The sequence below is a fragment of the Occultella gossypii genome, from assembly GCF_019947135.1.
GTDB lineage: Bacteria > Actinomycetota > Actinomycetes > Actinomycetales > Beutenbergiaceae > Occultella > Occultella gossypii.
Genome location: NZ_JAGSHT010000015.1, coordinates 57,672 through 167,742 on the forward strand (window position 1 = coordinate 57,672; position 110,071 = coordinate 167,742).

The 110,071-nt window shown below is 71.4% G+C and carries 98 protein-coding genes, 1 rRNA gene, 1 pseudogene and 2 riboswitches; of the genes and pseudogenes, 40 read left to right on the plus strand and 60 right to left on the minus strand.

The genetic code is table 11. The features are described from left to right. Positions 1-32: 32 nt before the first annotated feature. The 3 genes and pseudogenes from KCQ71_RS16080 to KCQ71_RS27685 all read left to right on the plus strand — a co-directional run bounded on the left by KCQ71_RS16080 (position 33) and on the right by KCQ71_RS27685 (position 2,088). Entirely contained in the window at positions 33-467 is a 435-nt protein-coding gene (locus tag KCQ71_RS16080) for a transferase (RefSeq protein WP_223407704.1), read from the plus strand. 24 nt (positions 468-491) lie between these two features. Beyond that, positions 492-1,127: pseudogene (locus KCQ71_RS27680) on the plus strand (Hsp70 family protein); the annotation flags it as partial. A gap of 70 nt (positions 1,128-1,197) precedes the next feature. Continuing rightward, complete coding sequence (locus tag KCQ71_RS27685) at positions 1,198-2,088, plus strand: Hsp70 family protein (protein WP_223407890.1); 891 nt, start codon at positions 1,198-1,200, stop codon at positions 2,086-2,088. Between the two features lie 6 nt (positions 2,089-2,094). Here KCQ71_RS27685 and KCQ71_RS16095 read toward each other — a convergent pair whose 3' ends face one another. Further along, complete coding sequence (locus KCQ71_RS16095; RefSeq protein ID WP_223407705.1) at positions 2,095-2,613, minus strand: ArsR/SmtB family transcription factor; 519 nt, start codon at positions 2,611-2,613, stop codon at positions 2,095-2,097. Positions 2,614-2,718: 105 nt separating this feature from the next. On the opposite strand from KCQ71_RS16095, the gene KCQ71_RS16100 reads away from it, so the two are divergent. The 4 genes from KCQ71_RS16100 (at position 2,719) to KCQ71_RS16115 (ending at position 7,392) form a co-directional block, all read left to right on the plus strand. After that, positions 2,719-4,077, plus strand: coding sequence for an MFS transporter (locus tag KCQ71_RS16100; protein WP_223407707.1), 1,359 nt, complete (start codon positions 2,719-2,721; stop codon positions 4,075-4,077). Between the two features lie 284 nt (positions 4,078-4,361). Then, the gene (locus tag KCQ71_RS16105; RefSeq protein WP_223407709.1) at positions 4,362-5,399 is read left to right on the plus strand and encodes an efflux RND transporter periplasmic adaptor subunit; all 1,038 of its coding nucleotides are present in this window, start codon (positions 4,362-4,364) and stop codon (positions 5,397-5,399) included. Beyond that, entirely contained in the window at positions 5,396-6,193 is a 798-nt protein-coding gene (locus KCQ71_RS16110; protein WP_223407711.1) for an ABC transporter ATP-binding protein, read from the plus strand. The genes KCQ71_RS16105 and KCQ71_RS16110 overlap by 4 nt, the downstream gene beginning before the upstream one ends. Then, complete coding sequence (locus KCQ71_RS16115) at positions 6,190-7,392, plus strand: ABC transporter permease (protein ID WP_223407713.1); 1,203 nt, start codon at positions 6,190-6,192, stop codon at positions 7,390-7,392. Before KCQ71_RS16110 ends, KCQ71_RS16115 begins: the two co-directional genes overlap by 4 nt. Here KCQ71_RS16115 and KCQ71_RS16120 read toward each other — a convergent pair. After that, positions 7,386-8,567, minus strand: a complete 1,182-nt coding sequence (locus tag KCQ71_RS16120; RefSeq protein ID WP_223407715.1) for a N(5)-(carboxyethyl)ornithine synthase — start codon at positions 8,565-8,567, stop codon at positions 7,386-7,388. The two genes, KCQ71_RS16115 and KCQ71_RS16120, sit on opposite strands and share 7 nt — an antisense overlap. Then, positions 8,564-8,698 carry a hypothetical protein gene (locus KCQ71_RS27365; protein WP_283248717.1) on the minus strand — a complete coding sequence of 45 codons (135 nt, stop codon included), beginning with the start codon at positions 8,696-8,698 and terminating at the stop codon, positions 8,564-8,566. The genes KCQ71_RS16120 and KCQ71_RS27365 overlap by 4 nt, the downstream gene beginning before the upstream one ends. A gap of 180 nt (positions 8,699-8,878) precedes the next feature. Here KCQ71_RS27365 and KCQ71_RS16125 point away from each other — a divergent pair, with 180 nt between their 5' ends. Together KCQ71_RS16125 and KCQ71_RS16130 are read left to right on the plus strand one after the other, a co-directional pair. Further along, the gene (locus KCQ71_RS16125; RefSeq protein WP_223407717.1) at positions 8,879-9,874 is read left to right on the plus strand and encodes a serine hydrolase domain-containing protein; all 996 of its coding nucleotides are present in this window, start codon (positions 8,879-8,881) and stop codon (positions 9,872-9,874) included. Between the two features lie 91 nt (positions 9,875-9,965). After that, on the plus strand, positions 9,966-10,190 hold the full coding sequence (locus KCQ71_RS16130; protein ID WP_223407719.1) for a hypothetical protein: 225 nt from the start codon (positions 9,966-9,968) through the stop codon (positions 10,188-10,190). A gap of 80 nt (positions 10,191-10,270) precedes the next feature. On the opposite strand, the gene KCQ71_RS16135 is transcribed toward KCQ71_RS16130, so the two are convergent. The 5 genes from KCQ71_RS16135 to KCQ71_RS16155 form a co-directional block, all read right to left on the minus strand. Further along, on the minus strand, positions 10,271-11,065 hold the full coding sequence (locus tag KCQ71_RS16135) for an exodeoxyribonuclease III (protein WP_223407721.1): 795 nt from the start codon (positions 11,063-11,065) through the stop codon (positions 10,271-10,273). Continuing rightward, positions 11,059-12,450, minus strand: coding sequence for a UTP--glucose-1-phosphate uridylyltransferase (locus KCQ71_RS16140; protein WP_223407723.1), 1,392 nt, complete (start codon positions 12,448-12,450; stop codon positions 11,059-11,061). The genes KCQ71_RS16135 and KCQ71_RS16140 overlap by 7 nt, the downstream gene beginning before the upstream one ends. A gap of 185 nt (positions 12,451-12,635) precedes the next feature. Further along, complete coding sequence (locus KCQ71_RS16145; RefSeq protein WP_223407725.1) at positions 12,636-13,493, minus strand: bifunctional 5,10-methylenetetrahydrofolate dehydrogenase/5,10-methenyltetrahydrofolate cyclohydrolase; 858 nt, start codon at positions 13,491-13,493, stop codon at positions 12,636-12,638. Next, positions 13,490-14,788, minus strand: a complete 1,299-nt coding sequence (gene glyA, locus KCQ71_RS16150; protein WP_223407727.1) for a serine hydroxymethyltransferase — start codon at positions 14,786-14,788, stop codon at positions 13,490-13,492. Before glyA ends, KCQ71_RS16145 begins: the two co-directional genes overlap by 4 nt. A 41-nt stretch (positions 14,789-14,829) precedes the next feature. Further along, a riboswitch (ZMP/ZTP riboswitch) is annotated at positions 14,830-14,917 on the minus strand. Positions 14,918-14,946: 29 nt separating this feature from the next. Next, entirely contained in the window at positions 14,947-15,474 is a 528-nt protein-coding gene (locus KCQ71_RS16155) for a GNAT family N-acetyltransferase (RefSeq protein ID WP_223407729.1), read from the minus strand. A gap of 68 nt (positions 15,475-15,542) precedes the next feature. Between KCQ71_RS16155 and purU the strand changes: the two genes are divergently transcribed. Beyond that, on the plus strand, positions 15,543-16,406 hold the full coding sequence (purU, locus tag KCQ71_RS16160; RefSeq protein WP_223407731.1) for a formyltetrahydrofolate deformylase: 864 nt from the start codon (positions 15,543-15,545) through the stop codon (positions 16,404-16,406). 131 nt (positions 16,407-16,537) lie between these two features. On the opposite strand, the gene KCQ71_RS16165 is transcribed toward purU, so the two are convergent. Both KCQ71_RS16165 and KCQ71_RS16170 read right to left on the minus strand, forming a co-directional pair. Further along, positions 16,538-17,167, minus strand: a complete 630-nt coding sequence (locus KCQ71_RS16165; protein WP_223407733.1) for a DUF3169 family protein — start codon at positions 17,165-17,167, stop codon at positions 16,538-16,540. 109 nt (positions 17,168-17,276) lie between these two features. After that, positions 17,277-20,333 (minus strand): alpha-mannosidase, encoded by a 3,057-nt coding sequence (locus KCQ71_RS16170; protein WP_223407735.1) that lies wholly within the window; start codon positions 20,331-20,333, stop codon positions 17,277-17,279. A 182-nt stretch (positions 20,334-20,515) separates the two neighbouring features. Between KCQ71_RS16170 and KCQ71_RS16175 the strand changes: the two genes are divergently transcribed. Continuing rightward, entirely contained in the window at positions 20,516-21,097 is a 582-nt protein-coding gene (locus KCQ71_RS16175; protein WP_223407737.1) for an HdeD family acid-resistance protein, read from the plus strand. Positions 21,098-21,205: 108 nt separating this feature from the next. Here the strand turns inward: KCQ71_RS16175 and KCQ71_RS16180 are convergent, their stop codons facing one another. Continuing rightward, a complete protein-coding gene (locus KCQ71_RS16180; protein WP_223407739.1) occupies positions 21,206-22,192 on the minus strand; it encodes a malate dehydrogenase in 987 nt (328 codons plus the stop codon). A 249-nt stretch (positions 22,193-22,441) separates the two neighbouring features. Between KCQ71_RS16180 and KCQ71_RS16185 the strand changes: the two genes are divergently transcribed. Continuing rightward, positions 22,442-23,545, plus strand: coding sequence for an MIP/aquaporin family protein (locus tag KCQ71_RS16185; RefSeq protein ID WP_223407741.1), 1,104 nt, complete (start codon positions 22,442-22,444; stop codon positions 23,543-23,545). A gap of 80 nt (positions 23,546-23,625) precedes the next feature. On the opposite strand, the gene KCQ71_RS16190 is transcribed toward KCQ71_RS16185, so the two are convergent. Together KCQ71_RS16190 and KCQ71_RS16195 are read right to left on the minus strand one after the other, a co-directional pair. Further along, positions 23,626-23,934, minus strand: a complete 309-nt coding sequence (locus KCQ71_RS16190; RefSeq protein WP_223407743.1) for a DUF3017 domain-containing protein — start codon at positions 23,932-23,934, stop codon at positions 23,626-23,628. 286 nt (positions 23,935-24,220) lie between these two features. Further along, on the minus strand, positions 24,221-24,793 hold the full coding sequence (locus KCQ71_RS16195) for a GNAT family N-acetyltransferase (protein WP_223407744.1): 573 nt from the start codon (positions 24,791-24,793) through the stop codon (positions 24,221-24,223). Positions 24,794-24,866: 73 nt separating this feature from the next. Between KCQ71_RS16195 and KCQ71_RS16200 the strand changes: the two genes are divergently transcribed. After that, positions 24,867-26,111, plus strand: a complete 1,245-nt coding sequence (locus KCQ71_RS16200; protein ID WP_223407746.1) for an NAD(P)/FAD-dependent oxidoreductase — start codon at positions 24,867-24,869, stop codon at positions 26,109-26,111. A gap of 41 nt (positions 26,112-26,152) precedes the next feature. On the opposite strand, the gene purH is transcribed toward KCQ71_RS16200, so the two are convergent. Beyond that, a complete protein-coding gene (gene purH, locus KCQ71_RS16205) occupies positions 26,153-27,739 on the minus strand; it encodes a bifunctional phosphoribosylaminoimidazolecarboxamide formyltransferase/IMP cyclohydrolase (protein WP_223407748.1) in 1,587 nt (528 codons plus the stop codon). A gap of 72 nt (positions 27,740-27,811) precedes the next feature. Further along, positions 27,812-27,904, minus strand: a riboswitch (ZMP/ZTP riboswitch). A 129-nt stretch (positions 27,905-28,033) separates the two neighbouring features. Here purH and KCQ71_RS16215 point away from each other — a divergent pair. Both KCQ71_RS16215 and KCQ71_RS16220 read left to right on the plus strand, forming a co-directional pair. Next, positions 28,034-28,207: a hypothetical protein gene (locus KCQ71_RS16215; protein ID WP_223407752.1), complete on the plus strand. Its 174-nt coding sequence runs from the start codon at positions 28,034-28,036 to the stop codon at positions 28,205-28,207. Between the two features lie 52 nt (positions 28,208-28,259). Then, a complete protein-coding gene (locus tag KCQ71_RS16220; RefSeq protein ID WP_223407754.1) occupies positions 28,260-28,805 on the plus strand; it encodes a GNAT family N-acetyltransferase in 546 nt (181 codons plus the stop codon). A gap of 46 nt (positions 28,806-28,851) precedes the next feature. On the opposite strand, the gene purN is transcribed toward KCQ71_RS16220, so the two are convergent. Next, on the minus strand, positions 28,852-29,511 hold the full coding sequence (gene purN / locus KCQ71_RS16225; protein WP_223407756.1) for a phosphoribosylglycinamide formyltransferase: 660 nt from the start codon (positions 29,509-29,511) through the stop codon (positions 28,852-28,854). 104 nt (positions 29,512-29,615) lie between these two features. Between purN and KCQ71_RS16230 the strand changes: the two genes are divergently transcribed. Then, positions 29,616-30,143, plus strand: coding sequence for a hypothetical protein (locus KCQ71_RS16230; protein ID WP_223407758.1), 528 nt, complete (start codon positions 29,616-29,618; stop codon positions 30,141-30,143). A 12-nt stretch (positions 30,144-30,155) separates the two neighbouring features. Here the strand turns inward: KCQ71_RS16230 and KCQ71_RS16235 are convergent, their stop codons facing one another. From KCQ71_RS16235 to KCQ71_RS16265, 7 genes are all read right to left on the minus strand, one after another. After that, positions 30,156-31,430 (minus strand): cell division protein PerM, encoded by a 1,275-nt coding sequence (locus KCQ71_RS16235; protein WP_223407760.1) that lies wholly within the window; start codon positions 31,428-31,430, stop codon positions 30,156-30,158. A 55-nt stretch (positions 31,431-31,485) separates the two neighbouring features. Continuing rightward, complete coding sequence (helR, locus tag KCQ71_RS16240; protein WP_223407762.1) at positions 31,486-33,666, minus strand: RNA polymerase recycling motor ATPase HelR; 2,181 nt, start codon at positions 33,664-33,666, stop codon at positions 31,486-31,488. Between the two features lie 151 nt (positions 33,667-33,817). Next, a complete protein-coding gene (gene sucD / locus KCQ71_RS16245; RefSeq protein ID WP_154793006.1) occupies positions 33,818-34,708 on the minus strand; it encodes a succinate--CoA ligase subunit alpha in 891 nt (296 codons plus the stop codon). A gap of 42 nt (positions 34,709-34,750) precedes the next feature. Next, a complete protein-coding gene (gene sucC / locus KCQ71_RS16250) occupies positions 34,751-35,926 on the minus strand; it encodes an ADP-forming succinate--CoA ligase subunit beta (protein WP_223407764.1) in 1,176 nt (391 codons plus the stop codon). Positions 35,927-36,039: 113 nt separating this feature from the next. Further along, entirely contained in the window at positions 36,040-38,031 is a 1,992-nt protein-coding gene (locus KCQ71_RS16255) for an acyltransferase family protein (RefSeq protein WP_223407766.1), read from the minus strand. A gap of 108 nt (positions 38,032-38,139) precedes the next feature. After that, on the minus strand, positions 38,140-38,523 hold the full coding sequence (locus KCQ71_RS16260; RefSeq protein WP_223407768.1) for a YciI family protein: 384 nt from the start codon (positions 38,521-38,523) through the stop codon (positions 38,140-38,142). A gap of 71 nt (positions 38,524-38,594) precedes the next feature. Next, on the minus strand, positions 38,595-40,109 hold the full coding sequence (locus tag KCQ71_RS16265) for a hypothetical protein (protein WP_223407770.1): 1,515 nt from the start codon (positions 40,107-40,109) through the stop codon (positions 38,595-38,597). Between the two features lie 213 nt (positions 40,110-40,322). Between KCQ71_RS16265 and KCQ71_RS16270 the strand changes: the two genes are divergently transcribed. Continuing rightward, entirely contained in the window at positions 40,323-42,014 is a 1,692-nt protein-coding gene (locus KCQ71_RS16270; protein ID WP_223407772.1) for an alpha/beta hydrolase, read from the plus strand. Positions 42,015-42,085: 71 nt separating this feature from the next. On the opposite strand, the gene KCQ71_RS16275 is transcribed toward KCQ71_RS16270, so the two are convergent. Further along, the gene (locus tag KCQ71_RS16275; RefSeq protein ID WP_223407774.1) at positions 42,086-43,528 is read right to left on the minus strand and encodes a PQQ-binding-like beta-propeller repeat protein; all 1,443 of its coding nucleotides are present in this window, start codon (positions 43,526-43,528) and stop codon (positions 42,086-42,088) included. A gap of 258 nt (positions 43,529-43,786) precedes the next feature. Here KCQ71_RS16275 and KCQ71_RS16280 point away from each other — a divergent pair, with 258 nt between their 5' ends. Further along, positions 43,787-44,674, plus strand: coding sequence for a GNAT family N-acetyltransferase (locus KCQ71_RS16280; protein WP_223407776.1), 888 nt, complete (start codon positions 43,787-43,789; stop codon positions 44,672-44,674). Positions 44,675-44,678: 4 nt separating this feature from the next. Here the strand turns inward: KCQ71_RS16280 and KCQ71_RS16285 are convergent, their stop codons facing one another. From KCQ71_RS16285 to KCQ71_RS16315, 7 genes are all read right to left on the minus strand, one after another. Next, the gene (locus tag KCQ71_RS16285) at positions 44,679-46,148 is read right to left on the minus strand and encodes a PQQ-binding-like beta-propeller repeat protein (RefSeq protein ID WP_223407778.1); all 1,470 of its coding nucleotides are present in this window, start codon (positions 46,146-46,148) and stop codon (positions 44,679-44,681) included. A 138-nt stretch (positions 46,149-46,286) separates the two neighbouring features. Beyond that, positions 46,287-48,773 (minus strand): DNA helicase PcrA, encoded by a 2,487-nt coding sequence (pcrA, locus tag KCQ71_RS16290; protein WP_223407780.1) that lies wholly within the window; start codon positions 48,771-48,773, stop codon positions 46,287-46,289. Between the two features lie 54 nt (positions 48,774-48,827). Further along, entirely contained in the window at positions 48,828-49,304 is a 477-nt protein-coding gene (locus KCQ71_RS16295; protein ID WP_223407782.1) for a DUF456 domain-containing protein, read from the minus strand. Positions 49,305-49,477: 173 nt separating this feature from the next. After that, positions 49,478-49,825, minus strand: a complete 348-nt coding sequence (locus KCQ71_RS16300) for a hypothetical protein (protein WP_223407783.1) — start codon at positions 49,823-49,825, stop codon at positions 49,478-49,480. A gap of 49 nt (positions 49,826-49,874) precedes the next feature. Beyond that, a complete protein-coding gene (locus KCQ71_RS16305; protein WP_223407785.1) occupies positions 49,875-50,522 on the minus strand; it encodes an SDR family oxidoreductase in 648 nt (215 codons plus the stop codon). A gap of 49 nt (positions 50,523-50,571) precedes the next feature. Next, complete coding sequence (locus tag KCQ71_RS16310) at positions 50,572-51,222, minus strand: LuxR C-terminal-related transcriptional regulator (RefSeq protein WP_223407787.1); 651 nt, start codon at positions 51,220-51,222, stop codon at positions 50,572-50,574. Beyond that, the gene (locus KCQ71_RS16315) at positions 51,219-52,502 is read right to left on the minus strand and encodes an ATP-binding protein (protein ID WP_223407789.1); all 1,284 of its coding nucleotides are present in this window, start codon (positions 52,500-52,502) and stop codon (positions 51,219-51,221) included. Before KCQ71_RS16315 ends, KCQ71_RS16310 begins: the two co-directional genes overlap by 4 nt. Before the next feature lie 193 nt (positions 52,503-52,695). Here KCQ71_RS16315 and KCQ71_RS16320 point away from each other — a divergent pair, with 193 nt between their 5' ends. Together KCQ71_RS16320 and KCQ71_RS16325 are read left to right on the plus strand one after the other, a co-directional pair. Next, positions 52,696-54,375, plus strand: a complete 1,680-nt coding sequence (locus KCQ71_RS16320) for a PspC domain-containing protein (RefSeq protein WP_223407791.1) — start codon at positions 52,696-52,698, stop codon at positions 54,373-54,375. Further along, the gene (locus tag KCQ71_RS16325; protein WP_223407793.1) at positions 54,372-54,854 is read left to right on the plus strand and encodes a hypothetical protein; all 483 of its coding nucleotides are present in this window, start codon (positions 54,372-54,374) and stop codon (positions 54,852-54,854) included. The genes KCQ71_RS16320 and KCQ71_RS16325 overlap by 4 nt, the downstream gene beginning before the upstream one ends. 84 nt (positions 54,855-54,938) lie before the next feature. Here KCQ71_RS16325 and KCQ71_RS27690 read toward each other — a convergent pair whose 3' ends face one another. Next, positions 54,939-56,105 carry a glycosyltransferase family 4 protein gene (locus KCQ71_RS27690; protein ID WP_223407795.1) on the minus strand — a complete coding sequence of 389 codons (1,167 nt, stop codon included), beginning with the start codon at positions 56,103-56,105 and terminating at the stop codon, positions 54,939-54,941. A 138-nt stretch (positions 56,106-56,243) separates the two neighbouring features. Between KCQ71_RS27690 and KCQ71_RS16335 the strand changes: the two genes are divergently transcribed. Continuing rightward, positions 56,244-57,011 (plus strand): methyltransferase domain-containing protein, encoded by a 768-nt coding sequence (locus KCQ71_RS16335; protein ID WP_223407796.1) that lies wholly within the window; start codon positions 56,244-56,246, stop codon positions 57,009-57,011. A 13-nt stretch (positions 57,012-57,024) separates the two neighbouring features. Here KCQ71_RS16335 and guaA read toward each other — a convergent pair whose 3' ends face one another. Together guaA and KCQ71_RS16345 are read right to left on the minus strand one after the other, a co-directional pair. Further along, positions 57,025-58,599, minus strand: a complete 1,575-nt coding sequence (guaA, locus tag KCQ71_RS16340) for a glutamine-hydrolyzing GMP synthase (protein WP_223407798.1) — start codon at positions 58,597-58,599, stop codon at positions 57,025-57,027. A 22-nt stretch (positions 58,600-58,621) separates the two neighbouring features. Next, a complete protein-coding gene (locus KCQ71_RS16345) occupies positions 58,622-59,014 on the minus strand; it encodes a DUF3817 domain-containing protein (protein WP_223407799.1) in 393 nt (130 codons plus the stop codon). A 108-nt stretch (positions 59,015-59,122) separates the two neighbouring features. On the opposite strand from KCQ71_RS16345, the gene KCQ71_RS16350 reads away from it, so the two are divergent. The 3 genes from KCQ71_RS16350 (at position 59,123) to KCQ71_RS16360 (ending at position 63,534) form a co-directional block, all read left to right on the plus strand. After that, positions 59,123-59,959, plus strand: coding sequence for a hypothetical protein (locus KCQ71_RS16350; RefSeq protein ID WP_223407800.1), 837 nt, complete (start codon positions 59,123-59,125; stop codon positions 59,957-59,959). Positions 59,960-60,040: 81 nt separating this feature from the next. Beyond that, the gene (locus KCQ71_RS16355; RefSeq protein ID WP_223407801.1) at positions 60,041-61,804 is read left to right on the plus strand and encodes an ABC transporter ATP-binding protein; all 1,764 of its coding nucleotides are present in this window, start codon (positions 60,041-60,043) and stop codon (positions 61,802-61,804) included. Beyond that, the gene (locus KCQ71_RS16360) at positions 61,801-63,534 is read left to right on the plus strand and encodes an ABC transporter ATP-binding protein (RefSeq protein ID WP_223407802.1); all 1,734 of its coding nucleotides are present in this window, start codon (positions 61,801-61,803) and stop codon (positions 63,532-63,534) included. The genes KCQ71_RS16355 and KCQ71_RS16360 overlap by 4 nt, the downstream gene beginning before the upstream one ends. 38 nt (positions 63,535-63,572) lie before the next feature. Here KCQ71_RS16360 and KCQ71_RS16365 read toward each other — a convergent pair whose 3' ends face one another. Further along, a complete protein-coding gene (locus tag KCQ71_RS16365) occupies positions 63,573-64,409 on the minus strand; it encodes an SURF1 family protein (RefSeq protein ID WP_223407803.1) in 837 nt (278 codons plus the stop codon). A gap of 145 nt (positions 64,410-64,554) precedes the next feature. Here KCQ71_RS16365 and KCQ71_RS16370 point away from each other — a divergent pair, with 145 nt between their 5' ends. The 4 genes from KCQ71_RS16370 (at position 64,555) to KCQ71_RS16385 (ending at position 71,352) form a co-directional block, all read left to right on the plus strand. Next, the gene (locus tag KCQ71_RS16370) at positions 64,555-67,077 is read left to right on the plus strand and encodes a phosphoketolase family protein (protein WP_223407805.1); all 2,523 of its coding nucleotides are present in this window, start codon (positions 64,555-64,557) and stop codon (positions 67,075-67,077) included. Further along, on the plus strand, positions 67,077-69,143 hold the full coding sequence (pta, locus tag KCQ71_RS16375; RefSeq protein WP_223407807.1) for a phosphate acetyltransferase: 2,067 nt from the start codon (positions 67,077-67,079) through the stop codon (positions 69,141-69,143). Before KCQ71_RS16370 ends, pta begins: the two co-directional genes overlap by 1 nt. Further along, positions 69,140-70,342 carry an acetate kinase gene (locus tag KCQ71_RS16380; protein ID WP_223407809.1) on the plus strand — a complete coding sequence of 401 codons (1,203 nt, stop codon included), beginning with the start codon at positions 69,140-69,142 and terminating at the stop codon, positions 70,340-70,342. Before pta ends, KCQ71_RS16380 begins: the two co-directional genes overlap by 4 nt. A gap of 149 nt (positions 70,343-70,491) precedes the next feature. Beyond that, positions 70,492-71,352 (plus strand): sugar phosphate isomerase/epimerase family protein, encoded by an 861-nt coding sequence (locus tag KCQ71_RS16385; RefSeq protein WP_223407811.1) that lies wholly within the window; start codon positions 70,492-70,494, stop codon positions 71,350-71,352. Between the two features lie 70 nt (positions 71,353-71,422). Here the strand turns inward: KCQ71_RS16385 and KCQ71_RS16390 are convergent, their stop codons facing one another. Further along, positions 71,423-72,817, minus strand: coding sequence for a class II fumarate hydratase (locus KCQ71_RS16390; RefSeq protein ID WP_223407813.1), 1,395 nt, complete (start codon positions 72,815-72,817; stop codon positions 71,423-71,425). 263 nt (positions 72,818-73,080) lie between these two features. On the opposite strand from KCQ71_RS16390, the gene KCQ71_RS16395 reads away from it, so the two are divergent. Next, positions 73,081-74,682, plus strand: coding sequence for a hypothetical protein (locus tag KCQ71_RS16395; protein WP_223407815.1), 1,602 nt, complete (start codon positions 73,081-73,083; stop codon positions 74,680-74,682). Positions 74,683-74,705: 23 nt separating this feature from the next. On the opposite strand, the gene KCQ71_RS16400 is transcribed toward KCQ71_RS16395, so the two are convergent. The 5 genes from KCQ71_RS16400 to KCQ71_RS16420 all read right to left on the minus strand — a co-directional run bounded on the left by KCQ71_RS16400 (position 74,706) and on the right by KCQ71_RS16420 (position 79,943). Beyond that, positions 74,706-75,335, minus strand: a complete 630-nt coding sequence (locus KCQ71_RS16400) for a hypothetical protein (protein WP_223407817.1) — start codon at positions 75,333-75,335, stop codon at positions 74,706-74,708. A 10-nt stretch (positions 75,336-75,345) separates the two neighbouring features. Further along, positions 75,346-76,323 carry a carbohydrate ABC transporter permease gene (locus tag KCQ71_RS16405; protein WP_223407819.1) on the minus strand — a complete coding sequence of 326 codons (978 nt, stop codon included), beginning with the start codon at positions 76,321-76,323 and terminating at the stop codon, positions 75,346-75,348. Next, positions 76,316-77,095, minus strand: coding sequence for a carbohydrate ABC transporter permease (locus KCQ71_RS16410; RefSeq protein ID WP_223407821.1), 780 nt, complete (start codon positions 77,093-77,095; stop codon positions 76,316-76,318). Before KCQ71_RS16410 ends, KCQ71_RS16405 begins: the two co-directional genes overlap by 8 nt. A gap of 179 nt (positions 77,096-77,274) precedes the next feature. Then, the gene (locus tag KCQ71_RS16415) at positions 77,275-78,552 is read right to left on the minus strand and encodes an extracellular solute-binding protein (protein WP_223407823.1); all 1,278 of its coding nucleotides are present in this window, start codon (positions 78,550-78,552) and stop codon (positions 77,275-77,277) included. A 287-nt stretch (positions 78,553-78,839) separates the two neighbouring features. After that, positions 78,840-79,943 (minus strand): substrate-binding domain-containing protein, encoded by a 1,104-nt coding sequence (locus tag KCQ71_RS16420; RefSeq protein WP_223407826.1) that lies wholly within the window; start codon positions 79,941-79,943, stop codon positions 78,840-78,842. Between the two features lie 183 nt (positions 79,944-80,126). Here KCQ71_RS16420 and KCQ71_RS16425 point away from each other — a divergent pair, with 183 nt between their 5' ends. The 3 genes from KCQ71_RS16425 to KCQ71_RS16435 all read left to right on the plus strand — a co-directional run bounded on the left by KCQ71_RS16425 (position 80,127) and on the right by KCQ71_RS16435 (position 82,493). After that, positions 80,127-81,149: a hydroxyacid dehydrogenase gene (locus tag KCQ71_RS16425; RefSeq protein WP_223407828.1), complete on the plus strand. Its 1,023-nt coding sequence runs from the start codon at positions 80,127-80,129 to the stop codon at positions 81,147-81,149. After that, a complete protein-coding gene (locus tag KCQ71_RS16430; protein ID WP_223407830.1) occupies positions 81,146-82,015 on the plus strand; it encodes a sugar phosphate isomerase/epimerase family protein in 870 nt (289 codons plus the stop codon). The genes KCQ71_RS16425 and KCQ71_RS16430 overlap by 4 nt, the downstream gene beginning before the upstream one ends. Before the next feature lie 91 nt (positions 82,016-82,106). Beyond that, a complete protein-coding gene (locus KCQ71_RS16435) occupies positions 82,107-82,493 on the plus strand; it encodes a DUF1304 domain-containing protein (protein WP_223407832.1) in 387 nt (128 codons plus the stop codon). 40 nt (positions 82,494-82,533) lie between these two features. Here the strand turns inward: KCQ71_RS16435 and KCQ71_RS16440 are convergent, their stop codons facing one another. Continuing rightward, the gene (locus KCQ71_RS16440; RefSeq protein ID WP_223407834.1) at positions 82,534-83,013 is read right to left on the minus strand and encodes a GNAT family acetyltransferase; all 480 of its coding nucleotides are present in this window, start codon (positions 83,011-83,013) and stop codon (positions 82,534-82,536) included. A 5-nt stretch (positions 83,014-83,018) separates the two neighbouring features. After that, a complete protein-coding gene (locus KCQ71_RS16445; RefSeq protein ID WP_223407836.1) occupies positions 83,019-84,143 on the minus strand; it encodes a GuaB3 family IMP dehydrogenase-related protein in 1,125 nt (374 codons plus the stop codon). 133 nt (positions 84,144-84,276) lie between these two features. Here KCQ71_RS16445 and KCQ71_RS16450 point away from each other — a divergent pair, with 133 nt between their 5' ends. Next, the gene (locus KCQ71_RS16450) at positions 84,277-85,038 is read left to right on the plus strand and encodes an exonuclease domain-containing protein (protein ID WP_223407838.1); all 762 of its coding nucleotides are present in this window, start codon (positions 84,277-84,279) and stop codon (positions 85,036-85,038) included. A gap of 40 nt (positions 85,039-85,078) precedes the next feature. Here the strand turns inward: KCQ71_RS16450 and guaB are convergent, their stop codons facing one another. Together guaB and KCQ71_RS16460 are read right to left on the minus strand one after the other, a co-directional pair. Further along, the gene (guaB, locus tag KCQ71_RS16455; RefSeq protein ID WP_223407840.1) at positions 85,079-86,605 is read right to left on the minus strand and encodes an IMP dehydrogenase; all 1,527 of its coding nucleotides are present in this window, start codon (positions 86,603-86,605) and stop codon (positions 85,079-85,081) included. Positions 86,606-86,614: 9 nt separating this feature from the next. Next, a complete protein-coding gene (locus KCQ71_RS16460) occupies positions 86,615-87,616 on the minus strand; it encodes a MerR family transcriptional regulator (RefSeq protein WP_223407842.1) in 1,002 nt (333 codons plus the stop codon). A gap of 191 nt (positions 87,617-87,807) precedes the next feature. On the opposite strand from KCQ71_RS16460, the gene KCQ71_RS16465 reads away from it, so the two are divergent. Continuing rightward, positions 87,808-88,101 (plus strand): WhiB family transcriptional regulator, encoded by a 294-nt coding sequence (locus KCQ71_RS16465; RefSeq protein WP_223407843.1) that lies wholly within the window; start codon positions 87,808-87,810, stop codon positions 88,099-88,101. A gap of 94 nt (positions 88,102-88,195) precedes the next feature. On the opposite strand, the gene groES is transcribed toward KCQ71_RS16465, so the two are convergent. Together groES and KCQ71_RS27000 are read right to left on the minus strand one after the other, a co-directional pair. Next, on the minus strand, positions 88,196-88,492 hold the full coding sequence (gene groES, locus KCQ71_RS16470; protein ID WP_154792965.1) for a co-chaperone GroES: 297 nt from the start codon (positions 88,490-88,492) through the stop codon (positions 88,196-88,198). A gap of 237 nt (positions 88,493-88,729) precedes the next feature. Then, the gene (locus tag KCQ71_RS27000) at positions 88,730-90,076 is read right to left on the minus strand and encodes a PrsW family intramembrane metalloprotease (RefSeq protein WP_223407845.1); all 1,347 of its coding nucleotides are present in this window, start codon (positions 90,074-90,076) and stop codon (positions 88,730-88,732) included. An 85-nt stretch (positions 90,077-90,161) separates the two neighbouring features. On the opposite strand from KCQ71_RS27000, the gene KCQ71_RS16480 reads away from it, so the two are divergent. Both KCQ71_RS16480 and KCQ71_RS16485 read left to right on the plus strand, forming a co-directional pair. Then, positions 90,162-91,358 (plus strand): class I SAM-dependent methyltransferase, encoded by a 1,197-nt coding sequence (locus KCQ71_RS16480; RefSeq protein ID WP_223407847.1) that lies wholly within the window; start codon positions 90,162-90,164, stop codon positions 91,356-91,358. A gap of 68 nt (positions 91,359-91,426) precedes the next feature. Continuing rightward, positions 91,427-92,575 carry a glutamate--cysteine ligase gene (locus tag KCQ71_RS16485; protein ID WP_223407849.1) on the plus strand — a complete coding sequence of 383 codons (1,149 nt, stop codon included), beginning with the start codon at positions 91,427-91,429 and terminating at the stop codon, positions 92,573-92,575. A gap of 25 nt (positions 92,576-92,600) precedes the next feature. On the opposite strand, the gene KCQ71_RS16490 is transcribed toward KCQ71_RS16485, so the two are convergent. Continuing rightward, complete coding sequence (locus KCQ71_RS16490) at positions 92,601-92,984, minus strand: hypothetical protein (RefSeq protein WP_223407851.1); 384 nt, start codon at positions 92,982-92,984, stop codon at positions 92,601-92,603. Between the two features lie 91 nt (positions 92,985-93,075). On the opposite strand from KCQ71_RS16490, the gene KCQ71_RS16495 reads away from it, so the two are divergent. Both KCQ71_RS16495 and KCQ71_RS16500 read left to right on the plus strand, forming a co-directional pair. Then, the gene (locus KCQ71_RS16495) at positions 93,076-93,429 is read left to right on the plus strand and encodes a PadR family transcriptional regulator (RefSeq protein WP_223407853.1); all 354 of its coding nucleotides are present in this window, start codon (positions 93,076-93,078) and stop codon (positions 93,427-93,429) included. Continuing rightward, entirely contained in the window at positions 93,426-93,941 is a 516-nt protein-coding gene (locus KCQ71_RS16500; RefSeq protein WP_223407855.1) for an HAAS signaling domain-containing protein, read from the plus strand. Before KCQ71_RS16495 ends, KCQ71_RS16500 begins: the two co-directional genes overlap by 4 nt. Before the next feature lie 28 nt (positions 93,942-93,969). Here KCQ71_RS16500 and KCQ71_RS16505 read toward each other — a convergent pair whose 3' ends face one another. The 10 genes from KCQ71_RS16505 to glmS form a co-directional block, all read right to left on the minus strand. Next, on the minus strand, positions 93,970-95,634 hold the full coding sequence (locus KCQ71_RS16505; RefSeq protein ID WP_223407857.1) for a glycoside hydrolase family 3 N-terminal domain-containing protein: 1,665 nt from the start codon (positions 95,632-95,634) through the stop codon (positions 93,970-93,972). Further along, complete coding sequence (gene tsaD, locus KCQ71_RS16510) at positions 95,631-96,680, minus strand: tRNA (adenosine(37)-N6)-threonylcarbamoyltransferase complex transferase subunit TsaD (RefSeq protein ID WP_223407859.1); 1,050 nt, start codon at positions 96,678-96,680, stop codon at positions 95,631-95,633. Before tsaD ends, KCQ71_RS16505 begins: the two co-directional genes overlap by 4 nt. A gap of 82 nt (positions 96,681-96,762) precedes the next feature. After that, positions 96,763-97,710, minus strand: coding sequence for a sulfurtransferase (locus KCQ71_RS16515; protein ID WP_372454051.1), 948 nt, complete (start codon positions 97,708-97,710; stop codon positions 96,763-96,765). Positions 97,711-97,714: 4 nt separating this feature from the next. Continuing rightward, positions 97,715-98,233, minus strand: coding sequence for a ribosomal protein S18-alanine N-acetyltransferase (gene rimI / locus KCQ71_RS16520; protein ID WP_223407861.1), 519 nt, complete (start codon positions 98,231-98,233; stop codon positions 97,715-97,717). Then, the gene (gene tsaB / locus KCQ71_RS16525) at positions 98,230-98,946 is read right to left on the minus strand and encodes a tRNA (adenosine(37)-N6)-threonylcarbamoyltransferase complex dimerization subunit type 1 TsaB (protein ID WP_223407863.1); all 717 of its coding nucleotides are present in this window, start codon (positions 98,944-98,946) and stop codon (positions 98,230-98,232) included. The genes rimI and tsaB overlap by 4 nt, the downstream gene beginning before the upstream one ends. Positions 98,947-98,986: 40 nt before the next feature. Next, positions 98,987-100,738 (minus strand): alanine racemase, encoded by a 1,752-nt coding sequence (gene alr, locus KCQ71_RS27695; RefSeq protein WP_223407865.1) that lies wholly within the window; start codon positions 100,736-100,738, stop codon positions 98,987-98,989. 4 nt (positions 100,739-100,742) lie between these two features. Further along, positions 100,743-102,359, minus strand: a complete 1,617-nt coding sequence (locus tag KCQ71_RS16535) for an NAD(P)H-hydrate dehydratase (protein ID WP_223407867.1) — start codon at positions 102,357-102,359, stop codon at positions 100,743-100,745. Positions 102,360-102,558: 199 nt separating this feature from the next. Further along, positions 102,559-103,125 carry a GNAT family N-acetyltransferase gene (locus KCQ71_RS16540; protein ID WP_223407869.1) on the minus strand — a complete coding sequence of 189 codons (567 nt, stop codon included), beginning with the start codon at positions 103,123-103,125 and terminating at the stop codon, positions 102,559-102,561. Then, positions 103,122-103,472, minus strand: coding sequence for a holo-ACP synthase (locus KCQ71_RS16545; RefSeq protein ID WP_223407871.1), 351 nt, complete (start codon positions 103,470-103,472; stop codon positions 103,122-103,124). The genes KCQ71_RS16540 and KCQ71_RS16545 overlap by 4 nt, the downstream gene beginning before the upstream one ends. A gap of 9 nt (positions 103,473-103,481) precedes the next feature. Continuing rightward, positions 103,482-105,341 (minus strand): glutamine--fructose-6-phosphate transaminase (isomerizing), encoded by a 1,860-nt coding sequence (gene glmS / locus KCQ71_RS16550; protein WP_223407873.1) that lies wholly within the window; start codon positions 105,339-105,341, stop codon positions 103,482-103,484. Positions 105,342-105,418: 77 nt separating this feature from the next. Between glmS and coaA the strand changes: the two genes are divergently transcribed. Both coaA and KCQ71_RS16560 read left to right on the plus strand, forming a co-directional pair. Further along, positions 105,419-106,402, plus strand: a complete 984-nt coding sequence (gene coaA, locus KCQ71_RS16555) for a type I pantothenate kinase (protein ID WP_223407888.1) — start codon at positions 105,419-105,421, stop codon at positions 106,400-106,402. A 2-nt stretch (positions 106,403-106,404) separates the two neighbouring features. Continuing rightward, a complete protein-coding gene (locus KCQ71_RS16560) occupies positions 106,405-107,937 on the plus strand; it encodes a carboxylesterase family protein (RefSeq protein WP_223407874.1) in 1,533 nt (510 codons plus the stop codon). A 13-nt stretch (positions 107,938-107,950) separates the two neighbouring features. On the opposite strand, the gene KCQ71_RS16565 is transcribed toward KCQ71_RS16560, so the two are convergent. The 3 genes from KCQ71_RS16565 to rrf all read right to left on the minus strand — a co-directional run bounded on the left by KCQ71_RS16565 (position 107,951) and on the right by rrf (position 109,893). Further along, entirely contained in the window at positions 107,951-108,634 is a 684-nt protein-coding gene (locus KCQ71_RS16565) for a DedA family protein (protein ID WP_223407876.1), read from the minus strand. A 338-nt stretch (positions 108,635-108,972) separates the two neighbouring features. Next, positions 108,973-109,446: a GNAT family N-acetyltransferase gene (locus KCQ71_RS16570; protein ID WP_223407878.1), complete on the minus strand. Its 474-nt coding sequence runs from the start codon at positions 109,444-109,446 to the stop codon at positions 108,973-108,975. Between the two features lie 330 nt (positions 109,447-109,776). Next, positions 109,777-109,893 (minus strand): 5S ribosomal RNA (gene rrf / locus KCQ71_RS16575). Positions 109,894-110,071: the final 178 nt, after the last annotated feature.

Consider the following 110,071-nt stretch of genomic DNA (forward strand, 5'->3'; position numbering starts at 1 on the left):
ATCTACCGGTCGTCGCGCGTTATGTCAGAACCATGCGAATCAAGAAGTATGAAGTCCTCGACCACGATGACGGCCGGTCCGTGCGCTATCGCCGTCACGAGAACGGTGGTGGCCTGGTTGCGACCGGCGCCACCGTGGATGAGCGTGCCTACCTCGCGCAGAGCGTGTGGGTGGACCCAGGTGCCGTGATCGGCGCTGGGGCACACATCAGCTCCGGCGGGTGGATCGAACCCGGAGCCCGGATCGACGCCGGGGCGCGGATCGCGTCCAACGTCCGGATCGGGCCGGGCGCCCACGTCGGCGCGCGTGCCCGGATCGGCAGCCGGAGCCGGATCGGCGCTCAGGCCAGGGTGGCGCCCGGCGCCACCCTGGAGCCCGACAGCGACCTCGCGGACGGGCAGGTCGCCGACGGCCGCAGCCGCTCGACGGCAGGTCCCGGATCTCCGCGATACGGCACGGCCGCCTGAGGGCTGCGTTGTTAGGCTGAGGCCATGCACCTGGGCGTCGATCTCGGCACCACCCGGACCATCGTCGCCGCCACCGACCGGGGCAATTACCCGGTGGTGAGTTTCCTCGACGGTGATGGCGACGCGCACGACCACTTCCCGTCCGTGGTGGCCGACGACGCCGGCGAACTCGTCTACGGCTTCGACGCGGTGGTGGCCGGCCACGCCGGTGCGGCGACGCTTCGCTCCTTCAAGCGGGCGCTCGCCGCACCCGATGTCACCGGGGCGACGCCGGTGGCCATCGGGACACGCACCGAGCCGATCCTGGACGTCCTGACCGGCTTCCTGACGGCGCTCCGGACCGCCCTGTACGAACGCTCCAACCTGCCCCGCGCGGCCCGCAACGCCCGGGCACGTGAGGCCGCCCGGACCGTGGTCGGGGTCCCGGCGCACGCCCACGGGGCGCAGCGTTATCTCACCCTGGAGGCCTTCCGGCGCGCCGGGTTCACGGTGACCGCAATGGTCAACGAGCCATCCGCCGCCGGCTTCGAGTACACCCACCGCCGCGGTACGACCGTGAGCTCCCGACGTACCCGCGTGGTCGTCTACGACCTCGGCGGCGGCACCTTCGACGCCTCGCTCGTGGACGTGCGGGACACCGACCACGACGTCCTCGCCACCGCCGGCCTCAACCGGCTCGGCGGCGACGACTTCGACGAGGCCCTGGTGCAGTGCGCGCTCGCCGCTGCCGGTGCCTCCGGCACGCGGTATCCCGAGCTCCTCGAGCCTGCGGGACCAGGCCCGCGAGGCCAAGGAACGACTCACCCCGCAGTCGCGGCGGATCGCCCTCGACGTGGGTGCCACCGAGGTCACCGTGGGGGTCGACGACTACTACGAGGCCGCGACGCCCCTCCTGCAGCAGACGATCGACGCGATGCGCCCGCTCCTCGCCGGGCTCCCCGCCGACGGCGAGCCCGACCCGGCCGAGACCGGCGGAGACTCGGCGGACCCCGAGTCCGCCGAGGATCTGACCGAGATCGCGGGCATCTACCTCGTCGGCGGCGGCAGCGGTCTGCCGCTGGTACCGCGCCTGCTCCGTGAGCAGTACGGCCGCCGCGTGCACCGGTCGCCGCTGCCGGCGGCCTCCACCGCGATCGGGCTGGCGATCGCCGCGGACCCGGACGCCGAGTTCACCCTCTCGGACCGCCTCTCCCGGGGCTTCGGGGTGTTCCGCGAGCGCGACGGCGGCGCCGGGCTGAGCTTCGACGCCCTCCTGCGCCCGGACGCACCGCTGCCGACCGATGCCGACGAGGACGCCGTCATCGTCCGCCGGTACCGCGCGGCCCACAACGTGGGACGGTTCCGGTTCGTGGAGTGCACGGCCATCGATGCCACCGGTGAACCGCGTGGCAACATCGTCCCGTTCGCCCAGGTGACCTTCCCGTTCGACCCCGCCCTCCAGGGCCCGGACCGGAGCGCGGCGGTCGCGGCCGCCGAGGTGCACCGCCGCGACGACGGGCCGCTCGTCGAGGAGCGGTACGTGATCGACCGGCACGGGATGATCGAGGTCCGGATCACCGATCTGGACTCCGGGTACAGCCAGACCCACGCCATCGGCTCCGCGGGAGGGTCACAGGGCTAGCGGCAGTCAGGTCTGGCGCCGACGGGCGACGTCCTCGTGCAATGCGAAGAACAGCGACAGCGGTTCACCGCCGAGGTCCGGCTCCCGGTCGGCATACTCACCGAACAGGTCCGAGATTCGGCGCAGGAACTCGTGGCGATCCTCCTCGTTGAGCCGCAGCCCGAGCCGCACCACCTCGGCCCGCGCAGGATCTGACAGCGCGAACTCGTCCAGGAACGCCTGGATCAGGATCTGGCCCGCGCCCGGTCCCATCGGCGTGCGCAGCGACTTGCGGGTCGCCAGATAGGGAACCTCCCGGGCACCCCGCTTGCCCTGCCGCTCCGGCTGGGCGGCGAGGAACCCCCGCTCGGCGAGCAGCCGCACATGGTGGTACGTGGTCGCCGGCGCCATCTTGAGGCGGCCCGCGATCTCCTTGTTCGTCAGCGCCTCGTCAAGGCACAACCGCAGGATCCGCATCCGCAGGGCCGAACTCAGGGCCCGGGCGTCTGCATCCGCGGCGGCACCGGGGATGGCCTCATCGGTCATGGCCCGATGGTACCGACGACCCATGCTGCAACCTCGCCAAAGTGATTGAGGCTTCCCGATCATTAGTGATTGACATTTCTCAATCACTTGCTCACACTGGTTCGCATGGCCGGAACCACCACCCCAGATCCACCCGCAGGGCCTGCCGTGGCTGGGCCGGCGGACCCGACGCCCAAGCCCCGGGCGCTGTGGCACCATCGGGACTTCCGCCACCTCTGGGCCGGTGATGCGCTCGGCCAGCTCGGCGCCCAGTTCACCGGCCTCGCCCTGCCGGTGCTCGCCGTCGGTGTCCTCCAGGCGACCGAGTGGCAGATGGGCGTGCTGTCCGCCGCGAACATGGCTGCCTTCCTGCTGATCGGCCTCCCGGCCGGGGCGTGGGTGGACCGGATGCGCAAGCGTTCGGTCCTCATCACGGCGGACCTGTTCCGCGCCGTCATCCTTGCCGGGGTGGTCGTCGCCGCCCTGACCGGCACCGCATCGATGCCTTTGCTCTATGTGGCCGGCCTGCTGCTCGGTAGCGCCACGGTCTTCTTCGACGTGGCGCACCAGTCCTACGTGCCCACCCTGGTCGGCATGGATCACGTGGTGGAGGGCAACGCCAAGCTGCAGGCGACGGCGTCGGTCGCCCAGGTCGCGGGGCCCGCGGCGGCCGGGGTGCTGCTGCGGTTCGTCAGCTCGGGTGCGCTGATCGGGTTCAACGCGCTCACCTACCTGTTCTCGGCGCTGTTCGTGTCCCGGATCGCGCACCGCGAGACGCTGCCGCCCCGGGAGGCGCGGCGGCCGCTCGTGGTGGAGATCCGGGAGGGCCTGTCCTTCGTACTGCGGGAGCCACTGCTGCGCCGGATGGTCGCCTGCACCGCGCTCGGCAACCTGGCCTGGGGCATCCTGTCCGCGCTGGAGGCCCTGTACATCCTGCGCGACCTGGACCTGGGCGAGGCGGCACTCGGCACCATCTTCTCCGCCGCGTCCGTGGGCGCGCTGGTCGGCGCGCTGCTCGGCCGCAAGGCCGCGGAGTGGATCGGCGAGGCCCGGCTGGTCCCGGTCAGCGCGGTCGCGATGGGGATCCCGATCGCGCTGGTCCCGCTCGCGTCGGTCCTGCCCATTCCGCCCATGGTGACCCTGATCGCAGGACTCGGGCTCAGCTACGCGATGATGGTGGTCTACAACATCGCCACGGTGAGTTTCCGCCAACGACTGTGCCCGCCCCCGTTGCTCGGCCGGATGAACGCGTCGGTGCGGTTCATCGTGTGGGGCACGATGCCGTTCGGCGGCCTGCTCGGCGGGTGGTTGGGCAGCTCCTTCGGCGTGGTCCCGGCCTTGTGGTTCGCCGTGATCGGCACGCTCCTCGCCGCGCTCCCCGTGGTGATCTCACCGCTGTGGACGATGACGACGCTGCCGACGGCTGCGGATGACGGTCGGGGCGCCGCCGCCGTCGCCCCGGAGGGAGCCGACCCGGCCGACTGACCTCTCGACCGTTCGTGCCCCACTCGATCACCTCAATGCTGCTCCAGGTGGGCCGGGCCGGTGACCCGGTTCGCGCGGCGGGGAAGGATCAGCGTCAGGTGGATCATCGCCAGAGCTGACCGCCGGGAGCTCGCCGGGCCGGCTCCCGCTGCCGGGACAGTGGCCGCACAAGCCCACACACAAGGCGCCCAGTTATGGCTAGGCTGACCCGAGCACAAGGGGGTACGGACCGGCGTGGGTACCGGCTTCGAGGTCATGCCGAACGACTGCAGGGGGCTGTTGCCATGGGTGTCACGCGCCGAATCGTCTTTCCCGCGCTGCGGATCGGAATCTGGGCGGTGATCGCCGTCGCGCTCCTGCAGCTCGCCTTCGGCGGCACCACGTCCACCGCGGATCCCGACGCCGGACCTGAGGAGCCTTCGGCGGTGTTCGAGGACCCACAGGTGGAGGTCACCACCGCCACGATCACGAATCAGGTGACCCTCGCAGCCACGATCGTCGCCGACGGCGCCGTGACCGCACGGGCGAACCTGGACGGCACGATCAACTACTTCGAGGCGGACGAGGGTGACCTGGTCACCGAGGGCGACCGCCTCCTCGTCATCCGGCAGGAGACCCCGCGCGACCCCGTCGAGCGCACCGACGACGAGGGCAACATCACCGTCACGCCGCGCAGCCCGGAGGTCACCACCACGGTGGTCCGCGCCCCGGCCTCGGGCGTGGTCCGGTTCTCGGTTCTCGAGGACCAGGCCGTCTCGATCGGCGACGCGGTCGCGACCGTCACACCCGGCACGTTCTCCGTGCTCGGCTCGCTGACCCCGGAACAGCAGTACCGCCTGATCTCGGCGCCGGCCGAGGGGCAGGTGGAGGTGCCCGGCGGGCCCGCCCCGTTCACCTGTACCGGCCTGACCACGGGCGTCGCCGCCGGCGCGGACGCCGGCGCCGCCGGCTCCGATCAGCAGCCCGACGGCGAAGCCCCGGGCGCCGGTGACGGCACCACGGTGCAGGCCCGCTGCGCCGTGCCCGCCGAGGTCACGGTGTTCCCCGGCCTGACCGCTTCGCTGGTGATCACGAGCGGCGAGGCAGTGGACGCGCTGGTCCTGCCGGTGACCGCGGTGCAGGGGTTGTTCGAGACCGGGGTGGTCTGGGTGGTCGGTCCGGACGACGAGCCCGAGGAGCGCCCCGTGACCCTGGGCCTCACGGACGGGGAGCTCGTCCAGATCGTCGACGGGGTGGCGGCCGGGGACCTGGTCCTCGAGTTCGTGCCGGGCGCCGAGATCGAGCCCATCGATCCCTACGCGATGGACCCGGGGGTCGGATGAGCCTCCTGGAGTTGCGCGGGATCACCCGAACCGTCCGGCTGCCCGACGACTCCCGGCTGGACATCCTGCGCGGGGTGGACCTGAGCGTCGGGGCAGGTGAGCACATCTCGATCGTGGGCAGGTCTGGCACCGGGAAGTCCACCCTGCTGAACATCCTCGGCCTGCTGGACGCCCCTACGGATGGCGAGTACCTGCTCGACGGAACCCCGATCGGCAGACTCGGCAACCGCCGTCGGGCTCGGCGCCGCGGCGACGACTTCGGCTTCGTCTTCCAGCAGTTCAACCTGCTGCCCGGGCGGACGGCCCTGGAGAACGTGATCGCGCCCCTGCTGTACGCACGCGGCCGCACGTTCTGGCGGCGACACTCGATCGCCGCCTCGATGCTGGAACGGATGGGCCTCGGCGACCGGTTGGAGTCCAAGCCCGAGCAACTCTCCGGCGGCGAGCAGCAACGGGTCGCGATCGCCCGCGCCCTGGTCCGTACCCCGCGGGTGATCCTCGCCGACGAGCCCACCGGCGCCCTGGACGTGGACACCGGCGCCGAGATCATGAGCATGCTGGACGAGATCGCCTCCGATACCGGCGCCGTGCTGATCGCGATCACCCACGACCTCGCCGTCGCCGCCCGGGCCACCCGCCACTTCCGGCTCGGCGAGGGAGTGCTCACCCCGATCACGATCGCGCCCCGCACATCGGGCACGCTCGCCGAGCTCGGCGATCCCCTGACCGCGACGGACGTCGTCGACCCGGAGGCCGTCCCGGCCCTCGCAGAGGTCGAGGCGGGACCGGCGTGACCGGGTTCGTCGGTGCCCTGGTCGAGGCGTGGGGAGAACTTCGGATCCACCGCCTGCGGGTGCTGCTCTCGCTCATCGGGGTGGCCGTGGCCGTCGCTGCGATGACCGGGGTGACGGCGCTCGGGGACATCACCCGGCAGGCGCAGGCCGAGCTCTCCGAGGCCCAGAGCGGGCGGCCGGCGACGTTCCGCGTGGACGCCTGGTCCGAGACTGCGACACTGGACGCGACGGCCACGACCGCGGCGTTCCGCGAGTTCGTGGACCGCTACCAGATCGAGCAGGCCTCCCTGGTCACGTACTCGACGATGCCGGTCCGGATGCCGATGGCCACCTGGGACGTCACGGTGCAGGCGGTCGACCCGCCGTACGGGACGATGCACCGGATCGCCCCGATCCACGGGTCCTGGTTCACCGAGGCCGACGCGGACCGGTTCTCCCCCGCCCTGGTCGTGAACGAGGCGTTCCTGCGCGAGCTCGGCGTCGCCGACCTGTCCGGGCACCCGACCGTGCTGATCGGAGCCGGCGAGCCGGTCCTGGCAACGGTCACCGGCGTGGTCGCCGACCTCTGGCCCGGTGCGTACCCGGAGGCCTACATCCTGAGCTCGGCGTACGAGCGCTGGATCCCGCCCAACCCCGAGTACTTCACCGTCCCGGCACTCGAGGTGTGGGTACCACCGGAGGACGCCGAGGTCGCGGAGGAGTATCTGAACCGGGATCTGACCGCCGCCCTTGGCGCCGGGGCACAGGTGCAGATCTACCGCCAGGACGCGTTCGGCATCGAGGAGTTCGACCGGGTCTTCCAACTCGTGGTCACGGGCATCGGCGTGCTTGTGCTGATGCTCGGCGCCCTGAGTCTCGTGAACATCTCGCTCGTCACGGTGCGCCAACGCATCCGGGAGATCGGCATCCGCCGTTCCTTCGGCGCGTCCTCGGGGCGGATCTTCTTCTCGATCATGATGGAGTCGCTGGTCGCGACGGTGCTCGCCGGCGTCGTCGGGGTCGGGATCGCCGTGGTCGCGGTCCGCAATGCCCCGATCGAGTCACTGATCGGCTGGGGCGCGATCCAGGACGTTCCACCGTTCCCGGTCTCCGCGGCGGTCACCGGACTGGTGGCCGCCACGGCGATCGGGGCGCTGGCCGGGCTGCTGCCGGCCCTCGTGGCGGTTCGGGTCAAGCCGATCGACGCGATCCGTTACTGAGCGGGCGCCCCGCGGCCCTGACCCTCGAGCACGGCGTGCGGGTAGGCGTCGGCGCGCCCTTGGAATCGAAGGACGTCCGGATTGCGGATGCGTCCGCCCTGGATCTCGATCGCCCGGTTGATCGTCTCGTCCCCCGACCATCCGGCCGGACCTGCCATGACCGTGCGCAGGAACGGCAGCAGTGCCTCGCTGTTCTCCCACGTCGAGGAGTCCCACAGGTACGAGGGGCTGTGGTCGACGGCGTAGTGGTAGACGTGGTCGCCCACCACGAAGATCGGGTCCGCGAAGCTCGTCGAACGGGCCCAGCTGAAGCCCATCCCGTCATCGCAGGAGACGTCGACGATGAGGCTGCCGGGCCGGAACAGCGCCAGGTCCTGCTCGTGCAGATAGGTCAGCGGCGCCAGCGGATCCTGCAGGGTGCAGTTCACGACGATGTCCGCGTCCGCGAGGAACGGCGCCAGTGGCACCCGGCCTGCCTCGCTGATCACGTGGCTCGGCCGGGACGGATCGTCATCGTGGTCCAGCCGCAGGATCCGAACGGACGGGATCGGGGAGCCGACGGCAGCCACCTCCCGGTTGGTGAGGACGTGTACGTCGTGCACCCCGTGGGCGTTCAGCGCAGTCACGGCGCCGCGGGCGGTGGCCCCGAAGCCGATCACGATGGCGCGCCGGCGCCGCCCGTAGTCGCCGGTGAATCCGCGCAGCTGCATGGCATGCAGTACGGAGCAGTAGCCTGCCAGCTCATTGTTCTTGTGGAACACGTGCAGGCCGAACCCGCCGTCCCTGGTCCAGTGGTTCATCGCCTCGAACGCGATCAGGGTGAGCCTGCGGTCGATGGCGAGCTGGGTGATCGCCCGGTCCTGCACGCAGTGCGGCCACCCCCAGAGGGTCTGCCCCTCGCGCATCTCCGCCAGGTCGCTGGGCTGCGGCTTGGGCAGGACCACCACGTCCACCTCGGCGAGCAGGTCGGTGCGTGAGCGCACGCCGGCGACCTGCTCCGCCAGGACGGCGTCGCTCACCCCGAACCGGTCCCCGTACCCGTGCTCCACGACGATCCGGGCGCGCAGGTCCGCATCGATACGCTCGACGTGGGCGGGGTGGATCGCGAGACGGCGTTCGTCCGCCTTGCGGGAGGTGCCGAGCAGGCCGACTCGCAATTGGTCGGTCACGCTCACCGCTTCTTCTTGCTGACCACGGCCTCCACCGCGCTTGCATGATCCGCGGCACGGGTCCGCTTGTCCGCCTTGTCGGCGCGTTTCTCCTTGAGGGACTTCCCAGCCTTCTTGGCGTTGGACTTGTCGTTCATGACGAACTCCCTCGTTCACAGGGCCGAAACCGGCCCGTACCCCGAGACTAAGCCACCTGGACCTGCCGAACCACCGGTCGGGTCGCCACCGAGCGCAGATGCGCGAGCCGCACGCCCCCGCTGCGACGCCGTCCGCGATGCCGGCGACTGTCCGCCGATCCGTCAACTATGGTTGCCAGCATGGACCCGCAGACCCCGAAGGCCCGATCGGGCGAGCAGCTCGCCGCAAGGGTCCACGCACTGCTCGGACCCAGGCATCCGGTGTTCGCCGTCGCGACGGTCATGCCCGATGCGGTGACCGTGGCCTCCCGCGGCGCCGATCTGCACGCCGACTACGAGATCGCGTCTGTCTCGAAAGGGATCACCGGACTGCTCTACGCGGACGGGATGGACCGTGGGGAGGTACGTCGCGACGCGACCCTCGGCTCGCTTCTCCCGCTGGGTGGTACGCCCGCCGCGGACGTGACGTTGGCGGCGGTCAGCACCCATCGCTCCGGGCTGCCCGGGCTGCCGCGGTCCGCGCATCCGTGGCGCCGCACGATCACCCTGTGGCGACATGGGACCAATCCCTACGGTGAGACCCTGGCGCAACTGCTCGACCAGGCTCGAGGGGTCCGGGTGGGCAGGCCACGGGTCCGCTACTCCAACTTCGGGTTCGAACTGCTGGGCCATGCCGTAGCCAACGCCGCCGGGATGACCTTCGCAGACCTCGTCCGCGAGCGCCTTGCCCGGCCCCTCGGGCTCGATCGCGTGTACGTCCCGGCGACCACCGGCCAGCTTCGGCCGGGCGCGCTCACCGGCGCCACCGTGCGGGGCCGGCCGCGCCAGCCCTGGACCGGGGAAGCGCTGGGACCGGCCGGTGGCATCCGCTCCTGCATCGGGGACCTGGCCAGGCTCGCGGTGGCACTGCTCGCCGGCTCGGCGCCCGGCATCGCCGCCCTCGACCCGGTCGCGCCGCTCGGCATGGGCGCCCGGATCGGCGCCGGCTGGGTCACCACGCCGGTTGACGGACGTCCCATCACCTGGCACAACGGGGGATCCGGTGGCTTCCGATCCTGGTTCGGGCTCGACCGCAGCGCGGGTACCGCCGCAGTCATCCTGACGGCCACCGCGGCCTCGGTCGACCGTCCCGGCTTCACGCTCCTCGCCGAGCAGAGTGGACCCGTGAGTGGCTGAGGCGGGCATCACGCCACGGCAGATCGGCGGTCGGGGGCGCAGTAGGCTCGGTCCACCATCACCCAGCGACATCCGAGCAGAGGACCCCCACGTGATCAGGAAGCCCCTGCTTGCCGTCGTCGGCATCATCGCCATCCTGATCGGAATCGTCTGGGCGGGCCAGGGCTCGGGCCTCCTGCCCGGCAGCGTCATGACCGGGGACCCGACGTGGCTCGTGATCGGCCTGATCTTCATCGTCGCCGGCGCGGTCCTGGGGTACCTCAGCACGCGCGGCCGGTCCTGGCGCAACCCGAACGGTCCGCCCGGACAGCACTGACAGCACCGACACGACTGACGACACTTCCAACACCGCCGACGACGCTCCGGCGGCACCGCTGGTCGGCACCACCCGCGGTGTCAGAGGTCGTAGAGCACCCGCACCGGCGCGTGGTCGGAGAACCGCGCCTCGTAGGTGGGCGCACGGTCGATCACCGCGTCTTTCGCGCGCTCGGCGAGGGCCGGCGTGGCGAACTGGTAGTCGATGCGCCACCCCGAGTCGTTCGTGTACGCCTGACCGCGCCAGGACCACCACGTGTACGGGCCGGGGCCGTCGCCGCCGAACCGGCGGCCCAGGTCCACCCAGTCCTGCTCGTCGATCCACCGGTCCAGGTAGGCACGCTCCTCGGGGAGGAACCCCGCCGACCGGCGGTTCGTCTTCCAGGCCTTCAGGTCGACCTCGCGGTGGGCGATGTTCAGGTCGCCGCCGACGACGACGCACCGGCCGGTGGCTGCCAGTTCGCCCATCCGCGCGGTGACGGCATCGAGGTGCGCGTACTTGAGGTCCATCGACGGTGTCCCGGCCGTCCCGGAGTGCAGGTAGGTGGAGACCACGGTGACCGGCTCGCCGCCGAGCTCGAGGTCCGCCTCCACCCACCGGCCGACGTCCGCCTCCGGTTCGTCGGCGGAGAGCCCGATCCGGACGGCGGTGAACGGCTCACGGGCGGCGACCGCGACCCCGGCCCGCCCCTTGGCCGCGCCCTCGGTGTGCACCACGTGCCAGTCCGGGCCGAGGTGCTCGGCGAGGATCTCGTCCGTGGCCCGGACCTCCTGGAGCAGCATCACGTCCGGGGCGTGCTCGGCGATCCACTCCCCCATGCCCCGGCGGAAGGCGGCCCGGATGCCGTTGACGTTGACGGAGCCGATGCTCAGCACGTGACCGATCCGGACAGTCGGGTGCCGTCGGCGATGGTCGTGGGCTGCTCGGCGCTCACTTGCACGTCGCCGACGCAGACGATGCCGGCGCCGAAGGTCACGTCCCCGGTCACGTCCAGGCCGGTGCACTCCCGCAGCGACGGTGGTCCGGCCGGGAACCGGGCCTCGAAGTCGGGAACGAGCTTGTAGTGACCGTCCAGGCGGATCGCCGGTTCGTCGTGCGTGATGACCGAGTTCACGACCGAGTCCGCATCGAGCTCGAACACGTCCGAGCGCAGCAGGAGCAGCTCGTTGGTGGTCTTGACGGGCCGGAACCGGCGCCGCGGCACCAGCAACGCCTGGGAGCCCTCGAAGGCCTCCACCGCCGTGCCCATCGCGGACTCGATCTGGATCACGGGCGTCGAGGAGGAGTCCGAGGGATCCACGGTCTTGCGGTTGACCACGATCGGCAGGCCGAGCACTCCGTCCCGCTCGTCGAGGAGCCGCTCGAGCACGTCCAGGTCCACCCACAGGTTGTTCGTGTGGAAGTACTGGTGGCGGTCGTTGTCCTGGAAGTGGTGGTCCTCACCGTCGGCGACCATAGCGCTGTCCCGCAGGATCATCCGGCCGTCGCTACGCCGGCGGGCCAGGTGCCCGCCCTTGCGGTCGTTCGCGGTGCGGGGGCAGACCTCGGCCGCATACGGCACGCTCTGCTCGAACATCCACGCGGCCACGTCCGGGTCGCAGGTGGCGCCGAGGTTGTCCGCGTTGGACAGGAACACATACCTGATCCCGTGCGCGCGCAGGGCGCCGAGCAGACCGCTGCCCTGGAGCGCGACGTAGATGTCCCCGTGTCCCGGCGGGCACCACTCGAGTTCCGGGTCGGCCGGCCAGTCGACGGGCGCGAGGGTGTCCGCCGCCAGCTTCGGCTCCGCGTTCTGCAGGAAGTCGAGCGGCAACCCGTCCACGGCGAGGTCCGGGTACTTCTCAAGGATCGCGAGGGACTCCGACCGGGTCCGGAACGAGTTCATCAGGATCAGCGGGAGCTGCACGTCGTGCTGGGCGCGCAGGGCGAGGACCTGCCGGGCGATGATGTCGAGGAACGTGAGCCCGTCCCGCACCTCGAGGGCGGACTTCGGCCCGGTCATCCCCATGGACGTGCCGAGCCCGCCGTTCAGCTTGATGACGGCGGTGCGAGCCAGGGCATCACGGCGCTGCTGCGGGGTGGCGGCGAAGTCGCCGAGCGCTGGGACCTCGCCGAGCGGCTCGATGGTCTCCTCAGGGATCAGGCCCTGCGCTCCGGCCGCGAGGTCGCGCCAGTAGTGGGCGAATACGTTGATCGCCCGTGGATCGATGCCCCGCGCCTGCATCTTCGTGATGGCTGCCTGCAGCCCGTCCTCAGTCATGGCACCAACCCTATGACGAGCCGACGACGGCGGGCGCCGGGCGTCCATATGGCGCCCGGCCTGTCGGTGGTGCCACCGGCCGGGCCGATCCCGTCGGACCGTCGAGGAAGCCGCCAAGGCGTCGAGTCAGCCGGGGCGAGCCGCCTGAATCGACCCCTTGGCGACTGACAGTCGCCGCCCGAGGCTCAGGCGACGCGGCGCTCCGCGGCCTCGACGGCGTTGCGGAACAGCAGCGCGATCGTGGTCGGGCCGACACCGCCCACACGCGGAGTGATCGCCCCGGCGACCTCCGCGCAGGACTCGTCCACGTCCGGCAGCAGGCGCTTGCCCTCGTACCGGACCCCGCCGCCGATCACGGTGACGCCCGGGGTGAGGTGTTCGGGTTGCAGGATGCCGGGCACGCCGGCGGCCGCGATGACCACCTCGGCGCGCCGGGTGTAGTCGGCCCAGTTCGGGACCCCGGTGTGCACCACGGTCACGGCCGCGTTCGCCGTCGGGCGCTTCTGGCTGAGCAGCAGCGCGAGCGGACGCCCGAGCGTGGTGCCGCGGCCCAGGATGCACACCTCGCGCCCGGAGATCGGGATCTCGTGGTGCGCGAGCAGCGCCTCGATCCCGGCCGGGGTGCATGGCACCGGTCCCGGCATGCCGAGGGCGAGGCGCCCCATGTTGACCGGGTGCAGCCCGTCCACGTCCTTGTCCGGGTCGAGCGCGAGCAGGGCGGCGTCGAAGTCGATCTGCGGCGGTGTGGGGTGCTGCACCAGGACGGCGTCGACGTCGGCCGCGTCGTTCATGTCGCCGATGGCGGCGAGCACGTCCGCCTGGGTCGCGTCGGCGCCGAGGTGGATGTGCGGGGAGGTGAAGCCGAGCGAGGCGGCCTTCTCCTGCTTCATCCGGATGTACCCGGCGCTGGCGGAGTCGTCCCCGACCAGGATCGTGCCGAGCCCCGGAGTGTGACCGGCAGCGATCAGCGCGTCGATCCGCGGGCCGAGCTCGGCGAACACCGCGTCGGCGACAGGCTTGCCCGGCAGCAGTCGCGCGCTCACTGCTGCAGGCCGGGGTAGAGCGGGAAGGCGTCGGTGAGGGCCTTGACCCGGGCGCGCGCGGCGTCCAGGTCGGCGCCGGAGCCGGCCGCGAGGACTCCGCCGATGATGTCGGCCACCTCGGTGAACTCGGTCTCCCCGAAGCCGCGGGAGGCCAGCGCCGGGGTGCCGATCCGCAGGCCGGAGGTGACCCGCGGGGGGCGGGGGTCGAACGGCACCGCGTTGCGGTTCACGGTGATCCCGGCCGCGTGCAGGAGGTCCTCGGCCTGCTGACCGTCGAGGTCCGAGTGCCGCAGGTCCACCAGGACCAGGTGCACGTCCGTGCCACCGGTGAGCACGGACACGCCGGCGGCGGTGACGTCGGAGGCGGTGAGCCGCTCGGCGAGGATCTGGGCGCCGGCGATGGTGCGGCGCTGCCGGTCGGCGAACTCCTCGCCGGCCGCCACCTTGAACGCGACGGCCTTGGCCGCGATGACGTGCATCAGCGGGCCGCCCTGCTGGCCGGGGAACACGGCCGAGTCGAGCTTCTTGCCGAACTGTTCGGAGTCGCGCGAGAAGATCACACCGGACCGCGGGCCGCCGAGGGTCTTGTGCACGGTGCTGGAGACCACGTCGGAGTGCGGAATCGGGTTCGGGTGCAGCCCCGCGGCAACGAGGCCTGCGAAGTGCGCCATGTCCGTCCACAGGTACGCGCCGACCTCGTCGGCGATCGACCGGAACGCCTCGAAGTCGAGCTGGCGGGGGTAGGCCGACCAGCCGGCGATGATCACCTGCGGCCGGGCCTCGAGCGCCTTCGCCCGCAACGCGTCGTAGTCGATCCGGTGGGTCTGCTCATCCACGCCGTAGGACGCGACGTTGTAGAGCTTGCCGGAGAAGTTGATCTTCATGCCGTGGGTGAGGTGACCACCGTGGGCCAGCTGCAGCCCGAGGATGGTGTCGCCCGGCTTGATCAGGGCGTGCAGCACGGCCGCGTTCGCCTGCGCGCCGGAGTGCGGCTGGACGTTCACGTACTCCGCGCCGAACAGGCTGGCGGCCCGCGCGATGGCGAGGTTCTCGGCGATGTCCACCTGCTCGCAGCCACCGTAGTAACGGCGACCGGGGTAGCCCTCGGCGTACTTGTTGGTGAGTACCGACCCCTGTGCCTGGAGCACGGCGCGCGGGACGAAGTTCTCGCTCGCGATCATCTCGAGCGTCTCACGCTGGCGGGTGAGTTCCCCCTCGAGCACGGCGGCGATCTCGGGATCGAGCTCCGCGAGCGTCTGCTCGTTGACGGGGATGGTGGACGTGGGCTGGTTCATGCTTCCTCCGCAGGCGATGCAGTGATGGGTCTCATCGGATCACTCCAGGCCCAGGCGGGCGACCTCGAGTCGAGTTACTGCATCGCTCCCCGGTGGTGATCCACCTCGGCGCCAGTCGCGATGGGTCCAGCCTAGCAAGGCCGAAGGCCCCGCCGGGGTCAGGCCTCCGCGGGCGACGAGGTGGCCTCGTCCGTCTCGGTCTCGCCGGTCTCCATCTCACCGAGGATCTTGCGCAGGTAGGCGTAGGTGAGGTCGCCGGCGTTCTGGTCGTACTGGTGCTCGAAGCCGTGCTTGGCGTAGAGGGAGAGGTTCTGCTTGGAGTCCTGCCCGGTGAACACCCACACCTCGTTGGTCTGCTCCGGCAGGTAGCCGAGGACCGACATGAGCAACTGGGTCCCCAGGCCCTGGCCCTGCAGGTCCGGCACCACCGCGAGGCGGCCGAGCAGGGCCCGGTCCTCCTCGAGGCCGACCCGCACCGAGCCGACCAGCCGAGGACCGATCCACGCGCCGAGCGTGACGACGTCCGCCCGCGCCAGGTCCTCACGCAACTCGTCGAACGTCTGCGTCAGGGCCGGGATGTGCGGGTCGTCATACAACTGCGCCTCGGTCACGAACGCGGCCCGACGCACGGTCAGCAGCTCGCCCGCGTCCTTGTCCTCGACGACGTCGATCCTCAGCTCGTCCATGCCCCCATCCTTCCACTCCGCCGCGCCCGCGCGAACCCGAACCGCCCGGGGACGGCTAACCTCGCGGTGTGACGAACGCAGCCACCTCCCCCGAGCACTGGGTCCTGACCCTCTCCTGCCCCGACCGACCTGGGATCGTGCACGCCGTCGCCGGCGTGCTCGCCGCCAACGGGGGCAACATCACCGAGTCCCAGCAGTTCGGCGACGCGGGCACGGGGCTGTTCTTCATGCGTGTGCAGGTGGAGTCCGCGACCGCGAAGGCGGATCTGGAGGCCGCGGTGACGGAGGTCGCCGAGCAGTTCTCGATGACGTGGACCCTGGACCGCGTCGGCCGCCCGCTGCGGACCGTGGTGATGGTCTCCACCGCGGCGCACTGCCTGAACGACCTGTTGTTCCGCGAGCGCGAGGGCCGGCTGCCCATCCACGTGGTGGCCGTGGTCTCCAACCACACCCAGTTGGCGCCGATGGCGCAGTTCTACGGGGTGCCGTTCCACCACATCCCGGTCACCTCCGGCACCAAGCCCGCTGCCGAGCGCGAACTGCTGGACCTGGTCGACGAACTCGACGTGGAGCTCGTCGTGATGGCCCGCTACATGCAGATCCTCTCCGACGACCTGTGCCACGCGCTCGAGGGCCGGATCATCAACATCCACCACTCGTTCCTGCCGAGCTTCAAGGGTGCGCGGCCGTACGCACAGGCGCACGACCGCGGCGTGAAGCTCATCGGTGCGACCGCCCACTACGCGACCGCGTCCCTGGACGAGGGACCGATCATCGAGCAGGACGTGGAGCGGGTCACCCACGCCGACGACGCCGCCGAACTGGTCGCGATCGGTCAGGACGTGGAGCGACGGGTACTCGCCCGCGCGGTGCGCTGGCACGCCGAGCACCGGGTGCTGGTGGACGGCCACCGCACGGTGATCTTCCGCTGATCGTCACCGCCCGCTGCACCGTGTCGGTCCGGTCGGGTACAGCACGAACGCCCCGCCGGTCCGGCGGGGCGTTCGTCTCTGAAGAGCCATGGTCGACGGCGGTCGTCGCCGTCCGTGCCGGTCGCGCCGCTTTACGGGCGGTACTCTCCCGGGCGCGGGCCGGAGTCGGAACCCGGCGCCGGGTAGCCGCCGGGCGGGGTGACGCCGGGCGGCGTGGCGCCGCCGGACGAGCCGGAGTACGCGGTCGGGTCGAAGTTGCCGCCCGCGGTGAACGACGCTGCCTTCTTGGCCTTGTTGTAGCCGATCAGCCCGCGGATGCCGACGATCAGGCCGGCCAACATGAAGTACCAGGGGAAGTAGTACCGACCCCCGGTTGAGCTGCTGGCCGCGATCCCGAAGCTGACGGCGAACACGAGCACCGCGGCGGCGAGGATGCCGAAGCCGATGAGGGCCGAGTTGCGGGCCTTCTTGATCTCCTCCTGCGCGAGTGCCGCGGATGCCGTCCCTGAAACCCCGCCGTACGGCGAGGCACCGGGTGCAGCCGAGTCCGGACCGTAGCTCGGGTTCTGCCCGGAGGACGCTCCGTATCCCGGGTTCTGCCCGACCATGGGCGCTGCCGAGCCTGCGGCGGCGGCATCGTCGACCCAGTAGTTCCAGCCGGCCGGCGCCGGCGGCCACGACGGGTCCGGCTGCCAGCCCTCGGGCGGGGTGAAGTTCGGCGGGACCTGCCACCCCGGCGGGGCGTTGAATCGTTGGCTCATGCGGAGCAGCCTAGGGCAACCGCAGGGCCACGCCGGTCAGCGTCCATGGGGACAGATGCCCATCTCGGTGCCCGCATCGCACCCATGACCACGCCCACCCGAGGGCCGCTCACCTGGCGAACCGGAGCGTGCAGATCTGGAACGGCCGCAACGCCACCGTGGCGCTCCCGCCGTCGGCCTGCGTGAGCGCGCCCGACCCGTCGTTGCGGGGGCGTTCGAGCAGGTCGGTCTCCGTGACCGATATCACCGGGAAGTCCGCGGTGACCGCTGCGCGGGCCCGCCCGCCGAGGGACTCGTACAGGCGCACGATGACGTCCCCGCTGCCGTCCTCCGCGAGCTTGACGGCCTCGATGACCACGGCGTCGTTGTCGGTGCGCACCAGGGGCGCGACGAGTGCGCCGGAGCCGGTGACGGTGCGCACGTGCAGGTTCATCCGGTACCCCTCCCGCACGGATTCGGCGATGCCCGCGCCGGGGCGGATGCTCGAGCGCAGCACGTGCTCGCCCTGGTCCGCGTCCGGGTCCGGGAACAGCGGGGCCCGCAGCAACGACTGCCGGACCACGGTGATCGGCCGGCCGGCCGGGTCGAGGTCGGCACGGATGTCGTGGCCGTAGGTCTGGTCGTTCGCGACCGCGACGCCGTAGCCGGCCTCGCCGACGTGCACCCAGCGGTGCGCGACGGTCTCGAACCGGGCCGCGTCCCAGGAGGTGTTCGTCGCGGTGGGCCGGTGGATGTGCCCGAACTGGATCTCGGAGGTGGCCCGCTCGGCCTGGACGTCGATCGGGAACGCGAGCTTGAGCAGCTTCTGGCGCTCGTGCCAGTCGACCTCCGTGGTGATCTCCAGGGAGCCATCGATCAGCTCGAGCCGCTGGGTGATGGTCGAGGAACCGAACCGACGGCGAACCACCAGTCGGGCGGTCGTCGCCCCATCTCCGGCGGGCTCGGCGACGATCTCCTCCGCGGTGTCGAGGTCGCGCACCACGTGGCGGTAGTGCGCGTCGATGTCCCAGGCGTCCCACTCGTTCGGGATGTCCCGGTGCACCTGGAGCAGGTTCGCGGCCATCCCGGCGGGCACCACCTCGCGGTCGGCGGTGAGGTCGCGCAGCGAGGTGACCAGGCCGCGCGGGTCAACGACCACCCGAAGGTGGGCGTTGCGCAGGACCCAGCCCTCGCCGTCGGGCTCGATGGTGGCGCCGCCGGGCTCCACCGAGCCACCTACCGCGGCCCCGCCGAGGGCCGGCACACCTGCCCGCGGGAACGGCCCGGCGTTCAGGGCGATCCGGTCGTCGCCGGAGCCGGCCAGGTGACCGAGGGCGGTGCCGATCAGGGCCTCGAGCTCGGCCTCGATGAGGGCGTAGTTGCGCTCCGCCTCGCGGTGCACCCAGGCGATCGACGAGCCGGGCAGGATGTCGTGGAACTGCTGCAGCAGGACCAGGCGCCAGATCCGCTGCAGCGCGTCGGCCGGATAGTCGGCCCCGGCGCGCACCGTGGCCGCCGTGGCCCACAGCTCCGCCTCCCGGAGCAGGTGCTCGCTGCGCCGGTTGCCGGCCTTCGTGCGGTGCTGGGAGGTGTAGGTGCCGCGGTGGTACTCGAGGTACATCTCGCCGGTCCAGGTGGGCGGGTCGGCGTACTCCGCGCGGGCCTGCGTGAAGAAGGCCTCCGGAGTGGACAGCGTCACCTTGGGCGAGCCCTCGAGGTCCGCGGTGCGCCGGGCCGCGGCGAGCATCTCCCGGGTGGGCCCGCCACCGCCATCGCCGTAGCCGTAGGGCAGCAGCGAGGAGTTCGCCCGGCCCTTCTCGGCGTACTGGCGTTCGGCCTTGGCCAGCTCCGCGCCGTTGATCATGGAGTTGTAGGTGTCCACGGGCGGGAAGTGGGTGAAGATCCGGGTGCCGTCGGTGCCGGCCCAGGCGAAGGTGTGGTGAGGGAAGGAGTTCGTGTCGTTCCAGGAGATCTTCTGGGTGAGCAGGAACTCCTTGCCGCTCGCGCGTGCGATCTGCGGCAGCGCCGCGGTGTAGCCGAAGGAGTCGGGCAGCCAGACCTCCTTGGGCTCCACGCCGAACTCGTCGATGAAGAACTGGGTGCCGGCCACGAACTGGCGGGCCAGCGCCTCACCGCCGGGCATGTTCGTGTCCGACTCGACCCACATCCCGCCGACCGGGATGAACCGCCCCTCGCGGACCCGCTGCGCGATGCGCGCGTACAGCTCGGGGTAGAACTCCTTCATCCACGCGTACTGCTGGGCCGAGGAGCAGGCGAACGTCACGTCCGGGTCGGCGTCCATCAGGTTCAGCACGTTGGAGAAGGTCCGGGCGCACTTGCGCACGGTCTCCCGGACCGGCCACAGCCAGGCCGAGTCGATGTGGGCGTGCCCGACGGCGTGCAGCCGGTGCGCGCTCGCGTGGGCCGGGGCGGCCAGCACGTCGGCCAGGCGCTCGCGGCCGACCGCGGCCGTGCCGGCCAGGTCGTCGGGGTCGACGGCGTCCAGCATGTCCTCCAGGGCGCGCAGGATCTGCGCACGCCTGGGTGAGGTGGCCGGCAGCTCGAGCATGAGGCCCTGCAGGGCGTCGACGTCCTGGTTGAGTTCCCAGACGTCGACGTCGAGCAGCGCCAGGTCCGCGGCCCGCAGCTCGTAGATCTCCTCGGTGCCGGCCGTGGCCTTGTCGCCCATGGGCGTGGGCTTGATCCACTGTCCGTTCGGCACGTCCGGGTTGGCGGCCGCCTCCACGTAAAGGTCCACCCACTCCCCGGGTGCCACGTCCAGCGGCAGGTAGTGGTTGCGGGGCTCGAGCCCCTTGAGGAGCACCCCGTCGGAGGACCAGATCGCGCCCTCGGTCTGGAAGCCGGGGCCGGCTCCGGAGAAGCCCAGGTCGACCAGCAGTTCCAGCCGGACGGCACCGGCGCCGTCGGCGGCGAGGTCCTGCGCCCACTCGGCGGGCACCTGCCCGCGCAGGTGGAACCAGACCGTGCTCCACGGCCGGCCCCACGGGCTACCGATCTCGAACGGGGTGTAGGTCTGGCTGAGCGCCTCGGCGAACGGCACCGGTTCGTCCGGGACCTCCCAGGCGGTGACGGTCAACGGGGTGCGGGAGCGGTAGCCGGCGGTCTCGAGGCGCTCGGCGACGAAGCGGCGAAGGCGGTGCTCGGTGCGGGCAGTGGTGTCATGCACGGCGGTTTGTGACTCCGATGTCGGTGGCGGGGACGTGGCCACGGACAACCGTAGTCCGATCCGGGCGATGCCCATACCTCCATACCGGCCCGTACCGCCGCGTGGCACGGACCGCCGGGCGGGCCCCGGTGGTATCAATGGCGTACGTCACCTTCCGCCAGGGGGAGAGAGCAGGAGCAACCGTGTCCGAGTCGCCAACCAATCTCGTCTCCAACCTCGCCAAGGGGGCCTGGTACTACCTGGCGTTGCGCGGGGCCATCGCGATCGTCTTCGGCATCCTGGCCCTGGTCTGGCCGGAGAAGGTCCTGACCGCGTTCGTCCTGCTGCTCGGCATCTTCTGGGCCGTCGACGGCGTCCTCGCGATCGTCCACGGCATCCGCACCCGGGGTACACCCGGAGCCGGCACCGAGATCTTCTTCGGGATCCTCGGCGCGGTCGCCGGCGTGTTCCTGATCGTGCAGCCGGACGTGGGAGCCACGATCCTGCTCATCGTCGCCGGTGTCTGGGCCATCCTCGGTGGTCTGCTGCTCATCGTCTCCGCGGTGCGTGGCCGTCGGAGCCTCGGTGCGGCGTGGACGCTCGGGCTCGCCCTCGGCGTGATCACCCTGGCGTTCGGCATCTTCCTGGTCGCGGCACCGGACGTCGCCGCCACCACCTTCGGGATCCTGCTCGGCATCTACGCCCTGCTGGCCGGGATCGTGCTGGTGCTGATCGGCCTGAGCGTGCGCGCCGTCGGCCGCGCGGTCGAGACGCCCGCTCAGTAACCAGCCGAACCCGTCCAGTAGGGGCGCCCGTCCTGCAGCAACGACGACGGCGCCCGTCCACACGCGAGGTGGACGGGCGCCGTCGGGCGTACGCGGGTCAGGCCCGACTCAGATCAGACCCAGACCCTTGACGGCGTCGCGCTCCTCGGTGAGCTCGGCCACCGAGGCGTCGATCCTGGCGCGGGAGAACTCGTTGACGTCCAGGCCCTGGACGATCTCCCAGGTGCCGCCGGTGGAGGTCACCGGGAACGAGGAGATCAGGCCCTCGGGGACGCCGTAGGAGCCGTCCGAGGGGATCGCCGCGGAGGTCCAGGAGCCCTCGGGGGTGCCGTTGACCCAGTCGTGGACGTGGTCGATGGCGGCGTTGGCAGCGGAGGCCGCGGAGGACGCACCGCGTGCCTCGATGATCGCGGCGCCGCGCTTGGCGACGGTCGGGATGAACGTGTCCTCGAGCCAAGCCTGGTCGTCCACGACCTCGACGGCCGGGCGGCCCCCGATCTGCGCGTGGAAGATGTCCGGGTACTGGGTCGCGGAGTGGTTGCCCCAGATGGTCAGGTTCCTGATGTCGCCGACGGCGGCGCCGGTCTTCGCGGCGAGCTGGCTCAGGGCGCGGTTGTGGTCCAGACGGGTCATCGCGGTGAACCGCTCGGCCGGGATGTCCGGGGCGTTCGCCTGTGCGATCAGGGCGTTGGTGTTCGCCGGGTTGCCCACGACGAGGACGCGGATGTCCTCCGCCGCGCCCGCGTTCAGAGCCTTGCCCTGCGGCCCGAAGATGCCACCGTTCGCCTCGAGCAGGTCGCCGCGCTCCATACCTGGGCCGCGCGGGCGCGCACCGACGAGCAGCGCCACGTTCGTTCCCTCGAAGCCCGCCGTCGGGTCGTCGAAGATGTCGATGCCCGCGAGCAGGTCGAATGCGCAGTCGTCCAGCTCCATCGCGGTGCCCTCGGCCGCCTTGACCCCCTGCGGAATCTCCAGCAGGCGGAGCTTCACCGGGGTGTCCGCGCCGAGCAGCTGCCCGGAGGCGATGCGGAACAACAGGGCATAGCCGATCTGGCCGGCGGCCCCCGTGACCGTCACGTTGACGGGCTGAGTCATGGTCGAACTCCTGTCTTGGTCTGGTGACCAGGAGCGCGGAGCGCGGGCATTCGAGGATGAGCGCGTCGGGGAACTCCTGGGCGGTCTGCCACCGGCCGCGCCGACCCGCAACGGAGCGGGGCGGCCGGTATGCGCCACCAGATTACTCGACATCGAGATACCCGGCGCCGTCGGCGTCCACGTTCAGCGGACTCCCAGCCCGGGGTGAGAGGCTAGGCACCGATCACGCCCTCTCTCGACGGGATACTCATGACCAGCACCACCATCGTTGACGACACCGACCACGACGAGGCGGAGGACGCGTACGTCGTCGAGCGGCCACGCTCACTGGGCGAACGCCTCGGTGCCGAGTTCGTCGGCACGTTCATCCTCATGTTCCTCGGGCTCGGTCTCGCGGTATATGGGGGGATCCTCTTCAACGCCGACCAGGTGGCCGAGGCGCTCGCGTGGGGTGTGGCACTGATGGCCGCGATGGCCATGTTCGTGTACATCTCGGGCGGCCATTTCAACCCGGCTCTGACGCTCGGAGCCGCGATCACGGGCCGTCTGCCCTGGTCCGCGGTCCTGCCGTACTGGGTGGCGCAGGTCGCCGGTGCCGTCGCCGCCGCCGCGTTGCTGTTCATCACGACTCCCGCCGAACTGCCGACGCAGCTGCAGCTGGAGTCGGTGCGGGCGCTATTCGCGCAGTCCGCGAGCGGCTTCGGCGAGAACTCGACCTTCGCCCGCGCCTCGACCGGGGCGATCAGCACCACGATGCTGCAGGTCCTGATCGTCGAGGTCGTCGCCACCGCCCTGTTCGTGGGGGTGGCGCTCGCCGTCACCCGGACCACGACCTCGATCCGCCGCGGCTACTCGGCGGCGATCGTGACCGGCCTCTTCTACGGTCTGCTCTCGGTGGCCACCGCCTTCGTGGCCGGCGGCGCGATGAACCCCGCCCGCGCCACCGCGATCGCGGTCTTCTCCGAGAGCTGGGCCCTCGGTCAGGTGTGGCTGTTCTGGGTGGCACCGCTGCTCGGCGGGGCCATCACCGCACTGCTGTTCACGGTGTTCGCACCCGAGCCCCTTCCTGTCGCCGAGTACGACGACGAAGATTACGAAGAGGACGAGGACGACGACTTCGACGGGGACGAGGACACCGACGACGAGGCCGTCACGCACGGCGCCGCGTCGATCACCCTGGACGAGACGACCGACGGCCCCGACGAGGTGGTCAACTGGTCCGAGGTCGACGAGGACAAGACCGACCAGGCCGAGGCTGAGGACGACCAGGCCGGCGACACCGCGGACGCCGAGCGCGAGGACGACCAGGACGACGACGAGTCGCCGGCGCCCGAGGGCACCACTCGCCCCTGATCGCCTCGACCGCCGGACGCACGCACCACCGGGGGCGTGCGTCCGGCGCTCCGGCCGGCGCGGCCTGCGTGGGCGTCAGGTCAGATGGCCCCGACCGGCGCGGTGACGGCGAACACCGCCATCGCCAGGGCCGTCACCAGCAGGAACGCCGCGTCGAACCCGCGTGAGCGCGCGGAAATGCCGTAGGGGCCGGGCCGGGGCGCGACGGCGCGAACGAGCGCCAGCACCGCCAGCTCGGCGGCGAACATGACGGACGCCGCTCGCGCACCGATCAGGAACGACGACGCCACGATCAGGACCATCGCGAGCAGTGCCACCCACATGACGGCGTGGCTGCGTGGCTGCGCCGGGATCGGCACGTCGGCCGGCGCGCTCGTCGGAACGGTCACAGAAGCGAGCGTACCCGCCAGCCCTCGAACACCCGGTCGCTGGCGGGAGATGCCGCCTGTGGACAGCGCCCCGGCCGTGAGATGTCTGCCCTGCATGATCGGGTCATGGCGACCGATGACAGGCCCAGGCGGGAGGAGCATCATCGGTGTCATGACGGCGATGCCATGCACGGGTCGTGGTGGGCAACGCCAGACGGTCGGCGAGCGCGCTGCCGTTCGCCGGCCGTTCGGCGTCGACGTCGTCCCGGCGGACCTCGTCCGACCGGCGCCCTGACCGGCGCACCGGTCAGCGCAGGTCGAGCCGCATGAGCACGCGGGGAAACCCGTTGATCACGGACGTCGTGTCCGCGGCCTTGACGAAGCCGGCTCGCTCGAAGAGCGTGCGGGTGCCGACGTACGCCATCGTCAGGTTCACCTTCTTCCCGTCGTTGTCCACCGGGTAGCCCTCGATCGCCGGTGCACCGTGGCTGCGGGCGAACTCGACGGCGCCGCGGAGCAGGTCGTGCGAGATCCCCCGCCCGCGGTGCCCGGGCCGGACCCGGATGCACCACACGGACCACACGTCCACCTCGTCGACGTGCGGGATCCTGCGGTTGCGGGCGAAACTCGTGTCTGCCCGCGGGTGGACCGCCGCCCAGCCGACGACGTCGCCGGCGTCGTAGGCGAGAACCCCGGGCGGCGGGTCCTGCCGCACGAGCTGCGCAACCCGCTCACCACGGTCGGGGCCGACCAGCGCGAGGTTCTGCTTCGACGGGATCCGGTAGCTCAGGCACCAGCAGACGTTCGCGTCGGGCCTCTTGGGGCCGACCAGGGTCCGGACGTCGTCGAAGGAAGCCGCGGGACGGATCTCGATCGCCATCCGTCGATCGTGCCACCTGGACCGGACATTCCCGTTGAGCCCACTCGCCGACGGCGGCGGTACCGTGGGAGGCGTGAGTCACACCACCAGCCGGCGTCCGAACCGGATCGTGGTGGTGGGTGCCGGGCTGGCCGGGCTGCGCACCATCGCCGAGTTGCGCGAGCAGGGTTACGCCGGGCACCTGACCCTCCTGGGCGACGAGGGGGTGCCCCCCTACGACCGCCCGCCGCTGTCCAAGGAACTCCTCACCCGCGCGAGCCCACTGTGGCTGGCGGGCGACCTCGGCTACGACCTGAGCTCCCTCGTCGACGAGACCCGCCTCGCTGCCCCGGCCGCCGGGCTGCGCCGGACCGGTGACGGGCTGGCCGTGCAGCTGTCCGACGGCGCCGAACTCACCGCGGACGCCGTGGTGGTGGCCACCGGGTCCCGGCCATTGCGCCCGCATGGCTGGGACCACGCCCTGGTCCTGCACTCGGCGACCGACGCCGACGTGCTGCGCGCCACGATCACGCCCGGCGCGCGGCTCGTCGTGGTCGGCGCCGGGTGGATCGGTGCCGAGCTGGCGGGCGTCGCCGCGGCCGCGGGCACCGCGGTGACCGTGCTCGAGGCCGGGCCCACTCCCCTGGGCCGGCAGCTGGGTCGCGACCTGGGCGGGCGCACCACGCCGTGGTACGCCGAGGCCGGGGTGGACCTGCACACCGACGCCACGGTCGCCCGGGTGGAGGCGAACGGCGTGCACCTGGCCGACGGCCGCGCCTTCACCGCCGACGTGGTGCTGTGCGCCATCGGCGCGCGCCCGGCCACCGACTGGCTCGGTGATGCCGTGCCCCGGGAGGCCTCCGGGCACCTGCGCGTCGACGCAGGCGGCGCCACGGTCACGCCCGGGGTATGGGCGGTCGGGGACGTGGCGGCACGGCCGCACCCCACCCTCGGCCGGGTGCCCGGCGGGCACTGGTCCGCCGCGCTGAGCGACCCCGCGCCGTTGGCGCGGGCTCTGCTCGGCTTGGACGACGCCGTGCTCGCGGAGCCCGCACCGTACGTGTACTCGACGCAGCTGGGGCACCACCTGACCGTGTTCGGGCGCCTCCACGGCACGGACGGCGCGCCGGTGCACCTCGTCGACCGCGGAGACGTCGGCGCGGGCCCGTGGACCACCCTCGCCCTGGAGGATGACACGCTCGTCGGCGCGGTCATCGCCGACGCCCCCCGCGAGGTGGCCGCCGTCCGAAGACTGCTCAGCGGCACCGACCTCGCCCGGCTCGACCCCGTGCTCGCGGCGGACCGGACCGCGAAACTCCGCTCCGCCGTCGTGCCCTGACCTCGGCGGGCACCGCCTGCGACGGCGGCGCCGCGCCAGGGTCAGTGCGCGAAGTGGCGCGTCCCGGTGAGGTAGAGGGTGACGCCGGCGGCCCTGGCCGCGGCGATGACCTCCTCGTCGCGCACCGAGCCGCCCGGCTGGACCACGGCGCGCACACCGGCGTCGAGCAGCACCTGCAGGCCGTCGGCGAACGGGAAGAACGCGTCCGAGGCGGCCACCGCTCCGCGAGCGCGATCGGCCCCGTCGGCCCCGTCGAGGTCGGCGTTCGCACGCTCCACGGCGAGGCGGCAGGAGTCGACCCGGTTCACCTGGCCCATGCCGATGCCCACGGACGCGCCGGCGTTCGCGAGCAGGATGGCGTTGGACTTCACGGCCCGCACCGAGCGCCACGCGAACTCCAGGTCCGCGAGGGTGGCCTCGTCGGCCGCTTCGCCGGTCGCCAGGGTCCAGTTGGCCGGGGCGTCGCCGTCGGCGTCGATGAGGTCCGCGTTCTGCAGCAGCATGCCGCCGGAGATGTCCCGCAGGCCGCCGCCGGAGGGCGCGGAGGCCACCGTGAGCAGACGGATGTTCTTCTTCCGGGTCAGGATCTCCAGGGCCGCATCGTCGTATCCCGGCGCCAGCACGACCTCGGTGAAGACGTCCTTGACCTGGTTCGCCATCGCCTCGGTGATGACCTGGTTCGAGGCGATCACACCGCCGTACGCGGAGACCGGGTCGCACGCGTGCGCCTTGGCGTGGGCGTCGGCGATGTCGGTGCCGACGGCGATCCCGCACGGGTTGGCGTGCTTGATGATCGCGACGGTCGGGGCGTCGCCGTGGTCGTGGGCGGCACGCCACGCGGCGTCGGCGTCCACGTAGTTGTTGTAGCTCATCTCCTTGCCGTGCAGCTGCGTCGCGCCGGCGAGGCCGGGCTCACCGAACCCGTCGGTGTACAGCGCGGCGCGCTGGTGCGGGTTCTCCCCGTAGCGCAGCACCGCGGTGCGGTCCCAGGTGGCGCCGACCCAGCCGGGGAAGCCGGAGCCCTCGTCGTCCGGGGCCACGACGTTGCCGATCCAGGACGCGACGTGCACGTCGTAGGTGGCGGTGTGCCGGAACGCGTCCGCGGCGAGACGCTGCCGCTGGGCGAGGCTGAACCCACCGCCCTGCGCGGCGGCGATGACCTCGTCGTAGCGGGCCGGGTCCACCACCACAGCGACGCTCGGGTGGTTCTTCGCGGCGGCGCGCACCATGGACGGACCGCCGATGTCGATCTGCTCGATGCACTCGTCCGGGCTGGCGCCGGAGGAGACGGTCTCCGTGAACGGGTACAGGTTCACGATGACCAGGTCGAACGGCTCGATCTCGAGGTCGGCCAGCTGCTGGACGTGGTCGGCCTTGCGCCGGTCGGCGAGGATCCCGGCGTGCACCCGCGGGTGCAGTGTCTTGACGCGGCCCTCGAGGCACTCGGGGAAGCCGGTCAGCTCCTCGACCCGCGTCACGGGGACCCCGGCGCCCTCGATCACGCCGGCGGTGGACCCGGTGGAGACGAGCGCGACACCGGCGGCGTGCAGCGCGGTCGCCAGTTCGGGCAGGCCGGCCTTGTCGTAGACCGAGACGAGGGCGCGGCGCAGAGGAATGAGATCGGTCATGGGCGTGAACTCCTGGTTCGATGGTCCGAATGGTGCGACCCGAGACGAGTCGCTCGACGACGACGTGCACCACCGCGGCACCCAGGCGATCGGTGCGCTACAGATTCGATCCTTCGGCCGCTCCCAGGTGGTGCTCCACCTCTGACGCCAGTCACGACCGCGGCCAGTCTAGCGCCCGACGGCGGTGGCCGGCCCGGGCGCGTCGGGTCGCCGATCCGTGTCGCGGGACTGCCGTTCCCTGGTAAAATATTGGTCAAGTCTCGTTCAGGGCTGGCCGGACAAAGGGGTACGGACATGGGAAAGACACCATCCGCGTGGTACGTGCGGGCATGGCGAGCCGTCCGCGGATTCGTCGCCGAGATGTTCGCACCGAGCGAAGCGACCGACACGATCGGCACGAACCAGGCGAAGATGCATCCGCGCGTGACGCTGCGCGGCAGGACGATGAACGGTGGTTGGGGGCCGTAACCACGAGCCGCCCACCCGGCGTCCTTCCGACCTGCGAAGTACCATCTCGGTCATGTCGACGATCGAGACCGGCCGGCTCACGATCCGGCCTCCGGTCGAGGAGGATCGCGACAGTTTCGTCGCAATGTTCACCGACGAGGCGTTCACCGTCTTCTCCGACGGCGTGCACGACGTGGCATCGGCCAATGCGCGGTTCGACGGGATGCTGCTCCTGGCCGACGCAGTCCCGTACGCCAAGCAACCGGTGATCGAGCGGGCGACCGCCGCGATCGTCGGGTACACCGGCGTCGGCACGGCCGTGGTCGACGGACTCGACCGGCTCGAGTGGGGCTGGCGGTTCGTGCCCGAGGCGCGCGGCCGCGGGTATGCCACCGAGGCGACGACGGCATTGCTCGCCGTTGCCGACCGGTTCACCGACGGCGAACTGCTCTGCCTCATCGATCCCAGGAACGCGGCATCGCGGCGTGTGGCCGACAAGGTCGGATTCCGCTGGTGGAAACGCATCGACTGGATGGACGATCCGGCCGAACCGACCGACCTGCTCATTCGGACGGTCGGAGCCGGCGGCCCGCCGCTGCTCACCCCCACGCTCGGCTGACGCGGGGCCGTCGGTCGTCGAAGGCCGCGTCGGCCGTCGATGAACCTCAGCCGTCGATGATGAAGTGCCGGCCCTCGACCCGCCAGGACTGGCGGGCCAGTCTGCCGGTGTACTCCACGAGCTGGGCCCGCTCGGCGACCTTGATCCGCTCGGTCAGGGACTCCTCGGTGTCGTCGTCGAGCACCGGGACCGCGCACTGGGCGATGATCACGCCGGTGTCCACGCCCTCATCGACGACGAACAGGGTCGCACCGGCCAGCTTCACCCCGTAGGCAAGTGCCTCCCGTGGGCCGTGGATGCCCGGGAACGACGGCAGCAGGGCGTTGTGGGTGTTCAGGTACCGCCCGCCGAACTCGGCGAGGAACCGGGCGCCGACCAGCTTCAGGAAACCCGCGGAGATCACCAGGTCGGGTGCGTACTCGGCGACGGCGTGGGTCAGGGCCGCGTCCCAGGTGTCCCGATCGGGGTGGTCGCCGAGGCGCTCGACGAACGTCGGGATTCCCGCTGCGCGGGCGACGTCGAGTCCGGCGCAGCCGGGGCGGTCCGCGCCGACGGCCACCACGACCGCGCCGTAGGCCGAGTCGGCCGCCGCCTCGAGCAGCGCGGCGAGGTTCGACCCGCCGCCGGAGATGAGGACCACGACCCGGGTGGGGCCACGGCCTGCTTGGACGTCTGATCCGGCGTGGGCGGGCGTGGGAGTGGACACAGCGTCCGACTGTAGTCCGTGCGGATGTATGGGTGGCGAGCGCGGGCCTCGGATCTGGGAGAATGGACACTGGTCGTGGCCGCTGGACGCCGGAGGAGGGTCGGATGAGCAATCCTTATGCCCCGCCGGACCCGTCGCGGCCCAAGCCCGACCCGGATCGGCACAGCGCCCGGCGACCCGGTCTCCCGTCGGGAGCCCGCATCGGGACGGATCGAAGGGCCGAGCCGCCCCGGCCGGCGCCGACACCCGAGCAGCTCATCGAGATCAGCCGCTCCGTCATGTTCTTCGGCCTGCTGCTGCTCGCCGCGGTGCTCACCTCCGGTCTGCCGATCCCCTGGCAGGTCGCTGCTCCGGTGTTCGCGGCCGGCGCCATCGTGGTGGGCCTGCGGACGATGGGCCGGATCCGCCGGGCCGGCGTGCGCGGCATGATCTCGGTGTTCCTCACCGGCGGCATGGTGCTGTCCGCCCTGATGCTGTTCTCTTCGGTCACGTTGCTCTCGCTGTGGCCGGCCCAGGTGGAGCGCCAGCAGTGTCTCGACTCGGCACTGACGATCGCGGCCCAGGACCGGTGCGAACAGCAGTTCAGCGAAGCCGTGGCCGAGCGGTACGGCACCGGCGGATCCGGCGGCTGAGGAGGTCGCGGGTCAGGACCGTTCGTCGGGCCGGACCTCGCCCCACCAGGACCGCACCACACCACGCAGGGCACGGAAGGCGCGGGCCGTGGTCGGGTGTCCGAGGATCACGACCACCGACGCTCCGAGCAGCACCTGCCAGCCGACGGCGAAGGCCACCGCGCCCGCGTCGGCCCCGACGACCGCCATCCGGCCGGGGCCGATCCCGCCCGAGCCGGCCCCGACCGCGACGGCGACGACGGCTGCGGTCAGAGCCACGGCCACCACGACCGCCGCGACCGAGCGGAGTAGGTCCTCCTTCGCCGATGCCCGGTGCAGCCACCACCCGGCGGCCGCGCCAGCGAGAACCCCGAGCACCACCACGATGCCGAGTTCGCCGAGCAGGCTGCCGGGCTCCGGCAGCGCGCCGAGCGCCGGCACCACGGGGAGCGGTCCGGCGTCGATCCCGGTGGGTGTGAACGCCGTCCCGTCCCCCACCGAGAATCCCGGGCCGGCCACGAAGGCGAGCGCCCACATCATCAGCGTCGGTACGAGCAGCAACTGCGCGAACACGGCGATCACCGTGCTCACCCCGTCGGTGTGCAGGCCCTCATGGAGGTCGAGGATCTGGTCGAACGAGACGACCACCGCGGCCACCACGGCCGCCAGCGACACGATCGCCAGTGCCACCAGGATCCGCACCCCGGCCCGCAGACCCAGGACGAACCAGTCCGGGACCGACTCGGCGAGGCGGGTCACGGCACCGGGCAGCCGCGGGTACCGGCCGCGCTGACCGAGCAGCGACCCGGCCACAGCCACCGCGAGCGCACCGGCGAGAGCCCGGGCTCCGCCGTCGACCCCCGCGAACGCGACGAGCAGACCGGTGACGGCGACGTACGTCGCCGATGCGATCAGCAGCGACGCCCATCCGGCGAGCTGGGCACGGCGCACCGCGGCCGACATCAGGAACACCGACAGCGCCGTGACCCCGATCGGCACCAGCGTGATTTGGAGGCCGCCGAGGGAGAGCGACGCCCCGTGGCCGAGCAGCCACGCCGCGGTGCCCACCCGGGCCGCCTCCAGCCAGCCGGCCTCCCCGAGCGCCGGCGCAGCGGCCGTGGCCACGTACGCGGCCACGGCCGGGATCACCAGCACCAGCCACCCGAACAGAACCGCCTCCGCGCCGGCGAGCAGTCCGCGCACGGAGTGCTCCGGCAACCGGAACGTCGGGCGACCGCCGCCGCTGCCATAGGCCTCGTGCTCGATGACGCGCGGTGGGATCGTCGGCGGGCGGGTGGTGGTACTCATCGCCTCCCATGGTCACCCGGATCGGCCCGCGCGGGCCGTTCGGCGCGCGGGTGAGTCAGGAACTGGTGAGGATCACGAGTTCCTGGGTGGCGCGGGTCATCGCCACGTAGCGGTCGACCGCGCCCTCGATCCCGGTGCCGAACGACTCCGGGTCGATGAGGACCACGAGGTCGAACTCGAGGCCTTTCGCCAGCTCCGGGGTCAGCGCCCGGACCCGGTCCCGGCCGGCCTCGCCCAGCGGCCGGGTACCGATCACGCAGGCGATCCCCTCCGCGTTGTCGGCGAGCCAGCGGTCCAGGATCTCCTCGAGCTCGTCTGTGTCGCCGTGCCGCACGGGTGTGCCGGTGCTGCGGATCGAGGTCGGCACGTTCGCGTCCGGGAGTACCGCGCGGATCACCGGTTCGGCCTGCGCCATGACCTCCTCGGGGGTGCGGTAGTTGATGGTCAGCGAGGCAAGGTCCATCCGCTCGAGCCCGATCCGCTCCAGGCGGTCCCGCCAGGACTCGCGGAACCCATGCCGGGCCTGGGCCCGGTCCCCGACCACGGTGAAGCTGCGGGAGGGGCACCGCAGCAGCAACATCTGCCACTGAGCATCGGTCAGTTCCTGTGCCTCGTCCACCACGATGTGCGCGAACGGCCCGGCGAGCGGATCGGCGACCACGTCGCCACCCACGGCGCTGGAGTCGATGAGCTTGTCCCGCATGTCGTCCACGCGCAGCATCTGCATGACGCCCATCTCGCTGTCGTCGGTGGCGATGAGGTCCTCGACGACGTCGTCCATGTGCGCGCGTTGCTCGGCCAGCGCTGCCTCGCGCAGGCGGCGGCGGCGCGAGGCCGCCGGGTCGCCGAGCCGCTGGCGGGCGGCGTCCAGGAGCGGGAGGTCGGCCTCGGTCCACGCCTGGGGCTCGTCGCGCTGCAGGCTCCGGATCTCGTCCCTGCTCAGCCACGGGGCGCTCAGGCGCAGGTACGCGGGGACGGACCAGAGGTCGCCGACGACGTCCGTCGCCTCGAGCGTGGGCCAGGCGCTGGTCAGGGCGCCGCGCAGGTCGGCGCTGCGGCGCAGCGCGGTGCGCACCGCCTCGACGTCCTCCTCACCGTCATAGGAGTCGAGCAGGATGGTGAGCAGTTCCTCGAAGATGTCCTCGCGGGCCTCGTTGTGCGGGGTGGTCGCGTCACGCGCGGAGAACGCCTCCGCCCAAGCGTCCGGGCTCACCCGGAAGTCGGCCGATTCGGTGGTCACCGCCACGGCGTCGGCCGGGGGCTGCTCGTAGAACGCGACGGCCCGCTCGATCGCGCCGACCATCTCGGCCGATGACTTCAGGCCGGCGACGTCCGGGTCCGTCTCGGCGCCCGCCGCGGGCCCTTCGGGCACGAGGTCGCGGATCGTGGCGGTCTGCACGCCCTCCTCGCCGAGGCTCGGCAGGACGTCGGACACGTAGGCGAGGTAGGGCTGGTGCGGGCCGACGAAGAGCACGCCACCGCGGCGGTGGCCGAGCCGGGGGTCGGAGTAGAGCAGATAGGCGGTGCGGTGCAGGGCGACCACCGTCTTGCCGGTGCCGGGGCCGCCGTCGACGACGAGGGCGCCGTCCGAGCCGGCCCGGATGATCGCGTCCTGGTCGGCCGCGATGGTGCCGAGCACGTCCCGCATCCGGGGCGACCGGCTGCTGCCGAGGCTGGCGATGAAGGCGGACTGGTCATCGAGGGCGGGATTGCCGTCGAGCCCCGCCAGGCCCTCGCTGGTGAACACCTCGTCCCAGTAGTCGGTGATCCGGCCGCCGGTCCAGCGGTAGCGGCGACGGCTCGCCAGGCCCATCGGGTTGGCGTGGGTGGCGCCGAAGAACGGTTCGGCAGCCGGTGAGCGCCAGTCGACCAGCAGGCGCCGGCCGTCGCTGTCGGTAAGGCCGAGCCGGCCCACGTACACGGGGGTTGTGGCCAGGCCCGCGGGGTCGTCGCCGGCGACCATGCGCCCGAGGCACAGGTCGAGCCCGAACCGCCGGAGCAGACGCAGCCGGGCGGTGAGCCGGTGGATCTCCTGGTCCCGCTCGAGGGCGGCCTGGCCGCTGCGGCCCGGGGACCGCCGGGTCACCTCGAGCCGGTCGGAGAGGTCGGCGATCTGTTCGGCGAGGGTCGCCTCGATCGCTGCGAAGTGGTGTTCGTCGACACCGATGAGGGCCTCGTCGGCCTTGGCGGTGAGGTGGTCGGGGAGGTCGAATGCGCTGGTTCGCAGGGGATGCATGCCCGTCACTCCAATCTGAGGTTGGTCACCTTAGATCGGAAATTCGCACCTCATGAGGCCGCGCGAATTCTGTTATAAATGAAAGGGCGGGGAACATGCGATGGTCCGCGTGAGCAGCATGGATGCTGCACCACCCACGCGGACCGTAGCCTCAGCCGCCGAGCAGGTCGCGCGCGAGCGCGGCGGTCTCGCTCGGGGTCTTGCCGACCTTCACGCCTGCAGCCTCGAGGGCCACCTTCTTGGCCTCGGCGGTGCCGGACGAGCCCGACACGATCGCGCCGGCGTGGCCCATCGTCTTGCCCTCCGGGGCGGTGAAGCCGGCGACGTAGCCGACGACGGGCTTCGTGACGTGCTCGGCGATGAAGGCCGCGGCGCGCTCCTCGGCGTCGCCGCCGATCTCACCGATCATGACGATGACCTTGGTCTCCGGGTCCGCCTCGAACGCCTCGAGGGCGTCGATGTGGGTGGTCCCGATGATCGGGTCGCCGCCGATGCCGATGGCCGTGGAGAATCCGAACTCCCGCAGCTCGTACATCATCTGATAGGTGAGCGTGCCGGACTTGGAGACCAGTCCGATCGGGCCGGCGCCGGCGATGTTCGCCGGGATGATGCCGACGTTGGAGCGTCCGGGGCTGATCAGGCCGGGGCAGTTCGGGCCGACCAGTCGCACGCCCTTGCTGGCTGCGTAGTTGTAGAAGACCGCCGTGTCGTCGACCGGCACACCCTCGGTGATGATGACCACGAGGGGCACGCCGGCGTCGATGGCCTCGATGACCGCGTCCTTGGTGAACGCGGGCGGGACGAAGATCACCGACACGTCGGCGCCGGTGGTGGCGACGGCGTCGGCCACCGTGCCGAACACGGGCACCGAGGTGGTGGTGCCGTCCACGTCGAAGTCGACGGCGGTGCCGGCCTTGCGGGGGTTCACGCCGCCGACGATGGTGGTGCCGGAAGCCAGCATCCGGGTGGTGTGCTTCTGGCCCTCGGACCCGGTCATGCCCTGGACGATGACCTTCGAGGTCTCGTTGAGGAAGATCGCCATGTTCTCAGTTGTCTCTTCTGCGTCTCGTAGGTTCTCGGGTGCTCAGCTGTTCGCCAGTTCGGCGGCCTTGTCGGCGGCGCCGTCCATGGTGTCCACGACAGTGACCAGCGGGTGGGCTGCCTGGGCGAGGATCGCCCGGCCCTCCTCGACCGCATTGCCGTCGAGGCGCACCACGAGCGGCTTGTTCGCCTCGTCGCCGAGGATCTCGAGGGCCTGCACGATGCCGTTCGCAACCTCGTCGCAGGCGGTGATGCCGCCGAAGACGTTCACGAACACGCTCTTGACCTGCGGGTCGTTCAGGATGACGTCGAGCCCCGCGGACATCACCGCGGCGGACGCGCCGCCCCCGATGTCGAGGAAGTTGGCGGGCTTGACGCCGCCGTGGGCCTCTCCGGCGTAGGCGACGACGTCCAGGGTGCTCATCACGAGGCCCGCGCCGTTGCCGATGATGCCGACCTCGCCGTCGAGCTTGACGTAGTTGAGGTCCGCGGCCTTGGCCTTGGCCTCAAGCGGGTCCGCGGCGGCCTTGTCCTCGAGCTCGGCGTGGTCGGGGTGCCGGAAGTCGGCGTTCGTGTCCAGGGTGACCTTGCCGTCAAGCGCCACGATCTCCCCGGCACCCGTCTTGACCAGCGGGTTCACCTCGACCAGCGTGGCGTCCTCGTCGCGGTAGACGGTCCACAGCTTCTGGATGGCGGCGGCGACCTTCGGAGCGACGTCGGCGGCGAAACCGGCAGCCGCGACGATCTCGTCGGCCTTGGCCTGGTCGATCCCGACCTGCGGGTCGACGGGCACCCGGGCCAGCGCCTCGGGACGCTCGACCGCGAGTTCCTCGATCTCCATGCCGCCCTCGACGCTGGCCATGGCCAGGTAGCGGCGCTCGGAGCGGTCCAGCAGCACGGAGAAGTAGTACTCCTCGGCGATGTCGGCGCCGGCGGCGATCATGACCCGGTGCACGGTGTGGCCCTTGATGTCCATGCCGAGGATCTCCGACGCACGGTCGGCCGCCTCCTGCGCGGACTTCGCCACCTTGACACCGCCGGCCTTGCCGCGGCCACCGATCTTCACCTGCGCCTTGACGACCACGACCCCGCCGGAGTCACCGAGCAACTGCTCCGCCGCGGCCCTGGCCTCCTCGGGTGTGGTGGCGACGATGCCGCCCAGCACGGGTACGCCGTGCTTCTCGAACAGATCTCGTGCCTGGTATTCGAACAGGTCCACCTGCGTCGCGCCCTTCTATTGCCCGCTGTCATCGGATGCCTCGACATCGAGACTTTCCCTCGAACTGTACCGCGCACCGGGGCAGGCGCCCGACGAGGCCCCCTACCGCACCCTCAGGCCGTCAGCGTCGCCAGAGCGGCCCGGACCACGTCCGAGAACAGGTACATGCCGTCCATGTTCGGGTGGATCAGGTCCGGCTGGAGCTGCTCGGGATGCGCGGTCGCCGCTGCGTTCCAGTCCGCCACCGCGACGTTCGGGTACTCGGCGGCGAGGTCGGCCAGATTCTGGTTGGACTCCGGCACCCAGCTGCTCGACCCGTAGATGTTCACGAGCACCACGAACCGGTCCGGGCCGAGCAGGTCGAGTGCCGCCCGGACGAGGTCCGGATCCCGCACGCCGGCGTTCGTGCCTGCGGCGATCACCACATACTCACGTACGGAGCCGGCCTCGACGGCGGCCTGGATCGCGGCCAGGACATCCGGCCACTGCCGGTTCGACTGTGCGTCGATGCTGATGCCCGGCAGGTCTGCGGTCAGGCCGGGTGCGGCCACGTACAGCATCGAGTCACCGAAGCCGGAGATCTGCTCCCCGAGCGGCACGGGCGGCGCAGCGGGATCCTCGTCATCGGCCGCACCGGCCGTCGGGGCGTCGGTGGCCGGCTCCTCGGTCGCCGGGGCCTCGGTGGCCGGCGCCGCCGTGGCGGCCTCGTCGGTGCCGTCGGTGGCCGACTCACCCTCCGCCGTCGCCCCGTCGTCCGCGACGACCTCGTCGGCGACGGCCCCGGTGTCCTCGACGACCGCGGCCGCGTCCGCGATGGCGATCTCCACCTGGGAACGGTCCGGTGCGGTCGCGAGCGCCGCGGTGAACAGGGACACGCAGGCCACGCTTGCGACGACGCCGAGGCGCGGGGCGGTCAGGCGCCCCGGAGCCGCGATCGCGTCCAGAGCACGGCGGCTCGCCTCCCGGAAGCCCAGTTCCCGGATCGGGTTCTCGATCCACCGGTAGCAGGCCGCCGCGATCACGAGGGTCGCCAGCACGGCCAGGCCGCGCTGCACCCAGTGTCCGGGGGTGTCCATGCCGACGCGGGGAGCGAACGCGGCGATCAGCAGGATCACGGGCCAGTGCCACAGGTAGATGCCGTACGAGCGCTCCCCGATCCAGGCGAGCGGTCGCAGCGAGAACACTGCGGTGAGCAGCGTGCCCGGGCCGGGCAGGGCTCCGACGATAGCCGCCGTGAGCAGGGACGCCGCCAGAATGCCGCCCCGGTAGGCGATCGGGCGGCTCGGGTCCATCCAGAGCATCAGCGCGATCAGGCCGGCCAGAGCCGCGAGCGCGATGAACACGCGGCCCCGTCGCCAGAACCGCGTGGCGAGCAGGTTCCAGGACTGCCCGGCGGCGCTGACGGCGAGCGCCGCCCCGATCATCAGGCCGAACGCGTGGGTGTCGGTGCCGTAGTAGACGCGGGTGGCGTCCTGGCCCGGTGTGTACAGCACGGCCATGGCGATCGCGGATGCGGCCGCGAGGACGAGCAGGAGTCCCACGCGCTGCCGACCGGTCCGGGTGATCGCCATGATCACCGTGAACAACAGGGGCCAGAACAGGTAGAACTGCTCCTCCACGGCCAAGGACCAGAAGTTCACGAACAGCTGCGGCGAGGTGGCGTTGAAGTAGCTGGAGCCGGCTCCGATCTCCAACCAGTTGTTGGAGAACGTGAGCGCACCGGCAACCTGTCGGCCGACGTTGACCAGCAGGTCCCCACCCGCGAACACCGCCAGCGAGACCGTCGCGAACACCACGACCACGAGCGCGGGCAGCAGCCGCCGCGCGCGCCGGGTCCAGAACCGGCGCAGGTCGATCCGCCGGTTCCCGCGCAGTTCCCGCACGAGCAGGGTGGTGATCAGGAACCCGGAGATCACGAAGAAGATGTCGACGCCGAGGTACCCGCCGGGCAGGCTCAGCGGGCGCAGGTGAAAGATCAGGACGGCGATGATCGCCAGGGCACGCACGCCGTCGAGCCCGTCGATCCTGCCGGTGCGCAGAGCCTGCGCGGGGTCGCCGGGGTCGGCCTGCTCACGGCCCTGCGCGCTGGGCGCGTCAACGCTCACGATCTCCTCCGGTCCGACTCGCCACTTCCCTCGGACCGAGCCTAGGGCGCGGCGCACGTTTGTGGCATGACCGTTCCCGGCGATGCGCCGAATCGGGCCGGCCGTTGCTCACCGCCCCCGAAGCGGCCAGGTCACCCCCTGGTACACGTCCAGCAGGGGCCGGATCTCGATCGTGTACTCGCGCGGCAGCAGCCGCGTGGCCTCGATCACGTCCGCCATGGTCGGCGCCTCGACGACGTAGAAGCCACCCAGCTGCTCGACGGACTCCGCGTACGGCCCCTCGGTGACCGGCCGATCCGGGCCGGCCCCCGGCTGCAGCGTTCGGGCCCGCTCGGGGCGGGCGAGGGCATCGCCGTAGAGGACCGCGCCGCGGGCCCGGACGGCATCGGTGAAGCGTGCATAGGCGTCCAGTACGGCCTGTTGCTCGGTGTCGTCACTGGCGTCCCAGCGGTCGAAATGCTCCGGCTCGGTCATCAGCACCAGGAATTTCATCGGGTTGGCCTCTCGGTCGGTGATGGGCTCTCATCAATGATGACGGCGCAGGCCCGGGCGGATCGAGGGTCTCAGCCGACGGACTCGGTGACGATCGTGAGCAGGGCGGCTTCGGCGCCGGTCACCACGGCCGCGGTGTCGGTGCTCGAGACCCAGCCGCCGGGATAGTCGTGCCGGTCCAGTTCGACGCCGGTCGCGACGTCGACGCGGACCACCTCGCCGGGACCGCCTTCGGCGCCGGCGACCGCCGCCACGAGCACGCCGCCCGCGGCGAGGTAGCCCTGGCTGATCTCCCCGGCGCCTTCCCCGGCGCCGACCACCCACAGCGGCTCACCGGTCTCGACGTCGATCGCGGTGAGCAGATCCGATCCGGTGGAGATGGCCCACGCCCGGTCCTGCCCCACGTGCACCGGGGTCACCCGGGCCGGCACCTCCATCGTCAGTCCGGCGCTCCCGGGTTGCTCCCAGCGGGTGGAGCCATCGAAGCCGACCGAGGCGAGCGGCGGATCGTCGGCGGCCAGGTCCTGGGCGAGGCACCCGGCGATCGCGACGTCCCGTGCTGCGAGCGCCTCACCGAAGCACGGGCCGGCGGGGTCGCCGGAGGTGAACTCGGGGATCTCCGTGGTCCAGTCCATCAGGTAGGAGGCGATGAGGCCCTGCTCGCCCCAGCGCTGGACGACGGCCAGGTCGGGTCCGACCTGTTCGATGTGGTTGTGCTCGTGGGTGTTCACGGCGCGCAATTCCTCCGCGTGTTCGGCGCCCCACCCGAACTCGCGGGCGTCCACAGCGCCGCTCGCGGGGTCGAACCGTTGCACGGTGAGCGCGACGTCGGTGAGCTCGACGCTCCACACCTCCGCCGTCGCGGGCGCCAGGACCGTGGTGATCGTGCCGGCGCTGGGTAGGTAGGGGTCCCGGATGGCTCCGGTCGCGGCGTCGATCGTGACCACCCCGGCGCGGTCGGGTTCGGTGCCCGGACAGGGCGGACCGTCCGAGGACAGCGCGATCACGTCCGATTCGGGCAGTTCCGTGAACCGCCACTGCCGGCACCCGCCGAGGTCGTCCGGGGCCAGGCTCCAGACCTCCTCGCCGGTGGTCCAGTCGACCAGGGTCAGCCGGGTGCTCGCACCCTCCGGTGAGAGCAGTGCCACTCCGGACGCGGTGGCCAGCACCGTCGGGTCGTAGTAGTCCTCGACCACACCGGGGAACTCCCAGAGGACCGCCCCCGCGGCGTCATAGGCGGCGACATCACGGGTCGTGGTGACCTCACCGTCCACGCTCTCGCCACCCGCCTCGCTCGACACCGCCTCGCCGACCGCCAGCACCGCCGTTCCGACGGTCGAGGCCAGCAGGACCGACCCTGACGGCACCTCGACCCAGTCCCCCGTGGTCGGGTCGGCAGGTTCGGGATCGGTGGTCTCCGCGCCGCTCGTCGGGCCGGTGGAACCGGAACCGCCGGGGCTCTCCGGTCCCTGCGGATCGGAGTCCGCGCAGCCGGCGGCCACGAGCAGCAGTCCCGCTCCGATGGCGGTGAGCAGGCGCCCGGTGACCGTGCCCGGACCGTGGAAGCCGACCCGCTTGGTCGACATGGTGTCCCCCTCGTCGATGTCTCCTCGCCGCCCACCCTCGCAGACCTCGCCCGCTCCCGCAGCACCGGAACCTCGATCCGGTCCCTGAGGCGGAGTGCCCTCCTCCGCACGGGGGAGACCGCACGCGCGGTGCCTCCGTCGCGCGGGCGAACCTCGGCCCCGAGACGCCGTCAGCCATTGCCGAGGCCCGGCTCCGCTGTTAGCAAAGAGGACATGACACAGATCACGGGGGACCTCAGACCATCACGATCACGCAGCGCTGCGTTCGCCGCACTGGCGGCCGCCGGGCTCCTGCTCGGCGGCGCCACGGCCGCCGGCGCGGCCCCGTCCGCGGGCGCCGAACCCACCCCACCGCCGGCCGACGCCACGCAGGTGGAAGCACCGATCCCGGACCTCGTCTGGGAGGCCTGCGGCGACGGACTGGAGGACTTCGAGTGCGCGAGCGCCGAGGTGCCCAGCGACTACGACGAACCGTACGGCCCGACCACGACGATCGCGCTGACCCGGCTTCCGGCCACCGACCCGGAGCAGCGGATCGGCTCACTGTTCCTGAACTTCGGCGGCCCGGGCGGCCCCGGGGTGGCGAACCTCCAGGCGCTCGGCCCGCAGGCGTACGGCCCCGAGCTGCGCGCCCGGTTCGACATCATCGGCTTCGATCCGCGCGGCGTCGGGCTCTCGGACCCGGTGACCTGCTTCCGCAACGCCGACGCCGAGGCTCGATGGGCCTCGAACCTGGCGGCGTTCCCGGTCGGCCCGCTCGAACAGGCCCGGTTCATCGGTTCCTGGGCCGTGGCCGGTGCCTCCTGCACGGCGATCTCCGGTGACCGGATCGCCACCTCCTCGACGGCGAACGTGGCGCGCGACATGGATCTGTTGCGCCAGGCCGTGGGCGACGCCGAGCTGAACTACCTCGGCTACTCCTACGGCACGTACCTCGGCGTCACCTACGGGGCGCTGTTCCCGGACCGGATCCGTGCCCTGGTGCTCGACGGCACGATGGACCCGGAGTCCTACACGGGCCTGGATGACGACCGGACCATCGGGCGCCGGAGCGGCCAGGCGGTCGCCGCGAGCGAGACGTACGCGCAGTTCCTGCGCCTGTGCGCCGAGGCCGGACCGCAGGGCTGCGCGCTGGCCGCGCTCGGGGACCCGGCGCGGGTGATGGATGACCTGTTCGCGCAGTTGCAGGCCGAGCCGGTCGAGGTGCCGCTGGGCGACGGGACCACCATCCCGATCGGCTACGACGACGCCGTCACCACGATCTTCTCGTCGCTGTACGCCCCGGCCGGCTGGGCCGACCTGGCCGCCGCGTTGGCCTCGCTGGTGCGGGTCCCCGAACAGGCGGGCACCCTGTCCGCCCAGCAGGACTCGCTCGGCAACGACTCGATCCAGGACCTGCTCCGCCGGGTCGGGATCCTCGAGGACTACCCCTCGATGGGCGGCGCGCTGGCGAGCATGTGCGTCGACGGCGAGCACCCCGGCACCGCGTACGACTACCCGTCGCAGGCGGCCGCGGCGGAGGCGCAGGCACCGCACTTCGGCACGGCCAGGGCCTGGGTCGGCATCCAGTGCGAGTTCACCCCGGTGGCCGACGAGGACCGGTACACGGGCCCCTGGGAGCAGGGTACCGACGCCCCGGTGCTGGTCATCGGCACCCGCTACGACCCGGCGACGCCGTACGCGTTCACGCAGCCGTACGCGGACCTGTGGCAGGACGCGCGGATGCTCACGGTCGAGGGCTACGGCCACACCACCCTGGTCACCCCGAGCGCGTGCGCCGACGCGGCGATCACGAACTACCTGATTGACCTCGAGGCCACCGACGGAGCGACCTGCGAGCAGGACCTCGCCCCGTTCACGGCGGCGGCGCAGGAGCAGGTGCCGGCGACCATCCCGGTCGGCTGACCGGAGGAACAAGAAACTGCCCGACGGCGGGGCGGTGCACCCGGGTGCACCGCCCAGCCGGCGGCGGTGGGTCAGCCCGGCCGGACCACCCGCACCAGGGTGCGGTCGTCGCCGGCCAGGCCCACCGCGGTGTCGGTCGCGCGGAGCAGCAGCGGCCCGACCGTCAGGCGGTCGATCTCGGCGCCCGTGGCCGCGTCGACCGTGATCACGATCTTCTCCGGACCGGGTCCGGTCTGCAGACTCGCCACGACGACGTCCACCGCGGCGAGGTAGCCGTACCCGATCGCCCCGGACCCCTCGCCCGCCCCGGCCACCCAGAGCGGCTCCTCGCTCGTCCGGGCCATGAGCGTCAGCAGGTCGCCGCCCGTCGAGACCAGCCACCCGGAGGACTCCATCGGCCGGTCGAACACGTCCATCGCGGGAAAGCCGTCGACGACGAAACCGGCCTGAGCACCGGGCAGTTCCCAGTACTTCTGCCCGTCGTAGGAGAACGAGGCGACGCCGCCGGAGATGCCGTCGTCATAGACGACGCCGGCGAGGCACGTCCGGCCGGCCGCATCGTTCAGCGCGACCCACTCGTGGAAGCAGTCCGCAGCCCCGGTGAACTCGGACGCAACGCCCGCGACCCAGTCCAGCACGATCCGGCCCGCGGCTGCGTACGAGTCGTTCCAGACCCCGATCACGGCGACGTCGTCGTCGAACGGCTCGATCCAGTACGTCGGCCGGTCATAGCCCGTGCGGATGGCTTCGACGGACCCGTCCGACCACGGGATCGACACGCTCGTGCTGTCCCCGGTGACCGGGTCGAACCGGACCGCGGTGAGGTCGGCATCATCCGAGCCGACCGCCCAGATCTCGTCGCCGACCTCGGTCGGCCACACCGAGCCCGGTAGGTCGAGAGTATCTCGGGGCGCACCGGTGGCCGCGTCCAGTGTCACGACGCCCTCGTCCTGGTCGCACTCGGAGGCCGACGCGGTCAGCACGACGACCTCGGCACCGGTGAGCGCGGAGATGTCGAACGACGAGCAGATGTCCAGATCCGCGATCGGCACCTGCCAGCGGGGCTCACCCGTCGCCCATTCCGTCGCGACGAGCAGGTCGCCGCCGGTGCCGGCCACCACCGACACGACCGCGGTCCCGGTGCTCTCGACCCGGGCGAGCAGCGCGTTCTGACGCACGCCGGCCAGGTCCCAGAGCTGCTCACCGGTCGTCACGTCATAGGCCGCCAGGTCGCCGTAGTGCGAGTCGCCGGCGAACCAGGTCTCGCCCACGCTGAAGGCCGCCCTGCCCTCATCGTCGGAGGCGACCAGCCACATGTTCGGAGGCAGTTCGACCCAGTCGCCGAGCACGGCGTCGGGCTCCGGCGGCTGCGTCGGTTCGGTCGGCTCCGGGCTCGGTTCGGTGGTCGTCGGCGTCTGCTCGGCACTGCTCGACGGCTCGTCGCCCGGATCCTGTCCTTCGGCGCCGGCACCGCAACCGGCCACGAGCAGTGCTGCGGCGGCCGTCCCTGCCACGGCCGCCCCGAGGCGTCCCCGCACGCCCCGTCGCCGCGTCGATCCCCTTGTCAATGCGCCCACGTCGGCGCCCCCTCATCTGGCGGTCCCCACCGCCCTAGCCCCTGTAGTCGGCGCGATCACGCCGTCTACCGTGAGAATGTCAGGCCGCCGGCGGTTGCGCCGGGCATCCATGGAAGCGATACCGGATCGTGACGCCGGCGCCGATCGACGGGCTCCGCTGCCGCAGGTCTTGCCGCCCGTCCTACAGTCGGTCCTGTGAAGGTCACGTTCTACGACGACCCTGCCGAGTTCCTCGCGGTCGCCCACCCGACGCTGGCTGCCGACCCGGTGGTCGGCAGTGTGGTCGCCACCACCACCGAACGCGCCGCCCGTGAGCGTGCCACCGGCGTTCCGGACCCGGGCGGCCCGTGCTGGTGGGCAACGGTGACCGACGGCGACGTGGTGATCGGGCTGGCCATGCGCACCGCTCCACGGCCGCCGTACCCGATATTCGTGCTGCCGATGCCCGACGAGGCTGCTCGCCGTCTTGCGGGATCGCTGCGGGAACGCGGCGAACACCCGGGCGGCTGCAACGGGGCGCTTCCGGCGGCCCGGGCCTTGGCCGACGAGACCGTGCGACTGTGGGGTGGGGCCTCGACGATCGCCCAACACACCCGGCTGTTCGAGTGCCGCGAGGTGGTCCGGCCCGGGGAGGTCCCGGGGCTGCTGCGGCGGGCCGAGCCGTCGGACGCCGATCTGGTGCTGGACTGGTTCGAGGCGTTCCATCGTGACGCCGACGAGCAGGCCGGCCGGGATCCGGGCCGTGGCTTTCGTCCCGACCCGGACCGTGTCCGCCGCGCCGTCGCCGCCGGCGGGGTCTGGCTGTTCACCGATCCGGACGGTAGGCCCGTGCACCTGACCGGGACGAGCCCGCCCGCGTTCGGGGTCGTGCGGATCGCCCCGGTCTACACCCCGAAGGGCAACCGCGGCCGCGGGATCGCCTCGCACGTCGTCGCCGAGCTGACCTCCCGCGGCCTCGCCGATGGGCTGCGGACGTGCCTGTTCACCGACCAGGCCAACCCCACCTCGAACAAGATCTACGAGGCAGTCGGCTACCGACGCGTCGTCGACATGGCGAACCTGGGTATCACGGCGGCCGGATAACGCCTCAGCGCTCCGCCACCTGCACCATCCGGACCAACGTGCGTTCCTCGTTGGTGGCCACGACCGCCGTGTCGGTGCTCGTGAACCACATCGGATCCTCGACCCTGCGGTCGAGCTCCTCGCCGGTCGACGCGTCGACGGTCAGGATGACCGTTGTGTCCGGCCCACCCTCGACCAGGGCGACCAGTGTGTCCACGCCCGCGAGGTAGCCGTAGCCCACGGCGCCCGAGCCCTCCCCCTCGCCCACCACCCAGACGGGCCGATCCTGGGGTCTGGCCACGAGGGTGAGCAGGTCGTCGCCGGTCGAGACCAGCCACCCCGAGACCTCCATCGGCCGCTCGAAGACCGCCATCCTCGAGTCGCCGTCGACCGAGAACCCCGAATAGGCGCCGGACGGCAGCTCCCAGTACTGCTCACCGTCGAAGGAGAACGAGGAGATGCCCTCGGTGCCGTCGAAGGTGGCGTCGGCCAGGCAGGTCCGCCCGTCCGGGTCGTTGAGCGACTGCCGGTCTCCGAAGCACTCCGGCGCCCCGGTGAACTCGGACACCGTGCCCGAGCCCCAGTCCATCAGGACCCTCGCCATGCCCTCGTCGGTCGAGACGACGATGACCGCCGTGTCGACGTCGAACGGCCAGATCCAGTACCACGCCGCCGGATCCCCCCGCACCTCGGAAACGGTCTCCTGCGACCACGGCAGTGACACGGTCTCGCCGTCCCCCGTGACCGGATCGAACGTGGCCGCCGTCAGGCCGGTGTCGTCGGTCGCGACCGCCCAGAACTCGCCGCCCACCTCCGAGACCCAGGCGGCTCCCGGAAGGTCGAGTCGCGGCTCACGGACCTGGCCGGTGAGCGGATCGAGGGTGAGCACCGATGGACCCGAGTCGTCCGCACAGTCGGGCGCCGACGAACGCAACGCCACGACATCGGCGTCGGTGAGCGGCGAGATCACGAACTCCCGGCAGATGCCCAGCTCCGCGACCGGAACCTGCCAGCGGGGTTCGCCGGTCTCCCAGTCCGTCCCGACGAGCAGATCACCGTCACCGTCGTGGACGACCGAGACGACCACCTCACCGGCGCTCTCGGCGCTCGCGTTCATGACCTCTGCCCGAACGTTCTCGAGTGCCCAGAGTTGCTGCCCGGTGGGGACGTCGTAGGCGATCAGGTCGGCGTAGAAATCACCGTCGATCTCCATGGCACCGCCTGGACTGAAGGCCGCCCGGCCCGCGTCATCGGAGGCGATCGCCCAGAGGCCACCGGGCAACTCGACCCAGTCGGCCAGGACCCAGGCCGGCGCCGGCGGGTCCGTACTCGGCGGATCCGAACTCGTCGGCTCACTCGGCGCCGCCGTCGGGTCCGGTACCGGGCCCTCCCCCGTGCAGCCACCCAGCAACGCCACCGCAGCTGCCAGTCCCACGGCCAGCGGCCGCGCCCAGAACGTCCCCGGCCGCGCCGGTCCCCTCGTCGTGGCGTCCACGACTCCTGCCCCTTGTCCGACGGTCCCCACCGCCATCGCCCCTTGTGGTCGGCGTTGTCGCACGACTCGTTCCGACTGTGTCAGGGCTGGGCCACCTGCATCACGGAACGTCGCAACCGTGACCGGATCGTGACCGACTCAGAGCTTGGTCACCGGGGAGTACCGCAGCAGCAGCCGCTTCGTGCCGCTGGATCCGAAATCGATCTTCGCGACGGCGTTGGCGCCGGTGCTCTCGACGGCGATCACGCGGCCCATGCCGTAGGCGTCGTGGGTCACCCGGTCACCGACGTCCACCGACGGCGCGTCGGCACGGGGCTTCGCCGAGCCGAATGACGGCGCGTCCGCGCCTGCGCGGGTGGTGCGGACAGGTGGCGCGGACGGCCCGCGGGACCCGCTGCGGCCACCGTCCCCGTGGTTCCGGTAGCCGCCGGTGAAGGATCCGCCCCGCAGGGCAGCCATCGACGACTCGCGGCGCTTCCAGTCCATCAGTTCCTCAGGGATGTCCGCGATGAACCGGCTGGCGGGCAGCTCGTTGGGCATCCCCCACGCCGTCCGGACCGCGGCCCGGGACAGGTACAGCCGCTGCCGCGCCCGGGTCAGCGCGACGTAGGCGAGCCGGCGCTCCTCGGCGAGCTCCGTCTCGTCCGCGAGGGAACGCTGGTGCGGGAACGTGCCGTCCTCGAGACCGGTGACGAAGACGACCGGGAACTCCAGCCCTTTCGCCGTGTGGACCGTCATCAGGGTGACGACGCCGCGATCGTCGTCGTCGTCGGGGATCTGGTCGGTGTCCGCGACCAGCGCGACCCGCTCGAGGAAGTCGCCCAGGTCACCCTCCGGGTCACTCTCGGAGAACTCCGTGGCGACGGCGTGCAGCTCCGCGAGGTTCTCCACGCGGGAGGCGTCCTGCGGATCGTCGCTCGCGCGCAGCTCGGCGAGGTAGCCCGACCGGTCCAGGGCCGCGTCGAGCACCTCCGCCGGGGAGGCGCCGCCGGCGGCGAGGTCCCGCAGGCCGGTCATCAGGGTCGCGAAGCCGCGGACCGCCGTCAGGGACCTGGTGGCGAGGCCGATCACGTTCTCGGCGTCCGCGATCGCGGCCCCGAACGAGATCCGCTCCCGCTCGGAGTGCGCTGTGATCATCGCCTCGGCCCGGTCCCCCACGCCGCGCTTGGGGACGTTCAGGATCCGTCGGAGGTTGATCGCATCGTCCGGGTTGGCGATCGCCCGCAGGTAGGCGATCGCGTCCTTGACCTCACGGCGCTCGTAGAACCTGGTACCACCGACCACCTTGTACGGCAGTCCGACGCGGATCAGGACCTCCTCCAGAGCCCGGGACTGGGCGTTGGTCCGGTAGAAGATCGCCACATCGCCGGGTCGGACCCCGTCGGAGTCACCGAGGCGGTCGATCTCCTCGGCGATGAACCGGGCCTCCTCGTGCTCGCTGTCCGCGACGTACCCGACGATCTGCGGGCCGGAGCCGCTGTCCGTCCAGAGGTTCTTCGCCCGGCGGTCGGGATTGCGGGAGATGACGGCGTTGGCAGCGCTCAGGATGGTCTGGGTGGAGCGGTAGTTCTGCTCGAGCAGGATGGTCGTCGCGTCCGGGTAGTCGCTCTCGAACTCGACGATGTTGCGGATCGTCGCGCCCCGGAACGCGTAGATGGACTGGTCCGCGTCACCGACGACGGTGAGTTCCGCCGTCGGCAGCTCGTTGTCGTTCTCATCGGTGCTCCCGGCGGCGGCGGACGGGTCCAGCGGGACCCCGGCCAGTTCGCGCACCAGCATGTACTGGGCCTGGTTCGTGTCCTGGTACTCATCGACGAGGATGTGCCGGAACCGGCGCCGGTAGTGCTCGGCGACGGCCGGGAACGCCTGGAGCAGGTTCACCGTCGTCATGATCAGGTCGTCGAAGTCGAGGGCGTGCGCCTGCCGCAGCCGCTCGTTGTAGAGCCGGTACGCGGCGGCCAGGTTCTGCTCGAACGGGTTGGAGTCCCCGACCGTCTTCGCGTAGTCGTCCGGGTCGACGAGCTCGTTCTTGAGGTCGGAGACCCGATTCGAGAACGCCTTCGGGGGGAACCGCTTCGGGTCCAGGTCGAGCTCCCGGCAGACCAGGAGCATCAGGCGCTGGGAGTCCGCGGCGTCGTAGATGGAGAAGTTGGAGCGCAGTCCCAGGGTCTTGGCCTCACGGCGCAGGATCCGGACACACGCGGAGTGGAACGTGGAGACCCACATGTTCCGGGCGCGGGGTCCCACGAGCTCGCTGACCCGCTCGCGCATCTCGGCGGCGGCCTTGTTGGTGAACGTGATCGCGAGGATCTCGCCGGTGCGCGCACGGCCGGTCGCGAGCAGGTAGGCGATCCGGTGGGTCAGCACCCGGGTCTTGCCGGAGCCGGCACCGGCGATGATCAGCAGCTGCCCGCCCTCATGCACCACGGCCGCACGTTGCTGCGGGTTCAGGCCGTCGAGCAGGGCCTCGGCGGCGAGCGAGCCCGGCCCGTTCTCGCCGTTGCTGTCTCGGCCGTCGGGGGACGCCTGCGCGTCCGGGTCACGTGGTGGCATCACCCGGGGCAGGTGGGCGTCGGCGGACGCGGACAGACCGGGCAGCGGGAGGTTGTCGAACAGTGAGGTCATGGCACCTCAAGACTAGGCGTCACCGCCGACACCGGTGAACGTCCATCCACACGCTCAGGTCAGGATCAGGCCCACGACCCAGGCGCCGATCGCGACCATCGCGCCGGCGAGCTCCACGAGGATCGTCACGCCGGTGGCCTTCAGGGCCGACTTCGTGGAGGTCCAGGCAGGTGCCAGGTCGCGCAGACGGATCCACTCGGCGAGGAACACCGCAAGCACGAAGAACAGCGGGAGGCCGATCACCGGCACCACGAAGAAGCCGATCACGCCGGCGACCCCACCCCAGATCAGCGTCGAGTTCGGCACGCCGGCCCGTTTCAGCCCGCGCCCGGCGAGCAGGTACTTGCCCACGCCGGCGGCCACGACCGCGAGCGCTCCGATCACGAACACCCACCAGGCGCCGCCGCCGGTCGCGATCGCCCAGATGAGAACGGCGCCGAGCACGATCAGGGAGCCCGGCAGGACCTGGACGACGACTCCGAACAGGCCGACCACCATGATCAGGGCGCAGATGACTTCGAGTGCACTCACCCGGTCAGTGTGCCGGGTCCGGGCGGCGCCTGCTCATGGACACCCTCGTAGCGGGTCAGCCGCAGCAGCCGACGCCGAGCCGGTGGTGGACGAACCGAACGGTCACGACCGGCTGCCAGATGAGCAGGTCCGCCGCACGCCAGACCGCGGCGCACCGCCGGGCAGCGTGCGGCTCAGCTCCAGAGCACCGCGATCGCGATGTTGACGACGGTGAGGCCGGCGATCCCGCCGAGGTAACCCTTGGTGACCTTCTCGGAGTTCCGGGAGCCGTAGATCACGAGCCCGGTCACCACGAGGGCGATGACGAGCTTCACGCCGATCTTGATGTTGTTCGGGTCGTTTCCGGCCACGCCGGCGGAGGCCAGGCCGACCATCAGGATGCCGGTGATCAGGGCGGTGAGGATGCCGTGCACCGTGCCCTTGTACAACGTCGCCGACTTCAGGCCGGCGAGGCTGCCGCCGAGCACGATGGCCCAGCCGATGAGGTGCAGGACGAGCAGGATCCCGTAGACGATGTCCATGATCCTGACACTACGTCAGAATGGTGCCGCCGAGCCAATCGCTTCCGGCTCAGGCCAGGTCCGCGAGCGCCTCCGGGATCGGCGTGCTGCCGCCGGTGAAACCGACGAACCGGCCGATCGTGCGGGACTCGTCGAGGGCGACGGCGATCACGCGGGCGACGTCCTCACGCGCGACCCCGCCGGTGTCGGTGTCCACGGCGATGTTCCCGGTTCCAGGATCGTCGGTGAGCGCACCCGGCGCGACGATCGTCCAGTCCAGAGCGGTGCTGCGCAGGTGCTCGTCGGCGGCGGCCTTCGCCTCGGCGTAGGCGAAGAAGCCGGAGTCCTCTGGCACGCCGTGATCGGTGCGCGCGCCCTGGTAGGAGACCATCACGTAGCGCAGCACGCCGACCAGCTGCGCCGCGTCCATCGAGCGGATCGCCGCATCACGGTCGACGGCGTAGGTGCGGGCCGGGTCGCCGCCGCCGGCTCCGGCGGACCACACCACGGCGTCGTGACCGGCGAGGTACTCGGAGATCTGCGTGGCGGACAGGTTCTCCACGTCCGCGATCACCGCCGTCGCCCCGGTGGCCTCGACGTCCGCCGCGTGGTCGGGGTTGCGGATCAGCGAGCTCACCCGGTGCCCGTTCTGGGCCAGGATCCGGCTCAGGTGCAGTGCGACCTTGCCGTGGCCGCCGATGATCGCGATGAGGGACATGTTCCTGCCTTCGTCTGGGGTTCTGGCCGGGCGCGGTGACGTGCGCCCGCTACAACAACCTTCGCACGGCGGCCCAGCGGGTCAACTCGTGCCGGGACGAGAGCTGCAGTTTGCGCAGGACGGCGGAGACGTGCGTCTCGACGGTCTTGATGGAGATGAACAGCTCGCTGGCGACCTCGCGGTAGGTGTATCCGCGAGCGATCAGGCGCATCACCTCCTGCTCGCGTGCGGACAACCGGTCCAGCTCGTCGTCGGTGACGGCGACGTCCGCAGCGGCGGTGCCGAACGCGTCCAGCACGAACCCGGCCAGGCGCGGCGAGAACACCGCATCACCGGAGGCCACCCGACGCACCGCATCGGACAGGTCTGCTCCGTTGATCGCCTTGGTCACGTACCCGCGCGCACCGGCCCGGATCACCGAGACCACGTCCTCGCTGGCGTCCGAGACCGACAGCGCGAGGAACGTGACATCGCCCAGCACGTCAGCGCAACCGGCCAGCACCTCCGCCCCGCCCCCGCCCTGCCCACCGGGCAGATGCACGTCCAGCAGTACGACGTCGGGCCTGAGCGTGTGCACCACGGAGATCGCGGAGGGCACGTCGTCCGCCTCGCCGACGACCTCGAGGTCGTCGGCGAGCTCGGACCGAACACCCGCCCGGATCATCCGGTGGTCGTCGACGAGTACCAGTCGCAGGGTCATGTCTCTTCGCCTCCATCGCTGCGGGGCATCCTCAGATGAATCTCGGTGCCCCGCGTGGCATCACTTCGGATCGTCGCGCTGCCGCCGTGCCGGCGCATCCGGTCCAGGATCGAGTCCCGCACCCCGTGCCGGTCGTCGGGCACGGCGGCCAGGTCGAAGCCGTCGCCGCGGTCCCGGACGAACACGTCCACGCTCTCGGCGCCGATCTCCACGTACAGCGAGATCGGTGGCCGGCCATGCTCGACGGCGTTGGCGAGGGCTTCGCGGGCGGCAGCGGCCAACGGTGTGGTGCCGTCGTCGGGCCGGGCATCGCCGGCCGTGACCACGTCGATCGGGACGCCACGGGCGTCCTCCACCTCCGCCGCGACCTGACGCACCATCGCGGCGACCGAGTCGCCGACCTCGGGCCGGTCGGAGTACAGCCAGTCCCGCAGCTCGCGCTCCTGCGCCCGGGCCAGGCGCCGCACGTACTGCGGGTCGTCGGCGCGGGAACGGATCAGGGACAGGGTCTGCAGGACGGAGTCGTGCAGGTGGGCGGCGATGTCCGCCCGCTCGGCCTCGCGGGCACGCGCGGCCCGTTCAGCGACGAGCTCGCGCCACAGGCGCAGCCCCAGCGGCGCGAGCACGACGGCGGCCCCGGCCAGGATGGCGAGGCCCGCGACCGCACCGCGGAGCACCTCGGGGAACGTCTGCCCCTGACCGACCAGCATCAGAACACCGACCAGGGCCAGCGCGAGGCCGCCGCCGACGCGCAGCACCACCGTGGACTTGCGGGCCGGCTCCCCCGCCTGGCGCTGCCGCTCGACGGCGCCGAGCTGGCTCCACGCGAGCGCGGCGCCACCGAGCAGGACCAGGACCGGCAGGATCCAGGTCGACGCGACGTCGAGGTCCGCGCGGGTGGCGAGCAGGGAGCCCGCGACGACGATGAGGACGACGGCGAGCACCACGTCCCCGATGGGACGGGCGGCGGTGCGCGAGCGGAGCCTTGGCACGAGCCGGCTGAGCCGGGTGGGCCGGGCCTGTGCGGCTTCCTCCTGCGGGTCCCCGGTCGGGACGGTGAGCAGGAACCAGACGTAGAGCGCGACCCCGGCGCCGAGGAACAGGCTGAGCACGACGAACGCGATCCGCACCCATCGCACGTCGACGCCCAGGTGCGCGGCCAGGCCGGCGCAGACCCCACCGAAGACGCGGCCCTCCCGGATCCGGCGCAGCGGAACGTAGCCCGTGGACCGCCAGGGCGGGGTCCAGGGCCGGCTCATGCGGACGTCGGGTTGACTCACCTCGCCATCGTGGCATGCCGTGGCGGCGATAGGGCGGCCGGAGGCCCGATCCCGGCGGGAATCAGGGGCCGCTGAGGCCGATATCAGGGGATCCCCCGATCGGCATGCGCATCCCGGACGCGCAGGCGGATCAGGGGCGGTTCAGGGTCATACCCGATGGTCGGCGACGGCGGGCGGGAGTTGACTTGGGGCCATGAGCACAGACAACTCCGCCGGCCCCCCGCCGGCACCACCGGCACCGGGGCAGTCGAGCACCGATGCCTTCTTCGACTCGCTCCGGCGCACCCGGATGCCCCGGACCACGGACCGGTGGATCGGCGGTGTGGCCGCCGGCGTCGCGCGGCGCCTGAACATCGACCCGCTGATCGTGCGTGGCGTGCTGGTCGTCATGACCCTGTTCGGTGGCCTGGGCCTGTTCCTGTACGGGATCGGCTGGGCGCTGCTCCCGGAGGAGACCGACGGCCGGATCCACCTCCAGGAGGCGATCCGGGGCCGGTTCGACGCGGCCCTCGCCGGGGCGATCGCGTTCGCGCTGGTGGGTGCGTCCCGGCTCGGGTTCTGGTGGGACAACATGTGGTGGGGCGGCGAGTTCTTCGGCACCATCCTGGTGCTCGGGGCGATCGCCCTGGTGATCTGGCTGATCGTCGTCGCGCAGCGCAGCGGCAAGGGCCGCACGTCGCAGCCGCCGAGCCAGCCGGCCGGGGCCGTGCCGCCGGTGCCTGCGGCGCCCGGGCCCTCGACCGGCCCGACCGGGGCCCCGACGACGAGCTGGCCCTCGACGACCGGGCCGGCGAACCCTGTCAACGGAGCACCTGGTCAGAGCGCGGACCACGGCCCGGCCACCTGGGCGAACGCCGCCGCGCCGTCCGAGGTGCAGCCCGCCACCGGGACCACACCGGCCGGCGAGAACGACCCGGCGCTCGGTGACACCGGCCCCGCGTTCGGAGCGGGCGAGCACGGCACCGGCGGGACCGACCCGGTCTCAGTCGCCGGTGCGAGCACGGCCGGCTGGTCCGGCCGCGTCGAGCCGACGTACACCGCGGCCAACGGAGGGAACTCCGCGACCTACGGGTCGCCGTCGGGCCCTGAGTACCCGGCCGTCCCTGCGGCCGCGTGGACCCCGACTCCCGCGCCCCGGCGCGCCCCGGTGCCCGCCAGGCCCTCGACACCCGGTCCGGGCAAGGCTCTGACCCGCATCGTGTTCGGCCTGTCGCTCGTGACGATCGCGGGGTTGTGGCTGCTCGACTACGTGGGTGGCGTGGCCGTCGGTGGCTGGCTGACCGGCGTCGGCGTCGTGCTGGTCCTGTTCGGGATCGGCGTCCTGGTCGCGGGTCTGCTCGGGCGCCGGTCCGGTGTGATCGGCGGCCTCGCGGTCCTGATCGCGCTGGTCGGGGTGCCCTGGGCCGCGGTCGAGGGATCGACGAACTTCGGCGACTTCAACTGGACGGAGTCAGGTAGCTACGGTGATGCACGCTGGGTCCCCCAGGACGCGGCCGAGCTCGAGGGCGGCTTCGACGACATCGCGGGTGGCGAGGTGACCGTCGACCTCACCGAGTTGGAGGGCAGTGTCCGGCTCGGCGAACCGGTGCAGCTCGGCCTCGGCGCCGGCCAGCTCAACCTCCGCGTTCCCGAGGGGATGTCGGTACAGATCCAGGCGCAGGTCCTCGGCGAGGTCGTCGCCCGGACCAGCGATGGCTGGGAGGGCGGCTTCGCCGACGACCCAGCCAGGCCCATCGAGAACAACCAGTGGCGAACCAGCCCGAGCCGCGGGGTCGTCCTGATCTCGCCCGCCGGTCAGGTCGGCGAGCCCGACCTGACCATCGTGATCGACGCCGGTGTCGGCGAGATCCGGATCATCGAGGAGTCCGCATGACCGAGAACCCCAACCACGCCGAGTCCCCGGCCGAGTCCGGGTCGCCCACCGAGGCGCTCGGATCGACCGGATCGGACACCGGCGACCACAACCGCCCGAGCATCATGGAGGCCGCGAACATGCTGGAGACCGAGGCGAAGGCGGCGCCGGAGCCGACCGAGGCCGGGTCACCGTCCTGGTACGAGGAGTCCCTTCGGGACGAGGCCGCGCTGAGGTCCGAGCCGACCGCGGTGCCGGCGCCATCCGTTGCGTCGCAGCCGCCGGCCGTCGGGTACTCACCGGGTACCCCGGCGCCGCGGGAGCGGACCCGGGTGGGCACCATCGTGTGGGGGCTCGTGCTGGTCCTGCTCGGCGTCGCGGTGGTCGCGATCGGACTCGGGTTCGAGCTGGACCTCGAAGTCTTCCTCATCGGCCTGCTCGGCATCGCCGGCGTCGGGCTGCTGGTCGGCACCGCGATCTCGGCGCTGCGCGGTCGCTGACGCGCTGGTCTGAACGTCAACGGGGCGATTCCGAGGCACCGGATGCCTCGGAATCGCCCCAGAACACGTCCGGAGGTGACTCGTTCAGATCAGCCGCCTCGCTCGGGCGTAGAGCTCGTCCGCGCGGGCCAGCACCTCGGTCCAGCCCACCGCCGGTGCCACCCTCGCGTTGTGCTCACGGATCCGCGCCAGCAGGCGCGGGTCCGTGGCCAGTTCCACGAGGGCATCGGTGAGGCCGGCGTCCCCGGTCCGGAGGAATCCGTCAAGGCCGTCCGTGACGAACTCACCGATGCCGGTGCCGGCGTTCGCGACCACCGCGAGCCCGGCGGCGCGGGCCTCCAGTGGCGCGATCCCGAACGCCTCGAGCCGGGCCGGGGCGACGAACACGTCCTGGTCCCGGTAGAGCGTCGGGAGCACGTCCCGTGGCACCCGGCCCAGCAGCGTGACCACGTCCTCGAGCCCGCTGGCGGCGATCTCGGCCCGCACCGCCGCCTCCGCCGGTCCGCTGCCGGCGATGCTCAGCCGGATCCTCGGCCGCCCATGCTCGTCGCGTCCCAGCCGCTCGGCCGCGGCGCCGACGAGCTGCACCAGCGGAACGGCGCGCTTGCGCGGTGCGAGCCGCTGGGTCGCCACGACCCGGAGCACCCCCGGCTCGGCCCCGGCGAGCGGCGCGGCCGCGGCGGCCCGCCAGGGCGCGAGGTCCAGGCCGTTCGGAAGCACGGTGACGTCGTCGCGGCGCAGCGCGTGCGCCACCCGCTCGGCTGCCACCGTGCTGACGGCGCTCGGCGCGAGCCGTGCCTCGTGCCAGCCGCCGGCCCGGGCGCCGAGGCGGACCGCCGGCTCCACGCCGTCGAGCATGCAGTGCCAGGTGATGGCCAGTGGCAGGCCGAGGTCGCGGGCGGCGCGGGCGCCGTCGAACGCGAACGGGCTGACCACCCCCGCGTGCACGTGCACCACGTCCGGCTGCAGGATCTCCAGCGCCCGCCGCACCAGAGCGCGCCCGTTCGGGTGGACGGGCAGCCCGAACGTGACCGGGGAGGCGATCCGGTGAACCCGCACCCCGGCGGCCTCGGTGGTGGTGGTCCGGTAGCGGCTGCGGCCCGCCTCGACGGCGTCCGCGGCCAACGCGGTCGCGGTCAGCACGTGCACCGCGTGCCCCGCGGCGCCCTGGTGGGTGGCGAGGTCCTCGACCTGTGACTCGATGCCGCCGACGCGCGGCGCATAGCAATCGGAGACGTGGACGATCCGCACGCCCCACTGTAACCAGCACTGACGGCCCCGACCCCGATGCTTGGAGACACGACCCGCGCGCCGGGGCTGGTCATCGGGACCGATGCGAGATATCTTGACATCGAGATAACTATCTTGACATCGAGAGATCGGACACCGATGACCACCTGGGACCCGGCCACCTACCTCGCCTACGCCGACGAGCGCTCGCGCCCGTTCCTCGACCTCCTCGCCCGGGTGGACGGTGACGTGGCCAGCATCGCCGACCTCGGCTGCGGCCCGGGTCACCTGACGGCCCCGCTTCGGGCGCGCTGGCCGCACGCGGCGATCGTGGGCGTGGACTCCAGTCCCGAGATGATCGAGCGGGCACGCGCCGAGCACGCCGCCGACGGCGTCACCTACGTGTGCGCCGACCTCACCTCGTGGGAGCCGGCCGCGCCGGTGGACCTGCTCGTCTCGAACGCGACGCTGCAATGGGTGCCGGGGCACCTCGACGTCCTCCCCCGGCTCGCGGGCGCCGTCGCGCCCGGCGGCACGCTCGCGTTCTCGGTGCCGGGCAACTTCGACGAGCCCAGCCACGTGCTGCTGCGCGACCTCGCACGGCGAGCGCCCTACGCGGCACACACGGCCGCCGTCGTCCATCCCTCGTCGCACGACGGCGCCACCTACCTGGCCGCGCTGGCGGCGGCCGGGTGGCGCGTGGACGCCTGGGAGACCACCTACCTGCACGTGCTCGACGGCGAGGATCCGGTGCTGCGGTGGATCCTCGGCACCGGTGCACGCCCGGTGGTCCAGGCGCTGCCCGACGACCTGCGCGAGCAGTTCACCGCCGAGTACGGGGCGCTGTTGCGCCCGGCCTACCCGACCCGCCCGCACGGCACGGTGCTGCCGTTCCGGCGCGTGTTCGTGGTTGCCACCCGCACCTGAGCCGGCCGGGCCGTCACTCCCACTCGATGGTGCCCGGCGGCTTGCTGGTCACGTCCAGCACCACCCGGTTGACCTCGGCCACCTCGTTCGTGATCCGGGTCGAGATCTTCGCCAGCACGTCGTACGGGAGGCGGGTCCAGTCCGCGGTCATGGCGTCCTCGGAGGACACCGGCCGGAGCACGATCGGGTGGCCGTAGGTACGGCCGTCGCCCTGCACGCCCACCGAGCGCACGTCCGCCAGGAGCACCACGGGGCACTGCCAGATCTCGCGGTCGAGCCCCGCGGCCGTCAGTTCCTCGCGGGCGATGGAGTCCGCCGCGCGCAGCGTCTCGAGGCGTTCGGCAGTGATGTCCCCGACGATCCGGATGCCCAGGCCGGGACCGGGGAACGGCTGGCGCCAGACGATCGTCTCCGGCACCCCGAGCTCCAGGCCGACCGCGCGCACCTCGTCCTTGAACAGGGCCCGTAGCGGCTCGATCAGCTCGAACTGCAGGTCATCGGGCAGCCCGCCGACGTTGTGGTGGGACTTGATGTTCGCGGCGCCCTCACCGCCACCGGACTCGACCACGTCCGGGTAGAGGGTGCCCTGCACGAGGAACTTCACGTCCTCGCCGTGCGCGCCGGCCTCGGCGACCACCTCGCGGGCGGCGTCCTCGAACACCCGGATGAACTCCCGGCCGATGATCTTGCGCTTGGTCTCCGGGTCGCTGACGCCCGCGAGCGCGTCCAGGAACCGCTGCTTGGAGTCGACGACCTTGAGCCGCACCCCGGTCGAGGCCACGAAGTCGGTCTCGACCTGCTCGGCCTCACCGGCGCGCAGCAGCCCGTGGTCGACGAACACACAGGTGAGCTGGTCACCGATCGCGCGCTGCACGAGCGCCGCGGCCACCGAGGAGTCCACCCCCCCGGAGAGCCCGCAGATCACCCGGGCGCCGCCGACCTGCTCGCGGATCGCTGCCACCTGGTCCGCGATCACGTTGCCGGGCGTCCAGTCCCCGGCCAGGCCCGCGCCGTCGTACAGGAAGTTCTCCAGCGCCTTCTGGCCGAACTCGGAGTGCTTGACCTCAGGGTGCCACTGCACCCCGTAGAGCCGGCGGGTGCGGTCCTCGAACGCGGCGACCGGAGAACCCGAAGATGTCGCGAGCACGTCGAAGCCGGCCGGCGCCGCGTGCACCGCGTCCCCGTGCGACATCCACGTGGTCTGTTCGGTGGGCGACCCGGCCAGCAGGGTGCCCTCGGATCTCACCTGCACCGGGGTGCCGCCGTACTCGCGCGCCCCGGTGTGGGCGACGGTGCCGCCGAGCGCGGCGGCCATCGCCTGGAAGCCGTAGCAGATCCCGAACACGGGTACGCCGGCGTCGAACAGCGCGGGGTCCACCGCCGGGGCGCCGTCGGCGTAGACGGACGCGGGTCCGCCGGAGAGCACGATCGCCGCCGGATCCTTGGCCAGGATCGCTTCCACGCTCATGGTGTGCGGGACGATCTCGGAGTAGACCTTCGCCTCGCGCACCCGGCGGGCGATGAGTTGGGCGTACTGGGCCCCGAAGTCGACGACGAGGACGGGCCGGTGCGGGGTGGGGGCGCTCACAGCACCCAAGGATACGGCCCGGTCACGGCGTCTCGGCGCGCGCGGCCAGCGTCTGGTCCACCCAGTCGCGGGCCTTGCCCTCCATCACGAACGACAGCACCGGCACCACGCCACCGGCGATCAGGGCGGCGATCCGGCCGAAGCTCCAGCGCATCCGGCTCCACAGATCGAACACGGTCACCGCGTACACCACGTAGATCCAGCCGTGCACGAACGCGATCCAGGACCCGATCACCGGGTTCGCGCTGCCCGTCGCATCGACGCCGTTCACCTGCACGATGTACTTGAGCACCATCTCCAGGCAGAGCAGCAGAAGCATGCCGCCGGTGACGAACGCCATGATCCGGTAGCGGGTGAACGCGCCGCGGTCCTTCATGTCCCGGGCGTCGGCGTTGGTCGCATTCGTGTCCGTCATGGGGCCATTGTCGCCCGTCCCGCCGGGTGCGGGGAAACCCGCGGGCCGTGCCCGACGGCGGTCGGCGCCGGCACCGGTCGGTAGCCTGTGCGCGGAGAGGGGTGGGCGATGACCCGACGGCGGTGGCTGCTCGTGGCGGCGGTGCTCGCCGTGGTGGTCGTGATCGTGGTGCTCGCGACCCGTGGCGGTGGTGCGTCCGCCGAGCGGTCCGAGTCGATCACGCAGTGGGACGCCGACCTGCGGTCGTGGGAACAGGAGCGGCTCGCGCAGTTCGGGCCCGACGGCGTCCTGGTGCCGACGCCGCAGCCGCTCAGTGCCGTGGTGCTCGGGTCCGCGGACGCCCCGGTGCTGGCTGGTGCGAAGCCCGGCGAGTCGCTCGACGCGGTGAACGGGGCCTGCACGGCGCAGGCGTCCTTCCCGGAGGTGGTGCGGGGTGTGCCCGCACCCCCGGCCGCACCGGCCGGTCTGGACCTTGAGCACCCCGACACGGAGACGGTCGTGGCCCGGTTCGATGCGGACCGGGCGGCCCTGGCCGCGTTCGTTGGCGCCGTCGGCACGGACGAGCCGCAGGTGCGGCAGTTCTGCGGTACGTACCCGGTGCTGGTCGCCGCGCATGCGAACGCGGCCACGACCGGTCCGGCTGAGGCGAACCTCCAGCTCGCGGATGCGCTCGCGACCCAGTGCTACCTGTCCGGTTGGGAGCCGGTGTGTGCGGCCGGCGCCGACTCGGCGCGGGACGTGGCCACCGCCCAGGCGGGTGGCGACGCGGCCGCGACCGACGCAGCCGCGGCGGCAGCCGACGCCGCCCACGCGCAGGCCACGACCGCCGTCGGACTCGGTTCCGACCGCACCGGTACGGCGGCTGCGCTGGTTGCGATACTGGCCACCTGGGACTCCGATACGAGCGCCGCGCTCACGGCGTTCACGGACGCGCTCGGCGACTGAACGGCGGCCGCGGTGCCGCAGTGGCGCACACCACTGAAATCAGTTGGATCGGCGCGGGTGCGAGGCATACCGTTGCCTCTCGTGCGTCCCCTCCCCGAGGCCGATCCCGGCCGCCCTCCCCTGACCTCCCCTGCCGCCTTCATGTGGTGGCAGACGAAGCGTCAATGGGGCGTGCTCGTCGGCGCCGTCATCGTCGGCATCATCGGCGCCGTCTGCCAGGCTGCGGTGCCGTTCGTGCTCGGCCGCGCCATCGACGGCGGCCTCGAGCACGGCCTGTCGCCGTCGCTGCTGCGGTGGTGCCTGATCCTCGCCGGCATCGGCGTGGTCTCACTGTTCACCGGGGCGTTCGGGCACCGGCTCGACGTGGTCAACTGGCTGCGCGCATCCCTGAACACGAGCCAGCTCATCGGCCACCACGTGGCCAGCACCGGCTCGGCGATCACCCGGGAGCTGCCCACCGGTGAGGTCGTCGCCACCGTCGCCTCGGACGCGCTGCGCCTCGGTGAGATCTACGCCCAGGCGGCCCGCCTGCTCGGCGGGCTCGTCACCTACATCCTGGTCGCCGTCGTGCTGCTGCAGAGCTCGGTCTCGCTCGGGGTGGCCGTGCTCATCGGCCTGCCCGTGGTCGCAGCAGTCCTCGCACTCCTGGTCCGCCCCCTACAGCGGCGCCAGGCGATCCAGCGTGAGGCCGCCGGGCGGCTGACCACGTTGGGCGCGGACACGGTGTCCGGGCTGCGGATCCTGCGTGGCATCGGCGGCGAAGAGGTCTTCGCGGGCCGGTACCGCGAGCAGTCCCAGAAGGTCCGGGCCGCGGGTACCGCCGTCGCGCAGACGCAGTCCACGCTGGACGCCCTGCAGACCCTGCTGCCTGGGCTGTTCCTCGCCGGGGTGGTCTGGTACGGCGCTCACCTGGCGCTCGCCGGGGAGATCACACCCGGCCAGCTCGTCACGTTCTACGGCTACGCCGCGTACCTGACCCAGCCGCTGCGCGCCGCCACCCAGGCCGTCCAGTCCGGGACCCGGGCCGTGGTCGCGAGCCGCAAGATCATCAAGGTCCTCCAGGTCACCCACGACGTCCCCGACACCGGCACCGAAGCGGCGCCGCCCGCCGGGTCCGAACTGTCCGACTCCGACTCCGGCCTGGTTGCCCACCCGGGGCAGTTCCTCGCCGTGGTGAGCGCGGACCCGGACGCCTCCGCCGAGATCCTGGCCCGGATGGCCCGGCAGCACGACACCGCCGACGGGGCCGAGAAGGCCGGCGACGTGCGCTGGGGCGAACGGCTCCTCACCGACGTGCCGCTGGCGCAGGTGCGCGAGCGGATCGTGCTCAGTGAGGCCACCCCGGCCCTGTTCACCGGTCCGCTGACCGAGGAGCTCGACACCCGCGAGCGCGCGGACCGCGCCGACCTCGAGTCCGCGCTCGCGACGTCCGACGCCGGCGACGTCCTCGACTCCATCCCCGATGGCCTCGACGGCACGATGACGGAGAAGGGCCGGTCCCTGTCCGGCGGCCAGCGCCAGCGGGTCGCGCTGGCTCGGGCCCTGCTCACGGAAGCCGAGATCCTGCTCCTGGTGGAGCCCACCAGCGCCGTGGACGCGCACACGGAGGCGCGGATCGCGGCGAACCTGACCCGCGCCCGCGCCGGCCGCACCACCGTGGTGGTTTCGGCCAGCCCGCTCGTGCTCGACCAGGTCGACGAGGTCGCCTTCGTCTCCGACGGCCGGGTCGAGGTCCGCGGCGGACACCGCGCTCTGCTCGAGATGGCCGACGCCGGGCACCCCGGCGCGCTCGCCTACCGGAACGTCGTCAGCCGCGCCACGGCAGAACAGGAGGTGGCCCGATGAAACTGCCCATCGCGGATACCGCAACCATGCGCGCCATGACCGGCGACCTGCTGCGCCGCTACCGCGGCGAGCTGACCGGCGTCGTCGGGCTGCACACCCTGTCCGCCGTCGCCGGCCTGCTCGGGCCGTGGCTGCTCGGGATGATGGTCGACGGCGTGATCGGCGGCACCACCGCCGGTGCGCTGAACACCATGGTCGCGATCCTCGTGGCGGCGGTCCTCGCCCAGACCGTGCTCACCAAGTTCGCCCAGCGCTCCTCGATGCTGCTCGGCGAGAAGGTGTTCGCCGGGCTGCGCGAGGAGTTCATCTCCCACGTCACGACGCTCCCGCTGTCCACCGTGGAACGGGCCGGGACCGGGGACCTGGTGGCGCGCACCACGAACGACATCGACCGCGTCCAGCACACGGTGCGGTTCGGCGTGCCCCGCGTGCTCGTCTGCATCATCACGATCGTGCTCACGGTGGTCGCTGCGGTCATGGCGAACTGGCTCGTCGCCCTGGCGATGTTCGCCGGCGCCCCGATCCTGATCGTGGTGACCCGGTGGTACCTGCGCCGGGCCACGAAGGGGTACCTGCGCGAGTCCGCGTCCTACGCCCGGATCAACGGCACCATCACCGAGTCGGTGGAGGGTGCCAGCACGGTGGATGCGTTGTCCCTGGGCCGGCGACGCCGCAAGCGGATCGACGCCGACATCGCCGAGGCGTTCGGCGCAGAGAAGTACACGCTGTACCTGCGCACGGTGTTGTTCCCCGGTCTGGACGCGGCCTTCATCCTGCCGATCATCGCCGTGCTGCTCTGGGGCGCGTACCTGATCTCGACCGGTCAGGCCGGGGTCGGTGCGGTGACCACGATCGCCTTGTACGCGGTGCAGGTGATGGGCCCGGTCGACGAGCTGATCTTCTGGATCGACGAGATCCAGGTGGGTGCCACGTCCCTGTCCCGGATCTTCGGGGTCTCCCTGGTGAAGGCGGACCGGGAGGCCGGCGGTGCGCGTCCGAGCGGCGAGGACATCGAGGCACGGGACCTGCACTACGCCTACCGCGAGGGTCACAACGTGCTGCACGGCATCGACCTGGACCTGAAGGTCGGCGAACGCCTGGCGGTGGTCGGCCCGTCGGGTGCCGGCAAGTCCACGCTCGGGCGGATGCTCGCCGGGATCCACCCGCCCACCGCCGGGACGGTCACGGTCGGGCAGGTCCCGCTCGTCGACCTGCCGCTGGAGGAGCTGCGTTCGCAGGTGGCCCTCGTGACCCAGGAACACCACGTGTTCGTGGGGACGCTCGCCCAGAACCTGCGCCTGGCCAAGATCGAGGCGGACGACGGCGAACTCGCCAGGGCGCTCGACGCCGTCGACGCGCTGGGCTGGGTGCGGGCGCTGCCGGAGGGTCTGGATACCGAGGTCGGTTCGGGTGGGGCGAAACTGACCCCGGCGCAGGCCCAGCAGATCGCGCTCGCCCGCCTGGTCCTCCTGGATCCGCACACGCTGGTGCTCGACGAGGCGACGTCGCTGCTCGACCCGCGCGCGGCCAGGCACCTGGAGCAGTCGCTGAACGCGGTCCTGGCCGGCCGCACCGTGGTGGCGATCGCGCACCGTCTGCACACGGCGCATGACGCCGACCGCGTGGCCGTGGTCGACGGTGGCCGGATCTCCGAGATCGGCCCGCACGAGGAACTGGTCGCGGCCGACGGCGAGTACGCCGCGCTCTGGCACTCCTGGCAGCAGGAGTAGGGGCGCCCCGCCCGCGCCGACCCACCGTGGGTGGGGGGTCAGGTGGTTCCGACGACCTCGGACTCGGTGCCGGTGGGGCTCTCGCCGCGTTCAGCGCGGGTGTGGCGCACCTCGTCGCGGACCATCCGCCACCAGAGCACCAGGGCGAAGCCGCCGAAGATCCACCACTCGGCCGCGTAGGCCAGGTTCTGGATGTTCAGTCCGCCACCCTCGATCACCGGGGCGCCGTACGGCCGCAGGTCCGCGTCGGCGGCGGGCTCCTGGACCTCCAGGACGAACTGCCCGGAGTAGATCGGCGTGCCCCACACGTTCGCCAGCGCCGCTGGACTGACCGCCTCGATCTCCTCGCCGGTCGCAGCCCCGACGGCGATGCCCGCCTGGGCCGGGTCCGGTCCACCCAGGTAGCCGGTCAGCTCGACCGGCCCGTTGGGCACGTCGAGGTGGGCGGCGTCGGGCTCGCTCACCCAGCCGCGTACCACCGGCAGGATCGCGGGCTCGCCGGCCCCGTCGCCGGGTTCGACCCGGAGCGCGGTGACCACCAGGTAGCCGCTCTGCCCGTCGAGCTCGCGATCGGGGACGAGGAACTGGTCCTCGGGGAGGTAGGTGCCGGTGACCGTGACCCGCTGGCCCACCATCGTCTGGGTGAACGGCGCCTGCGGGGCGACCACGGTCTCCATCGGCACCGGGGGCGCACTCTCGCGTTCGGCGGCCTCGACGGCGGCGGCCTGGTCACCACGGATCTGGGCGCGGTCCAGCTGCCAGGCGCCGAGCCGGATGCATAGCAGCGCGCCGGCCACGAGCAGCACGAAGATGCCGATCAGGCGGGGGCGGGTGGCCGCCCGCAGCCAGTCGGAGAACCCAGCGGACGCGTGCACCCATCCAGGTTACGCGTCGCGCCGGGTTGTCCCGGCCGGTGCACACCCCGGCGGTCCTCACCTGGGACCGAAGTCACTCGCGCAACGGCCCCGGAACGGGCAGGCTAGGGCACGGCTGTGCTGTCGCTCACCGAGGGGTTGGACCATGTCCGTCACGTCATCCGTCACTTCCGATGCAGAATCCCGCCCACCGTCGACGCCGACGGGCCCATGGCAACACCGACCGGTCGCCGATCTCGACGCCGCCACGCTGAACACGCTGGACCGGTGGTGGCGGGCTGCGAACTACCTGTCCGTCGGGCAGATCTACCTGCTCGCGAACCCGCTGCTGCGGACCCCGCTGTCACGCGATGACGTCAAACCGCGGCTGCTCGGCCACTGGGGCACCACCCCAGGGCTGAACTTCGTCTACGCCCACCTGAACCGGGTGATCGCCGAGCGCGGTCAGTCCACCATCTACCTCACCGGCCCCGGTCACGGCGGGCCGGGCCTGGTCGCGAACTCCTACCTGGAGGGCTCCTACACCGAGACCTACCCGGACATCACCGCCGACGCGGAGGGCATGCGCCGGCTGTTCCGGCAGTTCTCCTTCCCCGGTGGCATCCCCTCGCACGTGGCACCGGAGACCCCCGGTTCCATCCACGAGGGCGGCGAGCTGGGCTACGTGCTCTCGCACGCCTACGGGGCCGCGTTCGACAACCCGGACCTACTGGTCGCGGCCGTCGTGGGCGACGGCGAGGCGGAGACGGGGCCGCTGGCCACCAGTTGGCACTCGAACAAGTTCGTCAACCCCGCCCTGGACGGTGTGGTCCTGCCGATCCTGCACCTGAACGGGTACAAGATCGCCAACCCGACGGTGCTGGCCCGCATCCCCGACGACGAGCTGCTCAGCCTGATGCGCGGGTACGGCCACAAGCCCCACCTGTTCGTCGGCGGCTTCGACGGCGAGGACCCGGCGGCCGCGCACGCCCGGTTCGCCACGCTGCTCGACGAGGTGTTCAACGAGATCGCCGAGATCAAGGCCTCGGCTGCCGCGGGCAACACCGACCGCCCCACCTGGCCGATGATCATCCTGCGCACCCCGAAGGGCTGGACCTGCCCGCCGGTGATCGACGGCAAGCAGGTGGAGGACTCCTGGCGCTCCCACCAGGTGCCGCTGGCCAGTGCCCGGGACACCCCCGAGCACCTCGAGGTCCTGCACGACTGGCTCACCTCCTACGGCGCCGAGGAGCTCTTCGACTCGGACGGCGTGCTGGCCTCCGACATCGCCGCGCTCGCCCCGGCCGGCGACCTCCGGATGAGCGCGAACCCACACGCCAACGGCGGTCTGCTGCTCCGCGACCTGCGCATGCCCGACTACACCGAGTTCGCCGTCGACGTGCCCGCCCCCGGCGCCGCGATCGCCGAGCCCACGAAGGTGCTCGGGCAATGGCTGACCGAGGTGATCCGGCGCAACCCGGACAACTTCCGGATCTTCGGCCCGGACGAGACCGCCTCGAACCGACTGCAGGCGGTCTACGAGGTCACGGACAAGCAGTGGAACGCCGGCTACCTCGAGACCGACTCCGACGACCACCTCGCCCGGGCCGGGCGCGTCATGGAGATGCTCTCCGAGCACCAATGCCAGGGTTGGCTCGAGGGCTACCTGCTCACCGGGCGGCACGGCCTGTTCAACTGCTACGAGGCGTTCATCCACATCGTCGACTCGATGTTCAACCAGCACGCCAAGTGGCTGGACGTCACCCGGGACATCCCGTGGCGGCGCCCGATCGCGAGCCTGAACTACCTGCTCTCCTCGCACGTGTGGCGGCAGGACCACAACGGGTTCTCCCACCAGGACCCGGGCTTCATCGACCACGTGATGAACAAGAAGTCCGAGATCGTCCGGGTCTACCTGCCGCCGGACGCCAACACGCTGCTGTCCACCTACGACCACTGCCTGCGCAGCCGCGACTACGTGAACGTCGTGGTCTCCGGCAAGCAGCCCGGACCACAGTTCCTCACCATGGACGAGGCCATCGCGCACTGCACCCGCGGCCTCGGCATCTGGGAGTGGGCCGGCACCGAGGTGATCGGCGAGGACCCGGACGTGGTGCTCGGCTGCGCCGGGGACATCCCGACCCTCGAGGTGCTGGCCGCGGCGGACCTGCTCCGCACGCACCTGCCCGACCTCAAGGTCCGCGTCGTCAACGTGGTGGATCTGATGCGCCTGCAGGACGAGCGCGAGCACCCGCACGGCCTGTCCGACCGGGACTTCAGCACCTACTTCACCGACACCAAGCCCGTCATCTTCGCCTACCACGGCTACCCGTGGCTGCTGCACCGGCTCACCTACCGCCGCACCGCCCACGCGAACCTGCACGTGCGCGGCTACAAGGAGGAGGGCACCACCACCACGCCGTTCGACATGGTGATGCTCAACGACCTGGACCGCTACCACCTGGTGATGGACGTCATCGACCGGGTGCCGGGCCTCGGGTCGAAGGCAGCCGGGCTGCGTCAGGAGATGTCCGACGCGCGCCTGCGCGCCCGGCGGTACACCCGCGAGCACGGCGACGACATCCCCGAGGTGCGGGACTGGGTGTGGCCGGACGCCGGGGACACCGGCACCGCCGAGGGTGGCCCGGCCCGCAGCGCCGCCGCGACCACCGCTGGAGACAACGAGTAATGGTGACCAATGTCTACGTGACCTCGCCCGAGGGGCACACCGGGAAGTCCTCGGTGGCCCTCGGGCTGGTCGAACTGTTCGTTCGCCGGGTCAAACGGGTCGGGGTGTTCCGGCCGGTGGCCCGTGGGGACGAGGGGCGGGACTCGGTGCTCGAGCTGCTGCTCGCGCACGACGGCGTCGACCTCACGTATGAGGAGGCGGTCGGGGTCACGTACGAGGACGTGCACGCCGACGCGGACGCCGCGCTGACCACCATCGTGCACAAGTACCGCGAGGTGGAGCGCCAGTGCGAGGTGGTGGTGATCGTCGGCTCGGACTACACCGATGTCGCCGGGCCCACCGAGCTCGCGTTCAACGCCCGCATCGCCGCGAACCTTGGCTCCGCCGTCGTGCTCGTCACCTCGGCCGTGGACCGCACCCCGGAGGACGTGCGCTCGATGGTGGACCTGTCCATCGCCGAGCTGAACGCCGCGCACGCGCGGGTGGTCGCCGTGGTCGCCAACCGCGCCGACCCGGCGCAGCTCGCCGCGATCGAGGCGACCCTGGCGGATCTGCCGCTGCCCGCCTGGGTGATGCCGGACGTGCCGCTGCTGTCCGCGCCGAGCGTGCGTGACCTGCTGATCGCGGTGGACGGGACCCTCGCCGCCGGCGACGACGAACTGCTCGACCGAGAGGCCGAGGAGCTCATCGTCGGCGGGATGACGATGGAGCACATCCTGGACCGGATCACCGACGGAGCCGTGGTCATCGTGCCCGGCGACCGCTCCGAGGTGGTGCTGGCCATGGTCGCCGCGCACGCCGCCGAGAGCTTCCCGTCCCTGGCCGGGCTGATCCTCAACGGCGGCTACGAGCCCACCGCCCAGATCGCCCGCCTGGTGGCCGGCCTCGGCCAACGGCTGCCGATCGTGACCACGCAGTACGGCACGTTCGGGACCGCGAGCCGGGTCGCGAAGACCCGCGGGCTGTTGTCCACCGGTTCCCAGCGCAAACTCGATGTCGCCCGCGCGACGTTCGAGTCCGCCGTCGACGGTGACCGCCTGCTCGACGCGGTCGACGTGCCGCGCAGCGAGGTCGTCACCCCGCTGATGTTCGAGTACGACCTGATCGAACGGGCCCGGTCCGCCCGCAAGCACGTGGTGCTCCCGGAGGGCGCCGACGACCGGATCCTGCGGGCCGCCAGCACCCTGCTCGCCCGGGACGTGGCCCAGCTGACCCTGCTCGGCGACGAGCAGGCGGTGCGGGCCCGCGCGAGCGAGCTCGGCCTGGATCTCACCGGCGCCGCGGTCCTGTCCCCCCAGGACCCCGACCTGCGGGAGCGGTTCGCGCAGGAGTACGCCCGGCTGCGGGCCCACAAGGGCATGACGGCGGAGCGAGCCCGGGAGATCGTCACCGACGTCTCCTACTTCGGCACCCTGATGGTGCACCTCGGCCTGGCGGACGGCATGGTCTCCGGCGCGCAGCACACCACCGCACACACGATCAAGCCATCGTTCGAGATCATCAAGACGGTGCCCGGGGTGTCCGTGGTGTCCTCCGTGTTCTTCATGTGCCTGGAGGACAAGGTGCTCGTGTACGGCGACTGCGCCGTGAACCCTGACCCCACCGCGGAACAGCTCGCGGACATCGCCGTCTCCTCCGCGGCCACGGCCGCGCAGTTCGGGGTGGACCCGCGGGTGGCGATGCTGTCCTACTCGACCGGGGAGTCCGGCTCCGGCGCGGACGTGGACAAGGTGCGCACCGCCACCGAACTCGTCCGCGAGCGCGCCGGCGACCTCGTGGTGGAGGGTCCGATCCAGTACGACGCCGCCGTGGACGCCTCCGTCGCGAAGACGAAGATGCCGGACTCGGAGGTCGCGGGCCGGGCGACGGTGTTCATCTTCCCGGACCTGAACACCGGCAACAACACCTACAAGGCGGTGCAGCGCTCCGCCGGTGCCGTCGCCGTCGGCCCGGTGCTGCAGGGCCTGAACAAGCCGGTCAACGACCTGTCCCGCGGCGCCCTGGTGCAGGACATCGTCAACACGGTCGCCATCACCGCCATCCAGGCCCAAGGAGCCGCCCTGTGAGCACGCACGTCCTCGTCGTCAACTCCGGATCGTCATCACTGAAGTACCAGGTGGTCGACGCCGAGACCGGGGCCGCGAGCGCCGTCGGGCTGGTGGAGCGGATCGGCCAGGAGTCCGGTGTGCTGACCCACTCGGTGGGCGGGGACAAGCCGGACAAGCACAGCATCGAACTGCCGGTTCCGAACCACACGGTCGCGATGGAGGCGATGGCGGATGCGTTCGCCGAACACGGGCCCTCGCTCGCCGAGGCCGGTCTGGTCGCGGTGGGGCACCGCGTGGTCCAGGGCGGTGCCAGGTTCGGCGGCTCGGTGCTGATCGACGACGAGGTGGTCGACATCATCGAGGACCTCTCCGACCTCGCTCCGCTGCACAACCCGCCGAACCTCGACGGCATCCGGGCCGCCCGGACCTCCTTCCCGGACCTGCCGCACGTGGCGGTGTTCGACACCGCGTTCCACCTGACCATGCCCGAGCACGCGGCGACCTACGCGATCGACCGGGAGGTCGCGGCGGCGCACCGGATCCGCCGCTACGGTGCGCACGGCACGTCCCACCAGTACGTGGCCCGCGAGGCGGCGGCCTTCCTCGGCATCGCCCGCGAGGAGTCGAACCTGATCGTGCTGCACCTGGGCAACGGGGCATCGGTCACCGCCGTGAAGGACGGGATCTCGGTGGACACCTCGATGGGGCTCACGCCCCTCGAAGGTCTCGTGATGGGGACCCGCACCGGTGACATCGACCCGGCCGTGGTGTTCCACCTGTCCCGGACCGCCGGGATGAGCATCGACGAGATCGACAACCTGATGAACCGCCGGTCCGGGATGCTCGGGCTCACCGGCATGGTGGACATGCGCGACATCGGCGACGCCGTGGCCGCCGGGGACGAAGCCGCCACGCTCGCGATGGAGGTGTACTGCTACCGGCTGCGCAAGTACATCGGCGCCTACACGGCGGTCCTCGGACGGGTCGACGCGATCGTCTTCACCGCCGGGATCGGGGAGAACAGCGACATCGTCCGGACCGGGGCGCTCACGGGCCTGGAGCGGTTCGGCATCCGGCTGGACGAGGCCGCGAACGCGGCACGCTCCGGCGGCATCCGGCGCATCAGTGCCGAGGGTTCCCCCGTGGCCGTGCTCGTGGTGCCCACCAATGAGGAGTTCGAGATCGCCCGCGAGTCGGTCGCCGTGGTCGGGCACTGACTGCATCGGGCGGCAAACCCCGGCAACCGGTGCCCACGGGACACGAACCTCGCCTAGCCTCGCCCGGAGGGGATGGCCGAAGACGTCCGTCCCTGTTCCAGCTGGGTCAACCCAGCGCACCCGATCACAATGAAGGAGAGTGCGGACAGATGGCCAAGATCGGCGTCCAGGCGATGATGCTCAAGGACAAGGTCAGTGAGCTCGGCGCGTACGACACGCTCGCGCGGATCAGTGACATCGGCTACCACGCCGTCGAGGTGTCCCAGATCCCGATGAACGAGGCGAATGTGGCCGAGATGGCTCGCGCCCGCACGGAGCTGGGTGTCGACTTCGGCGCGCTCTCCACGTCCCTCGACGCCGGACCGGAGGGCTCCGCGGACGCACTCACCTCGGACTTCGACAAGATCGTCGCCGACGCCAAGACCCTCGGCGCGTCCAACCTGCGCATCGGGATGCTGCCGTTGGCCCTGCTGGAGTCGTTGGACCAGGTGCTCGACTTCTGCCGCCGCTCCGACGAGCAGGCGCTCAGGCTGGCCGAGCACGGCATCACCCTCTACTACCACAACCACCACATCGAGTTCATGAAGTTCGACGGCCGGAGCCTGCTGGACATCATCAACGAGACCGCCCCGAACATGCGCCTCGAACTCGACGTGCACTGGGTCCAGCGCGGCGGCAACGACCCGGTCCGCACGCTGCGCAAGTACGCGGACCGCGCGGACCTGGTGCACCTCAAGGACTACCGCATCGGCGCGCTCGCACCGGAAGCGTTCAAGGCCCTCGCCGAGGGCGACCGCGGCACGTTCATGAAGGCCTTCAGCGAGGTCGTGCAGTTCGCCGAGGTGGGCGAAGGCACCCTGGACTTCAAGGCGATCGTTGACCAGTCGGTCGCCAACGGCGTGAAGTACATGTTCGTGGAGCAGGACCAATTGTACGGCCGGGACGTCCTCGACGCCCTGAAGATCTCCCACGACAACCTCGTCGACCTCGGCTTCGCCGACCTCTTCTGAGATCCAGCCGGCCCGAAACAGGCGAGCGGCCCCGGACGATCACTCGTCCCGGGCCGCTCGCCTGTTCGAGCTACGGGTGGGTCATCGAGGCGACGTCCAGCGCCGCGTCGAGCTGCTCCGGCGTCACCTCACCGCGCTCCACATAGCCGAGGTCCTCCACGGCCTGGCGGATCGTCAGGCCCTGCGCCACCGAGTGCTTGGCGATCTTCGCCGCCGCCTCGTAGCCGATGATCCGATTCAACGGGGTCACGATCGACGGCGAGGACTCGGCCAGCTCGCGGGCCCGCTCGACGTTCGCGGTGATCCCGTCAACGCATTTCGTGGCCAGGGCGCGGGAGGCATTCGCCAGCAGGTTGATCGACTCGAGCAGGTTCCTGGCCAGCACCGGCAGCATCACGTTCAGCTCGAAACTGCCACTGGCACCAGCGAACGCGATGGCTGCGTCGTTGCCGATCACCTGGGCGGCGACCATCAGGGTGGCCTCCGGGATCACCGGGTTCACCTTGCCCGGCATGATCGAGGACCCTGGCTGCAGGTCCGGCAGAGCGATCTCGCCGATACCGGCGCGCGGGCCGGAACCCATCCACCGCAGGTCGTTGCAGATCTTCACGAGCGAGACCGCGACCGTGCGCAGTTGGCCGGAGGTCTCCACCAGGGAGTCCTGTGCGCTCTGCGCCTCGAAGTGGTTCGGCGCCTCGGTCAGCGGCAGCCCGGTGTTCTCCGCGACCAGCGCGATCACGCGCTGGCCGAAGCCGGCCGGGGTGTTGATGCCGGTGCCGACAGCGGTGCCTCCGAGGGGCAGTTCGGCCAGCCTGGGCAGGGCGGAGGTCACCCGGGCGATCCCGTTGCGGATCTGTTGGGCGTAGCCGCCGAACTCCTGGCCGAGCATCACGGGGGTGGCGTCCATCAGGTGCGTGCGGCCCGCCTTGACGACGTCGGCGAACTCGGTCGCCTTTGCCTCGAGGGAGGTCGCGAGGACCTCCAGGCCGGGCAGGAGTTCGGTGATCACGGCCTCGGTGGCGGCGATGTGGATCGAGGCGGGGAACACGTCGTTGGAGGACTGCGACGCGTTCACATGGTCGTTCGGGTGCACGTCGGTGCCGGCCTCGGTGGCAAGGGTGGCGATGACCTCGTTGGCGTTCATGTTCGACGACGTCCCGGAACCGGTCTGGAAGACGTCGATCGGGAAGTGCTCGTCGAACTCGCCGGCGATGACCCGGTCCGCGGCGGAGCGGATCGCTTCCGCCCGCGCCCGGTCGAGGACTCCGAGCTCGGCGTTCGCCGTCGCCGCCGCGCGCTTGATCTGGGCCAGCGCGGCGATGTGGTGACGCGAGATTCCGGTGCCGGAGATCGCGAAGTTCTCCACCGCGCGTTGGGTCTGGGCGCGGTACTTGGCGTCCTTGGGAACCCGCACCTCCCCCATCGTGTCGTGCTCGATCCGGTATTCGGTCGCGTCCTGCGTCATCACTGCTCCGTGGTCGATGTCGGGGTCGGAGCAAGTATCTCAGCCGAGGACCCGACCGGTGGACCCGCGATACGTTCGGTCCGGGCCACCGGCTCCCTTCTTCGGGCTCACGGTCGCCTGCTCAGTGGGTTCGATGTCGGTTGTCGACGCGTGTCTCGACGCTCGCCCGCCGATGGTGACCACTGCCCACACCGGGCAGCCCCTCGCACGTACCGGTCTGTCATCATCGGCAGTCATGGTCCGGACACGGAGGGGAAGATCTGATGGGTGACCTGTTCGCCTGGTGGCTCGGCGGCGGAGACTGGTACGACCTGCAGCAACGGCGCCGCATCGAGGACCTGGAAGTCGCGCACCATGCCTCCCAGTCCGCGATGCGACGTCAGATGCAACGCACGACGACCGATCTCGCGACGCGCGTGAACCAGTTGGAGAACGCCCTGGTGGCCGTCGTCGATCTCGAGGACACCCGCGAGCAATTGACCGAGCACGCGGATGCCGCGGCGACCCGGCGGTTCGCTCGGGAGGTCGTCGCGGCGCTGCCGGCTCTCGGTGGCCCCGGCGGCGTGGATCGGGTTGCCGCGGTGCCGCCGCCCGACGTCCCGGGATACTGGCTCCATCCGGCCAGCCGCGCCCTATCCGCCGAACTCGATCCGGGTGTGGGTGACCCGCAGGCCCTGCTCGCCGAGGCCCGTCGTCGGGACACCTTCCAGACGGACCAGACCATCGTCTGCCTTGCGGCCATGACCGGTCGACCCGAGCGTGCGTACCCGCTGCTTCCCAGCATGTATCCCTCGACCGATCAGGTGACCGACGATGAACTCCTGATCTGGCGCGCGGTGGCGACCGGACGTTTCGGCGAGCCCGCCCGCGCGGGCCTGGTCGACGCACTGCGCCAGGTGGTCCGGGTCGACGAGGCTCTCGTGGGTGAGATCGAGCAGATCGCCATCGGCACGCAGCGCGACAGTGGGCCGCCGGCCGTGGACGGGGGCCGCAGGCTCGAGAAGCTCCACGGCTGGGTCGAATCGATCGTGACCGCGCCGGCCACGCAGGCGCCGGGTGAGTCGGCGTCCACCGACGATGCCTTGGCCGACCAGCTGGCCCTGCTGATCACCAGGGGCGCGCCCGGGGAGGAGGCCATCCTGCGCCGAATGGTGCAGATCCGCGGCGCGCTGGCGGCGATCGGGGTCTCCGATGGACCGGCACTGCCGCCGACGCCCGATCACACGGCCGTCGGCTCTGTCCGTCAGACGGTTCTCGGCGACCTCGATCTGCAGCCGAGCGGGCCGAAGTGGAGGCTCCGGATGCTGGGCGGAGACGGCGGCGACGCCGACGCCCCACCGAACCCGGAACATCGGCGAGTCGCGCTACGGATCGTCGCACCCGCCGTCGAGCAACTCGCCGGCCGCCTGGCGGGTCAGACCAGGACGGCGCCGCCCGAGAGCGCGGACGTGCGCGTCGGGCATGGCGTCACGGTCACCGTGACGCCGACCGGGCCGACGTCGTCGACGTGGCAGAAGCAGGTCATGACAACCCCGCCACGTCCGGCCTGGCGACGACCGACGGCGATCGGGCTCGGCGTGGCCGCGATCGCGTTCGTGCTGCTCGGGATCCAGAGCCCCGGCCTGATCGCCCTCGCGGTGATCGCCGCCATCGGTGCCGGGGTGGTCTTCTTCCAGGACCGGCAGGAGGCTGCCAGGCTGAGTGCCGAAGCCCAGTCCCAACGGCAGCGTGCCGAGCGTCAGATCCAGGACGCACAGGAACAACTACGCAAGGCGACCGAGGACTCGGCCGCCGCCGCCGCGGCGGCGGACACCCATCACCAGAGCATCGTCACCTGGCTCGAGAGGCTCGGCCCACCGAATTGAGCGGAAGGGGCGCCCTTCTACCGTCATGCGGGTGTGAGGTTCCAGGTGTCGGGGTTGGTGTCGGTTTCGGCGCGGCGTTGCGCGGCGGTGGTGGTGGGCCCCCAGATCTTGCTGAGTGCCCAGGCGGGCAGGCTGAGTCCGCACGCGATGGTGATCGGTGGGAGTGCCCAGACGGGGGTCATGGCGAGCACGACCGGGACCGTCATGAGCGTGCGGACCGGGGCGGTGAAGACGAGCCGTCCGGCTTCGGCGGTGACCGCGGCGCGGCTGGCGCCGAGACCAAGGGTGCCGGCGGCTCGGATGTAGGCACCGATCAGCGCGCCGACGATCCAGTAGACCGGGACCAGGACGCCGACGAAGAAGACCCGGGTGCCGCCCTCGAACGCGGTGACCATGAGCCATGCCGTCGCCGCGCCGAGCAGGACGTAGGCCCACCAGGCCAGCGAGACGGGCAGGTCACGCCGGGTGGTGCGACGGATCTGGGCGAACACGACGCGGCCGGAGACATCGGCGTGCTCATCCAGATCCGCCATCACCCGGGCGTTCCCGGCGAACGCCGGGATCACCCCGACCACGCTGACCACGCCGAGCAGCCCGGCCCAGTTCGCCGCGATCAACGCCGCCGGGACCCGTAGGAACCTGTTCAGATCCATGGTGGGTTCCCTATTTGATCCCAGAGCCGACGAACCCGTTCACGAACTGCTTCTGGAAGAAGAAGAACATGACGATCATCGGGACCGCGGCCATCGTGGTGCCGGCCATGAGGAGGTTGAACTCGGTGCCCGCTTCCTGCCGGAACACCGACAACCCGAGCTGGATCGTGCGCAGGTTCGTGCTCGAGGTCACCAGCAACGGCCAAAGGAAGTTGTTCCACCCGGCCTCGAACGCGAGCAGCGCCACCGTGAGCATCCCGGGCCGGATCAGCGGCGCCATGATCTGCACGAACGTGCGGACCTCGGAGGCACCGTCGATCCGGGCGGCCTCCATCAACTCCGTTGGGGTGGAGATGAAGAACTGACGGAACAGGAAGATATTGAACGGTGAGACCAGCGCCGGGATCAACAACGCCCACCAGGTGTCATACCAACCCGTGCCACCCTGCCCGAACAGGTCGTTGCCACCGGCGAACGGCACGAACCGGATCATCAGGAACTCGGGAATGACGATCGCATAGAACGGGATCATCATCGAGGCCAGGATGAAGCCGAAGATCGGTGTCGCCCCACGGAACCTGATCTTGGCCAGCGCGTAGCCTGCCATCGACCCGAGCACCAGGTTCGAGACGGTATGCACCGCAGCGATGATGAAGGAGTTCCGGGCGTAGATCCCGAACGGTGCCCTCTCCAGGGCCACCGTGAAGTTCTCCCAGTGCCACTCCGAGGGCCACAGCGGCATGTCCGCCGAGTAGATCTCCGTCGACGAACGCACCGAGGTGAGGAACATCCAGACGAACGGCATCGCCATCACGACCGAGACGACGATCAGGAAGATGGCCAGGGCGAACCGGGAGATCCGGCGCTGCTTGCTCGCCGAGGCCTGCTTGGCGCGCCGCGCCTGCCGTCGATCGGCCTTGAGTTCCGCTGACTGCTGCTCGGTGCCGGCGGGCGCATCGATGGTGCCGGGGAAGGCGGTGTCAGTCATCCTTACCACCCGTGACCTTTCTCGAGACGATGGTCAGGACGACCAGCACCACCAGGAGCACGACCGACTGCGCGGTGGCCAGCCCCATCCGGAACTGCTGGAACGCCGTCTGATAGATCTGATATGTGATGACTGTCGTTGAGTTCGCCGGACCACCATTGGTCAGGTTGTAGATCAGGTCGAAGGTCTGGAAGTTCCCCACGATCGAGGTCACCAGGATGAAGAACGTCACGGGCTTGAGCATCGGGATCGTGATGCGGAAGAACTTCTGCACCGCGGACGCACCATCGATATCCGCAGCCTCGTACAGCTGCTGATCGATCCCCTGCAGCGAGGCCAGGTAGATCATCATCTTCAACCCGATGCCCTGCCAGATCGTCACCAGGATGACCGACGCCAGCGCCTGCGACGGACTGGCGAGGAACGCCTGGTTGGGCAGCCCGAAGAAGCTCAGGACGATGTTGAACAGCCCGTTACCGCCTGGCGAGTAGATCCACAGCCAGATCATCGCGATCGCCACGGTCGCTGTGACGTGCGGTAGGAACACGGCAGTTCGGAAGATCGAGTTGCCGCGCAGGCCCTGGTTCAGCATCACGGCCAACGCCAAGGAGATCAGCATCGAGATCGGAATCCCGACGATCGCCATGATGAAGTTGTTCCCCAGCGCCTTCCAGAACACCGGATCGTTCGCCAACGTCACGTAGTTCTCGATCCCCGAGAACTCCGGCGGGTTCAACATGTCGTAGTTCGTGAAGCTCAGGATGATCGACACGATGACAGGCAGCCCGGTCCACAAGGCGATATGAACCGTCGCCGGGGCAGCGAACAACAACCCCCAACGCCCCTGCCGCTGTGTCAACGTGGCGCCTCGCCGCCGTGCGGGCGGCTTGGACAAGGCCTGCCTGTCGACCGTGTTGGTACTCATTCGGGTACTCCTGACGATCGTCCTGCTCAGACGCGCGAGAGCGCGTCCTGGGCGGCCGCGGCAAGGGCGTCGAGGGCCTGCTCCGCGGTCTTCTGTCCGGTCACGGCCGCCTCGAGCTCGGGTGCAACCAGGCCACGGATCTCCATCCAGGCGGGGCTGCCCCCCTCGAACGCGGTGGCGTAGCCGAAGTTCTCGACGGTGTACTGCGCCATGAGGTTCTCGGTCACGACGGGGTCGTCGATGTCGGTCCGAGCCGGCACCTTCCCGCTCTCGGTGACCGCGGTCAGCAAGGGCTCGGCCTCGAGCATGTAGCTCAGCAGCTCCTGGACCTTCTCCGGGTTCTCGGTCCGGGAGGACATCGTCAGCAGGGTTCCTCCGGTCCACATCACCGGGTCGCCGCCGGCCTCCGCGGACGGCAGGAGGAACATGCCCATCGCGTCCTCCGTCACCAGGTCCGGACTCTGCTCGGTGAAGGACGGCCAGAGGCTCGAGTTGAGCAGGTCGACGGCCGCCTGTCCCTGCTGCCAGGGGCGGGGCTGGCCCTCGGCGCCCTTGACGTCGAAGTTAGCGGTGCCGTCGGCGACGAGGTCGAGCATGTACTGCAGCGCGGCCAGACCGGTGCCATCGGTGAACGCCACCTCGGTGCCGTCCTCGTTGAACAGCGTCCCGCCGTAGCAGCCGAGGAGGTGGCTCCAGGTCTGGCGGATGTTCGAGGAGAACAGATCGATGCCCACTCCCCCGGCCGGCGTGACCTCCTTCAGGACCTCACGCAGGTCGTCCAGGTTCGTGGGGACTTCGGTGATGCCGGCGTTGTCGAACATCTCCTTGTTGTAGATGCAGATCCGCCCGTCGACGAAGAACGGCAGCGCATGCAGCGCGCCCTCGTAGCGGCACTGGCTCAGCAGGTTCTCGTTGACCGGGAGCCCATCCAGCAGTGACTCGGGCAGTTCGGCCAGGACACCCTTGTGCGCGAACGGCTCGACCCAGCCCGCACCCGGCATGATCATGTCGGCCACCAGGCCGCCGGCCACCGAGGTGGACAACTTCTCGTTCAGCTTCGTCCAGTCGGTGTAGTCCACCTTGTAGGAGAAGTCGGTGCCCTCGAAGAAGCCGTCGAGGATGCCCTCCTCGAGGGCGGCCTTCCCCGTGGTGCCCGCGAACTCAGGGGTGAGAAGTGAGATCTCACCACCACCACCACCGTTGCCGCCGCCACTACCGCTACCGCCACCGGAGCAGGCGGCCAGGGCGAGCGCGGAGAGGGACACACCGGATGCGGCCAGGAAGTCTCGTCTGCGAAGCGTCATTGCTTGTCCTTTCGGATCTGGGAGGGTGCTCTGACCCAACCCATGTGAGGGTGAACCGCTGGCACCGATCGTGCCGCCGGAGGACCTGCGGATTCCACGTGTGCGGAGGTCTGTGTACTTGTCGGGGTCCGGGTCCGACGATGGACGCGGAGGGCTTCAACCGTGACGCTAGCCACGCCGCGGGTCTGACCCGGCCTTGTTGCCGTTTGTTGCCTCAGGTTGCTCACTCCTGAGCATCGCTGTTCACGCGTGTTCAGTCGTGCGCGGCAATCTCGCACGGCGAGACGTCATACCCGCGCCGTGGAGGCACGCTCGTTGAGTACCGGAGTGAGCATGACCCGCCGGACGGGCAGGTCGGAGCCCCCGGGCGCGAGCCTGGAGAGCATCAGTTCGACGGCGTACCGCCCGATCATCGCCTTCGGTGGGCTCATGGCGGTGATCGCGGGCGAGGCCAGGTTGGCGACCTCATCGTTGTAGCTGATCACCGAGAGGTCGTCGGGCACCCGAATGCCCAGTTCGGCGCAGCGGCCGACGAGCTCGAGAGCATCGTCGTCCGGATGCACGAGCACCGCGGTGGTAGCGCACGTCCGCATCTGCTCGATGAACTCGTCGAGAGCCGGCCGCCAGCCGGCGTCGGCGTAGACCCTGATCGTGGCGTCGGGCGCGTCCTCGATCGACAGTCCGAGTTCCTCGCAGGCCGCCTGCCAGCCCTGCCGCAGCGGGCTCGCGGTGACCGAGTCGGAGACCATGAGCGCGATCCTCCGGTGTCCGCGGGCGTGCAGGTAGCGGGCTGCCAGCACCCCACCGAGTTCGTGGTCGGTCGACGCCGCCTCGATCGGCTGTGCGTACCGCCCGACCTCGAACTGCCGCTCCGCCAGCACCACCGGCACGCCGAGCGACGCGAGCCACTCCCCCAGATCCGGCTGGGCCACCCGCGGGTCCGGAGCCAGGACCAGCCCGTCCACATGCGTGGTCTCAAGCAGACCCTCGACATCCTTGCGGTACTCGGCCTGCTCATAGGTCGAGCCCCGCAACGCGATGGTCGCACCATGCTCCTCGGCCGCCGCAGTCGCTCCCCTGGCCACCTCCGGCCAGTAGTTGTGACGCAGGGTCGGCACCACCATGCCGAGCACGAGGCCCGACGGATCGGCTGGCCGCCGGCCGGCCTCCGCCGCCATCCGCACCTGCCGTACCCCGCCACGGACCCGGTGCACCTGACCCTCGTCCGCAAGCAGCCCCACGTCCCGGCGCACCGTCACGGCGGTGACGCCGAGCCTCACGGCAAGCGTATTGATGCGATGCGTGGCACCGTCCTGGAGCAGTGCGATGAGCCGCTCACGCCGCTCTTCAGGCAGGAGGACGGACGGGCCGTCCGCTGAGTCGTCGTCCATCTTCGATGCTCCAGTCCACGAACGGTGCAGATCCGCGCCACGGCACGAACCGATGATCAGTCCGCTACCATGCGGATCGTCATGTAACGTTCATGATCGTACTTGATCTAATCGAGTCAGACTCACGCACGTCCCCGATGCTGGGATGCGCTCACTCACCCCGACGATGGGATACGAGGAACCATGTCACCGCGCCACCGGCCCAAGGCCCTAATCGTGATGCAGGACCGGGTCTTCCCGGAGCAGTTCGGCCCTGCCGAGCTCGAGCGCCTGCACACGCTGGCCGACGTCGGTCCCGACCCGAGCCCCCTGTCCGAACTCGACTCGCCCGCTGCGCGGGCCCGCCTCGCCGACGCCGAGGTACTGATCACGTCGTGGGGCTGCCCGAGGCTGGACGGCGATCGCCTGGCCGCCGCGCCGCGACTGCAGGCGGTCTTCCACTGTGCGGGCACCGTGCGATCCCTCGTCTCCGACGAACTCTGGGCCCGCGGGATCCGCGTGACGACGGCCGCCGAGGAGAACGCCGAGCCGGTCGCGCAGTTCACCTTCGCGGCCATCGTGTTCGCCGGCAAGAAGGCCCCGTTCCTCGCGCAGGCCGCCCGCAGCCACCGCGAGGACTGGGCCTACAAGCACCGCAACCGCGCGCAGCTCGGTAACGTCGACCGCACGATCGGCCTGATCGGGTTCTCCCGGATCGGCGCACGGGTGGCGCAGCGGCTGCTCAGCCTTCAGGTCCAGACGCTCGTCTACGACCCGTTCGTCGACGCGGATCGGATCGCGGCGGCCGGGGCTCGACGCGTCGAGCTCGATGAGCTACTGACCAGTTCGGACGTGGTGAGCGTCCACGCCCCGCAGTTGCCGAGCACGCGCCACATGCTCGCGGCACCCCAGCTCGCACTGATGCGCGACGGCGCGACCCTGATCAATACCTCACGGGGCTCCCTGGTGGACACCACGGCGCTCGAGGCGGAGTGCTCCTCGGGGCGGCTCGACGCGATCCTCGACGTGACCGATCCCGAGCCGCTACCTGCTGGATCCATCCTCTACGACCTCCCGAACGTGATGATCACGCCCCACATCGCTGGATCGCTCGGGGCGGAGACACGGCTGATGAGTCGCCGCGCACTCACCGAACTGGCCCGGTACACCGAGGGTCTGCCCGCCGAGGAAGAGGTCACGTCCGACACGATGGGAGTGATGGCGTGACCGGTGGACACTGGCGCCTCGGTGCTTCCACGCTCGGTGCCCCGGGTGACGACCTCGCGACCGTGATCGACGTGGTCACCCGTCACGACGTCGACGTGATCGAGTTGCGCGCAGCCCCGGACGCACTGATCCACACCGGTCTGAGCACGGCCGAGCGAGCACGCATCCGCGAGGACCTGGAGGCCGCGGGCATCGAGGTCCTCGCGGTGGCGAGCGGCATCCGCGCGGGTGCGGACACCGACGACGAGTCGGTGGTCGCCGCCCTCATCGCCCATCTGCACCTGGCCGACGAGCTCGGTGCCGCCTTCGTCCGGGTGTTCCCGGGCGCCCCGGCCCACCCGGCAGCCAAGGACGAGTTGCCGCGGCTGCTCGAGGACACGGCCGCAGCCGACGCCCGGATCGTCCGCCGGCTGGCGGCCGCGCTCCCGGTCGCGTCCGACCTGGGTGTCCGGCCGTTGCTCGAGACCCACGACTCCCACCCGCGTGGCGTCGACCTCGCGAGGGTGCTCGACCTCCTCGGCGCCGAGTACCCGGACCACCGGGTCGGCGCCATCTGGGACGCGCTGCACCCGTGGCGCGTCGGCGAGCTCCCGAAGGACACCGCCGGCGCCCTGCTCCCCCACCTGCGCGACGGCCGCGGCTACGTCCAGATCAAGGACACCGTCAGCGCCGCCGACACCACGCCCGTCCTGCAGGGGTCGGGCGTCGTTCCCATGGGCGAGGTCCTCGACCTCTTGGCGGAGGGTGGCTACCGCGGCCCGGTCTCGTTGGAGTGGGAACGCACCTGGTACCCGCAGGTCGAGCCGCTCGACGAGGCACTCGGCGCGGCGGCCGCCGCCGTGGCGAGCTGGCGGGTCCGCACCTGATCGCACCGCGTGTCGGTGCGGGTCGCCGCGGCCGGGCTGCAAGGCTGTGCGACATCGGCGATCGGCGCCGGTAGGCGGAGACGGGAGCCTCATGCTGGTGCTCGCGCAGGTATTCGCCGGGCTGGCCGCCCTGGTGCACGTCTACATCTTCGTGCTCGAGTCGTTCGCGTGGAACACCCCGCGTGGACGCGCCACGTTCGCCACCACCCCCGAGCAGGCCGCCTCGTCCGCGGACCTCGCCTACAACCAGGGCTTCTACAACCTCTTCCTCGCGGTGATGAGCGCGACCGGCATCGTGATGCTCGCCGTCGGGGTCACCGGCCCGGGCGCCGCGCTGGTGTTCGCCGGCGCGGGCTCCATGGTGCTGGCCGCCGTCGTGCTGGTGACCCGCAACCGGGCTATGGCCCGCGCCGCAGCCGTGCAGGGCGTAGCTCCGCTGATCGCGATCGTCGCGCTCACGGTCGCGCTGGTCGGCTGACACCTGCCCGACGGCGCAGCACCGGTCGAGCGGTTCGGCGTCAGTTCTGTGGTCGCTCCGCCGGCTCCTCGAGCCAACGTCCGAGCACCTGGGTGCCCTGATCGGCGTAGCCGAGGGCCTCGTAGAACCCGTTGACGTCGTTGCCCTCTCGGACCATCAGTTGCACCTTCCGAGCCCCCTCGCCGAGCAGCCACGCCTCCGCGGCGACCATCAGGCGGCGGCCGTGGCCAAGCCCTCGCTGCACCGGGTCGACGGCGAGGTAGTAGACCCAGCCCCGGTGCCCGTCGAGCCCGACCATCACCGTCCCGGCCACGCCGTCGGGCGTCTCGAGCACCAGCACGGTCGACGTCTCACCCACCCGCGCCTGGCCCAGATCCGTCGCCGGATCGTTCCACGGGCGGGTCAGCCCGCACGCGTGCCAGAGTTCGATGATGCGCTCGGAGTCCGCGTCGAGCGCCTCCCGGACCGCCGGCTGCGGACCCGGCTGCCGAGCGTCGGCCGACGCGTCGGAGGCACTCACCGACGTCAGCGTGGGCTGTACGGGGAGACGACGACCTCGACGCGCTGGAACTCCTTGAGGTCGGAGTATCCGGTGGTGGCCATCGCCCGGCGGAGCGCGCCGAACAGGTTCAGGGTGCCGTCGGCCCTGGTGCCGGGGCCGAGCAGGATCTCCTCCAGGGTTCCCACGGTGCCCACTCGGACGCGCTCACCACGGGGCAGGTGCGGGTGATGGGCCTCCGGGCCCCAGTGCCAGCCGCCGCCGGGCGCCTCGCTCGCCCGGGCCAGCGCCGCACCGAGCATCACGGCGTCCGCGCCGCAGCCGATCGCCTTGACGAGGTCGCCGCTGCGGCCCACGCCACCGTCGGCGATCACGTGCACGTACCGGCCGCCGGACTCGTCGAGGTAGTCCCGGCGGGCCGCGGCGACGTCCGCGACCGCACTCGCCATCGGCGCGTGGATGCCGAGGGTCTGCCGGGTGGTGTGCGCGGCGCCGCCCCCGAAGCCGACGAGCACGCCTGCGGCACCCGTGCGCATCAGGTGCAACGCAGCCGTGTAGGTGGACGCGCCGCCGACGATGACCGGCACGTCCAGTTCGTAGATGAATCGCTTGAGGTTCAGGGGCTCAGCGTTGCCGGAGACGTGTTCGGCCGACACGGTGGTGCCCCGGATCACGAACAGGTCCACGCCGGCGTCGACGACCGTGCGCCAGTGCTCCTGGGTGCGCTGCGGGGAGAGCGCGCCGGCGACCGTGACTCCGGCAGCACGGATCTCCTTGAGCCGGCCGGTGATCAGCTCGGGGATGATCGGCGCCGAGTACAGCTCCTGCATCCGCCCGGTCGCCCCGTCCACCGGCAGCTCCGCGATCTCGGCGAGCAGCGGCTCCGGATCCTCGTACCGGGTCCACAGGCCCTCCAGGTCGAGCACCCCGATCCCGCCGAGGTTCCCGAGCCCGATCGCCGTCGCCGGACTCATCACGGAGTCCATCGGCGCCGCGAGCACCGGGAGCTCGACCTGATAGGCGTCGATCTGCCAGGAGACCGAGACCTCCTCCGGGTCACGGGTGCGCCGGGACGGCACCACCGCGATGTCGTCGAAGGAATAGGCACGGCGTCCCCGCTTGCCTCGGCCGATCTCGATCTCGTTGCTCACACCCAGCAGGCTACTCGTTCCGGACGGCTGCCCTCCGCCGGACGCGGGCCCACCTGGGCACTCCAGCGCGAGCCTCGTCGACGATGTCGGCGGGCCGTGGCAGTCTCGTCATCAGATCGCGAGGAGCACATCGATGACCACGAAGCCGACGGACCAGGCGCCCACCAGGCACGAGCGCACGTGGATCGACGGCCCGTTCCTCGGCTTCGACACCGAGACCACCGGCGTGAACCCCTTCAAGGACCGGATCGTCAGCGCGGCGCTGGTCGGTCGCGGACCGGGCGGCACCCAGCAGCGCACGTGGCTGATCGATCCTGGCGTGGAGATCCCCGAGGAGGCGGCGGCGATCCATGGGATCTCCACCGCGTACGCGCACGCCCACGGCATGGCTCCCGCGGTGGCTCTCGCGCAGATCTCCGCCGAGCTCGTCGCCGCGTTCCGGCACGGGGTGCCCGTGGTGGCCTTCAACGCCTCGTTCGACCTGACCATCGTCGAGCGGGAACTCGAACGGCACGGCATGCTCACGATCGGAGAGCGCCTGGGCAGTCCGCTCGCCCCGGTCCTCGACCCGCTCGTGCTGGACCGCGGGCTCGAGCGGCATCGTCTCGGCAAACGCAAGCTCGTCGACCTCTGCGGGCACTACGGCGTTCAGGAACAGGGCGAGCTGCACACCGCCGATGTCGACGTGGCCGCCACCCTGGACGTGCTCGCGGAGCAGGCCCGGCGCCACCCCGAGTTGGCGGCCCGCACACTCCCGGAACTGCAACGCTGGCAGACCGAGCAGCATCGGTCCTGGGCCGAGGACTTCAACGCCGACCGCGCCGGGCGGGGCCTGCCCGGGGCGCTCACCGTGGAGTGGCCGTTGTGCACCGTCCCGGAGACACTCTCGGCCTGAGCGCGCACCGGCCAGACCGTGGCGGCCGGACGCGACGAGCTCAGTTGCTGGTGTAGTAGTTCGGTGCCTCGGCAACCATCTGCACGTCGTGCGGGTGCGACTCCTTCAGCCCTGCGGACGTGATCCGCACGAACTTCCCACGCGCCTGCAGCTCGGGGATGGTGCGGGCGCCGACGTAGAACATCGACTGGTGCAGCCCACCGGTCAGCTGGTGCGCCACCTGAGCGAGCGGGCCGCGGTAGGGCACCTGGCCCTCGATGCCCTCGGTGATGACGTCATCGTCGGAGACGTCGCCCTGGAAGTAGCGGTCCTTGGAGAAGGACCGCCGGTCCCCGCGGGACTGCATCGCACCGAGGGACGCCATCCCCCGGTAGCGCTTGTACTGCTTGCCGTTCACGAACACCAGGTCGCCCGGTGACTCGTCGCAGCCGGCGAGCAGCCCACCGATCATCACGCTGTCCGCTCCGGCGACCAACGCCTTGGCGATGTCGCCCGAGAACTGCAGTCCGCCGTCGCCGATCACCGGGACCCCGGCCGGCTTGCACGCGAGGGAGGCCTGGTAGATCGCCGTCACCTGCGGCACACCGACACCGGCGACCACCCGGGTGGTACAGATCGAGCCCGGGCCGACGCCCACCTTCACGGCGTCGACCCCCGCGTCGACGAGCGCCTGGGCGCCCTCCCGGGTGGCGACGTTGCCGCCGATCACCTGGACGTGCGCGGTGGCCGGGTCCGACTTGAGCCGGCGGACCATGTCCAGCATGAGGCGGGCGTGCCCGTTCGCGGTGTCCACCACGAGCACGTCCACACCGGCCTCGACCAGCGCGACGACGCGCTCCCAGGCGTCCCCGAAGAACCCGACCGCGGCGCCGACCATCAGTCGACCCTCCGCGTCCTTGGTGGCGAGCGGGTACTGCTCGGACTTGACGAAGTCCTTCACGGTGATCAGGCCCTGCAACACCCCGGCGTCGTCCACCAGCGGCAGCTTCTCGATCTTGTGCTTGCCGAGCAGCGCGACGGCGTCGTCGGAGGAGATCCCGACGTGCCCGGTGACCAGCGGCATCGGCGTCATCACCTCGCGCACCGGGGTGCCGGTGAACGCGGCGGACTCGACGAAGCGGATGTCCCGGTTCGTGATGATGCCGAGCAGCACTCCGGCCTCGTCCACCACGGGCAGGCCGGAGACGCGGTACTTGCCGCAGAGCGCGTCCATCTCGGCAAGGCTGGCGTCCGGCCCGATCGTGAGCGGGTTGGTGACCATGCCCGACTCGGACCGCTTGACCAGGTCCACCTGGGCCGCCTGGGCCTCGATCGGCAGGTTGCGGTGCAGGATCCCGATGCCCCCCTGGCGGGCCATGGCGATCGCCATCCGCGCCTCCGTGACGGTGTCCATCGCTGCGGAGACGAGCGGGATGGCCAACTCGATGCCACGGGTCAGGCGGGTCCTGGTGACCGCATCGCTCGGGATGACATCCGTCTCTCCGGGCAGGAGGAGGACGTCGTCGTAGGTGAGGCCGACGAAGCCGAACGGGTCTGAGGCGGTGGATACGGCGAGAGGCTCAGTCACTCCACGAGTCTAACCGTCCCCAGCCTGATTCCCGGTGTGAGGTACCTCGCTCAGAAGGCTCTCGATCTCGTGGACCGCGCCGGCCAGGGTGCGGGCTCGGTGCACGTCCGGGAGGTCGGCCGCGGTGCGGGTGTGGGCGATGACGAAGACGTGCTCCCCCGAGGCGGTCACGTCCGCGGCGACCTCGCCCGCGCCGTCGGGTTCGCCCAGCAGCACGACCAGGCGCATGCCGCGCTGGTGCACCACCGCGACCGCGTCGGCAACGGTCCGCGCGCGCGGGCGGACGACCCGAGCGGGCAGGCCGCGGTGGCTGAGCTCGCCGGCCAGGACGTGCGCCTCCACGTGCATGGCGGGCTCGGCGAGGACCAGTACGTCACCGCTGGAGCCGCTCGTCGTGCTCCCGAACTCGCGTACCGCGGCCAGCATCGCCCCCCGCAGCACGAACTCGGGATCGTGTCCGGGCCGGTCGGCGTGGTCGCGCCCGGCCAGGAGTTCGAGGGCGGGCAGCACCAGCGTGCGCCATGCCCCGAGGATGGAGGTCCCGAACGCCGCTCTGCGGACCAGGCGCCGCACTCGGCCCTCGTCGGACTCGACGGCGGCGGCGGCCAGGGAGAGCGGGTCGACGATCTCGAGGGTCGGGCCGTCGTCGAGGTCCGAGCCCGGGAGCCGATCCGCCTCGGGTGCGGCACGGCGCCCACGGGGGCCGCTCCCGTCGCGCACCTCGATGGCCGATTCCACCGCGGACAACCCACCGCGGGTGGCGAGTCGCGCGGCGTCCGCGGGGGCCATCCCCTCCAGGGTCAGCCGGCGCATCGTCTCCAGCCGGCTGATGTCGCTGGCGTTGTACCGGCGGTGACTGCCCGCGGCGTGGCCGGAGGGACCCAGGCCGTAGCGGCGGTCCCAGGTCCGCAGCGTCGGCGCGGCGACGCCCAGGCGCGCCGCGACCGCGGCGACCGTCAGACGGATCCCGTCATCAGCACTCGGAGCATCGGTTCGTGAACGGGCCGCCACCACCGGCGCTCCTTCCTCTGGCTCGGCCGTAGATCGGCCACTGTCTCGAGGGTAAACGGACGGATGGGATCGAACAACTTTTGCCACGCGGCGTGAATCAGTTCTGAAAGGGTCTTGAATAACTTCTGAAGCGGTTGTACGTTGGTTCGCACTGGCATGAACGATCAAACGCTTCAACGGAAGGACACACCGTGGCTGAGCTATCGCGGCTTCCCGGACCTGTGATGGATCTCTGGGAGTGGCAGTACGAGGGGGCCTGCCGGGACGTCGGAACCGAGCAGTTCTTCCATCCCGAGGGCGAGCGCGGGTCGTCGAGGCGCCGCAGGGACGCGGGCGCCAAGGCCGTCTGCGCCACCTGCCCCGTGATTCAACAGTGCCGCGAGCACGCCCTGCGGGTGCGCGAGCCGTACGGCGTCTGGGGCGGTCTCTCCGAGGACGACCGCGCCGCAATCCTGGCCAATGAGCACGTGCCCGCCGCGAGCTGACGCCCCGGCCGGCGCCTGACCCTGGCGCCTCCACGACCGACGAAGGCTCGGCCCCCGTGCGGGGGCCGAGCCTTCGTGTGCGTCAGGCGCTGACTTACTTCTCGACGACTGCGAGGATGTCGCGCGCGGACAGGATGAGGAACTCCTCGCCCGCGTACTTGACCTCGGTGCCGCCGTACTTGCTGTAGATCACCGTGTCACCAACGGCGACGTCCAGCGGGACGCGGTTGCCGTTGTCGTCGACGCGGCCCGGGCCGATGGCCAGGACCTCGCCCTCCTGGGGCTTCTCCTTGGCGGTGTCCGGGATGACAAGTCCGGACGCGGTGGTCTGCTCGGCCTCGAGCGTCTTGACGACGATCCGGTCCTCGAGCGGCTTGATGGAGACCGACACTGCGGACCTCCCCTTCGCGTGAGTGTGTTGAACAGGACAGAGCTTCCCGCAGCCCCTGGCCGAGTCCGCCGTCGCGGGGGTCGGACGCCACCTGAGCCTGCATGGGGAACGCTGCATCTTGCGATGCAGCCTTCGTGTCAGAATCTAGGCGTCGATTAGCACTCGGTCAAGGTGAGTGCTAAGCCGTGAGCGCAATCGCCGAACGATGTCGAGTCGGCTGGGCACGTTCGGGCCCGCTCACGCGCCGACAGCGGCCCGGAACTGGGCGCGCGAGCGCCCGACGTCCTCGAGGAGCGCGAGTTCGTCCTGACGGGCCCGGATCCCGGTGTGGCCGGTGTACAGGTCCTGGCGCGCGTACGCGAGCGCAACCGCCGCGCGCTGGAACTCCTTCATGGCCTTGGCGCCGGTCGGCCCACCGCGGGACGCCCAGTCCCGGGCCTGCTTGCGGGCCCGGAGCGAGGAGAGCATGTCCACCTCGTGCGGGGCGATCCACCCGGACGGGACGTAGTCCGAGAGCCGCGACCGCAGCACCTCGATCTCCTTGCGGCGCAGCCAGACCACGATGAACGCCCAGACCGCCAGCGGCAGCCAGTTCACGAACACCACCAGGATGACCAGGGCGCCGATGCCGCCGCCGAGGAAGGTCGCCAGGCCGTTCCACAGGCCGTGCAGCAGCGCCGCAGCCACATACCCGAGCGGCATCATCCACACCCAGGCCGCCTTGTTCCGGCTCCGCGAGGCGAGACCGAGGGCGAGCCCCATGCAGGCGGTGTAGATGAGGTGCCCGAACGGCGAGACCAGGCCGCGGATGATGAACGTGCCGGTGACGGTCTCCTCGTAGACCGCGAAGTACTGGATGTTCTCCACGAACGCGAACGCGGCCGCGATCACCGACGCGTACACGATCCCATCCACCGGACCGTTGAACTGGCGCCGACGGAGCAGGAAGATGAGCAGCAGGCCGAGGCCCTTCCAGAACTCCTCCACGACCGGCGCCCCGAGGATCGCGCTCGCCGCGTCAGGGTCGAGCCCGGTGCCGAGCGCGTCGGCGAGCGCCGGGCCGACGACGGAGTTCAGGAGGCTCGACATGAACACGGCGACCCCACCGCCCCACACGAACGCGACGATGAGCAGCAGCCGCGGCTCGGGTTCCCACCGGTCCACGAGCAGCACCGCGCTGCCGACGATCAACAGTGGGATCAGGGCGAGTATGAATGCTTGGAGCGTGGAGCCGGTACCGAACGAGAGCGTGAAGAGGAACACGACGAACAGTAGTGCCGCCACGCCGACCGAGAGCAGGACCACCTCCGCCGCGATCCGTCGCCGGCGCACCGGCGCCGGCGGGCGCACCGGCATGAACTGGCTCTGCGGCATCGGGGCGTACTGGGCCGCTGGCGCGGCCACGGCCGGCTGTGGGGGTGCGGCGCCATAGCCGTAACCCTGCTGCCCGTGGAAATGCTGCTGTTGCCCTTGGAACTGCTGCTGTCCCGGAGGCGGCTGCTGGTGCCCGTGGAACGGCTGCTGGCCTTGAGGGGGCTGCTGCGGATACCCCTGCCCGGACGGCGGGAACTGTTGATTGCTCACGCGCCCTCACCGTAGCGGCTCTCCGGTGCGCCCGCGTCCGAACGCGCGGGGAGAACTACCCGGCCATCGGTGGCAGGATCGAACCGTGGACCCCCGTCATCTGAGCCTGTTGCTCTCGCCCGACGGGTGGGCGCTGCTCTCCCGGCTGCCTCGCTACGACGAGGAGCAGGCTCTGCGACTGTCCGAGGGCCTGCGCGCCCGTGGCCTCGACCCGGACCTGGTCGCGGCCGCACTGACGCAGAGCAGGCTGCGGGCGCGAGCCGAGTCCAAGTTCGGCGAGTTCGCCCAGGACATGCTGTTCACTCCGGACGGTCTCGAGCAGGCCACCCGACTACCGGTGGCGGCACTGCACGCCGCCCGGTATGCCCGCGCGGGCTCACGGCGGGTGGCCGATCTCGGCTGTGGGCTGGGTGGCGACGCGATGGCCCTGGCCGGGCTGGGCGTGCAGGTCCTGGCCGTGGAGCAGGACGAGGCGACGGCGGCCCTCGCCACCGTGAACCTGCGCGCCTTCCCGGAGGCGACCGTGCGCCACGCCGACGCCATGTCCCTGGACCTGGCGGCCGAGGGCGTCGATGCGCTGTTCGCCGACCCGGCCCGGCGCACCCGGCGTGGGAACCGGGTGTTCGACCCGAGCGCGTACTCCCCGGACCTCGACTCGTTGCTGGCGCTGCGCGAGCAGGTCGCCGACCTCGGTCTCAAGGTGGGGCCCGGGATCCCCCATCACGCCCTCCCCTCCCAGACCCAGGCGCAGTGGGTCTCCGTGGGCGGTTCCGTGGTGGAGGCCGGCCTCTGGTTCGGTCGGCTCGCCCCGGAGGGGTCGGGACGCAGCGCACTCCTGGTCAACGGCAAGGAACAGCACCTGTTGTCCTGGCCCGGTGACGCGGACGCCCGCCCGGAGCAGGCCCCGGCCGGTGCACTCGGTGCCTATCTGTACGAACCGGACGGCGCCGTGATCCGCGCCGGGCTGGTCGCCCGGGTCGCCGCCGATCTCGACGGCACGCTGGTGGACGAGTCGATCGCGTACGTCACCACCGGGAGTCTGAGGTCAACCCCGTTCGCGACGGGCTACCGCGTCCTGGACAGCTTCGACTTCGGGCTCAAGCGACTGCGGACCTACCTGCGCACCCGCGATGTGGGACGACTGACCATCAAGAAGCGAGGCACCGCCGTCGTCCCCGAGCAGTTGCGGCAGCAACTGGGACTGAAGGGGGCGCAGGAGGCGACGATCGTGCTCACCCGCCTGCGCGGCAAGCAGAGCGTGCTCGTGGTCGAGCCCGTCTGAGGAGTCCGACCGGCGAGCCGCTCCCGTGCCGGACGACACGCCGCGATCGCAGGTGCCAAGATGAGCCGGTGACGATCGAGTTCGCGAGTTCCGCCCGCTCCAGCCTTGGCGTGGAGTGGGAACTGGCCCTGGTGGACACTGACAGCGGGGACCTACGCCAGGTGGCGCAGACCGTGCTCGACGCCGTCGCGCCGGCGGACGGTTCACAGCACCCGGTGATCCGCCAGGAACTCCTCCTGAACACGGTCGAGATCGTGTCCGGGGTGTGCGCGGGCGTGCCGGACGCGATGGCAGATCTCGCCGCCGGCACGGCCCTCGTGCGCGAGGTCACGGACCCGCTCCGGGTGGAGCTGATGAGCGCCGGCACCCACCCGTTCGCGCACTGGGGCAACCAGAAGGTGACCGACAAGGCCCGGTACGCCACCTTGATCGACCGCACCCAGTGGTGGGGCCGGCAGATGCTCATCTACGGCGTCCACGTGCACGTCGGCATCGAGGACCGGGACAAGGTCCTGCCGATCCTGAACGCGCTGCTGGCCTACTACCCGCACCTGCTCGCACTCTCGGCGTCGTCGCCGTTCTGGGACGGCCGGGACACCGGCTACGCCTCCAACCGGGCACTGCTGTTCCAACAGCTCCCGACGGCGGGACTCCCGTTCACGACGATCGGCACCTGGGCTGACCTCGAGCACTACGTCGGCGACATGCTGCACACCGGCGTGATCGACGATTTCGACGAGATCCGCTGGGACCTGCGCCCCTCCCCCAAGTTCGGCACCCTCGAGATGCGCATCTGCGACGGGATTTCGAACGCGCTCGAGCTCGGCGCGGTCGCGGCGCTGACCCACTGCCTCGTGGAGCACCTGTCCCGCCTCATCGATGCGGGCGAGCAACTGCCGAGCATCTCCCCCTGGTTCCTCGCCGAGAACAAGTGGCGTTCGGCCAGGTACGGACTCGAGGCGATCGTGATCCTCGATGAGGCCGGTACCGAGGAACTCGTCACCGACCACCTCATCCAGCTGCTGGAGCTCCTCACGCCCGTGGCCGCGGACCTGGGCTGCGTGGCGGAGCTCGACGGGATCCGCGAGATCATCGCCACCGGAGGCTCCTATCAGCGCCAGCGCGCCGTGGCCGCCGGCAACGGCGGCGCACTCGACGCGGTGGTGGCGCACCTGGTGGCCGAGTTCCGGGCCGGCCGGCCGCTCCCTCCCGGCTGAGTCGCCCCACCCTCGGGCGGCTGAGTCAGCCGCTCGTGCGCAGCCGCACGCGGGCGGCCCGGCCACGGATCCAGAGCGTGGCCACGATCACGAAGCCCAGACCGACGCAGGCGGGCACCACGAAGCCCCAGACCCCACCGGTGACCTCGCCGGCGCCGAAGCGGTCCACGAGCAGGCTCACCCACAGCGGCGCACCGATGATCAGGGGCAGACCGAGTACTGCGAGAGATCGCTCCGCAGCGGTCCACAGCGGCGATGCTCCGACGAGCACGATCCCGACGACGAGCAGTACCAGCGGGTAGACGAACACGGCCAGCAGGGCGCCTGCGGCGATCGACAGCAGGGCGACCGGGGGCACCCAGGCGCCGGCCAGCCTCGGAGGTCGGCCCGGTGGCGGTTCGCTTCGCATATCGGAGGTTCACGCTACTGCCTCGGCGGACTCACTAGTCGATGTCGTCCACTAGTTGCCATTACCGAATAGCAGGCGTAACCTCCTAGACATGGAGAACGAGCCACCGCAGGTGCGCGACCCGCAGCTCCTCAAGGGGGTGCTGCCGATGCTGGTCCTCGCCCTGCTCGACGAGGACGAGTCCTACGGGTACGAACTCGTGACCCGCCTGCACGAGGCCGGTCTGGCCGGGGTCGCCCCCGGCACCGTCTACCCCGTCCTGACCCGGCTGGAGCGCGAGGGCAACCTGGCCTCGCGTCTGGTCGCATCCGACGCGGGCCCGGCCCGCAAGTACTACCGACCCACCGACACCGGCCGCGAAGCACTCGCCGTCGCGGGTGCGAGCTGGCACTCGCTCGCCACCGTCGTCGATCACGTGCTCGCCACCCCCGAGGAGGAACGATGACCACCACCACCCTGAGACTGGCCGAGCGCTGGCGGCGCTTCGTCTACCTGGAGACCGTCGAGCTGTTCCTCGATGCGATGCCCCGCCGGCGCCGGCGCGCCGTGCTCGCCGAACTGCGCGAGAACATCGACGCCGCCACGGCCGACGTCGGCCTGGCGGCCGCCCTTGCGGACCTCGGTGGGCCGCGCGAGCTCGCCGCCCGCTACCTCGAGTCCGAGCCGCAGGACCGGCCCACCTGGCACATCGGCACACTCGCCGCGTCGATCATGTTCGCGGTCTGGCTGCTCGGCACCGTGGTCTACACGTTCGGGATGCTGGACGCGCTCCTCGCCCAGTCGCCGGCGACCGCCACCGCCGAGGGGAGCTTCTTCGGCGTCCGGATCCTCGTCGAGGCCGGCCCGGAGGCCCTCGGCGCGCAGTTCCGCGGGATCGCGTGGCCCGCGGTAGCGGCCATGGTCGTGGTGTTCGCGGTGTTCTCCCGGGTGTGGCGGCTCCTGCCGAGCTCGAACTGACAGTCCTGAACGGCCCGAGCCCACCCGGTCAGCAGACCGTGGCGGGTAGGTCGGAGACCTCCACCGGCAGGCTCCCCGGTGCGGGCGCCGCGCCGGTGAGGACGGCGGCCACGGCCGCGAACGCCTGGGCGGTGCGCCCGTAGGTGGCGAGCCGGACGGGCGCGTCGGTCTCGGTGAGCAGCCAGGGCTCGTCCAGGACGATCGCCACGTCGGCGCTGCCCGACGGCGTCGCGCCCGTGAGCAGGCGCACCTCGCTGTCCGCGGGCTGCTCAAGGGGAACCACGTCGAGGCCGGCGGCCTCGGCCGCGGCGACGAATGCGTCCCAGTCGGCGGTGCTGCCACCCCGCGCGTGGATCGACTGACCGACCAGGGCGCCGCCGCACTCGCCGGCCACCTGCGTGATCGCGGCCGCCGAGAGTGCGAGTGACGCGGGGGCTGCGGAGCCCACCTCCGCCGTCGTCACCGGCCGGCCGGCGGCGGCGATGGCGGCCTGCCAGCGCATCAGGGCGATCACCCGACCCGCGGCCTCGTCCACGCGTTCCCGGCTCAGGCTGCCATCCGCGAGCGCGGCGACGATGCCGGCGTGCGCCGCGGGGACGTCGGTCGGACCGAGGAGCAGGTCCGCGCCCGCCTGCAGCGCCATGACCGCGATCTGGGCCGAGTCCCAGGTCTGGGTGAGCGCGCCCATGTCCAGTCCGTCGGTGATCGCCACCCCGGTGAATCCGAGGTCCTCGCGCAGGACCCGGTAGGCCTCGGGTGAGAGCGACGCGGGCAGGCTCGGGTCCCAGGCCTCGACGGCGATGTGGCCCAGCATGACGGTCGGTGTGCCGGCGTCGATGGCCTGCGCGAACGGCACCAGGTCACGTGCGGCGAGTTCTTCGGCGCTGGCGTCCTGCACCGGTAGCCCCTGGTGGGAGTCCACGGTGAGCGACCCGTGCCCCGGGAAGTGCTTGACGCTGGAGACCACGCCGCCGGCGGTGAACCCCTGCGTCGCGGCGACGACGGCGCGGGCCGCCCGGTCGGGATCGGAGCTCGCCGAGCGCAGCCCGATGGTCACGTCGGCCAGGCCCACGGTGACATCGGCGTCCGGCGCGAAGTCGTAGTTCAGTCCCGAGGCGCGCAGTTCGAGCGCCATCGCCTGTGCCGCGGCCGCCACGATGTCCGGGTCGTCCGCGGCGCCCGCGGACATGAACGACGGGAACGAGGTCCAGTCCCCCGCCTCGGCACCGAGCCGTTGGACCAGGCCGCCCTCGTTGTCCACTGCGAAGATCGCCGGCCAGTCCCGGCCGGCGGCCGCCTGGGCCGCCTGCACCGCGTCTCCGGTGGCTGCGACCTGATCCACGGACGCGACGTTCTCGGAGAACAGCACCAGACCGGCGAGGTGGTTCTCGCTGAGGGTGCTCGCGGCGGCCGCGGGGTCGGTGCCGGGATAACGCGCGAGCAGGACCTGCCCGGCCACCTCCTCCGGCGTCATCGCAGCGGCCGTGCCGATGGCGTCGGCGACGTCGGTGGGGGTCGGCCCCCAGGCGAGAGGTTCCTCGGTGGGTTCGGCGGTGGTCGGCGCCGGATCCCCGGTCGAGGAAGGGGACGGGGTGGGGCTCGGTTCGGGCGGTCCGGTCGGGGTGCAGGCGGTCGCCACGACCGCGAGCATCGCCGCGAGTGCGAGGGTGCGGACCGGTGTCCGGCGCCTCATGCGTGGGCCAGCACGTCGGTCAGCGGCATGCCCGAGTCGATCGTGATGTCCAGGGTCGATGGCGGTAGTCCGGCGGCGAGGACGGCGGAGCCGAGGGCGGCGATCATGGCGCCGTTGTCCGTGCAGTACCGGATCGGTGGGATCCGCAGGGTGATCCCGGCCGCGTCGAGCCGCTCGGCGGCCAGCTCGCGCAGCCGGGAGTTCGCGGAGAAGCCGCCGCCGATCACCACCGTGCTCACCCCGTGTGCGGCGCATGCGTTGAGGGTCTTGGTGACCAGGACGTCCGCGACCGCCTCGGAGAACGACGCCGCGATGTCCGCCGCGGGCACCTCCTGACCGGCGTCCTCGTAGCCCTCCACGACCCGCGCGACGGCGGTCTTCAGCCCGGAGAAGGAGAAGTCGTACGGGTGCCGGGCGAGGTCCTTGGCCCGGCTCAGTCCCCGCGGGAACGCGATCGCCGACCGGTCGCCGGTCTTCGAGAGGCGGTCCACGTGCGGGCCACCGGGGTAGGGCAGCCCGAGGAGGCGGCCGACCTTGTCGAAGGCCTCGCCGGCGGCGTCATCGAGGGTCTGGCCGAGCTCGGTCACGTCGGTCGCGATGTCCCGGACCAGGAGCAGGCTGGAGTGGCCGCCGGAGACCACGAGGCCGAGGAACTCCTCGGGGAACGCACCGTGCACGAGCGCGTCGACGGCCACGTGCCCGAGCACGTGGTTCACGCCGTACAGGGGGCGGTCGATCGCGAGCGCGAGCGCCTTGGCCGCGGACACCCCGACGGTGAGCGAGCCGACCAGGCCCGGTCCCGCCGTCACCGCGATCGCGTCGACGTCGGCAAGGCTCACCTCGGCGCGCTCCAGGGCCGCGTCCAGGGTCGGGACGAAGGACTCCAGGTGCGCGCGGCTGGCCACCTCGGGGACGATCCCGCCGAACCGGGCGTGATCGTCCATCGAGGAGGCGGTGACGTCGGTGAGCAGGTCCAGGCCGCGAACCAGGGCGATCCCGGTCTCGTCGCAGGAGGTCTCGATGCCGAGGACGAGCGGTTGGGCCATGACTCAACCTTACGACCGTCCCACGAGTGGCTCGCATCGGTTCGTCACCGGCCCGCACCGCGGTCCGGGCGCTCGGCCGCGGCTACTCGGGCCGGTCCGGTGACCCCTCGGACGGAGGCCGGGGATCGAAGCCGGTGGCCACCGGCCTGGCCGCGTCGGCGGACCACTGCGACCACGAGCCCGGGTACAGCGTGGCCGACACGCCGATGCTGGCCAGTGCGGCCACCTCGTGGGCGGCCGTCACCCCGGACCCGCAATAGACGACGACCTCGACGTCCGGACCGACCCCGGCGTCGGCGAACCGCTCCTGGAGCTGCTCCGCGGGGCGGAAGGTCAGGTCCTCGGACAGGTTCGCGTCCGTCGGCGCGCTGTGGGCGCCGGGGATGTGCCCGGCGCGCGGGTCGATCGGCTCGTTCTCGCCGGAGTACCGTTCCGGGGCACGGGCGTCCAGGAGCACCGTCGGGCCGCCGTCGGGCCGGCCGGCCAGCTCGGCCACGCGGGCCGCGTCGGCGACAGGCATCCCACCGGCGGTCAGGGTCACGTCGCCGGACGTGACCCCGACGGCACCGTCCTCGAGGATCCCCCCGATGGTGTGCCAGGCGGCCAGCCCACCGTCGAGGATCCGCACGTCGGCGACGCCGCCCCAACGCAGCAGCCACCACGCCCGCGCGGCGGCCGTGCCGCCGGAGTCGTCATAGACCACCACCGTGTCGCCGTCACTGATGCCCCAGCGGCGCGCGGCGGCCTGCAGGTCCGCCAGGTCCGGGAGCGGGTGTCGCCCGGACTCGGGCGCGGGCGGGCCCGAGAGGTCCGCGTCGAGGTCGACGTACTGAGCGCCCGGGATATGGCCGGCGATGTAGAACCGGCGCCCGTCGGGTTCGGCGAGCGACCAGCGCACGTCGAGCACCACGAGGTGCTTGTCGTCGTCGGTGCCGAGCAGGTCCTGCAACTGCGGGGCCGTGATCAGCACCGTGGCCCTGCTGGCACCACTGGCACTGTTGCTGCCGGCGTCACTGTCGAACGTGCTCACGTGCTCACTCCTCGATCGCTTCCGATCCCACCGGGCCGGGCCGCCGACGGTGGGGGCCGTCCAACGGTAGCCGCATGACGAGCGCGTCGGCGCCCTCGGGCTGGTAATAGCGGCGTCGGACCCCGAGTGGGACGAAGCCGAACGAGGTGTACAGCGCCTGGGCGCCCTCGTCATGCAGGCGCACCTCGAGGAACACGGCCTCGGCCGAGACGGACCGAGCCCGCGCGATCAGCTCGGCGAGCATGAGCCGCGCCAGGCCGCGACGGCGGAACTGTGGATCCACCCCGATGGTCATGATCGTGCTCTCGGGGGCGAGGGCGATCCCGGCGTAGGCGACCACGCGCCGGTCCTGGGCCTCGACGACGACGTAGTGCCGGTCCGACCTGGTCAGTTCCGAGTCGTAAGCGTCGCGCGACCACGCGCCGGCGCCGAAGAGGACCGGCTCCAGCTCGGTCACCCGGTCCAGGTCCGCCCCGGTCATCGGGCGCAGTCCGCCGGGTGCCGCCCCGGGCGAATCGGTCACGATGCCCGTTTGCGACCGGGAGCGGTGTGGATGTCCGGGCGGCGCAGGTAGCGCGGTGCGGTGGAGAGGTCGCCCCCGGTGGTCAGCCGGGCGGTGGCGATCCGGCCAAGGACGATCGGATCGAGGACCGCTTCGAGTGCGGCTGGGGCCGCGGCCGCGCCGAACAGGTCCGGGTACATCGCCGCGCCGCGACCGACCACCCCGCCGTCGCCGATCAGATCGGCGAACCGGGCTGCCACTGCCGCCGGGGTGTCCACCCCGGGACCGCCGAGGGTGTGCACGTCGAACGGCGCCGGGCCATCGTCCAGGGCCGCGTCCCGATAATGGGCCCAGTAGACCTCCCGGCGGCGGGCGTCGGTGAGCACCAGCACCTCGGCGGCCGGTCCGGCGCCGGACAGCGCCGCGTAGCCGAGTGCATCGAGCGAGCAGACCCCGTGGACCGCGATCCCCAGGGCCCGGCCCATCGTCGTCGCGGTGACCAGGCCGACCCGCAGCCCGGTGAACGGCGCCGGTCCGGTACCGACGGCGATACCGGTGAGATCCCGGGTGGTGACCCCGGCGGTGTGCAGCACGGACTTCACCATCGGGGTCAGGGTCTCGGTGTGCCGCCGGGCGTCGGCGCTGCGTTCGGTGCCGAGCGGGTCGTCGCCACAGAGCAGCCCGACGGCGGCGCCGTCCGAGGTGTCGATGCACAGGATCAGGGGTTCACGCACGGACCCACTGTAGGAGGCGGACCGCGAGCGGCCCAGATCGTCAGCGGACATCGGCTGGGGGGTCCGCCTGCTCGCCGACCCGCCCGACGGCTACGCCGGTACCGGTCAGGTCGATCCCGGACCATCGCGGGCCGGTCCCGCGCAGTCGCGCGACCCGACCAGGATCGGGCGCCCCGGGGTCGGTCCCGGTGCCGCGGGGCCGATCCAGGCTGACCTCCAGGCGATCCTCGGAGAGCGACTCGACCACGCCTTCACCCCACTCCACGACGGTCACCGAATCCGCCAGCGACGCGTCCAGGTCGAGCGCGTCGACCTCGTCGAGCGACTCGAGGCGGTAGGCGTCCACATGCACGAGGTCAGGTCCGCCGACGAGGCTCGGGTGGACCCTGGCGATGATGAACGTCGGCGAGGCGACGGGGCCGCGGACGTCGAGGCCGGCGCCGATGCCCCTCGTGAGCGTGGTCTTGCCGGCGCCGAGGTCACCGGTGAGCACCACCAGGTCACCGGCGCGCAGCAGGCCGGCCAGCCGCCGGCCGAGCGCCTCGGTCGCCTCCTGGTCGGGCAGCGGCACCTCGACCGCGGCCGTGACATCGCTGACGCCGGTGCCGCCGAACCCATCCGCAGACCCGACGTGGACCCGCGGGATGCGCGAGCCGATCCGGGTGACGATCTCGTAGTCGATCGTGCCGACGACGTCAGCCCAGTCGCGCGCGGTCGGCTCGCCGTCGTCCCCGGCACCGAAGAGCACGGCCCGCTCCCCTGCCGCCACGGGTGCGCCCCCCGGGCCCAGGTCGAGGACGAACTGGTCCATGCAGACGCGCCCGGCGATCGTGTGCCGCCGCCCGGCGACCTGGACGGGGCCGACGTTCGAGGCGTGCCTCGGGATCCCGTCGCCGTAGCCGAGCGGCACCACCCCGAGCATCGTCTCCCGGGTGGTGGTGTAGGTGTGGCCGTAGGAGACGCCCTGGCCCGCAGGTGCGGCCTTCACGAGCGCGAGGTCCGCCTCGAGCCGCATCGCCGGGCGCAGGCCGATCTCGGCAGCGCCGCGGTGAGCGAACGGGGACAGCCCGTAGATGGCCAGTCCCGGGCGGACCAGGTCGTAATGGGCCTCGGGCACGGCCAGCGTGGCCGCCGAGTTCGCGAGATGGCGCACTTCGAGGCGGGCACCGGCGGCGTCGGCACGGCGCAGTGCCTCCTCGAAGACCTCGATCTGCGCGTGCACGCCGGGGTGGCCCTGCTCGTCGGCCCGAGCCAGGTGGGACCAGACGCCGACGACCCGCACCTCGCCCCGCTGCTCCGCGGCCAGGGCGGCGTGCAGCAGGTCCGTCCAGGGTTCGAGGAACGAGCCGCCGCGGCCGAGCCCGGTGTCCACCTTCAGGTGCACCCGAGCGGGCCGGCCGGCCTCGCGGGCCGCTCGGATCACCTCGATCAGGGCCCACGGTGCCGGCACGGAGAGGTCGATGTCGGCGCCGATGGCCGCGGCGAACGGCGCACCGGGTGCGTATATCCAGGCGAGCACGGGCACCTCGTGGCCGGCTGCGCGGAGCGCGAACGCGCCATCGAGCTGCGCTGTGCCGAGCCAGGTCGCGCCGGCCTCGAGGGCCGCCACGGCCACCGGCAGCATGCCGTGCCCGTAGCCGTCCGCCTTGACCACGGCCATCACGGCGGCCGACGGCGCACCCTGCGCCAGTCGGCGCACGTTCGCCCGGATCGCGTCGAGATCGACGATCACCCGGGCCGGGTAGTACCCGCTGCCCGCGTCGCCGGGAGGCACATCCACTCCAGAATCCACCGGCTCAGTGTGCCAGGATTCCGCGGACGACCTCGGGCACGGCCGCGGCGATGTCCGAAGCCGTGATCGGGGCGCCAGGATCCCGGTCGTCGAGCGGACCCCGACCGGACGCCGAGATCGGGCCACCGACCGGGGTCGGGTCCCCTGCCGAGCGGCTCCGGTTCCGGGCGGCCCACACCCCGGCACGCCCGTGCACCAGCGCGGCGGCCGCGGCCAGTTCGGCCGCGGGTGCGCCCGATCCCGCCAGCAGTGCGCCGAGGATGCCGGCGAGGACGTCCCCGGACCCTGCGGTCGCCAGCCAGCCGGTGCCGTCGGCCTGGCTGAACACCGGCCCACCGGGCTGCGCCACGACGGTGACGGCGCCCTTGAGCAGCACCGTCGCCCCGGTGAGCTCCGTCGCCCGCTGCGCCCATCGGGCCGGGTCCGCCTCGACCGTGGCCCGCTCGACCGGGGCGCCGCCACGCGCCGTCAGGAGGCGTGCGAGCTCGCCCGCGTGCGGGGTGAGCACCACCCGGCGGTCGGCGAGCGCCGTCGAGTCCCTCGGGAGCCAGTCCAGTCCCCCGGCGTCCGCGACCAGGGCGATGTCCGGGTCCACCAGCGCCCGGGCTGCGACCTCGGGGACGGACGCGCCGACGGCGATCCCGGGGCCGAGGACCATGGCTTGGACCCGGCCCGCCGCGGTGACCACCTCGGGATGCCGGGCCAGCACCATCCGGGCCGCACCCTCCGGGCCCAGGTAGCGGACCATCCCGCAGCCGGTCCGCAAGGCGCCGCTGCTGGCGAGCACGGCGGCCCCGGGGTAGGCGTCCGAACCAGCCATCAGCCCGACCACGCCCCGGGTGTACTTGTGGTCGTCCGGACCGGGCACCGGCCACAGATCGGCGACGTCGGCCTCGAGGAGCCGGCGCACCGGTGCCGGCCGGGCGGCGAGAACATCGGCCAGACCCAGATCGACGAGTTCGACCCGGCCTGCGCGGGCCGCGGCGGGCGGCAGCAGCAGCGCGGGCTTGAGCCCGATCATCGTGACCGTGACGTCGGCCCGGACCGCCACGCCCGGCACCGCGCCGGCGTCGGACTCGAGGCCGCTGGGCACGTCGACGGCCACGACGAGGGGATCAACGGCGGACCGTTCGCGGCGCTCGTTCAGGGCCGTGACGAGGGCGCTCGACACCCCGCGCAGGCCACCGGTCAGCCCGATGCCTGCGATCGCGTCGATCCAGATGTCCGCCTCGTCCGCGGCGGCGAGCACCGGCGCGAGGCCGGTCGCCGGCCCGCCGGTGTGGCCCCGGGCGCTCTCCTCGGACACCGGCAGGAGCCGCACCCCGGCCCGCCGCGCGGCGGCGAGTCCGTCGGGATGCACCCGCTCGCGCAGCAGTGCGGCGGTAACCACGAGGCCACGGCGGGCGAGGTGGGCGGCGGCGAACAGGCCGTCGCCGCCGTTGTTCCCACCTCCCGCGAGGACCAGGGCGCGGGCACCGACCAGAGCGAGGCCACGCCGTCGGGCCTCGGCGACGACCGCGTTCGCGATGGCGTACGCGGCCCGTTCCATGAGCGGCTCACCGGCCGCGAGCGCCGGAGCCTCCGCGGCCCGGATCGCCGCGGCCGGGTACGCGCGTCTCATCGCCGGGCCACCACCGTCCGGGGCCGCTCCGTGTCGCGGCCGGTGCCAACTTGGCCGGCCGGGCAGTTCATGCCTGGATCCACCGTCTCAGTGTGCCAGGACCGCGCGGTCGCGCTCGGGCGCCGGTGCCCGCGGGCCCGACGGCGTGGCGGAGCCGCCTCGAGCGGTCGGCGTCCCCGGGCCTGTCGTGCCGTCGCGCTCAGAGCGAGCGCTGCAGCAGCATCGTGCTCACAGTGTGGCCGTGCTTGACGCCGACGTCGCGCAGCACGCCGACCACCTCGAAGCCGAGGCGTTGGTGCAGGGGCAGCGAACCGGCCGCGGCGGGGTCGTCGGCGACCACGGCGATGACCTGCCGCACGCCGGCGAGGGCGCAGGCGTCGAGCAGTGCGGACAGGAGCCGGGTCCCCACCCCGCGGCCCTGGGCTTCGGGAGCGATATAGATGGTGTCCTCGACCGTGTGCCGGTAGGAGTCCTTGGGGCGCCAGGGAGTGGCGTAGGCATACCCGACAACGGTGCCGGCATCCTCCGCCACGAGGAACGGCAGTCCGCGGGCCGCGATATCCGCGAGGCGTGCGGCCCACGCATCGGGGGACGGCGGGTCCTCGTCGAACGTCACGGCGGTGCCGGTGACGTACGGCTCGAGGATCGCGGCGGCGGCCGGCAGGTCCTCTCGCGTCGCGACCCGGATCGTCGGGCGGGCGGCGGCCCGGTCCCCACGAGGATCCGGCGCCGACGTGGGGTCCGGGCCGGCGTGCGGGGTCGTCATCGTTCGGCGACGGCGACCGCCGAGGCGATCCCGGCGTCGTGGGAGATCGACAGGTGCCAGGAGGTGATGCCCAGGCGGTCCGCGACGGCTGCGACCGATCCGGTCAGGTCGACGACCGGGGCGCCGCCGGTGACCCGGTGCACGGTGGCGTCCTGCCAGCTCATGCCGCCGGGGGCGCCGAGAGCCTTGGCGATCGCCTCCTTCGCCGCGAACCGGGCCGCGAGTGAGGCGGGTGGGAGGTCGCGTTCGGACGGGGTGAACAGTCGCTCGCGCAGCCGTGGCGTGCGCTCGAGCGTGGCAAGGAAGCGGGCCACGTCCACCACGTCGATGCCCACCCCGACGATCACCGCGGGCCCCTACTCCACCGTGACGGACTTGGCCAGGTTCCGGGGCTGATCGACGTCCAGTCCCTTCGCGGTGGCGAGCGCGGCGGCGAAGATCTGCAGCGGGACCACCGAGACCAGCGGGGCGAGCAGCGTGGGGGTCTGCGGGATCCGGAAGATCTCGTCGGCGTACGGAACGACCGCCTCGTCGCCGTCCTCGGCGATCACCATGGTGTGCGCGCCGCGGGCGCGGATCTCCTGGATGTTGGAGATGACCTTGGAGTGCAGTGCGTCCCGGCCCCGCGGGGAGGGCACGATCACGAACACCGGCTGTCCCTCCTCGATCAGGGCGATGGGGCCATGCTTGAGCTCCCCGGCGGCGAAGCCCTCGGCGTGGATGTAGGCGAGCTCCTTGAGCTTGAGAGCGCCCTCGAGGGCGACCGGGAACCCGACGTGCCGGCCGAGGAAGAGCACGGTCGGCTCGTCCTTCATGCTCCGGGCCACGGCGCGGACCTGCTCCTCGTTGTCCACGACGCGCTGGATCTTCTCCGGCATCGCGCGCAGCTGGGCCAGGTCCTCTGCGATCTCGTCCGCGAACTTGTTGCCGCGCAGCTGGGCGAGGTAGAGCCCGAGCAGGTAGCAGGCCGTGATCTGGGCGAGGAACGCCTTGGTGGAGGCGACGGCGACCTCGGGGCCGGCGTGCGTGTACAGCACCGCGTCGGACTCCCGCGCGATGGTGGAGCCGTGGGTGTTCACGATGGCCAGCACCTTGGCGCCCTGTTCACGGGCGTGCCGGACCGCCATGATCGTGTCCATCGTCTCCCCGGACTGGGAGACGGCGACCACCAGGGTCTTCTCACTCACGACCGGGTCGCGGTACCGGAACTCGTGTGCGAGTTCGACCTCCACGGGGATCCGGCACCAGTGCTCGATCGCGTACTTGGCCACGTGGCCGGCGTAGGCGGCGGTGCCGCACGCGATCACGACGATCTTGTCGACGGTGCGCAGGACGGACTCGCGGATGCGCATCTCGTCGAGCTGGAGCCTGCCGTCGGTACCGGCGCGCCCGAGGAGCGTATCGGCGACGGCCTGCGGCTGGTCGTGGATCTCCTTGTCCATGAACGTCGCGAAGCCGCCCTTGACGGCCGCCTCCGCATCCCAGTCCACGGTGTACCGGCGGGCCTCGACGGGGTTGCCGTCGGTGTCGATGACACGGACCTGGTCCGCGGTGATCGTCACGATCTGGTCCTGGCCCATCTCCATCGCCTCACGGGTGGAGGAGATGAACGCCGAGACGTCGCTGCCGAGGAAGTTCTCGCCGTCACCGAGCCCGATGACGAGCGGCGAGTTGCGCCGGGCGCCGACGACCGTGTCCGGCTCGTCCGCGTGCGTGGCCAGCAGGGTGAACGCACCCTCCAGCCGGCCGACGGTCAGTCGCATCGCCTCGGTGAGGTTCTGGGTCTCGTCGTGGTAGCGCGCGAGGAGGTGGGCCACCACCTCCGTGTCCGTCTCGGACAGGAATTCGACGCCTGTCTCGCCCAGTTCGGCCTTGAGCTGGGCGAAATTCTCGATGATGCCGTTGTGGATCAGTGCAAGCCTGCCGCCACCGGCGAGGTGCGGGTGGGCGTTGACGTCCGTGGGCCCACCGTGGGTGGCCCACCGGGTGTGCCCGATGGCCGCGGTTCCCGCGGGCAGGTCGCGGCGCTCGAGCTCGGCGAGCAGATTCGCGAGCTTTCCGGCCTTCTTCGCCGAGGCCATACCCTCCGGGGTCGTCACGGCGACGCCGGCCGAGTCGTAGCCCCGGTACTCCAGGCGACGCAGCCCCTCGACGATGACTTCGAGCGGCCGCTGACTGGGCGCGGCGGGGCCCACGTATCCGACGATTCCACACATGTGGTCCAGAGTATCCGTCGCTGGGCCGGTTCCCGGCCCGCCCGGGTGCGGCGTGGATCACTGTGGAGTGGGAGAGTATGGACGTGGTCCTTCCCGACGTCACACGGTTCCAGCCGTTGCCGAGCGCCTCCGGTTCTCCGTTCGTGGAGTTCGACCGGGCCGCCTGGAGCCGGCTGTCCGCATCCACACCGCTGCCGCTGACCGCGGCCGACATCGAGAACCTCCGCGGGCTCGGTGACCCGATCGACCTGGCCGAGGTCGACACCGGGTATCGACCGCTGTCCCGGCTCCTCACCCTGTATGTGGCCGCCTCCCAGCGGCTGCGTGCCACCACGTCCACGTTCCTCGGTGAGCCCGCCCACCGCACCCCGTTCGTGATCGGGGTGGCCGGGTCCGTCGCCGTCGGCAAGTCCACGGCGGCCCGCGTGCTGCGCGAGATGTTGCGCCGGTGGCCGGAGACGCCGCGCGTGGAGCTCGTCACCACCGACGGCTTCCTGTACCCGAATGCCGAGCTCGAACGACGCGGCCTGATGGAGCGCAAGGGCTTCCCCGAGTCCTACGACCGGCGTGGGCTCCTGGACTTCCTGATCGAGGTGAAGGCCGGTACCGAACAGGTCACCGCACCCGTCTACGACCACGTGCGCTATGACATCGTGCAGGACCGTCGCGTGGTGGTGCGAAGCCCCGAGGTGCTGATCGTCGAAGGACTGAACGTGCTCGCTCCGGCCCGGGTCAGCGCCGACGGTGAGTCGTCCCTCGCCGTCAGCGACTTCTTCGACTTCTCGATCTACATCGACGCAGCCACCGAGGACATCCGCCGTTGGTACGTCGAGCGCTTCCTGGACCTGCGGCAGACGTCCTTCTCGAACCCGGACTCCTACTTCCACCGCTACGCCGACCTCGACGACGACCAGGCGCGTCGGCGGGCCGGACAGATCTGGGAGAGCATCAACGGTCCGAACCTCGTCGAGAACGTCCTGCCCACGCGCGGGCGCGCGACCCTGGTGCTGAGCAAGGACGCAGACCATCGGCTCAGCCGGTTCCGGCTGCGGAAGATCTAGAGATGACGGCGCCCTTCGACGAGTACGGCAGCGGGCCGGTCGCGACCACGCGGTCCGGGCAGGTCCGCGGGACCCGGCGACCTGGTTCGCTCGCCTTCCGGGGAGTCCCGTATGCGGCGGCCCCGGTAGGGGCGTTGCGGTTCGGGCGGCCGGCGGCGCACCCGGGCTGGTCCGGGGTGCGCGACGCCACCAGCAACGGACCCACGCCCAGCCTCGGCCCCACCACGGACACGTACTCGATCCCGGAACCGGTCGTGGCCGGCGACGAGATCCTCAACCTGAACATCTTCACCCCGGACCTCGACCCCGCCGCCCGCCTCCCGGTCTACGTCTGGATCCATGGCGGCGGTTTCGTCGGCGGGTCCCCCGGTGGGCCCTGGTTCGACGGTGCCGCCTTCAACGCACACGGCGTCGTTACCGTCGCGATCACCTACCGGCTGGGCTTCGAGGGCTACGGCCACGTCCCGGGCGCGCCGGAGAACCGGGCACTCCTGGACTGCATCAGCGCCCTGGAGTGGGTCCGGGAGAACATCCAAGCGTTCGGTGGTGATCCCGACCGGGTCACCCTCGGCGGGCAGAGCGCGGGCGGCGCTGCCACGCTGGCCCTGCTCGCGGCGCCTTCCGCACAGGACCTCTTCGGGGCGGCCGTCGTGCACTCCGCCCCGTTGCCGGACATCGGTGCCTCGGACGCACTCGCGCAGGGCGCCGTGATGGCCCGGCTGTGCGAGGTGGAGAACACGTGGGACGCCTGGCGTGACATACCGCGGGCCACGATCGTGGCCGCCGAGCGCTCCCTTGACCGTGCGGACCTCTGGTCGGCCGTCCGCGACCTGCACCGGATCCTTGGCACGTCGGACCCGCTCACGGACTTCGGTCCGGTGATCGATGGCGACCTCGTCCCGACGGAGCCAGCGGCGGCCTTCGCTGCCGGGATCGGTGCCACGAAGCCGCTGCTGATCGGCACGACCAGCCACGAGTTCAACCGGGTGACCGCGCACGTGGACCGGTTCCTTGCCCAGGGTTTCGCCGGCGCGCTGATGGTCGGTCTCGGGGTGCCGACGATGCTGGCCCGTGCCTACCCACGCGCCTATCCCGACCTCTCCCCCGCCGAGCTCCTGGGCCAGGCGGTCACGAACCGGGTGTTCCGGATCCCGGCCGTGCAGGTCGCGCTCGCCCGGACCACCGCGGCCGAGGAGGCACCGGAGGGCTTCGAGCTCCCGGCCCCGACCTGGCTGTGGGACTTCCGGTGGCGCTCCACCGTCACGGGTCGCTCGGTGCACTGTCTCGACCTACCGTTCGCCTGGAACGCCCTCGATGCCGAGCGGGTCGCCCGTCTCGCCGGTGACGATCCGCCAGCGCACCTCGCCGAGCACATGCACGGCGAGATCGTTCGGTTCATCACCGAGGGCTCCGTCGGTTGGGACCGGTTCCGGCCGACGGCGCCGACCGCTCACATCTTCGACACCGAGTCCGTCACTGGGCGTGACCCCTACCGCTTCGAACGACTTGCGCTGCAGGTCGTCGTCGAGGAGTGATGCGCGGCGTGGATCATGGGGTGCGCTCGAGTATCCCGGACCCGGAGTCCGGCACCGGATCCTCGTCCACCTCGTTCGCGCCCAGGTCCGGAGGATCCTGTGGCTCGATCCCGGAACGCCGGAAGAGCCGACGCATGACGAGATCGATGATCGTGCCCATCAGCAGCCCCACGAGGACGCCCACCACGACCGCGATGACCGGGTGGTCGTGCAGCACCGCACCGGCGCCGACGCCGAGCAACACGGAGTAGATCGACCAGGTCACCGCCGCGAGCGCCGCGAACCCGACGAATCGGCGGAACCCGAAGCCGACGGCGCCCGCAGTCATGTTCACCGCGACGCGCCCGATCGGGATGTACCGCGCCGAGAGGATGAAGGCGCCGCCGCGTCGCTGCAGGGCCGTCTCCGCCCACATCAGTGCCCGAGCGCCCCGTCGGGTGCGGAACAACCGCAGCCGTCTGATCGGCACCCGGGTGCCGATCAAGTACGCGATCACGTCACCGCAGAAGGCACCGAGCGCTGCGACGGGCAGGATCAGCCAGATGCTCGGGGCGTTTCCGGTGATCGCGAGGCTCGCCAACGCGATGACCACCGACTCGCTGGGCACCGGGGGGAAGAACCCGTCGATCGTGCAGAACAGGAACAGGGCAAGCAGGACCCAGTGCGACGCCGCCATCGCCAGGACCGTCTCGACCATCAGTTCCTCCGTGTAGTTCCTACGCAACATGCCGTGCCCAACCGCGCCGCGCGGCTGCCTCCACGCTAAGCGGATCGGGGTTGAACGCGGAATGGGTGACCACCCTGATCATGCCCCGGACCTAGGACAACAAACTCCCCCGGTCGTGTGATTCCCACCGCGACCGACTCATCCCACGGAATGATGGACGGCGACGCCGTTCCCCCTCGCCGAGCCGAGATCCACGTGGAGATCAAGGATAGGTCGCGAAGGTCGCTTCATCGCAGCGAAATACCGCCCACCTGACTGAGGGGCACGATGCCGAGTGCCTCCCGCGCGCCGACTCGCCGCCCACGAGATCACCTCGACGGCTGTCGGGGAATCCAGGCCATCCTGATGTCCGGCGCTCGCTCCTCGTTCCCGGCACCATCCGTCCGCTCGACCTCGACCAGGCCACGCCGCCGGTAGAAGTCCTGAGCCGGTGAGTTCGCGACGAACACCCAAAGGTCGAAACCATCGGGGCGTAGCCGCTTCACCTCATCGAGGAGGGTGCCGCCGACCCCGTTGCCCTGGGCAGCCGGGTCCACGTAGAGGGCCTCGAGGTGTGCTCCGGCCAGCCTGGCGAAGCCCCGCAGCCCGTGATCGCCGTCGAAGAGCCCAAGCACGTCGTCCTGGCTCAGGTCCCACGCACGGACCCAGGCCCGAACCTCGGCGTCGGAGTGCACGCCGAGCGGCATCGCCGGCCCTGCCGCTCGCCGTGCGATCAGGTAGAGGTCAGCGACCCGGCCGAGTTCCGCGGTCCGCACCGGGCGGACCACTCTGACGGTGCTCATCAGTCAACGATCCCATGGGAGGTGCGCCGCGCCGCCACCAATGTGCCGGGCGACCAAACCAGGTCTCGCCATGGCAACGACCAACGGCACAAGCCGCGAAAGGCAACGCGCGCCCGCGGACCCGCCCGGGAACCAGCAAAGGCCACCCCGGTCCAGGGTGGCCAGCGATACCGCCAACCACCATCGCGGTTCAGTGCGGCCCGGGAACACGAAAAGGGCCACCCCCGTCAGGGGTGGCCCAGGAACAGGGCAAAGCACCATCGCGGCTCGGGACGGTGCGGGAACACGACAAGGGCCACCCCGGTGTGGGGTGGCCCTTGTCTAAGTGTTGTCCGGCGGCGTCCTACTCTCCCACGTAGTCTCCCACGCAGTACCATCGGCGCAGAGGGGCTTAGCTTCCGGGTTCGGAATGGGTCCGGGCGTTTCCCCCTCGCTATGACCGCCGTAACTCTATGGAGATGTCATCGGTTTCCCGACCGTATCTCGGGAACCGCACAGTGGACGCGTAACACACAGGTATTGACTTTTTCGTGTGGTCAAGTTATCGGCATATTAGTACCGGTCAGCTCCATGAGTCTTTGAGTCCTCACTTCCACATCCGGCCTATCAACCCAGTAGTCTAGCT

Coding starts and splice junctions, on each gene's coding strand:
- coaA (WP_223407888.1), top strand. CDS start 105,419: ATGGACGTGGTCCTTCCCGACGTCACACGGTTCCAGCCGTTGCCGAGC.
- KCQ71_RS16450 (WP_223407838.1), top strand. CDS start 84,277: ATGACCACGAAGCCGACGGACCAGGCGCCCACCAGGCACGAGCGCACG.
- helR (WP_223407762.1), bottom strand. CDS start 33,666: ATGCATCCCCTGCGAACCAGCGCATTCGACCTCCCCGACCACCTCACC.
- KCQ71_RS16165 (WP_223407733.1), bottom strand. CDS start 17,167: ATGAGCCAACGATTCAACGCCCCGCCGGGGTGGCAGGTCCCGCCGAAC.
- KCQ71_RS16305 (WP_223407785.1), bottom strand. CDS start 50,522: ATGTCCCTCATCGCGATCATCGGCGGCCACGGCAAGGTCGCACTGCAC.
- KCQ71_RS16220 (WP_223407754.1), top strand. CDS start 28,260: ATGTCGACGATCGAGACCGGCCGGCTCACGATCCGGCCTCCGGTCGAG.
- KCQ71_RS16360 (WP_223407802.1), top strand. CDS start 61,801: ATGAAACTGCCCATCGCGGATACCGCAACCATGCGCGCCATGACCGGC.
- KCQ71_RS16395 (WP_223407815.1), top strand. CDS start 73,081: ATGGGTGACCTGTTCGCCTGGTGGCTCGGCGGCGGAGACTGGTACGAC.
- pta (WP_223407807.1), top strand. CDS start 67,077: ATGGTGACCAATGTCTACGTGACCTCGCCCGAGGGGCACACCGGGAAG.
- KCQ71_RS16080 (WP_223407704.1), top strand. CDS start 33: ATGCGAATCAAGAAGTATGAAGTCCTCGACCACGATGACGGCCGGTCC.
- KCQ71_RS16215 (WP_223407752.1), top strand. CDS start 28,034: ATGGGAAAGACACCATCCGCGTGGTACGTGCGGGCATGGCGAGCCGTC.
- KCQ71_RS16185 (WP_223407741.1), top strand. CDS start 22,442: ATGACCAGCACCACCATCGTTGACGACACCGACCACGACGAGGCGGAG.
- KCQ71_RS16155 (WP_223407729.1), bottom strand. CDS start 15,474: ATGGACGAGCTGAGGATCGACGTCGTCGAGGACAAGGACGCGGGCGAG.
- KCQ71_RS16325 (WP_223407793.1), top strand. CDS start 54,372: ATGACCGAGAACCCCAACCACGCCGAGTCCCCGGCCGAGTCCGGGTCG.
- glyA (WP_223407727.1), bottom strand. CDS start 14,788: ATGAACCAGCCCACGTCCACCATCCCCGTCAACGAGCAGACGCTCGCG.
- KCQ71_RS16320 (WP_223407791.1), top strand. CDS start 52,696: ATGAGCACAGACAACTCCGCCGGCCCCCCGCCGGCACCACCGGCACCG.
- KCQ71_RS16125 (WP_223407717.1), top strand. CDS start 8,879: ATGGACCCGCAGACCCCGAAGGCCCGATCGGGCGAGCAGCTCGCCGCA.
- KCQ71_RS16540 (WP_223407869.1), bottom strand. CDS start 103,125: ATGACGACCCCGCACGCCGGCCCGGACCCCACGTCGGCGCCGGATCCT.
- KCQ71_RS16335 (WP_223407796.1), top strand. CDS start 56,244: ATGACCACCTGGGACCCGGCCACCTACCTCGCCTACGCCGACGAGCGC.
- KCQ71_RS27365 (WP_283248717.1), bottom strand. CDS start 8,698: ATGAACGACAAGTCCAACGCCAAGAAGGCTGGGAAGTCCCTCAAGGAG.
- tsaD (WP_223407859.1), bottom strand. CDS start 96,680: ATGGCCCAACCGCTCGTCCTCGGCATCGAGACCTCCTGCGACGAGACC.
- glmS (WP_223407873.1), bottom strand. CDS start 105,341: ATGTGTGGAATCGTCGGATACGTGGGCCCCGCCGCGCCCAGTCAGCGG.
- KCQ71_RS16385 (WP_223407811.1), top strand. CDS start 70,492: ATGGCCAAGATCGGCGTCCAGGCGATGATGCTCAAGGACAAGGTCAGT.
- pcrA (WP_223407780.1), bottom strand. CDS start 48,773: ATGACCTCACTGTTCGACAACCTCCCGCTGCCCGGTCTGTCCGCGTCC.
- KCQ71_RS16265 (WP_223407770.1), bottom strand. CDS start 40,109: ATGTCGACCAAGCGGGTCGGCTTCCACGGTCCGGGCACGGTCACCGGG.
- KCQ71_RS16415 (WP_223407823.1), bottom strand. CDS start 78,552: ATGACGCTTCGCAGACGAGACTTCCTGGCCGCATCCGGTGTGTCCCTC.
- KCQ71_RS16195 (WP_223407744.1), bottom strand. CDS start 24,793: ATGGCGATCGAGATCCGTCCCGCGGCTTCCTTCGACGACGTCCGGACC.
- KCQ71_RS16270 (WP_223407772.1), top strand. CDS start 40,323: ATGACACAGATCACGGGGGACCTCAGACCATCACGATCACGCAGCGCT.
- KCQ71_RS16405 (WP_223407819.1), bottom strand. CDS start 76,323: ATGACTGACACCGCCTTCCCCGGCACCATCGATGCGCCCGCCGGCACC.
- sucD (WP_154793006.1), bottom strand. CDS start 34,708: ATGGCGATCTTCCTCAACGAGACCTCGAAGGTCATCGTCCAGGGCATG.
- KCQ71_RS16560 (WP_223407874.1), top strand. CDS start 106,405: ATGACGGCGCCCTTCGACGAGTACGGCAGCGGGCCGGTCGCGACCACG.
- KCQ71_RS16350 (WP_223407800.1), top strand. CDS start 59,123: ATGACCCGACGGCGGTGGCTGCTCGTGGCGGCGGTGCTCGCCGTGGTG.
- purH (WP_223407748.1), bottom strand. CDS start 27,739: ATGACCGATCTCATTCCTCTGCGCCGCGCCCTCGTCTCGGTCTACGAC.
- KCQ71_RS16310 (WP_223407787.1), bottom strand. CDS start 51,222: ATGACCCTGCGACTGGTACTCGTCGACGACCACCGGATGATCCGGGCG.
- KCQ71_RS16180 (WP_223407739.1), bottom strand. CDS start 22,192: ATGACTCAGCCCGTCAACGTGACGGTCACGGGGGCCGCCGGCCAGATC.
- KCQ71_RS16105 (WP_223407709.1), top strand. CDS start 4,362: ATGGGTGTCACGCGCCGAATCGTCTTTCCCGCGCTGCGGATCGGAATC.
- KCQ71_RS16110 (WP_223407711.1), top strand. CDS start 5,396: ATGAGCCTCCTGGAGTTGCGCGGGATCACCCGAACCGTCCGGCTGCCC.
- KCQ71_RS16495 (WP_223407853.1), top strand. CDS start 93,076: ATGGAGAACGAGCCACCGCAGGTGCGCGACCCGCAGCTCCTCAAGGGG.
- KCQ71_RS16565 (WP_223407876.1), bottom strand. CDS start 108,634: ATGGTCGAGACGGTCCTGGCGATGGCGGCGTCGCACTGGGTCCTGCTT.
- KCQ71_RS16535 (WP_223407867.1), bottom strand. CDS start 102,359: ATGAGACGCGCGTACCCGGCCGCGGCGATCCGGGCCGCGGAGGCTCCG.
- KCQ71_RS16425 (WP_223407828.1), top strand. CDS start 80,127: ATGTCACCGCGCCACCGGCCCAAGGCCCTAATCGTGATGCAGGACCGG.
- KCQ71_RS16505 (WP_223407857.1), bottom strand. CDS start 95,634: ATGAGGCGCCGGACACCGGTCCGCACCCTCGCACTCGCGGCGATGCTC.
- KCQ71_RS16370 (WP_223407805.1), top strand. CDS start 64,555: ATGTCCGTCACGTCATCCGTCACTTCCGATGCAGAATCCCGCCCACCG.
- KCQ71_RS16390 (WP_223407813.1), bottom strand. CDS start 72,817: ATGACGCAGGACGCGACCGAATACCGGATCGAGCACGACACGATGGGG.
- KCQ71_RS16420 (WP_223407826.1), bottom strand. CDS start 79,943: ATGGACGACGACTCAGCGGACGGCCCGTCCGTCCTCCTGCCTGAAGAG.
- KCQ71_RS16140 (WP_223407723.1), bottom strand. CDS start 12,450: ATGACTGAGGACGGGCTGCAGGCAGCCATCACGAAGATGCAGGCGCGG.
- KCQ71_RS16345 (WP_223407799.1), bottom strand. CDS start 59,014: ATGACGGACACGAATGCGACCAACGCCGACGCCCGGGACATGAAGGAC.
- KCQ71_RS16400 (WP_223407817.1), bottom strand. CDS start 75,335: ATGGATCTGAACAGGTTCCTACGGGTCCCGGCGGCGTTGATCGCGGCG.
- KCQ71_RS16490 (WP_223407851.1), bottom strand. CDS start 92,984: ATGCGAAGCGAACCGCCACCGGGCCGACCTCCGAGGCTGGCCGGCGCC.
- KCQ71_RS16235 (WP_223407760.1), bottom strand. CDS start 31,430: ATGAGTACCACCACCCGCCCGCCGACGATCCCACCGCGCGTCATCGAG.
- KCQ71_RS16100 (WP_223407707.1), top strand. CDS start 2,719: ATGGCCGGAACCACCACCCCAGATCCACCCGCAGGGCCTGCCGTGGCT.
- KCQ71_RS16230 (WP_223407758.1), top strand. CDS start 29,616: ATGAGCAATCCTTATGCCCCGCCGGACCCGTCGCGGCCCAAGCCCGAC.
- KCQ71_RS16260 (WP_223407768.1), bottom strand. CDS start 38,523: ATGAAATTCCTGGTGCTGATGACCGAGCCGGAGCATTTCGACCGCTGG.
- KCQ71_RS16570 (WP_223407878.1), bottom strand. CDS start 109,446: ATGAGCACCGTCAGAGTGGTCCGCCCGGTGCGGACCGCGGAACTCGGC.
- KCQ71_RS16095 (WP_223407705.1), bottom strand. CDS start 2,613: ATGACCGATGAGGCCATCCCCGGTGCCGCCGCGGATGCAGACGCCCGG.
- KCQ71_RS16300 (WP_223407783.1), bottom strand. CDS start 49,825: ATGGACATCGTCTACGGGATCCTGCTCGTCCTGCACCTCATCGGCTGG.
- KCQ71_RS16500 (WP_223407855.1), top strand. CDS start 93,426: ATGACCACCACCACCCTGAGACTGGCCGAGCGCTGGCGGCGCTTCGTC.
- KCQ71_RS16435 (WP_223407832.1), top strand. CDS start 82,107: ATGCTGGTGCTCGCGCAGGTATTCGCCGGGCTGGCCGCCCTGGTGCAC.